General features: G+C 70.1%; 101 protein-coding genes, 2 tRNA genes and 1 pseudogene (1 of these 104 only partly in view). 66 read left to right on the forward strand and 38 right to left on the reverse strand.

What is annotated here, in order from left to right:
* From QE388_RS08485 to QE388_RS08500, 4 genes are all read left to right on the forward strand, one after another.
* Nucleotides 1-1,000: the 3' portion of a biotin/lipoate A/B protein ligase family protein gene (locus QE388_RS08485; RefSeq protein ID WP_307384752.1), read on the forward strand. 50 nt of this gene lie to the left of the window's left edge; only the last 1,000 of its 1,050 coding nucleotides appear in the window; the start codon falls outside the window, past its left edge; its stop codon occupies nt 998-1,000.
* Nucleotides 997-1,959 carry a site-specific DNA-methyltransferase gene (locus QE388_RS08490; protein ID WP_307384754.1) on the forward strand — a complete coding sequence of 321 codons (963 nt, stop codon included), beginning with the start codon at nt 997-999 and terminating at the stop codon, nt 1,957-1,959. Before QE388_RS08485 ends, QE388_RS08490 begins: the two co-directional genes overlap by 4 nt.
* Before the next feature lie 272 nt (nt 1,960-2,231).
* Nucleotides 2,232-2,540, forward strand: coding sequence for a DUF2470 domain-containing protein (locus QE388_RS08495; RefSeq protein WP_307384757.1), 309 nt, complete (start codon nt 2,232-2,234; stop codon nt 2,538-2,540).
* 44 nt (nt 2,541-2,584) lie between these two features.
* Nucleotides 2,585-3,238 (forward strand): heme oxygenase (biliverdin-producing), encoded by a 654-nt coding sequence (locus tag QE388_RS08500; protein ID WP_307384758.1) that lies wholly within the window; start codon nt 2,585-2,587, stop codon nt 3,236-3,238.
* Between the two features lie 111 nt (nt 3,239-3,349).
* Here QE388_RS08500 and QE388_RS08505 read toward each other — a convergent pair whose 3' ends face one another.
* Nucleotides 3,350-4,363, reverse strand: a complete 1,014-nt coding sequence (locus QE388_RS08505; protein ID WP_307384760.1) for a WxL protein peptidoglycan domain-containing protein — start codon at nt 4,361-4,363, stop codon at nt 3,350-3,352.
* A 65-nt stretch (nt 4,364-4,428) separates the two neighbouring features.
* Complete coding sequence (locus QE388_RS08510) at nt 4,429-6,246, reverse strand: hypothetical protein (protein ID WP_307384762.1); 1,818 nt, start codon at nt 6,244-6,246, stop codon at nt 4,429-4,431.
* A gap of 150 nt (nt 6,247-6,396) precedes the next feature.
* Between QE388_RS08510 and QE388_RS08515 the strand changes: the two genes are divergently transcribed.
* From QE388_RS08515 to QE388_RS08535, 5 genes are read left to right on the forward strand one after another with little or no spacing between them, the layout of a single operon-like run.
* The gene (locus QE388_RS08515; protein WP_275800020.1) at nt 6,397-7,494 is read left to right on the forward strand and encodes a hemin ABC transporter substrate-binding protein; all 1,098 of its coding nucleotides are present in this window, start codon (nt 6,397-6,399) and stop codon (nt 7,492-7,494) included.
* A complete protein-coding gene (locus QE388_RS08520; RefSeq protein WP_307384764.1) occupies nt 7,491-8,606 on the forward strand; it encodes an iron ABC transporter permease in 1,116 nt (371 codons plus the stop codon). The genes QE388_RS08515 and QE388_RS08520 overlap by 4 nt, the downstream gene beginning before the upstream one ends.
* A complete protein-coding gene (locus tag QE388_RS08525) occupies nt 8,603-9,406 on the forward strand; it encodes a heme ABC transporter ATP-binding protein (protein ID WP_307384765.1) in 804 nt (267 codons plus the stop codon). Before QE388_RS08520 ends, QE388_RS08525 begins: the two co-directional genes overlap by 4 nt.
* Nucleotides 9,403-10,701: a hypothetical protein gene (locus QE388_RS08530; protein WP_307384767.1), complete on the forward strand. Its 1,299-nt coding sequence runs from the start codon at nt 9,403-9,405 to the stop codon at nt 10,699-10,701. Before QE388_RS08525 ends, QE388_RS08530 begins: the two co-directional genes overlap by 4 nt.
* Complete coding sequence (locus QE388_RS08535; RefSeq protein WP_307384769.1) at nt 10,698-11,915, forward strand: hypothetical protein; 1,218 nt, start codon at nt 10,698-10,700, stop codon at nt 11,913-11,915. The genes QE388_RS08530 and QE388_RS08535 overlap by 4 nt, the downstream gene beginning before the upstream one ends.
* A gap of 367 nt (nt 11,916-12,282) precedes the next feature.
* On the opposite strand, the gene QE388_RS08540 is transcribed toward QE388_RS08535, so the two are convergent.
* Nucleotides 12,283-13,215, reverse strand: coding sequence for a helix-turn-helix transcriptional regulator (locus tag QE388_RS08540; RefSeq protein ID WP_307384770.1), 933 nt, complete (start codon nt 13,213-13,215; stop codon nt 12,283-12,285).
* Between the two features lie 99 nt (nt 13,216-13,314).
* Here QE388_RS08540 and hxlB point away from each other — a divergent pair, with 99 nt between their 5' ends.
* Complete coding sequence (gene hxlB / locus QE388_RS08545; RefSeq protein ID WP_307384771.1) at nt 13,315-13,905, forward strand: 6-phospho-3-hexuloisomerase; 591 nt, start codon at nt 13,315-13,317, stop codon at nt 13,903-13,905.
* Between the two features lie 69 nt (nt 13,906-13,974).
* Nucleotides 13,975-14,598, forward strand: a complete 624-nt coding sequence (gene hxlA, locus QE388_RS08550; protein WP_275800031.1) for a 3-hexulose-6-phosphate synthase — start codon at nt 13,975-13,977, stop codon at nt 14,596-14,598.
* Between the two features lie 69 nt (nt 14,599-14,667).
* Here the strand turns inward: hxlA and QE388_RS08555 are convergent, their stop codons facing one another.
* On the reverse strand, nt 14,668-15,189 hold the full coding sequence (locus tag QE388_RS08555) for a MarR family winged helix-turn-helix transcriptional regulator (RefSeq protein ID WP_275801739.1): 522 nt from the start codon (nt 15,187-15,189) through the stop codon (nt 14,668-14,670).
* A gap of 225 nt (nt 15,190-15,414) precedes the next feature.
* Here QE388_RS08555 and QE388_RS08560 point away from each other — a divergent pair, with 225 nt between their 5' ends.
* From QE388_RS08560 to QE388_RS08605, 10 genes are all read left to right on the forward strand, one after another.
* On the forward strand, nt 15,415-16,302 hold the full coding sequence (locus QE388_RS08560; protein WP_275801738.1) for a transketolase: 888 nt from the start codon (nt 15,415-15,417) through the stop codon (nt 16,300-16,302).
* Complete coding sequence (locus QE388_RS08565; RefSeq protein ID WP_275801737.1) at nt 16,302-17,261, forward strand: transketolase family protein; 960 nt, start codon at nt 16,302-16,304, stop codon at nt 17,259-17,261. Before QE388_RS08560 ends, QE388_RS08565 begins: the two co-directional genes overlap by 1 nt.
* Nucleotides 17,262-17,285: 24 nt before the next feature.
* Nucleotides 17,286-18,353: a zinc-binding dehydrogenase gene (locus QE388_RS08570; protein ID WP_275801736.1), complete on the forward strand. Its 1,068-nt coding sequence runs from the start codon at nt 17,286-17,288 to the stop codon at nt 18,351-18,353.
* The gene (locus QE388_RS08575) at nt 18,350-19,861 is read left to right on the forward strand and encodes a sugar ABC transporter ATP-binding protein (RefSeq protein ID WP_275801734.1); all 1,512 of its coding nucleotides are present in this window, start codon (nt 18,350-18,352) and stop codon (nt 19,859-19,861) included. Before QE388_RS08570 ends, QE388_RS08575 begins: the two co-directional genes overlap by 4 nt.
* Before the next feature lies 1 nt (nt 19,862).
* A complete protein-coding gene (locus tag QE388_RS08580) occupies nt 19,863-20,846 on the forward strand; it encodes an ABC transporter permease (RefSeq protein ID WP_275801733.1) in 984 nt (327 codons plus the stop codon).
* Between the two features lie 104 nt (nt 20,847-20,950).
* Nucleotides 20,951-21,928 (forward strand): sugar ABC transporter substrate-binding protein, encoded by a 978-nt coding sequence (locus tag QE388_RS08585; protein WP_275801732.1) that lies wholly within the window; start codon nt 20,951-20,953, stop codon nt 21,926-21,928.
* 69 nt (nt 21,929-21,997) lie between these two features.
* Entirely contained in the window at nt 21,998-22,783 is a 786-nt protein-coding gene (locus tag QE388_RS08590) for an SDR family NAD(P)-dependent oxidoreductase (RefSeq protein WP_275801731.1), read from the forward strand.
* 1 nt (nt 22,784) lies between these two features.
* A complete protein-coding gene (locus QE388_RS08595; RefSeq protein WP_275801730.1) occupies nt 22,785-23,714 on the forward strand; it encodes a sugar phosphate isomerase/epimerase in 930 nt (309 codons plus the stop codon).
* Nucleotides 23,715-23,757: 43 nt separating this feature from the next.
* Nucleotides 23,758-25,245 (forward strand): aldehyde dehydrogenase family protein, encoded by a 1,488-nt coding sequence (locus tag QE388_RS08600; protein ID WP_275801729.1) that lies wholly within the window; start codon nt 23,758-23,760, stop codon nt 25,243-25,245.
* Between the two features lie 103 nt (nt 25,246-25,348).
* Nucleotides 25,349-26,332, forward strand: coding sequence for an LLM class F420-dependent oxidoreductase (locus QE388_RS08605; protein ID WP_307384775.1), 984 nt, complete (start codon nt 25,349-25,351; stop codon nt 26,330-26,332).
* Between the two features lie 251 nt (nt 26,333-26,583).
* Here the strand turns inward: QE388_RS08605 and QE388_RS08610 are convergent, their stop codons facing one another.
* The 4 genes from QE388_RS08610 to galT form a co-directional block, all read right to left on the reverse strand.
* Nucleotides 26,584-28,035 carry a carboxylesterase/lipase family protein gene (locus tag QE388_RS08610; RefSeq protein WP_307384777.1) on the reverse strand — a complete coding sequence of 484 codons (1,452 nt, stop codon included), beginning with the start codon at nt 28,033-28,035 and terminating at the stop codon, nt 26,584-26,586.
* Nucleotides 28,036-28,058: 23 nt separating this feature from the next.
* A complete protein-coding gene (locus tag QE388_RS08615; RefSeq protein WP_307384779.1) occupies nt 28,059-29,012 on the reverse strand; it encodes a squalene cyclase in 954 nt (317 codons plus the stop codon).
* Between the two features lie 442 nt (nt 29,013-29,454).
* Nucleotides 29,455-30,606 carry a galactokinase gene (galK, locus tag QE388_RS08620; protein WP_307384781.1) on the reverse strand — a complete coding sequence of 384 codons (1,152 nt, stop codon included), beginning with the start codon at nt 30,604-30,606 and terminating at the stop codon, nt 29,455-29,457.
* Nucleotides 30,603-31,778 (reverse strand): galactose-1-phosphate uridylyltransferase, encoded by a 1,176-nt coding sequence (gene galT / locus QE388_RS08625; protein WP_373426606.1) that lies wholly within the window; start codon nt 31,776-31,778, stop codon nt 30,603-30,605. The genes galK and galT overlap by 4 nt, the downstream gene beginning before the upstream one ends.
* A 50-nt stretch (nt 31,779-31,828) precedes the next feature.
* Between galT and QE388_RS08630 the strand changes: the two genes are divergently transcribed.
* The 3 genes from QE388_RS08630 (at nt 31,829) to QE388_RS08640 (ending at nt 33,504) form a co-directional block, all read left to right on the forward strand.
* The gene (locus QE388_RS08630) at nt 31,829-32,794 is read left to right on the forward strand and encodes a LacI family DNA-binding transcriptional regulator (protein ID WP_307387095.1); all 966 of its coding nucleotides are present in this window, start codon (nt 31,829-31,831) and stop codon (nt 32,792-32,794) included.
* Nucleotides 32,795-32,863: 69 nt separating this feature from the next.
* Complete coding sequence (locus QE388_RS08635; protein ID WP_307384783.1) at nt 32,864-33,127, forward strand: hypothetical protein; 264 nt, start codon at nt 32,864-32,866, stop codon at nt 33,125-33,127.
* Nucleotides 33,124-33,504: a PIN domain-containing protein gene (locus QE388_RS08640; protein WP_307384784.1), complete on the forward strand. Its 381-nt coding sequence runs from the start codon at nt 33,124-33,126 to the stop codon at nt 33,502-33,504. The genes QE388_RS08635 and QE388_RS08640 overlap by 4 nt, the downstream gene beginning before the upstream one ends.
* Nucleotides 33,505-33,640: 136 nt before the next feature.
* On the opposite strand, the gene QE388_RS08645 is transcribed toward QE388_RS08640, so the two are convergent.
* The 6 genes from QE388_RS08645 to QE388_RS08670 form a co-directional block, all read right to left on the reverse strand.
* Entirely contained in the window at nt 33,641-35,269 is a 1,629-nt protein-coding gene (locus QE388_RS08645; RefSeq protein WP_307384785.1) for a cell wall metabolism sensor histidine kinase WalK, read from the reverse strand.
* A gap of 219 nt (nt 35,270-35,488) precedes the next feature.
* Nucleotides 35,489-37,207 carry a beta-galactosidase gene (locus QE388_RS08650; RefSeq protein ID WP_307384786.1) on the reverse strand — a complete coding sequence of 573 codons (1,719 nt, stop codon included), beginning with the start codon at nt 37,205-37,207 and terminating at the stop codon, nt 35,489-35,491.
* Nucleotides 37,208-37,221: 14 nt separating this feature from the next.
* On the reverse strand, nt 37,222-38,739 hold the full coding sequence (locus QE388_RS08655) for an alpha-N-arabinofuranosidase (protein WP_307384788.1): 1,518 nt from the start codon (nt 38,737-38,739) through the stop codon (nt 37,222-37,224).
* Nucleotides 38,740-38,811: 72 nt separating this feature from the next.
* Nucleotides 38,812-40,164 carry a sugar ABC transporter substrate-binding protein gene (locus tag QE388_RS08660; protein WP_307384789.1) on the reverse strand — a complete coding sequence of 451 codons (1,353 nt, stop codon included), beginning with the start codon at nt 40,162-40,164 and terminating at the stop codon, nt 38,812-38,814.
* Between the two features lie 82 nt (nt 40,165-40,246).
* Nucleotides 40,247-41,173: a carbohydrate ABC transporter permease gene (locus tag QE388_RS08665; protein ID WP_373426607.1), complete on the reverse strand. Its 927-nt coding sequence runs from the start codon at nt 41,171-41,173 to the stop codon at nt 40,247-40,249.
* Entirely contained in the window at nt 41,170-42,093 is a 924-nt protein-coding gene (locus tag QE388_RS08670) for a carbohydrate ABC transporter permease (protein WP_058595362.1), read from the reverse strand. Before QE388_RS08670 ends, QE388_RS08665 begins: the two co-directional genes overlap by 4 nt.
* A gap of 172 nt (nt 42,094-42,265) precedes the next feature.
* On the opposite strand from QE388_RS08670, the gene QE388_RS08675 reads away from it, so the two are divergent.
* Nucleotides 42,266-43,249: a LacI family DNA-binding transcriptional regulator gene (locus QE388_RS08675; RefSeq protein WP_307387096.1), complete on the forward strand. Its 984-nt coding sequence runs from the start codon at nt 42,266-42,268 to the stop codon at nt 43,247-43,249.
* A 423-nt stretch (nt 43,250-43,672) separates the two neighbouring features.
* Here QE388_RS08675 and QE388_RS08680 read toward each other — a convergent pair whose 3' ends face one another.
* Nucleotides 43,673-44,254: a hypothetical protein gene (locus QE388_RS08680; RefSeq protein ID WP_307384790.1), complete on the reverse strand. Its 582-nt coding sequence runs from the start codon at nt 44,252-44,254 to the stop codon at nt 43,673-43,675.
* A gap of 279 nt (nt 44,255-44,533) precedes the next feature.
* On the opposite strand from QE388_RS08680, the gene QE388_RS08685 reads away from it, so the two are divergent.
* Entirely contained in the window at nt 44,534-45,616 is a 1,083-nt protein-coding gene (locus tag QE388_RS08685) for an NAD(P)-dependent alcohol dehydrogenase (protein WP_373426608.1), read from the forward strand.
* A gap of 515 nt (nt 45,617-46,131) precedes the next feature.
* On the opposite strand, the gene pgm is transcribed toward QE388_RS08685, so the two are convergent.
* The gene (gene pgm, locus QE388_RS08690) at nt 46,132-47,778 is read right to left on the reverse strand and encodes a phosphoglucomutase (alpha-D-glucose-1,6-bisphosphate-dependent) (protein WP_307384792.1); all 1,647 of its coding nucleotides are present in this window, start codon (nt 47,776-47,778) and stop codon (nt 46,132-46,134) included.
* 172 nt (nt 47,779-47,950) lie between these two features.
* On the opposite strand from pgm, the gene QE388_RS08695 reads away from it, so the two are divergent.
* The 5 genes from QE388_RS08695 to pheA all read left to right on the forward strand — a co-directional run bounded on the left by QE388_RS08695 (nt 47,951) and on the right by pheA (nt 53,118).
* Nucleotides 47,951-48,604, forward strand: a complete 654-nt coding sequence (locus QE388_RS08695; protein WP_307384793.1) for a response regulator transcription factor — start codon at nt 47,951-47,953, stop codon at nt 48,602-48,604.
* Entirely contained in the window at nt 48,597-50,807 is a 2,211-nt protein-coding gene (locus QE388_RS08700; protein ID WP_307384795.1) for a sensor histidine kinase, read from the forward strand. The genes QE388_RS08695 and QE388_RS08700 overlap by 8 nt, the downstream gene beginning before the upstream one ends.
* Nucleotides 50,808-50,833: 26 nt before the next feature.
* Nucleotides 50,834-51,397, forward strand: a complete 564-nt coding sequence (locus QE388_RS08705) for an alternate-type signal peptide domain-containing protein (protein ID WP_307384797.1) — start codon at nt 50,834-50,836, stop codon at nt 51,395-51,397.
* An 85-nt stretch (nt 51,398-51,482) separates the two neighbouring features.
* On the forward strand, nt 51,483-52,151 hold the full coding sequence (locus tag QE388_RS08710; RefSeq protein WP_307384799.1) for a signal peptidase I: 669 nt from the start codon (nt 51,483-51,485) through the stop codon (nt 52,149-52,151).
* A 4-nt stretch (nt 52,152-52,155) separates the two neighbouring features.
* Nucleotides 52,156-53,118 (forward strand): prephenate dehydratase, encoded by a 963-nt coding sequence (pheA, locus tag QE388_RS08715; RefSeq protein ID WP_307384801.1) that lies wholly within the window; start codon nt 52,156-52,158, stop codon nt 53,116-53,118.
* Nucleotides 53,119-53,677: 559 nt separating this feature from the next.
* Here pheA and QE388_RS08720 read toward each other — a convergent pair.
* The gene (locus QE388_RS08720) at nt 53,678-54,715 is read right to left on the reverse strand and encodes an LLM class flavin-dependent oxidoreductase (protein ID WP_307384803.1); all 1,038 of its coding nucleotides are present in this window, start codon (nt 54,713-54,715) and stop codon (nt 53,678-53,680) included.
* A 99-nt stretch (nt 54,716-54,814) separates the two neighbouring features.
* Here QE388_RS08720 and QE388_RS08725 point away from each other — a divergent pair, with 99 nt between their 5' ends.
* Complete coding sequence (locus QE388_RS08725) at nt 54,815-55,120, forward strand: hypothetical protein (protein ID WP_307384805.1); 306 nt, start codon at nt 54,815-54,817, stop codon at nt 55,118-55,120.
* Between the two features lie 121 nt (nt 55,121-55,241).
* Nucleotides 55,242-55,664: an Asp23/Gls24 family envelope stress response protein gene (locus tag QE388_RS08730; protein ID WP_307384806.1), complete on the forward strand. Its 423-nt coding sequence runs from the start codon at nt 55,242-55,244 to the stop codon at nt 55,662-55,664.
* A gap of 98 nt (nt 55,665-55,762) precedes the next feature.
* On the opposite strand, the gene QE388_RS08735 is transcribed toward QE388_RS08730, so the two are convergent.
* Together QE388_RS08735 and QE388_RS08740 are read right to left on the reverse strand one after the other, a co-directional pair.
* Complete coding sequence (locus QE388_RS08735) at nt 55,763-57,133, reverse strand: deoxyribodipyrimidine photo-lyase (RefSeq protein ID WP_307384807.1); 1,371 nt, start codon at nt 57,131-57,133, stop codon at nt 55,763-55,765.
* Between the two features lie 75 nt (nt 57,134-57,208).
* The gene (locus QE388_RS08740; protein WP_307384808.1) at nt 57,209-58,498 is read right to left on the reverse strand and encodes a diacylglycerol kinase family protein; all 1,290 of its coding nucleotides are present in this window, start codon (nt 58,496-58,498) and stop codon (nt 57,209-57,211) included.
* Between the two features lie 165 nt (nt 58,499-58,663).
* Here QE388_RS08740 and serS point away from each other — a divergent pair, with 165 nt between their 5' ends.
* Nucleotides 58,664-59,932 carry a serine--tRNA ligase gene (gene serS / locus QE388_RS08745; RefSeq protein ID WP_307384809.1) on the forward strand — a complete coding sequence of 423 codons (1,269 nt, stop codon included), beginning with the start codon at nt 58,664-58,666 and terminating at the stop codon, nt 59,930-59,932.
* Complete coding sequence (locus QE388_RS08750) at nt 59,929-60,825, forward strand: HAD family hydrolase (RefSeq protein ID WP_307384811.1); 897 nt, start codon at nt 59,929-59,931, stop codon at nt 60,823-60,825. The genes serS and QE388_RS08750 overlap by 4 nt, the downstream gene beginning before the upstream one ends.
* Nucleotides 60,826-60,829: 4 nt before the next feature.
* Here the strand turns inward: QE388_RS08750 and QE388_RS08755 are convergent, their stop codons facing one another.
* Both QE388_RS08755 and QE388_RS08760 read right to left on the reverse strand, forming a co-directional pair.
* Nucleotides 60,830-61,024 (reverse strand): PLDc N-terminal domain-containing protein, encoded by a 195-nt coding sequence (locus QE388_RS08755; protein WP_275795979.1) that lies wholly within the window; start codon nt 61,022-61,024, stop codon nt 60,830-60,832.
* A 137-nt stretch (nt 61,025-61,161) separates the two neighbouring features.
* Nucleotides 61,162-62,427, reverse strand: a complete 1,266-nt coding sequence (locus QE388_RS08760; protein ID WP_307384813.1) for a DUF2254 domain-containing protein — start codon at nt 62,425-62,427, stop codon at nt 61,162-61,164.
* Nucleotides 62,428-62,511: 84 nt separating this feature from the next.
* Here QE388_RS08760 and QE388_RS08765 point away from each other — a divergent pair.
* The 8 genes from QE388_RS08765 (at nt 62,512) to QE388_RS08800 (ending at nt 71,008) form a co-directional block, all read left to right on the forward strand.
* Nucleotides 62,512-62,596: transfer RNA gene (locus QE388_RS08765), tRNA-Ser, on the forward strand.
* A 379-nt stretch (nt 62,597-62,975) separates the two neighbouring features.
* Nucleotides 62,976-65,459 carry an OpgC family protein gene (locus tag QE388_RS08770; RefSeq protein ID WP_307384815.1) on the forward strand — a complete coding sequence of 828 codons (2,484 nt, stop codon included), beginning with the start codon at nt 62,976-62,978 and terminating at the stop codon, nt 65,457-65,459.
* Nucleotides 65,460-65,482: 23 nt separating this feature from the next.
* Complete coding sequence (locus QE388_RS08775) at nt 65,483-67,507, forward strand: glycosyltransferase (protein ID WP_307384817.1); 2,025 nt, start codon at nt 65,483-65,485, stop codon at nt 67,505-67,507.
* Nucleotides 67,504-68,694, forward strand: coding sequence for a PP2C family protein-serine/threonine phosphatase (locus tag QE388_RS08780; protein WP_307384818.1), 1,191 nt, complete (start codon nt 67,504-67,506; stop codon nt 68,692-68,694). Before QE388_RS08775 ends, QE388_RS08780 begins: the two co-directional genes overlap by 4 nt.
* A complete protein-coding gene (locus tag QE388_RS08785; RefSeq protein WP_275796913.1) occupies nt 68,691-69,023 on the forward strand; it encodes an STAS domain-containing protein in 333 nt (110 codons plus the stop codon). Before QE388_RS08780 ends, QE388_RS08785 begins: the two co-directional genes overlap by 4 nt.
* Nucleotides 69,016-69,432, forward strand: a complete 417-nt coding sequence (locus QE388_RS08790; RefSeq protein ID WP_307384820.1) for an ATP-binding protein — start codon at nt 69,016-69,018, stop codon at nt 69,430-69,432. The genes QE388_RS08785 and QE388_RS08790 overlap by 8 nt, the downstream gene beginning before the upstream one ends.
* A 120-nt stretch (nt 69,433-69,552) precedes the next feature.
* On the forward strand, nt 69,553-70,821 hold the full coding sequence (locus QE388_RS08795; protein ID WP_058613774.1) for an LCP family protein: 1,269 nt from the start codon (nt 69,553-69,555) through the stop codon (nt 70,819-70,821).
* A 98-nt stretch (nt 70,822-70,919) separates the two neighbouring features.
* Nucleotides 70,920-71,008 (forward strand) — tRNA-Ser (locus tag QE388_RS08800).
* A gap of 48 nt (nt 71,009-71,056) precedes the next feature.
* Here the strand turns inward: QE388_RS08800 and QE388_RS08805 are convergent.
* Nucleotides 71,057-71,995, reverse strand: coding sequence for a MauE/DoxX family redox-associated membrane protein (locus QE388_RS08805; protein WP_307384822.1), 939 nt, complete (start codon nt 71,993-71,995; stop codon nt 71,057-71,059).
* A 261-nt stretch (nt 71,996-72,256) separates the two neighbouring features.
* Between QE388_RS08805 and QE388_RS08810 the strand changes: the two genes are divergently transcribed.
* Together QE388_RS08810 and QE388_RS08815 are read left to right on the forward strand one after the other, a co-directional pair.
* The gene (locus tag QE388_RS08810; protein ID WP_275796907.1) at nt 72,257-73,078 is read left to right on the forward strand and encodes a PrsW family intramembrane metalloprotease; all 822 of its coding nucleotides are present in this window, start codon (nt 72,257-72,259) and stop codon (nt 73,076-73,078) included.
* A 117-nt stretch (nt 73,079-73,195) separates the two neighbouring features.
* Nucleotides 73,196-74,119: a DUF808 domain-containing protein gene (locus tag QE388_RS08815; protein WP_275796905.1), complete on the forward strand. Its 924-nt coding sequence runs from the start codon at nt 73,196-73,198 to the stop codon at nt 74,117-74,119.
* A gap of 105 nt (nt 74,120-74,224) precedes the next feature.
* On the opposite strand, the gene QE388_RS08820 is transcribed toward QE388_RS08815, so the two are convergent.
* The 3 genes from QE388_RS08820 to QE388_RS08830 form a co-directional block, all read right to left on the reverse strand.
* Nucleotides 74,225-75,640, reverse strand: a complete 1,416-nt coding sequence (locus QE388_RS08820; protein WP_373426609.1) for an aldehyde dehydrogenase family protein — start codon at nt 75,638-75,640, stop codon at nt 74,225-74,227.
* Nucleotides 75,624-76,670 (reverse strand): homoserine dehydrogenase, encoded by a 1,047-nt coding sequence (locus tag QE388_RS08825; RefSeq protein WP_275796901.1) that lies wholly within the window; start codon nt 76,668-76,670, stop codon nt 75,624-75,626. The genes QE388_RS08820 and QE388_RS08825 overlap by 17 nt, the downstream gene beginning before the upstream one ends.
* A 162-nt stretch (nt 76,671-76,832) precedes the next feature.
* Nucleotides 76,833-77,771, reverse strand: a complete 939-nt coding sequence (locus QE388_RS08830; protein ID WP_307384824.1) for a LysR family transcriptional regulator — start codon at nt 77,769-77,771, stop codon at nt 76,833-76,835.
* Between the two features lie 129 nt (nt 77,772-77,900).
* Between QE388_RS08830 and solA the strand changes: the two genes are divergently transcribed.
* The 6 genes from solA (at nt 77,901) to QE388_RS08860 (ending at nt 82,603) form a co-directional block, all read left to right on the forward strand.
* Nucleotides 77,901-79,127, forward strand: coding sequence for an N-methyl-L-tryptophan oxidase (gene solA, locus QE388_RS08835; RefSeq protein ID WP_275796897.1), 1,227 nt, complete (start codon nt 77,901-77,903; stop codon nt 79,125-79,127).
* 2 nt (nt 79,128-79,129) lie between these two features.
* On the forward strand, nt 79,130-79,948 hold the full coding sequence (locus tag QE388_RS08840) for an ABC transporter substrate-binding protein (protein WP_307384826.1): 819 nt from the start codon (nt 79,130-79,132) through the stop codon (nt 79,946-79,948).
* 3 nt (nt 79,949-79,951) lie between these two features.
* The gene (locus QE388_RS08845) at nt 79,952-80,776 is read left to right on the forward strand and encodes an amino acid ABC transporter permease (protein ID WP_275796893.1); all 825 of its coding nucleotides are present in this window, start codon (nt 79,952-79,954) and stop codon (nt 80,774-80,776) included.
* A complete protein-coding gene (locus tag QE388_RS08850) occupies nt 80,773-81,540 on the forward strand; it encodes an amino acid ABC transporter ATP-binding protein (protein WP_307384828.1) in 768 nt (255 codons plus the stop codon). Before QE388_RS08845 ends, QE388_RS08850 begins: the two co-directional genes overlap by 4 nt.
* Before the next feature lie 24 nt (nt 81,541-81,564).
* Nucleotides 81,565-81,903, forward strand: a complete 339-nt coding sequence (locus tag QE388_RS08855) for a cupin domain-containing protein (protein WP_275796889.1) — start codon at nt 81,565-81,567, stop codon at nt 81,901-81,903.
* A gap of 247 nt (nt 81,904-82,150) precedes the next feature.
* Complete coding sequence (locus tag QE388_RS08860; RefSeq protein ID WP_275796887.1) at nt 82,151-82,603, forward strand: Lrp/AsnC family transcriptional regulator; 453 nt, start codon at nt 82,151-82,153, stop codon at nt 82,601-82,603.
* A gap of 7 nt (nt 82,604-82,610) precedes the next feature.
* Here the strand turns inward: QE388_RS08860 and QE388_RS08865 are convergent, their stop codons facing one another.
* The 4 genes from QE388_RS08865 to QE388_RS08880 all read right to left on the reverse strand — a co-directional run bounded on the left by QE388_RS08865 (nt 82,611) and on the right by QE388_RS08880 (nt 86,507).
* Nucleotides 82,611-84,149: a long-chain fatty acid--CoA ligase gene (locus QE388_RS08865; RefSeq protein WP_275796885.1), complete on the reverse strand. Its 1,539-nt coding sequence runs from the start codon at nt 84,147-84,149 to the stop codon at nt 82,611-82,613.
* A 71-nt stretch (nt 84,150-84,220) separates the two neighbouring features.
* On the reverse strand, nt 84,221-84,673 hold the full coding sequence (locus QE388_RS08870) for a MaoC family dehydratase (RefSeq protein ID WP_275796883.1): 453 nt from the start codon (nt 84,671-84,673) through the stop codon (nt 84,221-84,223).
* On the reverse strand, nt 84,673-85,572 hold the full coding sequence (locus QE388_RS08875) for an amidohydrolase family protein (protein ID WP_275796881.1): 900 nt from the start codon (nt 85,570-85,572) through the stop codon (nt 84,673-84,675). Before QE388_RS08875 ends, QE388_RS08870 begins: the two co-directional genes overlap by 1 nt.
* A gap of 5 nt (nt 85,573-85,577) precedes the next feature.
* Nucleotides 85,578-86,507: an SDR family NAD(P)-dependent oxidoreductase gene (locus QE388_RS08880; protein ID WP_275796880.1), complete on the reverse strand. Its 930-nt coding sequence runs from the start codon at nt 86,505-86,507 to the stop codon at nt 85,578-85,580.
* 80 nt (nt 86,508-86,587) lie between these two features.
* Here QE388_RS08880 and QE388_RS08885 point away from each other — a divergent pair, with 80 nt between their 5' ends.
* Nucleotides 86,588-87,061, forward strand: a complete 474-nt coding sequence (locus QE388_RS08885; RefSeq protein WP_307384831.1) for a MarR family winged helix-turn-helix transcriptional regulator — start codon at nt 86,588-86,590, stop codon at nt 87,059-87,061.
* 83 nt (nt 87,062-87,144) lie between these two features.
* On the opposite strand, the gene QE388_RS08890 is transcribed toward QE388_RS08885, so the two are convergent.
* On the reverse strand, nt 87,145-87,732 hold the full coding sequence (locus QE388_RS08890; protein WP_307384833.1) for a PadR family transcriptional regulator: 588 nt from the start codon (nt 87,730-87,732) through the stop codon (nt 87,145-87,147).
* 92 nt (nt 87,733-87,824) lie between these two features.
* Between QE388_RS08890 and QE388_RS08895 the strand changes: the two genes are divergently transcribed.
* Both QE388_RS08895 and QE388_RS08900 read left to right on the forward strand, forming a co-directional pair.
* Nucleotides 87,825-88,934 (forward strand): aromatic ring-hydroxylating dioxygenase subunit alpha, encoded by a 1,110-nt coding sequence (locus tag QE388_RS08895; protein ID WP_307384835.1) that lies wholly within the window; start codon nt 87,825-87,827, stop codon nt 88,932-88,934.
* Between the two features lies 1 nt (nt 88,935).
* On the forward strand, nt 88,936-89,919 hold the full coding sequence (locus tag QE388_RS08900) for a 2Fe-2S iron-sulfur cluster-binding protein (RefSeq protein ID WP_373426610.1): 984 nt from the start codon (nt 88,936-88,938) through the stop codon (nt 89,917-89,919).
* 139 nt (nt 89,920-90,058) lie between these two features.
* On the opposite strand, the gene QE388_RS08905 is transcribed toward QE388_RS08900, so the two are convergent.
* Complete coding sequence (locus tag QE388_RS08905) at nt 90,059-90,619, reverse strand: flavin reductase family protein (protein WP_307384838.1); 561 nt, start codon at nt 90,617-90,619, stop codon at nt 90,059-90,061.
* A 251-nt stretch (nt 90,620-90,870) separates the two neighbouring features.
* On the opposite strand from QE388_RS08905, the gene QE388_RS08910 reads away from it, so the two are divergent.
* From QE388_RS08910 to QE388_RS08935, 6 genes are all read left to right on the forward strand, one after another.
* Complete coding sequence (locus QE388_RS08910; RefSeq protein WP_275796870.1) at nt 90,871-91,854, forward strand: ABC transporter substrate-binding protein; 984 nt, start codon at nt 90,871-90,873, stop codon at nt 91,852-91,854.
* A 74-nt stretch (nt 91,855-91,928) separates the two neighbouring features.
* Entirely contained in the window at nt 91,929-93,530 is a 1,602-nt protein-coding gene (locus QE388_RS08915) for a sugar ABC transporter ATP-binding protein (RefSeq protein WP_307384840.1), read from the forward strand.
* Nucleotides 93,527-94,570 carry an ABC transporter permease gene (locus QE388_RS08920; protein ID WP_058595352.1) on the forward strand — a complete coding sequence of 348 codons (1,044 nt, stop codon included), beginning with the start codon at nt 93,527-93,529 and terminating at the stop codon, nt 94,568-94,570. The genes QE388_RS08915 and QE388_RS08920 overlap by 4 nt, the downstream gene beginning before the upstream one ends.
* Nucleotides 94,570-95,589, forward strand: a complete 1,020-nt coding sequence (locus QE388_RS08925; RefSeq protein WP_307384845.1) for a sugar ABC transporter permease YjfF — start codon at nt 94,570-94,572, stop codon at nt 95,587-95,589. The genes QE388_RS08920 and QE388_RS08925 overlap by 1 nt, the downstream gene beginning before the upstream one ends.
* Before the next feature lie 52 nt (nt 95,590-95,641).
* Entirely contained in the window at nt 95,642-97,174 is a 1,533-nt protein-coding gene (locus tag QE388_RS08930; RefSeq protein ID WP_307384846.1) for a sugar ABC transporter ATP-binding protein, read from the forward strand.
* Complete coding sequence (locus QE388_RS08935) at nt 97,167-98,180, forward strand: LacI family DNA-binding transcriptional regulator (RefSeq protein WP_307384848.1); 1,014 nt, start codon at nt 97,167-97,169, stop codon at nt 98,178-98,180. The genes QE388_RS08930 and QE388_RS08935 overlap by 8 nt, the downstream gene beginning before the upstream one ends.
* A 296-nt stretch (nt 98,181-98,476) precedes the next feature.
* Here the strand turns inward: QE388_RS08935 and QE388_RS08940 are convergent, their stop codons facing one another.
* On the reverse strand, nt 98,477-100,003 hold the full coding sequence (locus QE388_RS08940) for a CitMHS family transporter (RefSeq protein WP_307384850.1): 1,527 nt from the start codon (nt 100,001-100,003) through the stop codon (nt 98,477-98,479).
* A 187-nt stretch (nt 100,004-100,190) separates the two neighbouring features.
* On the opposite strand from QE388_RS08940, the gene QE388_RS08945 reads away from it, so the two are divergent.
* Both QE388_RS08945 and QE388_RS08950 read left to right on the forward strand, forming a co-directional pair.
* Entirely contained in the window at nt 100,191-101,804 is a 1,614-nt protein-coding gene (locus QE388_RS08945; protein ID WP_307384852.1) for a sensor histidine kinase, read from the forward strand.
* Complete coding sequence (locus QE388_RS08950) at nt 101,801-102,451, forward strand: response regulator (protein WP_307384853.1); 651 nt, start codon at nt 101,801-101,803, stop codon at nt 102,449-102,451. Before QE388_RS08945 ends, QE388_RS08950 begins: the two co-directional genes overlap by 4 nt.
* Before the next feature lie 201 nt (nt 102,452-102,652).
* Here the strand turns inward: QE388_RS08950 and QE388_RS08955 are convergent, their stop codons facing one another.
* Both QE388_RS08955 and QE388_RS08960 read right to left on the reverse strand, forming a co-directional pair.
* Nucleotides 102,653-103,936: an alpha-amylase family glycosyl hydrolase gene (locus QE388_RS08955; RefSeq protein ID WP_307384855.1), complete on the reverse strand. Its 1,284-nt coding sequence runs from the start codon at nt 103,934-103,936 to the stop codon at nt 102,653-102,655.
* 75 nt (nt 103,937-104,011) lie between these two features.
* Nucleotides 104,012-105,238: an ROK family protein gene (locus QE388_RS08960; protein WP_307384857.1), complete on the reverse strand. Its 1,227-nt coding sequence runs from the start codon at nt 105,236-105,238 to the stop codon at nt 104,012-104,014.
* 111 nt (nt 105,239-105,349) lie between these two features.
* Here QE388_RS08960 and QE388_RS08965 point away from each other — a divergent pair, with 111 nt between their 5' ends.
* From QE388_RS08965 to QE388_RS08980, 4 genes are read left to right on the forward strand one after another with little or no spacing between them, the layout of a single operon-like run.
* On the forward strand, nt 105,350-106,666 hold the full coding sequence (locus QE388_RS08965; protein WP_373426640.1) for an ABC transporter substrate-binding protein: 1,317 nt from the start codon (nt 105,350-105,352) through the stop codon (nt 106,664-106,666).
* On the forward strand, nt 106,663-107,577 hold the full coding sequence (locus tag QE388_RS08970) for a carbohydrate ABC transporter permease (protein ID WP_058627907.1): 915 nt from the start codon (nt 106,663-106,665) through the stop codon (nt 107,575-107,577). Before QE388_RS08965 ends, QE388_RS08970 begins: the two co-directional genes overlap by 4 nt.
* Nucleotides 107,574-108,491: a carbohydrate ABC transporter permease gene (locus QE388_RS08975; RefSeq protein WP_275799695.1), complete on the forward strand. Its 918-nt coding sequence runs from the start codon at nt 107,574-107,576 to the stop codon at nt 108,489-108,491. The genes QE388_RS08970 and QE388_RS08975 overlap by 4 nt, the downstream gene beginning before the upstream one ends.
* A gap of 31 nt (nt 108,492-108,522) precedes the next feature.
* Nucleotides 108,523-110,205 carry a glycoside hydrolase family 13 protein gene (locus tag QE388_RS08980; RefSeq protein ID WP_307384860.1) on the forward strand — a complete coding sequence of 561 codons (1,683 nt, stop codon included), beginning with the start codon at nt 108,523-108,525 and terminating at the stop codon, nt 110,203-110,205.
* A 386-nt stretch (nt 110,206-110,591) separates the two neighbouring features.
* Here the strand turns inward: QE388_RS08980 and QE388_RS08985 are convergent.
* The 4 genes and pseudogenes from QE388_RS08985 to QE388_RS09000 all read right to left on the reverse strand — a co-directional run.
* Nucleotides 110,592-111,146, reverse strand: a pseudogene (locus tag QE388_RS08985) (glycosyltransferase family 2 protein); the annotation flags it as partial.
* Nucleotides 111,143-112,147 (reverse strand): glycosyltransferase, encoded by a 1,005-nt coding sequence (locus QE388_RS08990; protein ID WP_307384861.1) that lies wholly within the window; start codon nt 112,145-112,147, stop codon nt 111,143-111,145. The pseudogene QE388_RS08985 and the gene QE388_RS08990, both read right to left, overlap by 4 nt.
* Entirely contained in the window at nt 112,144-113,280 is a 1,137-nt protein-coding gene (locus QE388_RS08995) for a glycosyltransferase (RefSeq protein ID WP_307384863.1), read from the reverse strand. The genes QE388_RS08990 and QE388_RS08995 overlap by 4 nt, the downstream gene beginning before the upstream one ends.
* On the reverse strand, nt 113,277-114,308 hold the full coding sequence (locus QE388_RS09000; protein ID WP_307384865.1) for a glycosyltransferase: 1,032 nt from the start codon (nt 114,306-114,308) through the stop codon (nt 113,277-113,279). Before QE388_RS09000 ends, QE388_RS08995 begins: the two co-directional genes overlap by 4 nt.
* Nucleotides 114,309-114,430 lie beyond the last annotated feature (122 nt).

Genomic DNA, 114,430 nt, shown 5'->3' on the forward strand with positions numbered 1-114,430 from the left:
CGAGGAGCGCGAGGGGCGGATCCACGGCTTCCACCTCGCGGGTGACTTCTTCCTCGAACCCGACGACGCCCTCGACGACATCGACGCCGCCGTCAACGGTCTGCCGATCGAGTCCGACGTCCCCACGATCGCCGCGGCGATCCGCGCGGCGCTCCCCGAGGGCGCGCAGCTGCTCGGCTTCACGCCCGAGTCGGTCGCGACCGCGATCCGCCGCGCGCTGGTGACCGCCCCCGGTTGGGCCGATTTCGAGTGGGAGGTCGTGCACGACGGCCCCGTCTCCTCGCGCATGAACCTCGCCCTCGACGAGGTGCTCACCACCCGGGTCGGCGCGGGGCTGCGCAAGCCCACGCTGCGCCTGTGGGAGTGGAACGAGAACGCCGTCGTCATCGGCTCCTTCCAGTCGCTGCGCAACGAGGTCGATCCCGAGGGCGCCGAGAAGCACGGCTTCGACGTGGTGCGCCGCATCTCGGGCGGTGGGGCGATGCTCATGGCCGCGAACTCGATCGTGACGTACTCGCTGTACGTCCCGGCATCCCTCGTCGCCGGCATGACCTTCGCCGACTCGTACGCCTTCCTCGACGACTGGGTGCTCCAGGCGTTGCGCTCTCTCGGCATCGATGCGGTGTACCAGCCGCTCAACGACATCGCCGGGCCCCACGGCAAGATCGGCGGCGCCGCGCAGAAGCGCCTCGCCAACGGCGGGGTGCTGCACCACGCGACCCTCAGCTACGACATGGACGGTCAGGTGCTCACCGAGGTCCTCCGCATCGGCCGCGAGAAGCTCAGCGACAAGGGCACCGTCTCGGCCGCCAAGCGCGTCGACCCGCTGCGCAGCCAGACCGGCCTCCCGCGCGACCAGGTCATCGACCGCTTCATTCAGACGTTCACGACCCTGTACGGCGCGACCGAGGGGCACATCACCGACGAGGAGTACGCCGAGGCCGAGGCCCTGGTCGAGACGAAGTTCGCCACCGACGCGTGGCTGCAGCGCGTCCCGTGAGTACCGAGGTCCTGCCCGACGCCCCCGAACCCGGCCGCGTCGAGATCCATCACGCCGACAACCTCACCGTCACCCCGGCCTACGCCGACGGTTCGTTCGCGCTCGTCTACCTCGATCCGCCGTTCAACACGGGGCGGACCCGCTCGAAGGCGGTCGAGTCGGCGACGTGGACGCCCGCTGCTGATGAGGCGGAGGGCGCCTCGACCCCGGATGCCGAGGAGCCCGAGGCCGTGGCATCCGATCCCAACATGCTCGACTTTCCCGAGGAGGAGCCGTCTCCCGCCCCCGTCGTGCAGCGCGGCTTCCACGGCCGCGAGTACGCGCGCCTGCGCGGTGACCTGCGCACCTACGACGACCGCTTCGACGACTACTGGGGCTTCCTCGAGCCGCGGCTCATCGAGGCGTGGCGCCTGCTCGCCGACGACGGAACTCTCTACCTGCACCTCGATTACCGCGAGGTGCACTACGCCAAGGTCATGTGCGACGCGCTGTTCGGGCGCGACCACTTCATCAACGAGCTGATCTGGGCCTACGACTACGGCGCGAAGACCAAGCGCCGCTGGCCCACGAAGCACGAGACGATCCTCGTGTACGTGAAGGATCCGGCGAAGTACTTCTTCGATTCGGATGCCGTGGACCGAGAGCCGTACATGGCCCCGGGCCTCGTGACGGCCGAGAAGGCCGCGCGCGGCAAGATGCCCACCGACGTGTGGTGGCACACGATCGTCCCGACCACGGGACGCGAGAAGACCGGCTACCCGACCCAGAAGCCCGAGGGCGTGCTGCGCCGCATGGTGCAGGCTTCGAGCCGCCCCGGCGACCGCGTGCTCGACATGTTCGCCGGCAGCGGCACGCTGGGCGCCGTCGCCGCGCCGCTCGGCCGGCACTCCGTGCTGATCGATGACAACGCCGACGCCGTGGCCGTGATGCACAAGCGTCTGGAGCCGTTCGCGGACTGAGCGGACGGGCCGGTACTGCTCGCCCGGGGGTGTGCCGTCGGGCGGAGTCGGGGGTCAACACGCCGTGGGCGGTGCCGCTGAGGCGGCGTGTCGCCCGACAACTCCGCGTGACGGTTCGGTGGTCGTGCGGCTCCGGGTCGTACCGTCGTGCGGAGTCCGGGGTCGACACGCCGTTGATGGTGCCGCGGTGGCGGCGTGTCGCCCACGAACTCCGCGCGAGGGCACCGCGGGCGGATGTCGGATGGGCGGCCCGGCGAAGTTAGGCTTACCTAATGACGTACGTGTTCGATCCCGAGATCCAGCGAGCCGTGCTCGCCCATATGAACGACGACCACCGAGACGACAACGTGCTCATCGCCCGGGCGTTCGGTTCGGTGGCGACCGTCAGTTCGGCGCGGATGACCGGGTTTGACGGTGACGGCGGCGAGTGGGTCGTCACCGATGAGGGTGGCGCCGTGACCGAGGTGCGCGTGCCGTGGCCGGGCGGGTCGATCGCCGAGCGGCGCGAGGTGCGCCGCGAGATCGTCGCGCTGTACGACGAGGCCTGCCGCCGGCTCGGAATCGAACCGCGACCCCACTGAAGACAAAGGTTAGGCTCGCCTAACCTTCTCGGTATGATGGCGCCATGAGTGCTGTCATCCCGTTCTCCGTCGCCCTGCGCGAGCGCTCGCGCACCGCCCACTCCTCGAGCGAGGGCGCCGACTTCATGACGAACCTCATGAAGGGGTCGGGCACGCGCGACGACTATGTCGCGCTCGTCGCGCAGCACTGGTTCATCTACGAGGCGCTCGAAGAGGCCACCGAGCGCATGCGCATCGACCCCGTGGCATCCGTGTTCCTCAGCGACAAGCTCACGCGCCTTCCCGCGCTCGAGGCCGACCTGGAGTTCCTCATCGGCGCCGACTGGCGAGAGCGCATCACCCCGCTGCCGACGACGCAGGCCTATGTCTCGCGGATCCGGCGCGTCGCGGCGACCTGGCCGGGTGGCTTCGTCGCTCACCACTACACGCGTTACCTCGGCGACCTCTCGGGCGGGCAGTTCATCGGCCGGCTCATGCAGCGGCATTTCGGCTTCGACACGAACGGCATCGGGTTCTACCTGTTCGGCGACATCGCCGACCCCGACGCGTTCAAGAACGTGTACCGCGAGCAGTTGGATGCCGCTCCCTGGGACGACGACGAGAAGGAGCGCGTCATCGAGGAGGTGCTCGTGGCCTACCGGTTCAACACCGAGCTGTTCGTCGACCTCGCGCGCGCGAAGGCGGCTCAGTCGGCCTGAGTCTTCGACGCTCTCATGGGCGCCCCGCGGCGGGCCCCATCGGCTGGAGCCGCCGCTGCCGCCGCGACCGTCGCCCACGCAGCGACCGGATGCCGCGGGCTCAGTCGCGGCCTACGACGCCGCCACCGCGTCACCCGCCGCCGCCGCGCCGCCCGCCGTCGCTGCGGCATCCGCAGCACCCGCGCGCAGCCGACGCCGCACGAGCAGCACCGCGACGAGCACCACGGCAAGGATCACCGCCAGGAGCGCATACAGACTCCACGGCACCGCCGCGACCGAGAACTCGGCCGTCACCGGCGCGAGCGGCGCGGCACCCAGGCCGACCGCCTCGGGCGTGAGCTCGATCGAGCCGGCGACCCACCCGAGCGAGAACGTCGGCACCTCGCGCGCGACCTCGACGGTCGACCCCGGAAGCACCTCGGTCAGCTGCACCGGCGGGGTGCGGGTGCCGAAGAGGCCCGCGGTGGCGACCGTCTCAGCGCCCGTCAGCCGCGTGTTACCGGTGTTCGCGAGCGCGTACTCCACGACGAGACGGCCCGAGTCGAACGGGTTCCAGGATGCCTCGTACCGGGCGGACACGCCCGACACGGCCACGGCCGGCGTCAGCTCGCCCGCGACCCGGAGGTTGATGCGCGTGCCCAGGCGCCGGTCGACGGACAGTGTCGATGACGAGTCGGTGCTCGTGAGAGAGGTCACGATGCCCGCGGCATGGTCGCCGGGGCGGGCGTCGGAGGGGACCGTGACGGTGAAGGGCACCTCGGCGGACTCGCCCGGCGCCAGCGAGAGCGATGTCGTGGCGACCGACACCCACGTCCCGGCACCCTGCGACGGCTGCCCGTCGACGAGGACGTCGATCTCGCCCGTGGATGCCGTGAAGGCGTCGGCGGCGTAGACGGCGAGGGGGAGGGGCTCGGTGCCGGTGTTGACCACGGTCATGGCGTCGGAGATCACGGTCCCGGGTTCGACCACGTCGTACGTGAAGTTCGCGCGTCCCGTGCCCTGCGCATTGTCGGCCGTCTGCACGGTCCAGGCGACACCGCCGTCGGCGGCCGTCGCGGGTGCGGGAGCGACGATCGCGAGGAGAAGGGAGCCGATGAGGGCGAAGGGGAGAGGGCGTCGGAACACGGGCGGGCTTTCTGCGGGACGGGCGACGGGGACCCCGACGCGCGTCGGAGTCCCCGTCGGGTGGATTACTGCAGGGCGGTGATGGTGAGCTTCGCGGTGTAGTCGCCGGCCGGGGTCGTGCCGGGGATCACGAGCGACAGGTCGGCTCCGACGGTGGCGTTCGCGGCCGCGGTCGACGACGCGAGCACGCGCGACGCTCCGAGCCCCGTGCCGCCGAGGCGGGTCGACGCGACCTCGGTGCCGGCGGTGACGGTCTGCCCGGCCGTGACGAGCTTGGGCTTCCAACCGAGCAGGTCGCTCGAGAACGACCCGCCCGTGCTCGACGCGAAGTTTCCGACCTGGCCCGAGATGCTCCACGTGTACGGCGTGGTGCCCCCGGCGCGCGTGTCGGTCACGACGATGTTCGTCAGCGTCCCGGATGCCGTGAAGTTCGCGCCGTTCTGCACGGCGGTGCCGAGGCTCGCGGGCGAGGTGCCCTCGAACGCCCACCCGAACGAGCCGGTGGGGTTGTCGACCCACGCCGGGACCTCGACGATCACGTCGGTCGACGACGCGAAGGCGATCGGGGTGAACGTTTCGAAGGGGGCGTACACGGTGCCGCTGCCGGCGTAGGTGTAAATGCCGAAGTTCCCTGCGGCGAGGTTCTGCGCCTCGGTGGTGCTCAGGGCGAGATCGACCGAGAACGTGCCGTCTTCCTTCAGCTCGATTGCGCCGCTGTTCGCGCCGCCGATGGTCGCCATGCTGGTGGCCGGGACCGCCCACTTCTGCGCGATCACCGAACGTGCGGAGGAGGCGGCGCCAGCCGAGGGCTTCCAGACGTCGGCGAACTTGCCGAACACGACGTACGTTCCGCTGAAGGTCCCGGCGAGGGGCGGTCGCGTGCCGTTGGTGGCGGTGCCCGACGGCAGGAAGCCGCTGCCCGTGACGGTGACCGTCTCACCCTGGGCGAGACCGCTGGTCTTCGAGACGGTGACGGTCGGAGCGGATGCCACGGGCGCGGCCGTGTAGGCGACCGAGAGCGCGCTCGCGGGCTTGCGCGCGTCGGCCGAACCGCCCGAGGAGTACCAGTACGAGCCCTGGCCGGTCTTCACCTGGAAGTCGACGAACGACTGCGGGAAGGCTCCGGCGTTCGCGCCGGTGGTGACCTGGGCGACCGAGCCCTCGGGGACGGTGATCGTGCGACCGAGGTAGTCGGGGGTCACGGTGAATCCGGTGGGGGTCACGTCGACGCCGGTGAGGGTCGCGATGACCACGTTCGGCTCAGGGGTAAGGGTCTCGAACTTGTCGGGGTCGTCCATCGAGGTGCCGTAGCCGCCGAGGGTCGCGGTGACCGTTCCGGTGCCATCGGGAGCGACGGTGAGCTTCGGGTCGGTGATCCACGAGCGGGTCATGCCCGAGTAGTACGCCGAAGTGAACGACCCGGTCCACTGGATCGTCGCGGTGTTGGCATCCACATCGACCGTGCCGGAGCCGCCGGTGATCTCGGCGATGTGTCCCGAGTTCAGGCCGTTGCCCGAAGTGATGGTGGTGCCGTTGGCATCCGTCCGCAGGCCCGCGAAGGTCGCCGTGGCGTAGCCGCCGTCGGCCTGCTTCTTCAGGATTCGCGTGTTGCCGTCGCTCTGCTTCCAGTTCGACGCGGTGACGCGGTCGGCCGACGAGGTCGCCGTGACGATCCCCGCCGACAGCAGGTTGACCGTGCCGGGGGCGAAGGCGGCCGCGTTCGATTCGGCGTTGATGCCCCAGCGGAAGACGGCGCCGTCGACGGTGGTCTCGGCGGCGTGCGCGGGGGCGGCGACGAGAGCCCCGCCGAGGGCGATCGCCGCGGCGGCGAGACTCGCGGTGGTCACGCGGACGAACCGGCGTCTGTGCGTGGAGGAATCCACGTTCGTTCCCTTCTCCGCCCCCCGACGGGTCCCGACGGCAGGCCGCGGGTGCACCCGGTGGGTGCTGGAGGGCAGGTTAGGCTTACCTAAGCATGAAGTCGGCATCCAGGCAATGTTAAGGGTAGGCTCACCTTACTTGGAGGTACGTTCATGATCCGTCGAACGACTCGGGGCGTCGCCGCGCTCGCGCTCTTCGTGGCCGTCGCCGCAGGGCTCACCGCGTGCGACGCCGCCGGAACAGCTCACGGTGGTGGCCCGGCGGCCACGCCGCCGCTGGCCGAGGTCACGCCGCTCGCCGATCCCCTGTCGTGGGAGGGGCCGTCGACCGCTGTCGCGGCCGCCGCGCCGATCGTGCCGGTCACCGACGGTGCGCAGGTGCTGCCCGCGACGGTCACCGACTCGCAGGGCACGACCGTCACGGTGACCGACACCTCCCGCATCCTGACGCTCGACATCTACGGCTCGCTCTCGCGGATCGTCTTCGAGCTGGGGCTCGGCGACCAGGTGGTCGCGCGCGACATCTCGACGGGTTTCCCCGAGGCGGCGCACCTTCCGGTCGTCACCGAGAACGGCCATGACCTCAACGCCGAGGCGATCCTCGACGCGGCCCCCACGGTGATCCTGACCGACACGAGCCTCGGCCCGTGGGACACCATCCTGCAGATGCGGGATGCCGGCATCCCGGTCGTCGTGGTCGACTCGCACCGGTCGCTCGAGTCGGTCGGGTCGCTCATCGAGCAGGTCGGAGCGGCTCTGGGCGTACCCGAGCGGGCGGCGGCGCTCGCCGCGCGCAGCACCGCCGCAGTGGACGCCAAGATCGCGCAGATCGCCGCCGTCGCGCCGAGCGACCCCGCGCAGAAGCTCCGGATGATGTTCCTCTACGTCCGGGGACAGTCGGGCGTCTACTACCTGTTCGGCGAGGAGTCCGGGGCGGACAGTCTGATCGAGGCCCTCGGGGGCGTCGACGTCGCCGGTGAGATCGGCTGGAAAGGGATGCGCCCGATCACCGACGAGGCCCTCGTCGACGCGAACCCCGACCTGCTCATCATGATGACGAAGGGCCTCGAGTCGGTCGGCGGCGTGGACGGGCTCACCGAGCACCTGCCCGCGGTCGCCCAGACGGATGCCGGTCGCCACCGGCGCATCGTCGACATGTCCGACACGACGGTGCTGAGCTTCGGGCCCGCCGCCGCCGACGTGCTCGACGCGCTCGCCGTCGCCGTCTATGCGCCCGAGGCGGCGGGATGACGGCGGTCGCGGTCGCTCCCGTCGCCGCACCGAGACCCCGGGTCGGTGTGCGTGTCCCGGCGGTCTTCGGCTCGCTGTCCGTCGCCCTCGTGGTGCTCGTCGTCGTGTCGGCCGGGAGCGGGCAGCTCTCGATCCCACCCGATCAGGTCGTCGGCGCCTTCGCGCGCGCCTGGAACGAGGCGGTGCGCGGGATCGGTCTCGGCGTGCTGTCGGTCGCGCCGGGCGCGGCCATGGAGCACGTCAACGGCGAGGCCACCCTGTGGCTGATCCGGATGCCACGACTGCTCATGGCCGTGCTGGTGGGGGCGACGCTCGCCACGGCCGGGGTCGTCATGCAGGGCGTGTTCCGAAACCCGCTGGCCGAGCCCGGGGTCATCGGCATCTCGTCGGGAGCGGCGGTGGGGGCCTCGGCATCCATCGTCTTCGGGCTCACGTTCCTCGGCCCGCTCACCCTGCCGGCCCTCGCGTTCGCCGGCGGGCTGGCTGCGACCGTGATCGTCTACGCCTCGGCGCGTGCCGACGGACGCACCGAGGTCGTCACCCTCGTGCTCACCGGGATCGCGGTCAACGCGATCGGCGGGGCCGCGATCGCGCTGTTCACCTACCTCGGCTCGACGCAGCAGCGCGAGCAGATCGTGTTCTGGCAGCTCGGCTCGCTCAACGGCACGCGCTGGGACGACCTCGCCGTCGTCGCGCCACTCGCCGTCGTCGGCATCGTCGCGTGCCTGTTCTTCGCGGGAAGCCTCGATCTCCTCGCGCTCGGCGAGCGGCAGGCCGAGCACCTCGGCGTGCGCGTGGAGCGGCTGCGCGTGATCGCGATCGTCGTGATCGCCCTGCTCACGTGCGCCGCGGTCGCCTTCTGCGGAATCATCGGCTTCGTGGGGCTCGTCGTGCCCCACCTCATGCGCATGGTGCTCGGGCCCGGTCATCGTCTGCTCCTGCCCGCGAGTGCCCTCGGCGGCGCCGTGCTGCTGCTGGCCGCCGACCTCGTCGCGCGCACCGCCATACCCGGGTCGGAGCTGCCGATCGGCATGCTCACCGCCCTGATCGGCGGGCCGTTCTTCTTCTGGCTCCTGCGCCGCACGCGCCGCCGGTCGGGGGGATGGGGATGACGCCGGTGCTGCGTGCGCGCGGGATCTCGGCCGAGGTCGGCGGCAGGCGTGTGCTCGACGACGTCGACCTCGACCTCGCCGCCGGAGAGATGGTCGTGCTCGTCGGTCCGAACGGCGCGGGCAAGTCGACGCTGCTGTCGGTGCTCGCGGGAGACCGCACCCCCGCGGCGGGATCCGTCGAGCTCGACGGGGCGGTGCTGGACTCGTGGCCCGTCGCCGAGCGGGCGCGCCGACGGTCGGTGCTGACCCAGAGCAACGAGGTGTCGTTCCCGTTCGTCGTGCGCGACGTCGTGCGCATGGGGCGGGCGCCCTGGCGCCGGCATCCCGCCGCCGCGCGCGACGACGACGCGGTGGCCGAGGCGCTGGTCGCCGGTGAGGTGGAGGCCTTCGCCGACCGACCCGTCACCGGGCTCTCCGGCGGGGAACGCGCCCGCGCGGCGTTCGCGCGCTCGTACGCGCAGGAGTGCGCGATCGCGCTGCTCGACGAACCCACCGCGAGCCTCGACATCCGCCACCAGCACCGCGTGCTCGCCCGCACGCGCGAACGCGTGAACGCCGGGGGCGCCGCCATCGTCGTGCTGCACGATCTGGGGCTCGCCGCCGCCTACGCCGATCGCATCGCCCTGCTCGAGAACGGGCGGGTGGTCGCGGTCGGGCCGCCGCGCGACGTGCTCGATCCCGAGCTGCTCACGCGGGTGTATCGGCATCCGATCGACGTCGTCGACGGGCCCCGCGGAACCCTGCTCGTCGTCGCCGACGCCTCGCCCCTGGCATCCCCCCTCCCCGGAGAACTCGTATGAACCGTCTGACTCGTCGTCTCGCTGCTCTCGCGACCGCGCTGACCCTGACCGTCGCGGGCGTCGTCGTCGCCGGAGCCCCCGCGTGGGCCGCCGGGACCGTGACGGTCACGGGGCCCGAGGGCACGGCATCCGCGAGTCCCGATTACGCCACCGACGTGACCGTGTCGGGCTCGGGCTTCCAGTCGATCCCGAACGGTTTCGGCGGCATCTACGTGCTCTTCGGGTGGGTCGACGACGCGAGCGGCGGGTCGTGGCGCCCGAGCGCCGGGGGAGTGGTCGGGGCGGACTACCGGTACGTGCCCGACGCGGAATCGGCCGACAACAACGGGTACCAGCGCTTCCTGGCGTTCCCGGGCAGCCAGACCGAGAGCTCCGCGAACGGCACGTTGGGCGCCGACGGATCGTGGTCGGTGTCGATGGTGATTCCCGGGGCGGTCTTCGAGAGCCAGGACCGCGAGGGCAACATCACCGAGGTCGATTGCCGACGCGTCACCTGCGGCATCATCACCATCGGCGCGCACGGGGTGAAGAACGCCAACAACGAGACGTTCACGCCGGTCTCGTTCGCGGCGGCTTCCGCGGCCGAGGCCCCCGCCGCCGCGAGCGCACCGGCCGCCGCGGGCTCCGTGCGCGTCGGCGTCGAGTCGGCGTCGGTCGCGGCGGGCACCTCGGTCGTCTTCACCGGTCAGGGCTTCACCCCCGGCGAGCAGGTCGTGGCCTCGCTCGACGGCGGTCTCACGGCCGTGGGCCCGCTCACCGCCGGGGCGCAGGGCGAGGTCGCCGCGGCGCTGCCCGTGCCGCGCGAGATCCGCGACGGAACGCACCTCATCACCCTGCGCGGGGCAGGATCGGGCGCGGTGGCCGAGACCGAGGTCGCCGTCAGCGGCGGGACCGCGGTGGCATCCGTCTCCGACGCGCCGACCGCTCCGACGTGGGTGCTCGTGCTGCTGCTGGCGTGCATCGCGCTGGCCGTGGCCTTGATCATCACGAGCATCGTGACCGCGATCGTGCGCGCTCGCGCGCGGCGTCGCGCGAAGCGGGAGCGCGCGGCTGCCGCGACGGGACGGACGGATGCCGTGCCGGCGGGCACCCTCGCCACGCCCGGCACCGCGTCTTCCGGTGTCGCACCGCCTTCCGCCGCGCCGGCCTCGGCCATTGCTGCACCTCCCGCAGCCGCGGCTGCCGCTGCCGCTCCGGTGTCGCCCGTCGTCGTGAACGATGCGAGGTCGGCGGGCGGAAGGGTCGCCTCTCCCGACGCGCCGACCGACCTCCTGCCGACGGGGACGCCGCGATGAGGGCGCGCACCGTGCTGCGGGCCGCTCTCGCGGCCGCCCTGCTGCTGGGGTTCGGTGCGGCTCCCGCCGCGGCGGCCGGTCCGGACGATGTCATCGTCACGGTGCCCGGGCCCGGCGGCGACCCCGGGGGCGGAGACGGCACCATCGTCGATGCGCAACTGCGGTGGGGGGTGAACGCCGAGTCCGGCGGCGGAGCCTTCGCCGGGGGCTGCAACTTCCTCAGCGCCGGTGTCGCCGGCGACGCGGGAGGCGCCCGGGTCTGGGGCGAGAGCGATGGCCTCTACCGTGCCGAGGATGGTCGGGTGCGCATCGAGAAGCCGACGGCGGGAGGCCAGTGGACGACCGCCTCGTGGGCCACCAAGTGCCAGGATCCGACGGGCGCGCCGGTGTCGGTCGCCTCGACCGCGAGCACCACCGGAAACCAGGTCGTCATCGACGGTGGCACGGGCACGCGCCGCGACGGAGCGCTCGACATCCGGTGGTCGGGCTCGTTCACCGTCGTGTTCTACGGGGGCATGACCTACTGGAGCGTGACGGACCCGCAGCTCACCCTCGACGCGGCGGGCAACGGTCAGCTCACGGCGAGCGCGAGCGGCTACGGCACCTCGATGGACGACATGACGAAGTGGAGCCCGATCGCTGCGCAGACCATCGTGCTGGCCGACATCCGCGCAGCCGACCTCTCCGGCACCGGCGGCTTCACCGTCACGCCGCAGTACCTCGGTGTCTTGAGCGTTGGCGCGGGGCAGGTCGCACGCTCAGGGACGAACGAGGCGTACTGGGGATCGTTCCCGCAGTCCTTCGTCGACTTCCACCGCGTGACGGGGCAACAGGGGTATTGGCTCACGACGGGCGGAGTCCGGGATGCCGCGAAGCCGGCGTCGCCGCTCACGGTCAGCTACTCGTCGGCAGCGCCGGTCGCCGTGCCGCCCTCGGCCGGCACGGGAGCCGCTCCCGCGGGCGCACCGAGCAACCCGCTGCGGCGCGCGCCGGGGGCGATCGCCGCCGCCGCACCGCTGCAGCAGTTCCTGCCGGTCGCGGCACCGCTGACGACGCAGCCGCAGGCGGCGGGGCTGGTCCCCGAGTCGCGGCGGAGCCTCTCGCCGCTCGTGGTGCCCCTGCTCGGCTCCGCCGCCGCGCTCGGGCTGGCGATCATCGCGGTGCTGAGCATGATGCGGGCGTTCCCGTGGCAGCGCCCGGCGCGCGTCGCCTGAGGTTTCGCGGCGGTAGGTCGGGGGGTTGGTGTGCACAACTCCTGAGACGCGCACCGGCGAACCCGTCACCGCTGCATGATTCCGCGAACAGGCCCAGCCGCCACTGCCATTTCACCGGAGTTTCGCACCACCTATCGGCGCGACCTCTCCGTCTTCCCGCGTCGGGCGTGCCGACGCGGGAGGCTGGGGCCCCGCGCCGCCGGGTGTCGCGAGGCCGGCGCGACGCCGGAGGCTCGGGTTTGACGCCCCGCGCCACCCGGCGTGCACAACGCAGGACATCCGCGGCACCGCGGCCGGCCCACCGCGGGATCACGTCGATCGGGCGTGCCGCGGCACCGGGCTTCCTGCGTCGTGTACCTTGCCACCGCTAGGGGGAGGCGAGCGCGGCGAGCTCGGAGCGGGAGACGGCCCCGGCCTTGCGCAGCAGATTCGACACGTGGAACTTCACGGTGTTCTCCGTGATGCCGAGCCGCTCGGCGATCGCGCGGTTGCGGGCCCCCGAGGCGACGAGGCGCAGGACATCGCGCTCGCGTGGGCTCAGGGGCACGCGATCGTCGAGGAGCTCCGGTGCGGCCGGGGGATCCAGGGGGAGACGCACCGAGAGATCGGAGCCCCACCCCGCCGTCGACGACACGGCGAACGATCCGCCGAGAGCCGCCACGCGCTCGACGATCGGGCGCAGCGAGTCGTCGTGCGCGGTCAGTTCGCCGCGCCCGTCATCGCGGATGCCGATCAGTAGGTTCAGGCCGTCGCAGTCCCACTGGATGCGCACGCGCGAGGTCTCTCCCTGGTCGACGAACGCGAGCACCGCACTGCGCACGATGGCCCTCGCCGTGTGGGCGACCTCGCCCGGAAGCGCTCTCCCTGACGCCGGCGGCTCGACGAACTGCAGGTCGAGGTCGCCGTGGCGCACCAGGGGGCGCAGATCGCTCCGCAAGCGCGCGAAGGCACCCGTCACCGGCTCGATCATGCTGTCGCGCCGTTCGTCCGTTGAGGTGCGGAGGCCGACGAGCGCTCCCGCCGCCACGTCGGTCGCGAGCGCACGGGCAGCGCGGTCGTCGAGTTTGCGCGAGCGAAGGATCGCGAGGATCGACTCGAGCGTGACCGCGTGACGGTCCGCTTGTCCCGCCACGGTGCGTGCGTGGTCCAGGATCAGCTGCCGGGTGGCAGGGGAGGGGAGGGCGGCGGTCGGTTGAGCCGCGTCCTCGTCGCCCCCGCGGCTTCCGGGTTCGGTTTCGGATGCCGCGAGATCGGGCGCGCGGTCGAGGAGCGCGTCGTCGTGAGTGGGCGTTCTCGACACGAACGGAACTATACGCGTCCCGCAGACCTCCCCTTTCGGGTAGGTGGGCTGTGCGACCGGGGAGCGGCACGGTCGCGACGGTCAGGCGAGCATGGTCGAATGACCACCCCCGATGTCGACGCTCCCACAGCCCTCGCCCTCATCGCGAGCGAGATCGCCACCGGGGTGGACCGTCTGATCGGCGACGCCTCTGCGGCGGATGCCGCTTCCCTCGACGATCTGGCGGATCTCGTGGCGGGGGCCGAACGTGTCTTCGTGATGGGTGCGGGCCGCTCCGGGCTCGCGCTGCGCATGACGGCGATGAGGCTCATGCACCTCGGACTCCCCGTGTTCGTGGTGGGCGAGGTCACCACTCCGGCGATCGGCGAGGGCGATCTGCTCCTGGTCGCGAGCGGATCCGGTACCACCAGCGGCATCGTGCGCGCAGCCGAGATCGCTGTCGCGGCCGGCGCGCGCGTGGCCGTCATCACCACGGCATCCGAATCTCCTCTTTCGGCTCTGTCCACGGTGGCCGTGGTGATCCCCGCCGCGGCGAAGCGAGACCGCTCCGAGAGCGCGAGCGCGCAGTATGCCGGCAGCCTCTTCGAGCAGATCGTCGTGCTGGTCGGCGATGCCCTCTTCCACACGCTGTGGAAGCGCTCGGGCGCGAGCGCCGACGACCTCTGGCCGCGCCACGCCAACCTCGAATGACCTCGCTCCCTTCGAGCTCTCGACTCAGCGGCGGCACCCGGCCGCCCTGCTCACCCCGATAAGGACACGATGAAACTGCAGTTCGCCATGGACACGCTCACCACCGAGGCCGCCCTCGAGCTCGCCGCCGCCGCGGCGCCGCACGTCGACATCCTCGAGCTCGGCACGCCGCTCATCAAGAGCGCCGGACTGTCGGCGATCACCGCCGTGAAGCAGGCCCACCCCGACAAGATCGTCTTCGCCGATCTGAAGACGATGGATGCCGGAGAGCTCGAGGCGGACATCGCCTTCACCGCCGGTGCCGACCTGATCACGGTGCTCGGCTCGGCGGGTGACAGCACCATCGCCGGTGCCGTCAAGGCGGCCAAGGCGCACGGCAAGGGAGTGGTCGTCGACCTGATCGGCGTCGCCGACAAGCCGCAGCGGGCGCGCGAGGTCGTCGCCCTCGGTGCCGAGTTCGTCGAGATGCACGCCGGGCTCGACGAGCAGGCCGAGGAGGGCTTCACCTTCTCGACCCTCCTCGACGACGGCAAGGCCTCGGGCGTGCCCTTCTCGGTCGCCGGCGGCATCAACGCCGACACGATCCCGTCGGTGCGTGACTCGGGTGCCGTGGTCGCCGTGGCCGGCGGCGCGATCTACGGCGCGCCCGACGTGGGCGCTGCGGCTGCCGCTCTGCGCGCCGCGATCGCCTGATCGACCGCCAACAGCTGAGCGCCCCTCCTTTCGAGGAGGGGCGCTTTGTGTTTTGAGGAGCGAAACCCCTCAGGTGCCGGCTTCGACATGCCGGTCGACCGACTGCAGCGCCGGTGCCTGGCGGAGCATCCGGCGCAGCAGAGAGTTCAGCAGCTCGACCTCGTCGGGTCGGAACTCTGCCAGCACGATCTCCTGTCCCCGCAGGGAGACCGGCAGCATCTCGTCGTGCAGCGCGGCTCCGGCGGCCGTGAGGTACATCGGACGTGAGCCGCGCGGGCCGTCACTCAGCACGATCAGGCTGCGGGCGACGAGCGTGCTGACACTGCGAGATATCAGGGCGGGATTGAGCACGAGGAACTCGGACACGTCTTTGGCGGTCGCGCCCGGCTTTGTCGCCAGGGCCGACAGTACGCGCCACTCGTTGGTGCCGAGCGAAAAGCGGCTGCGCAGCTCGGCCGACTCCCGGCTCACGAGCGCGTTGGACAGGATCGACACGAGTCGAGGCGTGAAGTTCTCGGGGTCGACGATGCGATCGAGCGGTGCCGTCACGACGTCGAGGGTGTCGAACTGCGGGGGTACGGGCTTCGTCATTGAGCGGTCACCCTCCTTCCATTGTCGGTAGGGCCGGGGTATCGAAAGACCCTACGCCCCCCTCTCAGCACGTTACCAAGGTTTTATATCTCTAGTGCTTTACATGTAAACGAGATTGTGGTTCTCTAATGCCGCGGATGAGCAGAGCAGCTCGATCCCGACCCGAAGAACACGCGCCGCTCAGGAAGAGCGCCGTAAGCCATGCGATCAATGAGGAGGCAGGCGATGACAGTCGACGAACGCCGAGACACCCGACGCCCGAGTGTCAGCGAACTGGAAGACACCGCTTTCGAGCTGCGGACCAAGCTCCTGCAGCTGTGCGGAACGTACGAGGGTGCCGTGCACATCGGAGGCGATCTCTCCGCCGCCGACATCTTCACCGCCCTCTTCAGCTACGGCCTGGACGTCGACCCGTCCGACATCTCGAGCCCGACCCGAGACCGATTCGTGCTGAGCAAGGGGCACGCGGCGGTCTGCATGTACATCGCGATGGCGATCCGCGGGTTCTTCGACTACGACGACATCGTCCGCACCTACGGTCAGCTCGACAGCGCGTTCGGCATGCACCCCTGCAAGGTGCAGCTGCCCGGGGTGGAGTGCTCGACGGGGTCGCTCGGGCACGGACTGCCCATCGCGGTCGGCATGGCGCTGAGCGCGCGCGGTCGCGGCGAGGCCCACCGCGTCTTCTGCCTGCTCGGTGACGGAGAGACTGGCGAAGGGTCGGTCTGGGAGGCCGTCATGTCGGGGCGCAGCCAGAAGCTCGGCAACCTCGTCGCCCTCGTCGACCGCAACCGGCAGCTCATGACGAGCTTCGCCGAGGAGCGCGTGCTCTTCGAGCCCTACCCCGACAAATGGCGCGCGTTCGGGTGGAACGTCGTCGAGATCGACGGGCACGACATGAGCGAGCTCGTCGCCGCCATCGACGCGCTCCCGGATGCCGACAGCGAGGTGCCCACGGTCATCATCTGCGAGACCGTCAAGGGCAAGGGCGTCGACTTCATGGAGCGCAACCTCGCCTGGCACGCCGGCTCCCTCGGCGCGGCCGACCTGGAGCGGGCCCTCGCCTCCCTCGCCGCCAACCGTTCGTCCTCCAACGGATCGGAGCTCAACTGATGCCTGTCACCTTCACCTTCGGCGAGATGTTCTCGGCCCGCTCGGTCATCGGCACGACCCTGGCCGAGCTCGGCGACGACCACCCGAACCTCTGGGTGCTCACCCCCGACATCGGTGCCACCCTCCTGGAGTTCCGCGAGAAGTTCCCCAACCGCTTCATCGACGTGGGGCTCGCCGAGCAGGCGTGCGTCGGAATCGCTGCCGGACTCGCGTACGACGGCAACATCCCCGTCGTCTCGGGCATGCTCCCCTTCCTCAGCATGCGCGCGCTCGAACAGGTGCGCAGCGACATCTGCTACCCCAACCTGCCGGTGAAGATCATCGGCACGCACGGCGGTCTCGTCGGCAACGGCGGCTCGACCCACTACGCGGTCGAAGACCTGGCGCTGATGTGCGCGCTGACGAACATGACCGTCACTTCCGTCGGCGACCCGCTCATGGTGGGCGAGATCCTGCGCCAGTCGATGTCGATGCCGGGGCCACTGTACGTCCGTCTCGCGGTCGGCAAGAAGGACCGAGTGCTCTACGCCGAGGGCGAGCACGACATCCGCATCGGCAAAGGCATCGTCGCCCGCGACGGGAGCGACGTCACCGTCTTCACCCACGGCACGACGGTTGCTCAGGCGCTGGATGCCGCCGAGCAGCTCGCCGACGAGGGCATCTCGGTTCGTGTCGTCGACATGTTCACCCTCAAGCCGCTCGACGACGCGCTCGTGCTGCGCTGCGCCGACGAGACGGGTGGTCGATTCGTCGTGTTGGAGGACCACCTGGCCTACGGCGGACTGGCTTCGCGGATCTCTGACGTCATCGCGGATCGCGGTGTGCACCTGCGCTCCTTCGAGCGTCTCGGCATCCCCCAGGTCTACGCCGGCTTCGGCGACGACGAGGAGCTCCGCGACAAGCACGGCTACGGACTCGTCCACACCGTCGACGCCCTCCGCCGCGCGGCTCGCGCCTGACCCGCTGCTCATGGGAGACGAGAGATGAAGACCATAGCCGTCACGAAGGTCGGGCATCTTCAAGATGCCGATCTCGATGCTCGCGGTCGGATCGAGGTCGTGGACTTCCCCGAACCCGAACTCGGCCCGGAAGACGTGCGCGTGCGCGTCGCCTACTCCGCGATCTGCGGATCCGACCCGCACATCGCCGCGGGATTCTTCGGCGACGACGTGCCCATCGGACTCGGACACGAGCTGTCGGGCGTCGTCGAGGCCCTCGGCGAACGGGCGCACCGCAACGGGCTCGCCATCGGAGATCGTGTCGCCGGCAACTTCCTGCGGTTCTGCGGGACCTGCCCCCCGTGCAGGGAAGGGCGGCAGCAGTTCTGCCGGTTCATCCAGGAGTACAACCGTCCCGGCATGGCCGAGACCGTGACCTGGCACGAGTCGCAGGTCTACAAACTGCCCGACAGCGTCTCCTTGCTCGAGGGCTGCCTGCTCGAACCCACCTCCGTGGCGGTGCGCATCGCCGACAAGACCAACATGCGCGTCGGCGACCGCGTCGTCGTCTGCGGCGGCGGACCCATCGGCCAGCTGTGCCTGCAGGTGATGAAGCGCTTCGGTGCCACCTCCCTCACCATGATCGAGCCGCTCGCCGATCGCCGCACCATGGCGCGGCGATCAGGTGCCGACTACGTGATCGACCCGATTCACGAGAACCAGCACGCGGTGGCGATGGATCTCACCGAGGAGCGTGGCTACGACGTGGTCATCGACGCATCCGGTTCCACCCGTGCCACGCAAAGCCTGCTCGACCTCGCCGCGCAGGGCGGCACGGTGATCTACGGGGCGCAGTACCCCCACGACTACGACATGCCGCTGAACCTCACGCGATACCTCTACCTGCGCGAGCTCACGCTGACCGGTCTCTTCGTCTCGCCCTACGCCTTTCCGCGGGCGTTGCAGGTGCTGCCCTCCCTCGATCTGGGCGAGCTCACGCGTGCCGTGTTCGACATCGACGATGCCGCGCGCGCGTTCGACGAGCACCTGAGCGGACGTCACCCGAAGGTCGTCATCCGCTGCAACCCCGACCTGGAAGGACAGCTGTCATGACCGGTGTCGCCCAGACGGCGACGGCATACGCTCTCGAGGGCGTCGACGTCGTGAAGTCGTTCGACGGCGTGCACGCGTTGCAAAGGGTGAACCTTCAGGTGCGCGCGGGAGAGATCCACGCGCTGCTCGGCGAAAACGGAGCAGGAAAGTCCACACTCATCAAGGTGCTCACGGGGCTGTACACCGCGGACGGCGGCCGGATCGAGCGGGGCGGACAGCCCGTGGAGTTCGCGGGAGTGCGGGCCGCCCACCGGGCCGGGATCGTCGCTCTCTACCAGGAGCTGTCGATCATCCCCACGATCAGCGTCGCCGAGAACATCCTCCTGGGCGACGAGACGCCGCGCAGGGGCCTGTTCGTCGACCGCCGTGCGCTGCTGCGCCGCGCGGGCGAGCAGCTCGCCCGTCTCAACCAGCGCATCCCGCTCGGGAAGCTCGCCGGGCACCTCTCGCCCGTGCAACAGACGATGGTCGCGGTCGCGCGAGCCCTGGCCACCGACGCGCGGGTGCTCATCCTCGACGAGCCCACGGCATCCCTCACCGACATCGAGATCCGCGACCTGTTCACGGTGCTCCGGGCGCTGCGCGAAGACGGCGTCGCGATCGTCTACGTGTCGCACCGGCTCGAGGAGGTCTTCGAGCTCTGCGACCGGCTGACCATCATGCGCAACGGCCGCACGATCACCACGCGCGATGTCGCCGACATCACCGTCGACGAGGTCATCTCGACCATGGTGGGGCGCAAGGCGGATGAGCTGTTCCCCGACCGGGGCACCGCCACCTCCACCGTGACCCTCGCGGTCTCGGGCCTGACCGGCCGACGGGTGTCCGACATCAGCTTCGAGGCCCACGCGGGGGAGGTGCTCGGCATCGGCGGGCTGGCCGGTGCGGGGCGGAGCGAGGTGATGCGCATCCTCTCCGGTGCGCAGAAGCGCGCCGCCGGCGAGATCCGTCTCGACGGGGTCGAGCTCACACGGCCGGGGGTGGGTCCGGCGCTCGCAGCCGGCATCGCCCTCGTGCCCGAGGAACGCCGCACACAGGGCGTCATGGTGGGAGCTCCCATCCAAGACAACATCGCCCTGGCCAACCTCGGGACCGTCTCGAAGGCCGGATGGGTCTCACGCGCCCAGATCACCGAGCTCGCGCAGCGTTCGCTCCGCGACCTGCAGATCAAAGCGCGCGGGCCCCGACAGCCCGTCGGCCAGCTCTCGGGGGGAAACCAGCAGAAGGTCGTGCTGGCCAAGATGCTGGCGCGCGCTCCCCGCGTCCTGTTGATGGACGAGCCCACCCGTGGCATCGACGTCGGTACCAAAGCGGAGATCTACCGCCTGATCCGCCAGCTCGCTTCGACCGGAACGACCGTCATCTTGGTCTCCTCCGAACTGCCCGAACTGATCGGCGTCAGCGATCGCATCCTCATCATGCACGAGGGACGACTGACCGCCGACGTCCCGGCCGCCACGGCCGACGACGAATCCCTCTTGTCCTACTGCTACGGAAGGGTGGCATGACATGCCCGAAACCCAGACGCTGTCCACGGCGATGACGCCGCAGGAGCGCACCCCGATCGCCCAGCTCCTCTGGCAGGGCGGCACCGTGCTGGCCCTGATCGTGCTCATCGTGTTCTTCACGATCGTGCGCCCCGACGTGTTCCCCAGCTTCACGAACGTGCGCAACATCTTCGAGCAGGTCGCGATCCTCACCATCATCGCCGCGGCTCAGACGCTCGTGATGGTCGTGGGCGACTTCGACCTGTCGGTCGGCACCAACGCCACGCTGTCGGGCGCGATCGCCACGGCTCTGATGATCGGAGGGACGCCGGTTCCCCTCGCCATCCTCGTGGCGCTCGCCGCGGGTGCCCTGGTCGGTGCTGTCAACGGCGTGCTCGTCGCGTACGTGAAGCTGTCGGCCTTCGTCGCGACGCTGGCGACCATGACCACCGTGGGAGGCCTGGCGTACATCGTCACCAACGGCACGACCCTTTACGGCATGCCCGAGGAGTTCTTCTGGATCGGGCAGGGACGAGTGCTCGGGATGCCGATGCCGGTGGTGTTCGCGCTGCTGATCGCGGCGCTGGTGTGGGTGGTGCTGCGCTTCACGACCTTCGGGCGTCGGCTCTACGCGGTCGGCGGCAACGCCGAGGTGGCGCGACTGTCGGGTGTCAACGTGCGTCGCGCCCGCCTGCTCGCTTTCACCTTCGCGGGGCTGGGCTCCGCGGTCGGCGGAATCGTGCTGGTCAGCCGCCTCGGAAGTGCGAGCTCCGCCAGCGCGAACAACTACATGCTGCTGGCCATCGCCGCCGTGTTCCTCGGCATGACGATCCTGAAGTCCGGCCAGGCGAACCTCGGCGGGACCCTCGTGGGCGTCGGCATCATCGGCGTGCTGAGCAACGGCCTGAACATCCTCGGCGTCAACACCTACGTGCAGCAGGTGCTGACCGGCCTCATCATCATCGCCGCCGTCACCCTGTCGGCGCTCAAAGCCCGCGACGCGTAGACGTCGCGAAGAGTGACGGACGCCTGGTCCGTCGCTCAGAAGAAAGACGAACACCCCGATCACCACACGCGTGATCACGAACACCAATGAATGGGAGCACCGAGATGTTCAAGAAGATTCTCGCCTTCGGCGCCATTGTCGTCGCCGCCGGCGTGAGTATCGTCGGCTGCGCGGGCGGTGCCGCCTCCGCAGGCGGAGGCGACACCTTCAAGGTCATCGCCTTCACACAGGGCTACGGCACGCCCGTGGGCAAATCGACCACCGACGCCTTCGTCGAGCAGGCCAAGGGCCTCGGCTGGGACGTCACCCTGTACACGAATGAGTCGTACGACCAGCTCAACAACGACGTGGCGGCGGCGATCAGCCAGGGAGCGGATGCCGTGTTCGCCGGATTCCCCGACCCTCGCCAGATCAGCCCGATCGTGCGGGCGGCGAAGGATGCGGACATCCCGATCTTCTCCGTCGACGGCGGTGTGGAGCCCAACGCCGACTTCGCGATCGATGTGACGACCAACCAGCAGCAGATCGCCGACGACACCGTGGGTGCGCTCGACGAGGCCATGGGCGGTCTCAAGGGCAAGAACGTCATGATCATCGGGCACGACCCGCACATCGGCATCATGACGCGCAGTCACATGGCGGAGGACCTGCTCAAGGCTGCGGGCGCAAACATCGCCGGCGGCGAGATCAAGCAGATCCTGCAGCCCGGTTCGTCGCAAGAGGAGTCGCTGAAGTTCGTGGCCGACTACCTGCAGGCCAACCCCAACGGCCTCGACGGCGTGTGGGTCGGGTTCGACCACGCCGCGCTGGGCGCTGTGCAGGCGATCAACGAGGCCGGCCGCGACGACATCTACGTCACCGGCGTCGACGCGATCGGTGCGGCCGTCGAGCAGATCGAGAAGGGCGGGCCGTTCTACGCGACGGTCGTACAGCCTTTCGACGAGGTTCTCGGCGACGTGGTCGCCGCGATGCAGGCGTACGCGAAGGACGGAACCCGCCCGTCCGAGAACTTCGTCGAGGTCGACGTGACACTGGTGGATCGCGCCAACGCCGCGACCATCACCCCGACCGACGCCAAGTGACCACGAGGACGGGCGGGTGCGCCCGCCCGTCCTCGCCCCTTCATGCACTCTGCTGAGAAAGGCGCAACGATGCGACTGAAAGACAAGACCGCCCTCATCACGGGCGGCGCGAGCGGGATCGGCCGCGCGACCGTGGAGAAGTTCGTCCGCGAGGGCGCTCGCGTGATGATCGTCGACCGCGACCTCGAACGGGCGCAGGCGACGGCGAACGAGATCGCCGGTGCTGACGCCGGTTCCGAGACCGTGGCCGCCTTCGGTGCCGACGTGTCGGTCCTCGCCGAGGTGGAAGCCGCCGTGCAGGCCACGGTCGAGACGTTCGGACGCCTCGACATCATCTTCAACAACGCCGGCATTGCCGGAGGACGCCGGCTGCTCGAGCACGACCCCGCGGTGGACTACGACCCGATCGTGCGCATCGACCAGGACGGCGTCTACCACGGCATCCTCGCGGCCGGGCGTCAGTTCCGCGCACAGGGAACCGGCGGCGTGATCATCAGCACGTCGTCCATCTACGGCGAGCAGGCTGCCGAGGTCGCCTTCGCCTACAGCGCGGCCAAGGCCGCGGTCATCTCCTTCACCCGGTCCGCGGCCTACGAGCTCGCCGAGTACGGCGTGCGCGCGGTCGCGATCACCCCGGGGCGGGTGCGCACACCGATCATCAACCAGTTCAGCGACGAGCTGCGTGACACCTTCGCCGCTGAGCAGCTGCGCGGTGTGCTCACCGAGCCCGAGGAGATCGCGAACGTGGTCGCGTTCTTGGCATCCGACGAGGCCAACGTCATCAACGGCACCGTGGTGCACGTCGATGACGGGTACTCCGTCTTCAAGCAGCGGCTGGACCTGCCGGATTTCTGACATGAATCAGGTTCTGCCTCTCGAGCTCGACGCTGCGTGCCACCTGAACGTCTTCGTCGCGACCATGGACGACGACGGGGTCGAGGCGGCGCTGGACACCATCGCCGAGGCCGGCTTCCGACGCGTGGTGCTTCCTCCCCTGGATCCGGATGCCACTGATCTCGACCGCGTCCGGCGGCTGCTGCAGGGCGCGCACCTCGCCCCGATCACGATCGCCGGTCAAGACCCCTCCGCCGACGTCAGCTCCGACGACGAGGACGTGCGGGCTCGCGGCATCCAGGTGCTTCACGCGGCGCTCGACCTCACCGTCGCGCTCGGCGGGGATCAGATGAACGGCGTGCCCTACGGGTTGCTCGGACACGCGCGTGCCCTCCCCGACCCGGGACGCGTGGAGCGGATCGCGCGAGACATCGGCATCGTGGCGGACCGCGCCGCCGCGGAGGGGGTCACCATGACCCTCGAGGTGCTGAACCGGTACGAGACCAACGTCGTCAACACCGCGGCGGATGCCATGGACTTCGTCGCGCGCAGCGGGAGCGAGAATCTGTTCCTTCATCTCGACACCTTCCACATGGCGATCGAGGAAGAGAGCATGCGCGGCGCGATCCGCACCGCGTTGCCCAGACTCCGCTACCTCGAACTCGGCCAATCGGGTCGCGGCGTCTTCGGAGACGGTGCGGTCGACATCGAGGGCGTCGTGAGGGACGCTCTCGACGAGGGCTACGAGGGGCGTTGGGGTGTCGAGTCGTTCTCGCGTCCCGGCATCCCCGAGGCGGTCGCCGACATGCTCGCCGTGTGGCGGCGCACCTTCGATCGCGGTGCCGACGTGGTCGAAGGTGTCGTGCCCCGCATCCGCCGCGGGTGGGCGGCGAGCGTCGTCGGGCGCCGTGTCCGCCGACTGGAACGCATCGAACCGGCCGCCGCGCGGTGAGCGACGGCCGGGAACACTCACGAACAGGAACAAGGAGAACACCATGTCAACGATGACCGTGACCACCGAGACGCTGATCGACCCCGCCGTCTTCGAGGAGAGGATCTTCCTCGACGGACAGTGGGTTCCCGGGGGTGGAGGGTCGATCCCCTCGATCGAGCCCGCGACCGGAGAGACTCTCGCGCAGGTCGGCATGGGTGATGCCGCCGATGTCGCCCGGGCCGCCGAGGGCGCGCAGCGCGCGCAGAAGGAGTGGGCCGCCCTGCCGCACCCGGCGCGGGCCCAGGTCTTGCGTCGCGCGGGAGAACTGTGGGAGCAGTACGCCGACGAGATCGGCGGGTGGAACGTGCGCGAGGTCGGCGCGATCCCGCCCCTGGCCGGCTTCGCGCTGCACGTCACCGCTGCCGAGTGCTACGAAGCGGCGTCCCTGCCGTCGGCACCGCTCGGCCAGGTGCTCTCGAGCGAGCAGCCGCGTCTCTCGCTCGCCGAGCAGGTGCCGGTGGGCGTGGTGGGCGTGATCTCGCCGTTCAACGTGCCGCTGATCCTCGGCATCCGTGCCGTGGCACCCGCCCTGGCTCTCGGCAACGCCGTCATCCTCAAGCCCGACCCGCGCACCGTCATCACCGGCGGTGTGGCGATGGTGCGCATCTTCGAAGAGGCCGGGCTGCCGGCGGGCGTCCTACAGCTGGTCCCGGGTGGTGCCGAGGTGGGCGAGGCTCTCGTCAGCGACCCCCGGGTGCGGGTCATCGCGTTCACCGGGTCGACCCGCGCGGGGCGCGCGGTCGGCGAGCTGGCCGGTCGCCACCTCACGCGCGCGCACCTCGAGCTCGGGGGGAACTCGGCGTTCATTGTGCGCGCCGACGCCGATGTCGACAAGGCGGTGAACCTCGCGACGTGGGGCTCGTTCCTGCACCAGGGTCAGATTTGCATGACCGTCGGCCGTCACATCGTGCACGAGTCGCTGTTCGACGAGTACGTCGACAAGCTTGCGGCCAAGGCCGAGTCGATGCACGTCGGCGATCCCGCCGCCGGTCCCGCGCACCTGGGCCCGCTGATCGACGAGGTGCAGCGTGATCGCGTGCACTCCCTCGTTCAGGATGCCGTGGCACAGGGGGCCGAACTGCGCGCGGGCGGCACCTACGACCGGCTCTTCTACCGGCCGACGGTGCTGGCGAACACACCCCGCACAGCGTCTGCCTACTGCGACGAGGTCTTCGGCCCCGTCGCCTCGGTCGTCTCGTACGCGACCGACGACGAGGCTGTCGCCCTGGCCTCGGACACCGAGTACGGGCTCTCGCTCGGCATCGTCACGGCCGACGCCTTCGCGGGCCTCGAACTCGCGCGCCGCATTCCCACGGGGATCGTCCACGTCAACGACCAGACGGTCAACGACGAGGCCAACGCGCCGTTCGGCGGCGTCGGAAGCTCGGGCACGGGTTCTCGCCACGGCGGGGCGAGCGCCAACATCGAGGCGTTCACCGAGACGCGGTGGATCACCGTCCGGCGCGAGCCGGGTCAGTACCCCCTCTGAGGGCGGAGGGGGCCGGTGTGGGGCCGGCCCCCTTTTTCGTCTCTTTGCGGCGGATTCGCGCCGACCCGCCCGAGATGTCGGTGGCCACGCCTAGGGTGAGGCCATGGAATTCGGCATCTTCGTCCCCCAGGGATGGCGCTTCGACCTCGTCGGCATCGATCCGAGTGAGCACTGGCGCGTCATGAACGCGCTCGCGCAGAGCGCGGACGACGGCCCCTGGACCTCTCTGTGGGTCTACGACCACTTCCACACCACGCCCGTGCCCAGCGCCGAGGCGACGCACGAGGCCTGGACGCTCATGGCGGCCTTCGCCGCCGCGACCGATCGCGTGCGCCTGGGCCAGATGTGCACGTGCATGGGCTACCGCAACCCGGCCTACCTCGCCAAGGTCGCGGCGACGGTCGACGCGATCTCGGGCGGGCGTGCCGAGATGGGCATCGGCGGCGGCTGGTACGAGCATGAGTGGAAGGCCTACGGCTACGGCTTCCCGCCCATCGGCGAGCGCCTCGGGCGCCTTCGCGAGGGTGTCGAGATCATGCACCAGGCCTGGACCACGGGCGAGGCGACCCTGGCGGGGAAGTACTACGAGGTCGACGGCGCCATCGTGCAGCCGAAGCCGCTCCAGGAGGGCGGCATCCCGCTGTGGATCGCGGGCGGCGGCGAGAAGGTGACCCTGAAGATCGCGGCGAAGTACGCGTCGTACACGAACTTCGGCGGCTCGATCGAGGAGTTCGAGCACAAGACCGCGGTGCTGCGCGGTCACTGCGAAGCGCTCGGTCGCGACGTGAGCGAGATCACGCAGTCCACCAACTTCAACACGATCGTGGCCGAGACCGAGTCCGAGGCGGAGGAGCGTCTCGCCGCGGTCATGGCCCGTCTCCGCCCCCACGTCGGTGACGAGCGAGCGGATGCCATCGAGGCCGACTACCGCGCCTCCGACGGCTTCGGCACGCCCGAGCGAATCGTCGAGCGCTTGCGCGAACGTGCCGCACACGGCCTCGGCTACGCGATCCATTACTTCCCCGAGGCGGCCTACGACACCTCCGGCATCTCGCTGTTCGAACGCGAGGTGATTCCGGCGCTCTGATCCTTCCTCTCCGCCGGGCGCGGGGCGCGGGGCTCGCGCGAGCACCGTCGCGCGGCGCCGCGGAATCGGATCAGCGCATCGGAATCGGAACGCCGCGACTGTGGCGTCCGATTCCGATGCGTGTGTCCGATCTCGGTGCGCTTCCCGCTCCGGGATGCGCGTGTCCGCGTCGCGCGGCCTCGTCCGCGATGCGCGCGCTCACGCTGCGCGACCTCCCGCCCGATGCGTGCAGACCGTGCCGCGCGCCGACGTCACACCAGCGGGGCCACGTCAGCGTACGCGTCAGTCTCGACGGGAGGGGCGGATGCCGCGACGTCGAACACCCGCGCACGCCGGGCCGCGGCATCCCACGCGGGCCAGCCAGGATCGCCGTCGCGCGCGAATGCAACGGCCGCCCCGTGCAGCTGCGCGGCGAGGCTTCGCGGAGGCGCATCCCCGGCGATCGCGGTGACCCCCTCCGCATCGAGGTGGTCGAACCAGAACGGCACGTCGAGGCAGTGGCACGCGGTGCCGAACACGGGCGACGGCCACGCGAAGCGGTAGACCCAGGTGGGCGCGACACCCCGCGCCCGCGCGACCCGCAACACGGTCGCACGGATCACCCGGTCCGTCGCGTATCCGCCGAGAACCGCCGCGGCGCCCCGTCGCCGCGTGCGCGCGAGGTACGCACGGCGACGCGAACGCCCGAGACCCAGCACGGCCAACGCGAGCGACACCGGCACGAACCGCAGCAGGCCGCGGTAGCGAGCGGTGAGCATCGTGAACTCGTCGTCGGTCGAGCCGATCACGAGCGGCACGCCCGTCTCCTCGGCGAGCACGTCGAGCGGATGCCGCGGCAACCCGTCCCCGTCGATCACCGGCCCGAGCGGCAACCCGTCGTCGAGGAGTGCCGTCAGAGAGGCGATCGCGCGTCCGCGCGGGGGCTTCCCCGCGACCTCCTGCAGCTCGACCAGTCGCTCCTCCGACACGCCGGCGAATCCGTCACGATCGGCCGACACCCCCGCGAGCTCCGCCACACGCGCGGCGAAGCGCCGAGCGGCGTCGGCGGGCACCGCCCCGATCGCCGGTGAGATCGCCATCGCCCCGTGGAAGAGCCCGGATGCCGCGGGGCTCGCCATCAGCGCGAGCACCGACCCGCCGCCCGCCGACTGCCCCGCGACGGTGACGCGCGCCGGGTCGCCGCCGAACGCGCCGATCTCGTCCTGCACCCACCGGAGGGCGGCGATCTGATCCCTCAGCCCGCGGTTCGAGGGCGCGCCGTCGATGAGCCCGAACCCGTCGAAGCCGATCCGGTACGAGATCACGACCGTGACGACTCCGTCGCGCGCGAACGCGTCACCGTCGTACCACCGGCTCGCGGGCGACCCCGAGGTGTAGCCGCCGCCGTGTATCCACACGAGCACGGGGAGGGTGGCATCTGGATCCCGATCCGCGGGGGTGAAGACGTTGACGTTCAGCGTGGCATCGCCGGGCACACTCGGCTCGGGGATGAGGGTGATGCCCGCGTCGCCCCGCTGGGCGGTCGGCCCGTAGGCGGTCGCGTCGCGCTCGCCGTCCCAGGGGACGACGGGCGCCGGGGCGCCGAAGCGAAGGGGCCCCACGGGCGCCTGGGCGAACGGGATGCCGAGGAACACCGCCGTGCTGCCGCGCCGGAACCCGCGCACGGTTCCCTTCGAGGTGACGGCGAGCACGGTGGCATCCATTCCCCCATCCTGCCCGGTCGGGCTCACGCGCGAGCGGTGTGCCACCAGCGCAGGACGCGCAGCGCGAAGAACGTCAGCCAGCGCGACGGTTCTCCGGCCGGGACGTCGACGGCGAACCATTCCGCCCCCTCGAGCGGGGAGGCCTGATGCCACGTGCCGTCGGTGTCGCGCGAGGCGCGCACCCGGTCGATCGCTTCGGCCAAGCGCGGGTCGGGCTCGGTGCCGTCGCGTTCGGACGCGGCGCGGAAGTGGTCGAGGGCGCGGAGCGCGCTGTAGCGAAAACGGAACGGATAGCCCAGGTGATGCGCCCACGCGTGCCGCTCTCCGGTCGACAGCCGGTACAGCAGCCTCCGCTCGAGCAGGTACTCCTCCCCGCCTTTCCGGGCCGCGTGCAGCTCGGGGGTGCCGCCGGTGCGCCACTCGTCGTCGAGGATCGCGATCACGGAGTTCAGCGTGGAGTGGAACGACGACTTCGTCGCCCCGTCCACCCACTCGCAGTTCCAGCCGCCGTCACCGAGCTGATGCTCGACGAACCAGTTCCGGATGCCACTGACATCCGCCCCCAACCACGCTCCGCTCGCGAGGGTGAAGGCGTTGATGCACGCGTCGACCTCTCCGCCCCAGAAGGGCAGGTCGTCGTACTCCCAGCGGACGTTGCGGTCGATGAGCCCGACGGTGTCGGGGCGGAGGGCCTCGGCATCCACTCCCCATTCGCGGAGGCTCATCAGCGACCACGACGTCGCGGTCCACGGCTGGGGATCACCCCACTGGAAGCCGGCCGGGAAGTGCGCGCCGCCGGCCCAGAGCCCGTCCTCGCCCTGCGCGGCGAGGAGCTGCGCCCCGAACCCCTCGTGCGCCACCCGGGCGCGCGTCGCTCGCCACTGCTCCTCGGGCGCGTCGAGCAGGTCGCGCTCGACCTTCCATCGCAAAGCCGGGTCGCTGTCGGCCAGCCAGGCGAGGACGTCGTCGTCGGTCATCCGGGCAGGCTACGCCCGTAGCCGCGGTGCGTACAGGTCCCGCGTGGGATGCGTGCCCCGGGGTCGGGCGAGGTGCGGAGCCGGGATCGGGCGAGGTGCGGGGCAGGGATCGGGCGAGGTGGGGCGCTGGGACCGGGCGAGGTGCGTGCCCCCGGGCGTCCGGCTCCGGGTGCGCGCGGCCGCGATGCGCGCCCGACGGCGCTGTCTGGGAGTGCAGCGTCCGGCGCGTCTGTCGGGGTGGGCATAAACGCGATTCGCGCACGGAAACACGTGGAGAGCGCGTTTATGCGAGTGGATCGCGTTTATGCGCCCCGCCCCCGCCCCGCGCCACGCCGCGGCGCTCACCGCCGCGGCGCTCACCGCCGCGCCGACCCGGCTAGGCGGAGCGAAGCGACGGCGCCGCCGCCGACGGGGGAGCCGGCGCGGGCCGCGCCCCGGCGCGTCACGCGTCGCGGCGCGCGCCCTCGGACGGCGTCACGGTGAACACGTTCGGGGCGCGGAACCCGGATGCCGCGAACGCGGCGAGAACCTCCTCGGTCGCCGCCGCGATGAGCCCGGTGGGGATCAGCGCGATCGCCGCGCCGCCGAAGCCGCCGCCGGTCATGCGGGCACCGAGGGCGCCCGCGGCCAGCGTGGTCTCGACGGCGAGGTCGAGCTCGGGCACCGAGATCTCGAAGTCGTCGCGCATCGACGCGTGAGAGGCGGTGAGCAGTTCGCCGATCGCCGTCGGACCCTCGGCGTCGAGGGCGGCCACGGTGTCGAGCACGCGCTGGTTCTCGGTGACGATGTGGCGCACGCGGCGGAAGGTCACATCGTCGAGGATCTCTTCGGCGCGCGCGAGGTCGTCGACCGTGACGTCGCGGAGGGCGGCGACACCGAAGGCCTCGGCGCCCTTCTCGCACGAAGCGCGGCGCTCGCGGTATCCGCCCGAGGAGTGCGCGTGCTCGACGAGCGTGTCGGTGACGAGGATCGACAGCCCGGCGTCGGCGAACCCGAGGGGCACCGCGCGGGTCTCGAGCGTGCGGCAGTCGAGGAACGTCGCCGCGTCGGTGACGCCGAGCATCGACGCCATCTGGTCCATGATCCCGGTCGGCGCGCCGACCGCGTCGTTCTCGGCGATGCGCCCCACGCGGGCGAGGGCGACCTTGTCGAGACCGGCGTTCCACACATCGTTGAGGGCGGATGCCACGGCCCCCTCGATCGCGGCGGACGACGACAGGCCCGCCCCCACCGGCACCTCCGACGCCAGGGCGATGTCGACGCCGCGAGGTTCGGCATCCGGGGCCTCCCGCAGCAACGCCCACGCCACGCCCAGCGGGTACCCCGCCCAGTCGAGGCCGCCGGCGGCGATGCGGGCGTCGAGCTCGGCGAGCGGGACCTCGACCGCGTCGTCGGCGAACGTCGACCGAACGCGGATCACATCGTCGTCGCGCAGCGCGACCGCGGCGGCCGTGCGCTGGGCGATCGCGAAGGGGAAGACGAAACCTTCGTTGTAGTCGGTGTGCTCGCCGATGAGGTTGGCGCGGCCGGGGGCCGACCAGACGCCCACGGCGGGAGCGGCGAGCAGGGCGAGGGCGTCGTCGACGGCGCTCATGCCGTCACCTCCGGAACGGTGTCGAGGGCGGCGCGCAGGCGTTCGGCCTGCGACTCGGGGGTCACATCGCCGATCCAGGCGCCCATGGCGGCCTCGGATCCGGCGAGGTACTTCAGCTTGTCGGCCGCGCGGCGCGGCGAGGTGATCTGCAGGTTGAGGCGCACGGCATCCCTCGCCCGTCCGACCGGCGCCTGGTGCCAGGCGGCGATGTAGGGGGTGGGGGTGTCGTACAGGGCGTCGATGCCGCGCAGCAGCCGCAGGTAGAAGGGTGCCAGCTCGTCGCGCTCGGCGTCGGTCGTCTCGGCGAGATCGGCGACGTGACGGTGCGGAAGCACGTGCACCTCGATGGGCCAGCGGGCCGCGAACGGCACGAAGGCGGTCCAGTGCTCGCCACGCAGCACGACGCGCTCGCCGCCCTGCTCGAAGTCGAGGATGCGCGCGAACAGGTCGTCCGAGGTGCGCGAGATCGTGTCGAGCAAGCGGTGCGTGCGCGGGGTCACGTAGGGGTAGGCGTAGATCTGCCCGTGCGGGTGGGGGAGGGTGACCCCGATCTGCTCGCCGCGGTTCTCGAACGGGAAGACCTGACGGATGCCGGGCAGAGCCGAGAGCGCCGCGGTCCGGTCGGCCCACGCCTCGATGACGGTGCGGGCGCGGGTGCGCGAGAGCGAGCCGAACGACCCCTCGTGTGCGGGGCTGAAGCAGACGACCTCGCAGCGTCCAACCGAGGTGCGCGTGCGGCCGAGGCCGAGGTGCTCGAGGTCGTCGTCACCCCGGGGCGGGTCGACGGCCGCGGGGGCGTCGCCGATCGCGGTGTCGAGGGCGGGGCCGAACGACGGCGACTTGTTCTCGAAGACCGCCACGTCGTACAGCGAGGGGATCTCAGACGGGTTGGTCGGCGTCTGCGGTGACAGCGGGTCGAGGTGCGCGGGGGGAAGGAACGCGCGGTTCTGGCGATTGGATGCCACGGTGATCCAGTCGCCGGTGAGCACGTCCTGGCGCATGGTCGCCGTGGTCGGCCGCGGGTCGAGGGTGCGGGCGTCGACCGCGCGCTCGGCGCCGAGCGTCGTGTCGGGGTCGTCGAAGTAGATGAGCTCGCGTCCGTCGGCCAGGTGGGTGGGTCGCTTGACGACGCCGGCGCCCAGGGGCTCCGCGCTGAGGCTTTCCGTGTTCACGATAACACGCTACATCTGGGGCGTGATATCGTCAACACGGAGGGGGCGTGATGCGCGTATCCATGGCCGACGTGGCCGAGCGGGCCGGAGTCTCGGCGCAGACCGTGTCGCGCGTGGCCAACGGCAGCCCCCGTGTCGACCCCGCCACCCGGGTCCGCGTCGAGAAGGCCATGGCCGACCTCGGCTATCGCATGCACCGCGCGGCGCGGGCGCTGCGTACCGGGCAGACCTCCACGATCGGACTGGTCGTGTCGACCCTGGCCTCCGTCGGTAACTCGCGCATGCTGCAGGCGATCTCCGAGGCCGCCGCCGAGCGCGACTACGCCCTGGCCGTGGTGACGGTCGGGGAGCGCGGCATCCGCGAGGCGTTCGCCCGCTTGCGCTCGCAGGGCGTCGACGGCGCCGTCGTGCTGAACGAGGCGACCGAGCTCGCCCGCGACGCCGAGCCTCCCGCCGACCTGCACCTCGTGGTCGTCGATTCCCCGGCCGACGCGCGCTTCTCGATCGTGCAGACCGACCACGCCGCCGGCGCGCGGGCTGCGACCGCGCACCTGTTGGCCCTCGGCCATGACGCGGTGCACCACCTCGGTGGGCCGCGCGGCTCGTTCGCCGCGGCTGAGCGCGAGCGGGGATGGCGCGAGGCTCTCGCTGACGCCGGAATCAAGGCGCCCGAGCCGGTCCGCGGCGATTGGACCTCGGCATCCGGGTACGCCGCCGTCGCGGGTCTTACCGGTGCCACGGCGATCTTCGTCGCCAACGACCAGATGGCCCTCGGTGCTCTGCGCGCTCTCGCCGACGAGGGCCGCCGTGTTCCCGAGGATGTCTCGGTGGTGGGTTTCGACGACATCGCGGATGCCGCGGAGTTCCGCCCGCCGCTGACCACCGTCCGCCAGGACTTCGACGCGCTGGGCCGCCGCGCCGTCGCCGCCCTGGTCGCGGCGATCGAGGGCGGCGATCCGGTCGCGGAGACGGTGCCGGCGTCACTGATGGTGCGCCAGAGTACCGCTGCGCGTTGAGGTGTCGCTCTTCGTGTGACCCTCAGCTGAGCGGTGGTGCACCGAATGTACAGGTGGTACACTCGGGCCATGCCGACCACCCGTCCCCGCACCCAGGTGACGCACACCGTCGAGATCGAAGAGGCGCTGCAGATCGCGCGCTCCCGCTGGCCCGATGAGTCGCCGAGCGCGCTGATCACGCATCTCGTGGTCGCGGGTGGGCACGCCCTCCGCGGCGAGGAGTCCCGACGATCCGCAGCGCAACGTCGCCGCATCGACCTCGTCGTCGACCAGTTCGCGGGTGTCTTCCCCGAGGGCTACCTCCGGGAACTCCGCGAGGACTGGCCCGAGTGATTGTTCTCGACGCCGGCGTCATCATCGCTCTGTTCACGCCCGGCGACGCCCATCACGAGCGCGCGAAGAAGCTGCTGGCCGACGACCCGGGTCCGTTCCTGATGCACCCGCTCACCGTTGCCGAGACGCTGGTCGGAGCGGCGCGCGTCGGCCGAGAGGCCGAGATGTGGCGAGCCCTGCGCGCTCTGGGCGTCGAGGCCCTCGCCATGGGCCCCGACGAGCCGGTGCTGGTGGCAGCTTTGCGCGCCCGCCACGCGCTGAAGATGCCCGACACCTGCGTTCTTGCCGCAGCCACGCACCTCGACGCTCCGCTTGCGACGTTCGACGAGCGGCTCGGCGCGGTTGCCGCGCAGTTGTCTCTTCGCCATCCCGCGTGAACGGCATCCACGCGCAGAAACACGATCCCCTCGCGTTTCTGCGCGTCGATCGCGTTCATACACGGGTCAGAGCCGCGGCGTCGATCGCCCGCAACGTCGGCTGGGAGATCCGTGTCCGTGAGGCCGTGCGCCCGCCCTACCCGGCGGGCAGGTCCAACGTCACCGTCGTGCGTCCGCCGGGGACGCTGTCGAGGCCCACGGTGCCTCCGTGCGCGACGGCGATCGCGCGGACCGTCGTGAGCCCGAGTCCGAAGCCCTGGATCTCGCTCGACTGCGCGAGCGCCCCGCGGTAGAAGCGGTCGAAGGCTCGCCGCTGCTCGGTCCGCCCGAGCCCCGGCCCGTCGTTGGTCACCGTCAGCAGCGCGCGGCCGTCGCGAACGCCGTACGAGACGGTGATCGCGGCGGACGGGATGCCGAACTTCACGGCGTTCGTGAGCAGCTCGACGATCGCGACGATGACCTGTCCGGGGTCGACGCGAGCGGACGTCGGCCCGGTGGCGGCCCTCTCGATGACGAATGCGCGGGCCTCGGCGAACGCGTCGACCTCCGCGACCGCCGTGGCGACGATCTCGCCGAGGTCGGCGCGCTCGATTCGCAAGGTCTTCTCGCTCTCGCTCGCGGCGAGGAGATCGCGCACCCGGTGTGAAAGATCCGCGGTGCGGCGGGTGACCACCTCGACGTAGCGCCGCAGGCGGGTGTTCTCCTGGTCGACCTCGTCGTCGATGAGGTCGAGGAACCCGGTGATGCTCGTCAGCGGGGTACGCAGCTCGTGCGACACGGTCCGCAGGAACTGCTCGCGCACCTCGATCGCCTCGGCGAGCGCAGTCACGTCGTAGATCACGACGACGGTCCCCAACACGTGGCCGTCGGCGCGACGGACGCGGCTCGAGGACGCGAGCACGGCGACCGGGGCGTCCGCCGGTCCCCACCACTCGAACTCGTCGTTGACCGCCTCGCCGGCGAATGCTCGGGGGATGACCTGTTCGCCGAGAGGGATGGGGGTCGTCCGGTCGGCGTCGAAGACAGCGTCTCCGGCCATCGGCGGCTCATCGAGTCGGAACCCGCCGAGCTCGGCGAAGCGGTGCGCCTGGGCGTTGGCGACATCCAGTCGCCCGTCGGCGTCGTAGAACACCACTCCTGCCGTCACGGTGTCGACGATCCCGAGCGCGACGGCTTCGGCATCCCGGGCTTCGCGCAGAGCCTCGGCCTGAGCACGAGAGGCCTGCGCCAATTGCCGGGTTCGTCGCCGCAGGTGACGCGCGGCGACGAACACGATGACCGCGACGCCCACGACGAGTGTCGGCATGATCACGACGTTCGCCCACTCGACGGGAGACGCGGGCCAGGCTCCGACGTAGATGAAGCGAAAGGAGGTGATGAATCCCGTCCCGAACACCCCGGCGAGGATGCCGTACCAGGGGAAGCCATAGGCGAGCCACAGCACGGGAAAGATCGCGAGCACGGAAACGGAGGGGAACGTGGGGAGCAGTTCGGCGCGCACCAGGGCGACGGCGAGCAGGTCGAGCGCGGCGATCAGCATCATCCAGGCTCGGGGGAGGCGCTCCCACGGCACGGCGAGCGACAGGACGGTTGCGAGGACGCTGAGGGTGAACCCGAGGATGACGACGCCCACGGTGAGGGTCGAGGGCTGGGCGAGACCGGCGATGCCGACGAGGAAGACCATCGCGAGCATGAACGGGAGTTGCGCCCGGGCGAAGACGCTCACGCGACCGCGGGGGTTGGCTTCCATCTCGAACAACGGCATCGTCGCTGTCCTCCTCCCCTCACTCGCGCCTTTCGACCGTACTTCACCCTTGCGTTCGGCGGACGGGTTTGCGCTGTTCGAACAGGGGGTGCCGCGAGCGCCGGGGATCCCCGAGAGCCCCGCCCAGGGCATCCTCGCCCCGCCCGCGCGTGAGTTGCCGCGAAGTGTCGCCGGGGCGGGCGTCGAAGCGACAGATTCGGGCAACTCACGCCAGAGGGCTCACTCCTCGAGCTGACCCAGCGACGGCGCCGCGATGAAGCGGGCGACCGGCTCGACCGCGTGTTCGAGCTCGAGCACCACGATCTCGTTCGCGCCGGCGCGGGTGGCGGGGCCGGGGACGTACAGGGTGCTCTGCGGCACGTTGTTCCAGTACCGGCCCAGGAAGAAGCCGTTCACGAACGCGAAGCCCTTGCCCCAGCCGGTGGTGTCGAGGAACAGGTCGGCGGGCGCATTCAGGTCGAACGCGCCGCGCAGCAGTGCTCGACCGACGGTGCCCTCGCCGGTGCCGACGGCGGATGCCACATCGATCGGCGTCGCGGTCCAGCCGGTCAGCGGCGAACCGTTCAGGGTCACCCCGCCGATGAGCCCCTTGGCCTCGCCCAGTCGGTCGGCGTAGTTGACGCGGCCCTGGTCCTCGACGAGGACCGTGAGCCGCGCGCCGGCGGGGAGGGCGAGAGCCCGCTCGTGCAGCGTCCGCGACAGGCGTCCGACGAACACCCCGTCCACATGCACCCACGCGAGGTCGCGCACCTCGCCGAACACGAGGGCGGCAGCACCCGAGAACGACGGCAGGTCGACGTCGTACCGCACCAGCGGGCCGAGGTGCCCGAGGGCCTCGAACGTCGCGGGGTCGTCCGAGACGGAACCCGTGGATGCCGGCATCCAGTCGCCCTCGCCCGACAGTGCGACCTCGAAGACCGGCGCCTGTGGACGCGCGGGCGGCACGTCCGAGGGCACCGGCGCGTACTTCGCGATGACCTCGCGGAACGCGTGGAACTTCGCCGTCGGGTGGCCCGACTCGTCGATCGGGGCGTCGTAGTCGTACGAGGTGACGATCGGGTCGAAGCGGCCCTTGTCGTTCGCGCCGTTGGTCGTGCCGAAGTTCGTGCCGCCGTGCACCATGTAGATGTTCACCGAGGCGCCGGCCGCGAGCAGCACGTCCAGATCGTGGGCGGATGCCGCGGGGTCGGTGGTGTGGTGGATGCTGCCCCACCAGTCGAACCACCCGTCCCAGAACTCGCTGCACATCAGCGGCCCGGTGGGCTGGTGCTCGCGGAGGGTCGCGAGGCGCTCCTCCGACCGCGAGCCGAACGAGCCCGTGAGATGCAGCTCGGGGAGGCTGCCGTTCTCGAGCATCCACGGCATCGGCTGATCGACGGTGGTCAGCGGCACGGTGATCCCGGCGTCGCGGGTGACCCGGACGAGCTCGCGGAGGTAGTCCTTGTCGGAGCCGTACGCGCCGTACTCGTTCTCGATCTGCACGAGCACGACGTTGCCGCCGCGATCGATCTGCCGCGGCGCGACGATCTCGTACACGCGCTCGAGGTATTCCGTGACGGCGGCGAGGTACTGCGGCTCCGAGCGGCGCAGCCCGATCCCCGGCGTCGAGGTCAGCCACACCGGGAGGCCGCCGTTGTGCCACTCGGCGCAGATGTACGGCCCGGGCCGGACGATCGCGTGCAGTCCCTCAGCGGCGATCAGGTCGAGGAAGCGTCCGAGGTCGTTCCACCCGGTGGCATCCCATTCGCCCTTCACCGGCTCGTGGACGTTCCACGCGACGTAGGTCTCGATGGTGTTGAGTCCCATGGCCTTGGCCGTACGGATGCGGTCGGCCCAGTGCTCGGGGTGGATGCGGAAGTAGTGCAGCGTGCCCGAGATGACCTGGTGCGGTCGCCCGTCGAGCAGGAAGTCGGTTTCGCCGATGGTGAAGGTGGTCACGATGTCTTTCGGTATCAGAGGGCCAGCCGCACGCGGATGCGCGCCCAGGCGAGCGGGGGCAGGGTGAAGCGCAGGATGCGGTCGACCACCTCGACCGCGAGGGCTGTGGGGGCCACGGGCTCGGCGTCGGCGGAGTTGGTCGTGTTCCGGTCGCCGCCTTCGGGGACGGTGATCACGACAGCGTCGGCGGACGCCACGGCACCGAGATCCAGCTCCACCTCGGTCGCCGCGTCGAGCGAACGGTGGGCGAGGAAGACGTGGGCGACGTCCCCGTCGACGGTGGCGATCGCGTCGACCGCCTCGACCTCGCCGTGGCGGGCCGTGACGATCCGGGCACCGTCGACCGAGACGGGCGCGACCCGGCCGGTCGCAGCCTCGGCCGTGAGGCGGAAGGGGTGGAACGTCGTCTGGCGCCAGGCCGCTCCGCCGCCGGGCTCGGTGCGGATCGGGGCGATCACGTTGACGAGCTGCGCGAGGTTCGCCATCGACACGCGGTCGGAGCGGCGCAGGAGCGTGATGAGCAGGGAGCCGACGACGACGGCGTCAGTGACGGTGTAGTCGTCCTCGATGAGCCGCGGGGCGATTGGCCAGTCGCCCGTGAAGACGCGGGGCTTGTCGACCTCGTTCCACCGGGTCTGGTTCCAGACGTTCCACTCGTCGACGCTGATGCCGATCGGGTGCCCGTCGGGGGTCGTGGCGCCGACCTCGTCGATGATGTCGGCGACCTCGACGATGTACCGGTCGAGGGCGGCGCCGCTGGCGAGGAAGCTCGCAGGGTCGTCGGGGTCTTCCTCGTAGTAGGCGTGGACCGAGATGTGGTCGACGAGACCCGCGGTGTGGCGCAGCACCGTGCGCTCCCACTCGCCGAACGTCGGCATCTCGTGGTTCGAGCTGCCCGCGGCGACGAGCTCGACGGTCGGGTCGATGAAGCGCATCATGCGCGCGGTCTCGGCGGCGAGCCGCCCGTACTCATCGGCGGTCTTGTGGCCGATCTGCCAGGGACCGTCCATCTCGTTGCCCAGGCACCAGAGACGGATGCCGAACGGCTCGTCGCGGCCGTTCGCGCGCCGGCGCTCGCTCAGCGCCGTGCCCGAAGGATGGTTCGTGTATTCGAGGAGGTCGGCCGCCTCGGCGACCCCGCGCGTGCCCAGGTTCACCGCCTCCATGACCTCGAGGCCGGCGGCATCCGCCCATTCGGCGAACTCGTGCAGACCCACCTGGTTGGTCTCGGTGCTGTGCCATGCGGCATCCAGGCGCACCGGACGCTCGTCGCGCGGACCGACCCCGTCCTCCCAGCGGTACCCCGAGACGAAGTTGCCGCCGGGGTAGCGCACGACGGTGGCACCGAGCTCGCGCACCAGCTCGAGAACGTCGGTGCGGAAGCCCGCGACATTCGCCGTCTCGTGACCGGGCGAATGGATGCCGTCGTACACGCAGCGGCCCATGTGCTCGACGAACGTGCCGAACAGGCGGCGGGGGACCTCGGCTCCGACCGCGGTGCGGTCGACGACGATGCGGGTGGGGGAGGTCATTCGGGTTTCTCCTGGTGGGAAGAGGCAGGGGCGGGCCGCATACGACAGATGCGACCCGCCCCCGCGAAGGTGTTACTTGTTGACCGAGAAGCCCTGCTCGTTGCCGTACTGCACGAGCTGGTCCTGCCAGGCGCTGAGGCCCTTGTTCAGGTCGCCCTTGGTGGAGTAGGCCTGGCCGACGGTGTCGTTGAAGATGCTGTTCGCGTACACCTGGAAGGGCAGGTAGCTCCAGCCCTCGCGCACCTCGCTCGAGGCCTGCGTGAGCACCTCGTTGATCTTCTGGCCACCGAAGTAGTCCGACGCCTTGTCGACGAAGGAGGGATCGCTCAGCTGGGCGGTCGTGGAGGGGAAGCCGCCGGACTCGGCGAAGATCTTCAGGCTCTCGTCGTCGTTGTTGAGCCACTTGAGGAAGCCCGCGGCCAGGGCCGGGTTCTTGCTCTGCTTCGTGACCGCCTGGCCACCGCCGCCGTTCTCGGCCGTGACGGCCTTGCCGTCGTAGGTCGGGATGGGCGCGACGGCCCACTTGCCGGCACCGTCGGGAACCGACGACTCCAGCACGCCCGGCATCCACGCGCCGATCACGAGCGAGGCGATCGAGCCGTCACCGAGGCCCTTGAACCACTCGTCGCTCCAGCTCGGGGTGTCCGAGATCAGGCCGCCCTCGATGAGGCGGTTCCAGTTGTCGGCGAACTTCTTCGAGCCCTCGTCCTGCAGGTCGACGGTCACGTCGGTGCCGGAGGTCGTGAAGGGCGTGCCGCCGGCCTGCCAGATCATGCTGGTGGTGAAGCCCGCGTCGCCGGTGTCGGCGGTGATGTACTTCGTCGGGTCGGCCGCGTGCAGCTTCTGCGCTGCCGCGAGGTACTCGTCCCACGTGGTCGGCACCGAGATGCCGTACTGGTCGAACACCGACTTGTTGTAGAAGAGGGCCATGGGGCCCGAGTCCTGCGGGAGGCCGTAGATCTTTCCGTCGAAGTCGACCGAGCCCCAGGTGCCGGGGCTGTAGTCGCCCTTGAGGTCGCCGAAGCCGTACGACGACAGGTCGACGAGCGAGTCCGACAGGGCGAACTGCGGGAAGGCGTAGTACTCGATCTGCACGACGTCGGGAGCGCCCGAGCCGGCCTTGATCGCGTTCTGGAGCTTCGCGTACTCGTCCTTGTTGGTGCCGGCGTTGACGTAGTTGACCTTGACGTTCGGGTACTTCGCCTCGAACGCCTTGACCTGCGCCTCGGCCGAGGGCGTCCACGACCAGTACGTGATCTCGCCACCGGCCTCGAGGGCCTTCTCGATGTCGTCGGCGCTTCCGCCGTTGCTTCCGCCGCCCGTGCTGCCGCCGGAGCAGGCAGTCAGCGCGCCCACCGTCAGCGCGGTCGTTGCGACGGCGAACACGGCCCGCCGCACGGCGGTGCCCTTGCCCATGAATGTCATCGGGATTCCTTCACTTCGTTGTTGTGGATGGTGTTGCGTGTTTCCGGGGCAGGACGCTCCGGGTTCGGGAGGAGATCGAGGGTCACTGCTTGACGCTGCCGGCGCTCAGACCGGACTGCCAGAAGCGCTGCAGCACGAGGAAGGCGGCGACGATCGGGATGATCGAGAGCACCGAGCCCGTGATGACGAGGTTGTAGATGGGCTGCGCCGCAACACCGGTGGCCTGGGCGTTCCACTGGTTGAGGCCGACGGTCAGCGGGTACCACTGCGGGTCGCTCAGCATGATCAACGGCAGGAAGTAGTTGTTCCACGTCGCGACGACGGCGAACAGCAGCACCGTGACGATGCCGGGGGTCAGCAGCCGGATCGAGATGGTGAAGAAGGTGCGGAACTCGCCGGCGCCGTCCATGCGGGCGGCCTCGAGGAGTTCGGTGGGAATGGCATCCGTCGCGTACACCCAGATGAGGTACAGGCCGAAGGGGCTGATGAGCGAGGGGATGATGATCGCCCACGGGGTGTTCGTGAGCCCGAGCTGGCTGAACAGCAGGAACGTCGGCACCGCGAGAGCCGTGCCCGGCACCGCGATCGCGCCGAGGACGACCGCGAACACGGCCTTACGTCCGCGGAAGTTGTACTTCGCCAGCCCGTAGCCCGCGAGGGTCGCGAGCAGCGTCGCCCCTCCCGCGCCGACGACGACGTAGAGCAGCGTGTTGCCGAGCCACCGGACGAAGATGCCGTCGCGGTAGGTCAGCGTCTCGACGATGTTGTCGAACAGGGCGAAGCTGTTGCCGGGGCCGAGGCCGAACGTCGTGAACAGATCGGCCTGGGTCTTGGTCGCGTTGATGAGCAACCAGAACAGCGGCACGAGTGTGTACAGCAGGTACAGGCCCATGACGATGCTCAGCACGAGCGACTTCTTGCTGCTCGTGGGGGAGCGGCGGGCGAGACGCGGACCGCGCGAGGTGGTCACGGCGACGGTGTCGGTACGGGGTGCGGTCGCGGTGGTCATCGCGCCTCCTGACGGGAGCCGCGCAGCTGCACGACGTAAGCGATGACGGCGGTGATGACGCCCATGATGATCGCGATCGTGGCCGCGTAGTTGTACTGCTGACCGGCGAACGAGAGGTTGTAGGCGTACATGTTCGGCGTGAAGAACGTCGAGATCACGTTCGGGGCCAGCGGCTTGAGGATGTTCGGCTCGTTGAAGAGCTGGAAGCTGCCGATGATCGAGAAGATCGTCGCGATCACGACGGCTCCTCGGACGGCGGGGATCTTGATCGAGAAGATCGTGCGCCACGCGCCGGCCCCGTCGATGGATGCCGCTTCGTACAGCTCGGTCGGGATCGTCTTCAGCGACGAGTAGAAGATGAGCATGTTGTAGCCGACGAACTGCCAGGTGACGATGTTGCCGATCGACAGCAGCATCCATTCGGGGAGGAAGGGCTGCACGAACTGCCCGCCGAGCAGGTCGTTGAGGTTGCGGGTCAGACCAAACTGGTCGCCATAGATGTAGCCCCACATGAGCACCGCCACGACCGCGGGCACCGCGTAGGGGAGGAAGATCACGATCCGGTAGAAACCGGCGGCGTGCAGGCGAGCGCTGTCGATCGCGAGGGCTGCCGCGAGCGCGAGGATCAGCATGATCGGCACCTGCACGACGAGGAAGATGCCGACGCGCCCGAAGCCGTCCCAGAACTTCTCGTCGCCGAACGCGGTGATGTAGTTGGCGAAGCCGACGAACGCGTTGCCGCCGATCAGCTGGTCGCGGAAGAGGCTGAGGTACACCGAGTACGCCAGCGGCGCGAGGAAGACCAGCGCGAAGACGAGCGCGAACGGAGCGACGAAGAGCCAGCCGCGATCGTCGATACGTGCACGGCGTTTGCGACGCGGGGGGCGCAGAGCAGGCGGGGGTGCCGCGGTGGTCGTCATCGTCCAGAGCCTCTTCGTTGGTGCGCATCCCGGCCGGGTCGTCGAGATGTTGACGTAAACATAACTCCGCCGCGCTAGTGTGTCAACGTCAACATCCCAGGAGGTCACCGTGACCGAGACGACGACGACGTCGAGCGTGGTTGCGCCGCGCGCACGACGGCGCGAGGTGTCGATGGCCGACGTCGCGGCGGCGGCCGGCGTGTCGGGACAGACCGTCTCGCGCGTCGCGAACGGCCGCACCAACGTCGACCCCGAGACCCGTCAACGGGTCCTGGATGCGATGACCTCGCTCGGATACCGCCCGAACAGCGCCGCGCGCGCCCTGCGCTCGGGACGCTTCCGCAGCATCGGCGTGATCATGTTCTCGCTGAGCTCGTACGGCAACACGCGCACACTCGATGCCCTGGCGTCGATGGCAGCGGCATCCGGATACTCCATCACCCTCATCACGGTGCAGTCCGCGTCGCAGTCTGACGTCTCCGGGGCGTTCCTGCGGCTACGCGAACACGCCGTCGACGGGATCGTTATCCTGATCGAGACCCACCGCCTCGGCGAGACCGAGCTCTCGATCCCCTCGGGGCTGCCGGTCGTGGTCGTCGACTCGAGCGCCGACTACCCCTACGCCGTCGTCGACAACGACCAGGCCCAGGGTGCGCGCCTGGCCACCGAGCACCTGCTCGACCTCGGCCATGAGACGGTGTGGCACGTGTCGGGCCCGCCCGAGTCGTTCGCCGCCGAGCGCCGCCGCGCGGCGTGGCGGACCGCCCTGGAAGACCGCGGATGCCGCGTGCCCCCGGTGCAGATCGGCGACTGGACGGCCGAGTCGGGACACGCGATCGGCGAGACGCTCGCGCAGGATCCGGCGGTCACGGCGGTGTTCGCGGCGAACGACCAGATGGCTCTCGGGGTGATCCGTGCGCTGCATGAGGCCGGGCGCGCGGTGCCGGGTGACGTCAGCGTCGTCGGCTTCGACGACATGCCGGAGTCGGCGAACTTCTGGCCCCCGCTCACGACGGTGCGTCAACGCTTCGAGCGCGTCGGCGAAGAGGCGATGAGCGCCCTGATCGCCGACATCGAGGGCACCGGCGGCGAGCACGCCCGCACCCTCGTGCCGACCTCGCTCGTGGTGCGGGAGAGCTCGGGCCCGCGGCGCTGAGGTGCGCCGGTCCGCGCGCCGGCGTCGCGTGGCGATGGGAGGAGATCTGGCGACGGGAGGACGGATGCCGCGGCGCGTGTCCTCCCGTCCCGGAGTCTCCTCCGCTCGCTGGGAGCTGGGCGCGGGCGTGTGACGGGCGGAGCGCCAGGGGCGGGCGGAGGACCTGTGGGCCGGATTCGTCCTCCCTCTGTCCCTGACCCTCCGCCCATCACGCGGCGCGGCGCCGGCGCGGTGGTGGGGTGCTCGGCCCGAGCATCGCATAGTGGCTCGTGGCGAGCGGAGGAGTTCTGGCGACGGGAGGACGGATGCCGCGGCGCGTGTCCTCCCGTCCCGGGATCTCCGCCATTCGCCGGCGCGCGCGAGGAGCTCGACCGCCGCTTCGCCCCGGCGCCAGAGCCGCGTGGTCCGCGAGACGGCGTCGCGTCAGGCGAGCGGCGGGCCGATGACGAAGTCGGTCGCGGCTTTCCACGGGGCGAGGATGACGGCGTCGCCCGTGAAGAGGAACGTCTGGTTGTAACGGCCGTCGATCTTGTACGTCAGGTAGGTGCCGCGCGGGCCTTCCTCGGTGAACCAGGCGCTGTCGGTGGTGAGCTCAGCGACGAGAGCGTCCCAGTCCGTCCGCGACGCCGGCGACCACGTGTAGTAGTCGCCGGCGGGTGACCCATCGGTGGAGCATCTGGGACCCTGTGCGACCGCGGGGTAGTCCGGGAGTGTGACGGCCCCCTCGGGGAGAACGACGTCGCGCACTGTCTTCCCGGATGCCGGATCCATGATGTTGTCGCACGTCGGGGCCACGCGCGCGGAGGCCGGAGCCGTGAGACGCGCATCGGCGGTCGCGCTGACGCTCGGGGTGGGGGTGGCGGACGCCACGGTCGGCGGGGTGGTCCGAGCCGCATCGCCCGAGGGCGTGGCATCCGGAACGCACGCCGTGAGAATCGACAACGTCACCCCGGCGAGCGCGAGGATCACGGGTGCTCGACGGGCACGCGGCGAGAGGGAGGGCACGGGTTCACCGTAGCGCGCCGTGTGACGGGAGCGGCGTCGACCGTATCCCTGCCCCGCTCGCGAGGTCCCTGAGCTCGTCGAAGGGGCCGGGACGCGTCGCGAGGCCCCGGGCCGTCCCGCGGACTCCGTCCCCGACACGCCGCCCAGGCCCCGACCCCGCCCGCGCGCCGCCCACCGACTCCGCCTGACGGCACACTGCGCGAGCGCGCCGCTGCCATGCGCGTGACAGTTCGCGCACATCCGTGCAAGCCCGCGCCGGCAATCGCGGTGAGGAGGAGGATGGATGCATCCGCATCGACCCTCCTGAGGAGACCCATGCACGTCAACGCCTACGCGGCGTCGTCCGCGACCTCGCCCCTCGAGCCCACGACCATCGAGCGTCGTGACGTCGGCCCGAAGGACGTCCTCATTGACATCGCCTACGCCGGCATCTGCCACTCCGACATCCACACCATCCGCGGCGAGTGGGGCGACGTCCCCTACCCGCTGACCGTCGGCCACGAGATCGTCGGCACGGTCGCCGAGGTCGGCTCCGAGGTGACCTCGCACAAGGTCGGCGACCGCGTCGGCGTCGGCTGCATGGTCAACTCGTGCCGCGAGTGCGACAACTGTCTCGCGGGCGAAGAGCAATACTGCGAGAAGGGCAACATCGGCACCTACGCCGCCAAGGACGTCGACGGCACGATCACGCAGGGCGGTTACAGCGAGAAGATCGTGGTCGACGAGCACTTCGTGCTGCGTGTGCCCGAGTCGATCCCCTACGAGAAGGCCGCTCCGCTGCTCTGCGCCGGAATCACGACGTACTCGCCGCTGAACCACTGGAACGCCGGCCCCGGTAAGAAGGTCGCGGTCGTCGGCCTCGGCGGACTCGGCCACATGGCCGTCAAGATCGCCCACGCCATGGGCGCCGAGGTCACCGTGCTGTCGCAGACGCTCAGCAAGAAGGACGACGGCCTCAAGATGGGCGCCGACCACTACTACGCGACGAAGGACGACGACACGTTCGAGAAGCTCAAGAAGAGCTTCGACCTCATCATCAACACCGTCAGCGCCCCGCTCGAGCTCAAGCAGTACCTGGGTCTGCTCGCGCTCAACGGAACGATGGTGAACGTCGGCGCCCCGCCCGAGCCCCTGCCCATCCAGGTCTTCACGCTGTTCACCAACCGCCGTTCGTTCGCCGGTTCGTCGATCGGCGGCATCCGCGAGACCCAGGAGATGCTCAACTTCTGCGCCGAGCACGGCATCGCGCCCGAGACCGAGCTCATCTCGGCCGACCAGATCAACGAGGCCTACGAGCGCGTGCTGAAGAGCGACGTGCGCTTCCGCTTCGTCATCGACGCGAAGACCTTCGCCCCCGCCTGACCCGGCTCCGGATGCCACGGCCCCGACGTTCTCCCGAGCGCCGGGGCCGCGGCATCCCTGGCCCCGTGCCGTCGTGCGGAGTTCGTGCCCGCCACGCCGCGAGCGGGGCCGTGGTGTCGGCGTGTCATCGACGGATTCCGCCTGACGGCCCGCAGCCCCGGATGCCGTGGCCCGATGTTCTCCCGAGCGCCCGGGGCTGTGGCACAACCGTGCCGTCGTGCGGAGTTCGTGCCCGCCACGCCGTGGGGCGGGCCGCGGCCCCGGCGTGGCGCCCACGGATTCCGCCTGACGGCCCGCAGCCCCGGATGCCGTGGCCCGATGTTCTTCGGACTGCCCGGGGCTGTGGCATCCCCCGTTCCCGTGCCGTCGCGCGGAGTTCGTGCCTGACACGCCGCGAGCGGGGCCGTGGTGCCGGCGTGTCTCTCACGGACTCCGCCTGACGGCCCGCGCATGCACGGGCCCCGCACGCGAAAGCGGCGCCGCCCCGCAGGACGACGCCGCTTTCGACGAGGGGGTTACGCCTGGCCGAGCGCGGCCGACACGACCGCGCGGGCCTCTTCCTGCACCTCGCGCAGGTGCTCCTCGCCGCGAAGCGACTCGGCGTACAGCTTGTAGACGTCTTCGGTGCCGGAGGGGCGGGCGGCGAACCACGCGGACTCGGTCTGCACCTTCAGGCCGCCGATCGCGGCGCCGTTGCCGGGCGCGTGCGAGAGCTTCGCGATGATCGGCTCACCCGCGAGTTCGGTGGCGGTCACGGCATCCGGCGACAGCTTCGACAGGGCCGACTTCTGCGCGGGCGACGCGGGGGCGTCGACGCGCTGGTAGGCCGAGGCACCGAACTCGGCCTCGAGCTCGGCGTACCGCTGCGACGGCGTCTTGCCGGTGACCGCGAGGATCTCGGCGGCGAGCAGGCAGAGCAGGATGCCGTCCTTGTCGGTGGTCCACACCGTGCCGTCCTTGCGGAGGAACGACGCACCGGCCGACTCCTCGCCGCCGAAGGCGACGGAGCCGTCGAGCAGCCCGGGGACGAACCACTTGAAGCCGACCGGAACCTCGAGCAGCTGCCGCCCGAGCGAGGCCGCGACGCGGTCGATGATCATCGACGACACGAGGGTCTTGCCCACGGCGGCGTCGGCGGGCCAGTTCGGCCGGTGCGAGAACAGGTAGTCGATCGCGACCGCGAGGTAGTGGTTGGGGTTCATCAGCCCCGCGTCGGGCGTGACGATGCCGTGACGGTCGGCGTCGGCGTCGTTGCCGGTGAGGATGTCGTACTCGTCACGCGCGGCGACGAGTGACGCCATGGCCGACGGCGACGAGGGATCCATGCGGATCTTCTCGTCCCAGTCCAACGTCATGAACTTCCATGTCGGGTCGACCTCGGGGTTCACGACGGTGAGGTCGAGGCCGTACACCTCGGCGATGAGCGCCCAGTACTCGACCGACGCTCCGCCGAGCGGGTCGGCGCCGATGCGGACTCCGGCGCTCTTGATCGCGTCGACGTCGATGATGGATGCCAGATCCCGCACGTACGCGTCACGGAAGTCGTACTGGCCCAGGCCGTCGAGGTCGATGTCGGCGTGACGGGTGCGCTTCACGCCCTCGAGACCCGCGGCGATGAGCTCGTTCGCGCGGTCGGCGATCCAGCCGGTCGCATCGGTGTCGGCGGGACCGCCGTGCGGGGGGTTGTACTTGAAGCCGCCGTCGCGGGGCGGGTTGTGCGACGGGGTGACGACGATGCCGTCGGCGCGGCCCGCGTCGTCGAGAGCGCGACCGCGGTTGTAGGTGAGGATCGCGTGGCTGAGCGCGGGGGTGGGCACCCACGAGTCGCGGGAGTCGACGCGCACGTCGACGCCGTTCGCGACGAGCACCTCGATCGCGCTGCGCTCGGCGGGCAGCGACAGGCCGTGCGTGTCACGACCGAGGAACAGCGGTCCGGTGATGCCCTGCGCGGCGCGGTAGTCGACGATCGCCTGGGTCGTGGCGAGGATGTGGTCCTCGTTGAAGCTCGTGCTCAGCGACGATCCGCGGTGACCACTGGTGCCGAACGCGACGCGTTGCTCCGGGACCGCGGCATCCGGTCTGCGGTCGTAGTACGCCGCGATCAGTTCGTCGATGTCGATGAGATCGGATGCCTCTGCGGGCTGCCCTGCGCGACTGCTCATGTGCCCAGTCTGCCCGGTGCATCCGACATGCGCACACGCGACGACACATTCCAAGGGAATCCGTTGTCGTCGCGGGCCCGTCGGCGGGGTCTCACCCGGTTCATCGTCCGAGAGGGCGCGCTCGGACATGCATCACTCACCCCATCCACGCGAATACGTCATACTCATCGCCATGGGTGCCGGGGATCATGTGCGGGTGGCGATCGTCGATGATCACGAGTTGGTCGCTCTCGCGGTGGAGAACCTCCTTTCGGATGCCGTGGGCCTGACGTTCGCCCGCCACACCGACACCGCGGGAGCAATGGTGTCGAGAGCGCGGGACGCGGATCTCGTCCTCCTCGACCTGAGCCTGCGCGACGGCTCGACGCCGCGCGACAACGCGGCTGCCCTGCAGAAGTGGGGCGCGCACGTGCTCGTCCTCACGTCCGGCGAGAATCCCTTTCTGATCCGCGAGGCGTCGCGCACCCCGGCGCTCGGCGTCGTCCGGAAGTCGGCACCCATGCGCGACCTGATCGCCGCGATCACGGCAGCCGCCGCCGGAGAACACGTTCCGAGTCTGGAATGGGCGTCTGCCCTGGATTCCGATCCGCTGATGCGGTCGGCGCCCCTGACCTCGCGGGAGCGCGAGGTCTTGTCGCTGTACGCGACGGGAATGGGTGCGCGCGAGGTCGGTGCGGCCCTGTTCGTCAGCGAGAACACCGTCAACGACCACCTTCGCCGCATTCGTTCGATCTACGCGCAGCTCGGTCGTCCGGCGACGACCAAGGTCGACCTCTACCGGCGCGGTATCGAGGACGGCTACGTTCCCCTGCCCCACCGTGGCTGAGCCGCGCCGGGGCGCCGTCCAGGGGCCGGCCGAGGCCCGCACCGTGCGGACCCTGCTCACGGCGGTGGCCATCGCGATCGCCACCGCGACGGGCGTCGTCATCGTCCTCCTCTTCGTCGGGGCACACGGTGCGGACCGTCTGCCCCCGTGGAACCGCGCGCTGACGACGACCGCCTTCGGGGTGCTGCTGGTCGTCGGAGCGGCGGCGCCCGTGCTCGGCATCCGAGTCCTGCGCGCAGGTGCTCGCCTGGGGGTGGGGATCTATCTCGTCGCTCTCGTGGCGCTCGTGCCCCTCGCCGGACCGTGGTCGAGCGACCCGGCGATCCAGACGCTCCCCTGGGGGCTGACATCGGTGGGCGGCATCGTGCTCGCCGCGCTCGTCGCCGGTGGCGAGAGGCTCGGGTGGGCACTGCTGGTTCTCTGGATCGCCGTGATCACGGTCTGTCGATTCGGGATCGGGTCGTACACGCTCTCCCATCTCGCCAACGATTCGCAGGCCGTGCTGACGGGCGCGACCGTGTGTCTCATCGGGGCAGGTGCCCTTCGCGCGAGCCGCGCCGTCGACCGGGCGACGGCCTCGGCGGAGTCGGCCGTCGTCGTCGAGGCCGACGAGCGTGCGCGTCTGGCTGCCCGCGCGCGTGCCGCGGCGTTCGTGCACGACGAGGTTCTCGCGGCGCTGCGGGGCATCGTCGATCAGGTGCCCGGTGCGGGCGATGCGCTGCGCCGTCAGGCCCGACGGGCCCTCCGCACGGTGGACGACGGCGTCGGACACGGCGACGCGATCGCCCGGCTGGCGGATCTCGCGGCCGGAACCGGGTTCGTCGTCGAGATGGAGCGACACCCGGATGCCGTTCTCCCCCCGGAACCGGTCCTCGCGGCGGTTCGCACGGCCACGGCGCAAGCGATCCAGAACAGCGTGCGGCACGCCGGCGACGGCGTCCCTCGTCGCCTGCGTATCACCGCGCTGCCCGACGCCCTCCGCGTCGACGTCTCCGACGAAGGGCAGGGCTTCGACCCTGCCCGGGTGCGCTCCGATCGGCTCGGTCTGCGCGGCAGCATCCTCCGGGTGATGCGGGCTGTCGACGGGGGAGACGCGCGGGTGCACAGCGACCCCGGAAAGGGGACGCGTGTCGAGATCGAATGGCGGGCGTCCGAGACCTCTGGACGCGGACCGGATGCCACCGACGAGCGACGACGGCTTCGTGTCGGTCTGGGCTCGGTCACCGCCGTGTTCGTCGTCACTCAGGGTGCGGTCGCGATCGCGGCCGCCTTCACGACCGGCGACGGGACTGCCCTCCTCACGCTGTTCGGCATCCTCGCGGTCGCCGAGATCCTGCGTCGGGCACGCGGATCGGAGCTGTCTCTCCGCCGAGCGTGCGTGGCATCCGCTCTTCTTCTGACCGTCGTTGCGGTGGCGCTCGTCACGACCCCTGCGCCCCTCACCTACGGAACCGGATGGTTCGCCCCTGCGGCGGGGTTCGTTCTCGTCGCGATCGCCCTCCAGGGCCGAACGGGGGTCGCCAGTGGCGCGGGCGTCGCGCTGTTGCTGCTCGTCGTCGCTGAGGGAGTGCGATCCGGGGCCGAGGTCCTGCAGGTGTCGATCATCGTGGGCCGCGCGGCGTTGATCGTGGGCCTCGGACTGCTTCTGGTCGTGCTGCTTATGCGCTTGCAGCGCCGGATCGCCGAGCAGTCGGCGAGGGCGATCGACGCCGCGCGCCGCTCAGCGTGGGATGCCGCGACACGCGAGGAGCTCGAGGAGCATCTCGCCGACGGCGACCGGCTGGCTCGGCCGCTGCTCGAGCGGGCGGCTCGCGGCGCGGGGGAGGATGCCGCCGGTCGCGCTCGCGCGCGAGCGATCGAGGGACATCTGCGTGACCGTTATCGCGCGGGGCGCCTGCTGCACGGCGACGTCGCCGACAGGGCCGCGGCGGCGCGCGAACGCGGTGTCGACGTCGTCCTGCTCGATGACGGGGGCCCGCATGTCGACGCCGCCGCTCTCGCCGCCCTGGCGCCCTGGCTCTCCGCTCTCATCGCCGCCGCCCGAGAACGCGTCGTCGGCCGTCTTCTCCCGGACGGCTCATCCGTGCTCGCGCGCACGGTCGTCGATGGCTCGATCCACGAGTTCCCGCGGAAACCACCGGAATCGGTGGCTGAAACGCCGAGGGGAGAAGCGGACGTTTCCGTAGCGTCACCCCTGTCGTGATTTCCGATGCTGGGGAGGCAATCGTCATGAACAAGCTTGCAAAAGGCTCGATTGCGGCGGCGGCGGCCGTCGTTCTGCTCGGCGGCGGGATGGGCTCGATGGCGTACTGGAACGCGAGCGTCTGGCTTCCGGGGGCGAACTTCAGTACGGGGGAAGTGTCGATGTCGGCGGCCCCTAATGACTACACGTACTACGTCAACGGCGACCGGGTGACCTCGGAAGAGCTGGCGGCCACCGCCCTGGTGCCGGGGGATGTCGTGGACCTCGATGTGGAGGTCACCGTTCGCGCGATCGGCGCCCCCGCGGTCTTGACGCTGCCGACGCCGGAGTTCTCGGGGAACGCAGGGCTCGCGAGCACATTCGACTACACCCCGCAGATCCGCAATGACGAACCCGACCTGGAGATCCGTAACACGGTGGTCGGCAACAAGTTCAACGTGTCCGGCGAGGGGCAGTTCATCTTCCGTCGGACTTTCACGTGGGCGAGTTGGAAGGATACTCAGATGCTCGCGAACGTCCAGTCGGAGCTCCTCATGAGCAACCTCGTGCTCGACCAGGTGACCGAGCCGCTCGAAGAAGACAACTCTTGAGGCGGAGGGGCGTGGACGGCGTCCACGCCCCTGCCGTTCCCCTGCCCCGCCGCAGAGACTCCCGCGGGCGTGAAGAGGTGCCGACATGACCGACATCCGTGATCCGGATGCTGCTCCAGAGGTCGCGGAGTCGGCGGGAGGACCCCGACGATCCTCCTCGGCCCGCGCGGTGTGGCGGGCAGTGTTTCGGGGGGCGGGGTGGGGGTGCTCTGCGCTCGTCGCGCTGACCGTCCTGGTCATCTTCGTCGTTCCCGGCGTGACGGGCGCACAGCGCTACTCCATCGTGGGGTCGTCGATGGAGCCGACCCTGCCGCTCGGTGCACTCGTCGTGGTGCGGCCGACCGACGCGGTCGACATCGAGGTCGGCGAGATCATCACCTTCCAGCTCCGCTCCGGCGAGCCGACGGTCGCGACGCACCGCGTGGTGGGGGTGGCGCTCGGTGGCGATGGAGCCCGCATGCTGCGGACCAAGGGCGACAACAACGACGCCGCCGACGCCGACCCGGTCCGGCCCGAACAGGTGCGCGGAGTCGTGATGTACTCGCTCCCCCTGCTCGGATACATCAACGCGGTCATCACCCCGCAGATGCAGGCGTGGATGCTCCCCATCGTCGTGATCGGCCTCTTCTGCTACGCCGGCTGGATGTTCATCGGGGCGTGGCGCGATCGCCGCAAACGGGGCGGCTCGATGTCGGACGACTCCCGGCGCTCGGCCCCGGGGCCGCGGCATCCGGACCCCGGCGCACTAGGCTGAGTCGGTGCTGCCCGACACAGATCACACCCCCGCCCGCCGTACCTACAGCTACCTCGGCCCCGCCGGTACCTTCACCGAGGCCGCGCTCGCTCAGGTGCCCGAGGCGCGCGACCAGATCTGGCGGCCCGTCCGCAACGTCGGTGAGGCGCTCGCGGATGTCGTCGAGGGGCGATCGGATGCCGCGATGATCGCGATCGAGAACTCGGTCGACGGCGGCGTCTCCACCGCGCAGGACGCGCTGGCCACGGTGCCGGGCCTGCGCATCGTCGGCGAGTACCTCGTGCCGGTGAATTTCGTGCTGGTGGCGCGCCCCGGCGCGACCCTGTCCGACGTCTCGCTGGTGGCCGCGCACCCCGTCGCGTACGGCCAGTGCCTCAAATGGCTGAGCGAGCATGTGCCCGCCCACGCGCACCTGCCCGCCGAGAGCAACGTCGCGAGCGCCCTCGGTGTTCTCGACGGCACGAGCGCCGCGGATGCCGCGATCGCCGCGCCCGGCATCGTCGCCCACCACGATCTCACCGTGCTGGCCGAGAACATCGGCGACAACCCCAACGCGGTCACGCGCTTCGTGCTCGTCAGCCGCACGGTGGCTCCGGCCCCGCCGACGGGCGCCGACAAGACCTCGCTCATCGTCGAGCTGCCCGAAGATCACCCGGGTGCCCTGCTCGAACTGCTCGAGCAGTTCGCCACCCGGGGCATCAACCTGAGCCTTCTGGCATCCCGCCCCATCGGCGACGCCCTCGGTCGTTACCGCTTCGTCATCGACGCCGACGGGCACGTGCAGGACGAGCGCATGGCCGATGCCCTGCTGGGCCTTCGCCGTTTCAGCCCGAAGGTGATCTTCCTCGGGTCGTACGCGCGCGCCGACCGCGCGATCGTCCGCTACCCGCAGCGGTACAGCGACGACGTCTTCGTCGAGGCCCGCGACTGGCTGCGTGGCCTTCTGAGCGGCGAGCCCGAGGCCTGACGACCCTCCCGAGCCCCGCCCCGCCGTGCCGTCCGGCGGAGTCCCTGTCGGACGCGCCGGTTCGGGATGCCGTGGCCTCGGCGTGTCGAAGGCGATCTCCGCCTGGCGGTACAGGCCGCAGGCCATCGCCCGCCGGCGGCCGTCTCCACGCCCGGCCGTGCGCGTGACGGTTCGGCGGGCCCCCTCGAGCCCGGCCGTGCCGTCCGGCGGAGTTCGTGCCGGACGCGCCGGTTCGGCGGGCCCCCTCGAGCCCGGCCGTGCCGTCCGGCGGAGTTCGTGCCGGACGCGCCGGTTCGGGATGCCGTGGCCCCGGCGTGTCGGAGACGAACTCCGCCTGGCGGTACAGGCCGCAGGCCATCGCCCGCCGGCGGCCGTCTCCACGCCCGGCCGTGCGCGTGACGGTTCGGCGGGCCCCCTCGAGCCCGGCCGTGCCATCCGGCGGAGTTCGTGCCGGACGCGCCGGTTCGGGATGCCGTGCCTCGGCGTGTCGGCGGCGATCTCCGCGCGACGGCACAGCCCACAGCCCGCCGACCCGGCCCCGGCGCCCAGCCGCGAGCCGTCAGGCCGCGACGGCCGCCGGCGCCGCGATGAGCTCGAGCGTCTGTGCTCGCCCCTCGGACCCTTCGCCCTCGTACGCGCCCGCGACAGGCGACACCATGATCTCGTCGACCCCGTGCTGCGCGGCGAACGCGGCCAGCTGCCCCTGCACGTCGGATCCCGTTCCCACGAACCACTTCTGCCGCGTCGAGGCCATGAGCGACTGAGCCATCGCGTCGAACGGATCGGCCTTCGCCTGCTCGACCGTCTCGAGGGGCGTGAGCGGACGGTTCGTGCGCAGACGCGCCATCATCCGCAGCTGCGGCAGGGCACGCTCCTCGGCCTCCTCCGCGGTGGGGGCGGCGACGACATTGGCGGTGACGAACGTGCGCGGGCCCTCGCCCGATTCGTTCGGGACGAACTGGTCCCGGTACAGCCGGAGCGCGTGCTCCAGCCCTTCGCCGGCGAAGTGGTTCGCGAACACGTACGGCAGACCGAACGAAGCCGCGAGCTGCGCGGAGTAGTCGCTCGAGCCGAGGAGCCAGACCTGCGGCACCCCGGATGCCGAGGGCGTGGCCTTGACCTGATACTCGGTGCCCGAGGTGAACCGGACCGTGGCACCCTCGGGGGAGGTGAGCGCCATGATGTCGGTCACGTGGTCGGGGAAGCGCGAGACGTCGCTCGTGGTGCCGGAGCGATTCAGCAGCTGCGTGATGACCGGGTCACTGCCGGGCGCGCGGCCGATACCGAGGTCGATGCGGCCGGGGGCGATCGCCTCGAGTGCGGCGAACTGCTCGGCCACGATGAGCGGCGAGTGGTTCGGCAGCATCACACCGCCCGACCCCACGCGGATGCGCGAGGTGCGAGCGGCGGCGGCGGCGATCAGGACGGGGGGAGTCGTCGACGCGACAGCGGGCATGTTGTGATGCTCGGCGAACCAGTACCGGCGATACCCGAGGCGGTCCGCGCGCTCCACCAGGTCGAGGGCCGCGGCCACGGCTTGAGCGCTGGTCTGTCCCGTACGAACCGGGACGAGGTCGAGAACAGAGAGGGAGGGCATCACCCCGGTGTCAACCTCGCGGCCACGTCGTGTATTCCGTCAGAGCGGTCACGGCAACCCCCCTCGCGGCTTCGGGTCGAGCCCCCTAGCCTCCCGGGCATGAACGACGACCAGGCCGGTGACATGCAGCCCGACGCGCAGACGATGGTGCGGACGCAGATCGCTATCGACGAGGCATCCTTCTTCCTCGCGCAGGGGCAGGACCCCGTCGCACTGGGGGCGCGGATCGAGGATGCCGTCCACGCGGGCGGCGGTTTCGTGTCGTTCGTCGTCGTCGGCAATCGCGAGGTGAGCGCCCTCTTCACCCCGCACTCGCGAGCGATCCTCTCGGTCGAGACCGTGCCGTACGACGCGCGCGACACGGGGGACTCCGACGTCCCGTACGGCGGGTTCTTCGACGACTGAGCCGGCGGCACCCATCCTCAGCTTTCTCTCAGAAAATCGCCGTGACGAATCCGCTTCCCGCCCCGTCTTACCTATGACATCGCGGGACACACGGTCCCGGAGACGACGGAAGGAAAGTGACATGGCCACCCCCACGAACACCACCCCCACCACCGCCACGAAGGACGGCGGCTCGACCGTCATCGTCGACGCCGTCGTCGCCAAGGTCGCCGGCATCGCCGCAGCCGAGGTCCCCGGGGTCCACGCCCTCGGCGGGGGAGCTGCGCGCGTGATCGGCAACATCCGCCAGGCCGTCGGTGCGAAGGACTACGCGCAGGGCGTGAGCGTCGAGGTGGGCGAGACCGAGGTCGCCGCCGACATCGCGATCCAGGTCGACTACCCCGAGCAGCTGCAGCGCGTGGCCTCGAACGTCCGCGCGGCCGTGCACCAGGCCATCACCGAGCTCGTCGGCATGAAGGTCGCCGAGATCAACGTGACCGTGGTCGACGTCTACATCCCGGGCGAAGACGACGAGGACGACGCCGAAGAGGCCCGCGTCAACTGACATCCATCGTGAGAAGGGGCGTCACCGAGAGGTGGCGCCCCTTTCGCGTGCCCGGATGCCGGGAGGTCGGCGCAGCGACACGGCGACGAAGGTCGGGCTCAGCCCCCGTGCCGCACCTCGGCGTACGCGTCGAGCGCGCGCCGACGCGTCTCGCCGAGGTCGACCATCGGCTCCGGCGGGTTCTCGCCGAGGTACTCCGGTGCCCACTCCCGCACGTACTCGTCGTGCGGGTCGAACTTCTTGCGCTGCGTGTCCGGGTTGAAGACGCGGAAGTAGGGGGCGGCATCCGCGCCAGATCCCGCGACCCACTGCCAGTTGAAGGGATTGCTCGCGGCATCCGCATCGACGAGGCAATCCCAGAACCACTGCTCCCCGTGCCGCCAGTCGATCAGCAGGTTCTTGATGAGGAAGGATGCCGTCACCATGCGCACGCGGTTGTGCATGACGCCGGTCTTCCACAGCTGACGCATCCCCGCGTCGACGACCGCGACGCCCGTTCTGCCCTGCTGCCAGGTCTCGAGGTGCGCGCGGTTCAGGCGCGGCCAGGGGAACGCGTCGAAGTTGCGGCGCCAGTTCACGGTCGCGATGTCGGGGGAGTGGTACGTCACGTGCCACGCGAACTCGCGCCACACGAGCTCCGACAGGAACCCGCTCGCGCTCTTGGCGTGCTCTCCCGAGCCGCGGTGCTCGATCGTGTCGTGCCACACCTGGTACGGGCTCAGCTCTCCCCAGCGCAGGCGCGGGGAGAGGTTCGAGGTGGCGCCACCCGCGAACTCGTCGCGGTACTTCGCGTAGTCACCGAGGTCGTCGTCGAGGAACTCCCGCAGCCGTGTCTTCGCGGCGGGCTCGCCCGGCTCCCACGTCTCGCGCAGGCCGCCGGCCCAGTCGGGCTTCGTGGGAAGCAGGTCCCATGCGCCGAGGTCGTCGCCGTCGACGTGCCCGTCGAACCCCGGGACTTTGCGCGCCTCCGGCATCGGCGGTCGCGGCGCGGGAAGCTTCTGCACCGCACGCGCGAACGGGCTGTAGACCCCGTAGGGCTTGTCGGCCTGCGTGCGGACCGTCCACGGTTCGTAGAGCAGGTTCGCCGCGAATGATGCGACGGTCACCCCGTCGCCGCGCAGCTTCTCTTTGAGTCCGGCGTCGATCTCGCGCTCGACCCCGCCGTAGCGTCGGTTCCAGAACACCGCCCCCGCGCCGATCTCATCGACCACGGCCGGGACGACCTCGGCCGCGCGCCCGCGACGCAGCAGCAGCCGTCCACCTCGCTCCTCGAGGCGTTCGCCGAGGGATGCCAGAGACCCGTGCAACCACCAGCGCGCCGCTCCGCCGATCCGGCGCACGCCGTCCGACTCCTCGTCCAGGACGTAGAGCGCCAGGATCGGCTCCTCGCGGTCGAGGGCCGCGCGCAGCGCGGGGTTGTCGGTCAGTCGGAGGTCGTCGCGGAACCACACGATCGAGGGCGAAGCCATCCCCCGACGCTATCCACCGCGGCATCCGTCGATCCGGGCTTGACACCCGCCCGCGCGATCGGCCCGCCGGCCCCGTCAGAGCGTCGAGACGTCGTGCCCCTTCGGCAGTGCCACGACGAGACCGTCCGCCACGATGCGCGTGTAGATGCGCGTCGCCTCGCCGAACTCGTCGCCGTCGAGCTCGATCGGCTGTGCCGGGGCCGTCGCGAGCTCGATGCCCGTGCCGCGGAGGTACCGCACCGACGTGTCCTTTCGGCGTTCGAGCACACGGCGACCGGCGCGGAAGCGGCGCAGAACGGAGTTGTCCCACACGATGCTTCTCCACACGCCCAGCCAGCCCAGCACTCCGGTCGGCTGGAGCACGGCTACGTCGAGGCGACCGTCGGCGATGGAGGCGTCGGGGATCAAGGCCACGCCCCCTTGCAGGGCGCCGCAGTTCGCGAAGAGCACGCTGTGCACCTTCGCCGAGTGCAGGCGGTGTTCGTCCAACTGGTACATCACGCGGAACGGCTTCGCGTTCACGAGGGAGCGGGCAGCGCCGTCGACGTACGCGACCCAGCCGACCTGCTTCTTCAGGTCGTCGCGGGTGTTCTGGATCATCGCGGCGTCCAGGCCCATGCCGGCCATGACCGAGAACCCGTGTTCCTCGACCTCGCCGTCGGCGCGGCGGATGCGAGCCAGCCCGGTGTCGATGGAATGGATGTCGCCCTCGAAGGTGGCGCGGATCATCGCGTCGGTGTCGGTCAGCGGGAGGTTCAGGTTGCGCGCGAGGAGGTTCCCCGTGCCGCTGGGCACGATCGTGAGCGGGACGCCGGTGGAGGTGAGAGCCTCGGCGACCGCGCGCACGGTACCGTCACCGCCCGCCACGAGCACGGCATCCACCTTCTCGTCGAGAGCGGCGCGGGTCGCGTCATCGCCGAGGTCGTCGACGGTCGTCTCGTAGAACAGCGGCTCTGCCCACCCGGCGTCGGCGGCGAGCTCGGCCACCCGGGCGCGCAGCACCTCGGGCTCGACCTTCGTGGGGTTGTAGACGAGAGCGGCGCGCTTCTTCCGCGTGGGCTCGGCGTCCATCGGAGCCTCTTCGCCCTCGGCGTCGACGCGCTGCGTCTTGCCCGGGATCTCCGCCGACGAGTCGGGCGCGACGTCCTCCGGCTGATGGATGGTGTCGTCCGGCTCCGCGGCGTCCTTCGGATGCGGGACGTCCTTGCGCGGATGATCGGCCACGTCATCGCCCAACCGAGCGGCGTCGAAGTGCTCGTGGGAGCCATCGGCCGCGGCCGCGTCGGCTTTCACCTCGTCGGGCGCGTCGAAGGGGACGTTCTCGGGGGACTCCGCGTCGTCACGCGGCTCGTCAGGGGCGGCCATGCGTCAACCATAGGACCGCGATCCACTGCGGAACGGGCGAATCGTCCGGGCTTGACGACCGGATGCCGTTGGCCCATAGCCGTCGCGACGCGCCCGGGGTCCCCGAGCTCGGTGCGTGCCGTCCGGGCGCGGATTCGCAGTCGGCGCCGACCGTAGGATGGACGCGTGATCGACCTGACTCTGCTGCGTGAAGATCCCGAGCTCGTGAAGCGCTCCCAGATCGCCCGCGGGGAGTCGCCGGATTCGGTGGACGAGGCCCTCGCCGCCGACCGCGACCGCCGCGCCGCCATCACCGACTTCGAAGAGCTGCGCGCCGCGCAGAACGCGCACGGCAAGAAGGTGGCGCAGGCGCCGAAGGACGAGAAGGCCGCGCTCGTGGCCGAGGCCAAGCAGCTCAGCGAGCAGGTCAAGGCCGCACAGCACGCGGTCAGCGAGGCCGAGGCCGCCGCCGACGAAGCACTGGCGAAGATCGAGAACATCGTGCTCGAGGGAGTCCCCGCCGGCGGCGAGGAAGACTTCGTCACCCTCCGCACGCACGGCGAGATCCCGACCTACGACTTCGAGCCGCGCGACCACCTCGAGCTCGGCGAGAAGCTCGGCGCCATCGACATGGAACGCGGCACGAAGGTCTCGGGCAGCCGCTTCTACTTCCTCACCGGCATCGGTGCCCGTCTCGAGCTCGCGCTCATGACCCTCGCGCTCGACCGCGCGCTGCAGGCCGATTTCACGCCGATGATCCCGCCGACGCTCGTGCGCCCCGAGGTGATGCGCGGCACGGGCTTCCTCGGCCAGCACGCCGATGAGGTCTACCACCTCGACAAGGAAGACCTCTACCTCGTCGGCACGAGCGAGGTCCCGCTCGCCGGCTACCACATGGACGAGATCCTCGACCTCGAGCGCGGCGCGAAGCGCTACGCCGGGTGGTCCACGTGCTACCGCAGCGAGGCCGGTTCTTACGGCAAGGACACCCGGGGCATCATCCGCGTGCACCAGTTCAACAAGCTCGAGATGTTCGTCTACACCGACCCGGCAGATGCCGAGGCCGAGCACGACCGTCTCGTCGCGATGCAGGAGGGCATGCTGCAAGACCTCGGGCTGGCGTACCGCGTGATCGACGTCGCCGCGGGCGATCTCGGTTCCAGCGCCGCGCGCAAGTTCGACATCGAGGCCTGGGTCCCGACGCAGGACGCCTACCGCGAGCTGACCAGCACCTCGAACTGCACGACCTACCAGGCGCGCCGGCTTGAGACGCGTTTCCGCCCCGAGGGGGGCGGCAAGACCCAGCCCGTCGCCACTCTGAACGGCACGCTCGCGACCACGCGCTGGATCGTCGCCCTGCTCGAGACGCACCAGCGCGAAGACGGGTCGGTGACGGTCCCCGAGGTCCTGCGCCCGTACCTCGGCGGCCTCGAGGTCATGGAGCCGATCGCGTGACCGACGAGGCCGCTCTCCCCGACACCGGCGCCGTCGAGAGCGCGCCCAAGCAGGAGGCGGCTGACGTCGTCGCCGACCTCGCCGACGCTCCCGTCGCGCGGATGCTGATCGCGCTCGACGTTGACGGCACCGTGCTCCTCGAAGACGACACGCTCAGCCCCGGCGTCGTCGAGGCCGTCGCCGATGCTCAGGCGGCGGGCCACGAGGTGATGCTCGCCACCGGTCGGAGCTGGGACAGCACCCACACGATCATGGACCGCCTCGGCATCCGTCCCGAATACGCGGTGTGCTCGAACGGTGCGATCGTGATGCGTCGGATCGGAGAAGGGGATGCCGCGCCCTACGAGCGCGCGCACATCGAGACGTTCGATCCGACCGAGGTGCTCACCCTGCTCGGAGAGCACCTCGCGGGGGCGCACTTCCTCGTCGAGCTTTCCGACGGCTCGCGCCTGTTCACCGACTACCTCGACGACTGGAACCTCGAGGGCGCTAACCGCGTGACCTTCGATCAGCTGTCCGAACGGCCGGTCTGCCGCGTCGTCGTCGTCGCTCCCGAGAAGACCGACAAGGACTTCCTCCAGCTCGTCGAGCGCATCGGCCTCAGCCAGGTCTCGTACGCGATCGGCTGGACGGCGTGGCTCGACATCGCCCCGCAGGGCGTCGACAAATCCACCGCGCTCGAACTCGTGCGCGGGTGGCTGGGCATCCCGGCGGAGCGCGTGCTCGTCATGGGCGACGGCCGGAACGACATCGAGATGATGCAGTGGGCCGTCCGCAACGGCGGCCGCGCGATCGCGATGCACCAGGGACCCCCCGAGGTGCACGCTGCCGCCGGCGAGGTCGGCCTCTCGGTGACCGAGGGTGGCGTCGCCGCGGTATTGCGCGCGCTGTAGCCCCCTAGATGTGCGCGGCGTGCCCCGGGCGGTGGCTCGCGACGCTCGCGACCAGCCACGCCAGCAGCCCGAACGGCGGCAGAAGCAGCAGCGCTGTCGCCCACGTGGCCTTGAGACCGACGGAGACGTGCGCGTCACGGACGGTGACGACGGTGGCCCAGATGGATGCCGCATAGATGAGCGCGAAGACGATGAGCATGGGGTTCCCCTCCTTGTCGAACAGGGCCCGCTGCGGAGGGCTGTGGGCTGTTTTCCCCGGTTTACGCCTGCTCGCGGGCGGATTCAAGCGGCGATGGTGTGCGCTGGGAGAACCGATACCCGCGGCTTAGCGTTCGTTCAGGAACGGATGCCGGACCCCGCCCAGGCCTCCTGCATCGCCGTCCGCAGGACCCGCGTATCGCCCCGATCGAGCGCGCGTCGACTGCGGTCGAACGCCGCGCGCGCGGCATCCCGAAACATGCCCGCGCGGTTAGGTGCGGTCGCGGCGAGTGAGGCGAGGCATTTCTGGAGGCGCACCTGGACCTCGATGTCGGCCGCTCCGTCGCGCGCGAGTGGGCGGAAGGCGTCGTGAACGAGGTCTCCCCACGTCGGCGGGGTCACGGAGACGCGCTCATGCTCGACATCGCGCGTCGGCTCGGTGAGAAGGGCCCGGGTGAAGACGCGCTGCAGGGCCGCGATCACCTCGATCGCCGTTCCCGGGTCGTTCGTTGCGGCCGAGAGCGCGCGGCTGCCGATCTCGGTGAGGGCGATCACCCCGAACCGGGGATCCTGTTCATAGGTGCGGTGGTGCTCGATCCGGAAGCAGCGACGGATGCCGGATCTCAGGCTGTCGTCGCTCGTCCCGCGCACGAACACGAGGGGCACTCGTGCATCGGTGATGCGCCCCGGTGCGGCGTGCACGTGGAGGTCGACGTCGTGGGAGCGCGCAAGTCGATCGAGGCCGGCGATGTCGACGTGCGTGACGTAGCCCACCTCGTCCGCGACGACGGCTTCGGCATCGGCGGGGATGCCAGTGCTTCGACGTGCACCGAGCGCGGGGGAGGCGGCGAACACCTCGAGCGAGGTGGTCGCCGCCTTTTCGACGCGGTCGATGACGTCTGCCATGCGCCCGAAGGTGGCGAGGTGCGAGATCCACCGCAGGAGCGTCATGACGACGATTGCGATGATGACGATCGTGCCGACGAAGAGGATCGTCCGGCCCTGGTCGGTGTAGTACCCGGTGGAGAGCGCGACGATTCCGACGAGAGAGAACGCGAAGGCTCCGACGAACGTCGACACGGCGTTCTGCGAGGTCGGGTCGGCGATGAGAAGCGAGGTCGAACGCGGGGTCGCCGTCGTCGTGGCGGATGAGAAGGCGGTGACCATCGCCGTCACCGAGAAGGTGCTCACGGTCAGCATCGCCGTGGCGATGATCTGCAGGAGCGATCCGACCGCGTTCTGCCCGAGGTCGATCGAGAGCGAGAACGGCAGCAGCGGCCCGAGGAACCGCGCGGCCAGCGCGACGAGCACCGCGATCACCGTGAAGATCGCCGCGCGCACCCACACCTGGCGCCCGAGACGAAGGAAGAAGGATGCCACCGACCCGCGCGCTGCTCTCGCCATGCGCTCGACGCTAGCCGGGCCTCCGCGTGGGGAGCGGGGGCTGGACGCGCGCTCCGCCGCACCCTCGGTAGACTCGGACGACCGGGAGGGTTGTCCGAGCGGCCGATGGACCTGGTCTTGAAAACCAGTGGGCAGCAATGTCCCGTGGGTTCGAATCCCACACCCTCCGCAACGAGAGAACGCGGGCCCCGCAGGGGTCCGCGTTCTCTCGTTATGACCGGCTGAGCGGGATCCGAACGGAGTTGGGCCCACGCCGCCGGAGGCTCCGCCGAGTGCGAAGCGGTCGGTGGAGGGGCGGTGGGGAGAATCCCACACCCTCCGCAACGAGAGAACGCGGGCCCCGCAGGGGTCCGCGTTCTCTCGTTATGACCGGCTGAGCGGGATCCGAACGGAGTTGGGCCCACGCCGGCGCGCGGCCAGGAAAGCCGCGAACCTTCCGTCGCTTGCGGCTCCGGACGCCTGTATTGCGTTCTCCGTACCACCCGCCCTCACCCTCACAGCATTTCGATAGGGTCCAGTCAGTCGACGGAATCGGGGGCTGGCTCCACGTGCAGAACCGGGAATTCGAGGAGTACACCACTCCACGGAACCGCCCTTGCCTGGCTGGTGTCCGCCGATCGGTGATCGCCCTCCTCGCCGCCCTTCTCGTCGTTCTCCTCGGCGCGATGCCGGCCGTGGCATCCGAGCGAGGCGAGCCCGCCGACCTCGTCCCGCGAAACGGTGCGTATTTCGGGTCGATCCTCGACTGGAGCAGCGACAGCGTCGTCGACCAGGCCGAACGACTCGGTGCACCCAGCGCGATCTATCAGCGCGATGTCTCTTATCCCCTCACGGATACGGACAAGGGATATCTGTCGGGCTTCTTCGACCAGACCGCAGCGGTCGGGGCGATCGTGGTGGTCGCTGTGACCCCCACGGTGCCGCTCGCCGAGCTCGATCGCGGGGACGCGGAGGCCTTCGTCGACGCGCTCGACCAGATCGCTCAGCCCCCGGGCGCACCCCTGTACCTCAGCTTCGCACCCGACATGAACACCACGTGGGTGGGGTGGGGCCAGCGCCCCGACGAGTATCGCCCGGCGTTCGCGCTCTTCGCCGACGTGGTGCACGAGCGGCTCCCCGGTGCCGCGGTCGTCTGGTCGCCGTTCTGGGGCGGGGACTACCCCTTCGCGGCGACGTCCACCCCCGCGCCCGCGGGGACCGACACCGACGGCGACGGCGCTCTCACGTTCGCCGACGATCCCTACGCGCCCTATTACCCGGGCGACTCCGCGGTCGACGCGGTGGGTCTGTCGCTGTACTTCGACGAGACGGGCGGGGTGGAGGCCCGCAACGTCGTGCCGTCACCGGATGCGTTCGTCGCGCGCCTGACCGGCACCGACGGGTCCGGCGCCCCCGACTTCGCGGGCACGTACTCGTCGCCTGACCGGCCCCTGCTCATCGAGACGGCGGCCTTCTATAGTGCGAGCGTCGGCGGCTCGTCCGAGCTCGAGGTCAAGTCGGCCTGGTGGCGGCAGATCGAGGGGGCCGTGGCATCCGGTCGGCTTCCCTCGCTCGCGGCGGTCATCTGGGAAGACACGACCACCAGACGGGGTGCCGTGGGCGAGACCGTCATCGACTGGTCTGTGACCCTGTCGTCGGATGCCGTGCGCTCGGCTTTCGTCAGTGACCTGCGCTCATCCGACCTGGTGCTCGGCCCGGTGCGCGAACCGTCGGGCGAGTCAGCCGCGTCGATGCCGGTGCAGGGGTGGTTGGGCTGGATCCTCGTCGCCGTGGTCGTCGCCCTGATCGCCGGCCTCGTGATCTTCGCGGCACGCGGCTCGGCCCGGGCGCGGCGATTGCGGTACGTCGGATCGCCCGCGAGAGACGCCCGCATCGACCTCTTGCGCGGTCTCGCGATCGTCTTCGTCGTCGTGAATCACCTCGGTCTCGCGAGCTATCTCCAGATCGGGACGCAGGAGTTCCTGGGGGTTGTCTCGGGCGCGGAGCTGTTCGTCCTGCTCTCGGGCGCCGTGCTCGGTCTCGTCTATCGACCGAAACTCGTGTCGGGCGGCATCGGGGAGGTCGTGATCCGCACCGCCGGGCGCTCGTGGAAGCTCTACCGCACCGCGCTGGTCGTCGTGGTGCTGATCTTCTTCCTGTCGCTCCTTCCCTTCCTCAACGGTCGGGCGGTCACCACCTTCACCGATCAGGGCACGGGGGCCGCCGGTACCGGTGCGACGGGGCGGGTGTACGACCTCTACGCGGGAGCCGACCGCCTGCTGCAGTACCCCGTCGATCCGCAGGTCGTGATCGACTTCCTGCTCCTGCGGATGGGGCCCTGGCAGTTCAACGTCATGGGGCTGTACGTCGTCCTGCTGCTGATCTCTCCGCTCGTGCTGTGGGCGCTCGGGCGGCGGTGGTGGCCGTGGGTGCTGGGCGCGAGTCTCGCGCTCTACGTGGTGGGCCACGTCACGCGGTTCCGGTTAATCCCCGCCCAGTTCGAGGATTCCTTTCCGCTCCTGGTGTGGCAGCTGCTCTTCGTCGTCGGGATGGTCGCCGGGTTCCATCGCCGAGAGATCATCGCCTGGTTCGCCACGCGGGCGGGCCGGGTCGCGTTGATCGCGATCGTGGCGGTCGCCGTCGCGCTGATGCTGTTCTCCTGGAACAACCCGTATGCGCCGGCCCCGGGCGACCCGCGCCTCGCCCTGGTCTCCGACAACGCCTTCCGCGGCGTCTACGGGGCGCTGTTCGAACGCACCTATCTCGCCCCGGGTCGGCTGCTGAACGTCCTCGTGCTCGTGGTGACTCTCTACGCGCTGCTCACGGCCTTCTGGAAGCCGATCGCCGCTGTTGCCGGCGGCTTCCTCATCCCGCTCGGCCAGTCCACGTTGTACGTGTTCGTCATGCACGTGTTCTTCGCCCTCGCGGTCGCCAGCATTCCGTTCCTCACCCGTGGCGACCTCCTGCTCGACACCCTCGCCAACGTCGTGGTCCTGGCCCTGTTGTGGCTCATGGTGCGCACGCGATTCCTCTTCGCGGTGGTGCCGCGATGAACGGGCCGGAAAGGACGGATGCCGTGACCGACGACACGCGTATCAGCGAAGGGCGACTGCTCGTCCTACGGATCGTCGTCGTGCTCACGGTCCTCCTCGGGGTCAATTACGTCTCGTGGCGGTGGTTCTTCTCGCTGAACTGGGACGCGTGGTGGATCGCCGTCCCGCTCATCGCCGCCGAGACCTACAGCCTGATCGACGTGTGCCTGTTCGGGATGATGATGTGGAAGGCCCGCGGCCGACCGGCGCCGCCCCCGCCGGCCGAGGGTCTCGCCGTCGACGTCTTCATCGCGACGTACAACGAACCGATCGACCTCGTGATGACCACGGCTCTCGCCGCGCAGCGCATCCGCTACCCGCACCACACGTGGATCCTCGACGACGGCGGCCGCGCCGAGATGCGCGAGCGCGCCGAGGCCGCCGGTATCGGGTACATCTCGCGCGGGGCCGAGTGGGACGATCGTCCCCGGCACGCGAAGGCCGGCAACATCAACAACGCCCTACAGGCCACCGACGGCGAGTTCATCCTCATCCTCGACGCGGACATGATCCCCCGACCCGAGATCCTTGACCGCACGCTCGGCTACTTCACCGACCCGCTGGTGGCGCTCGTCCAGACGCCTCAGGTCTTCAGCAACGTCGCCACGGGCGATCCCCTCGGCAGCCAGGCTCCGCTGTTCTACGGTCCGATCCAGCAGGGCAAGGACGGGTGGAACGCCGCCTTCTTCTGCGGCTCGAACGCCATCCTGCGACGCGAAGCCCTCATGCAGCTCGGCATCGTCGGGTACGTCCGCGAACTCGATCAGTCGGTCGCCCGCGCGTTGCGCAGCGCGACGCGCGTGATCGAGAAGGCGCGCACCTCACCCGCGGCATCCGACCCCGCGGTCTCGGCGGCTCTCGACGAGGTGTCGGCAGGGGTCGCCGAAGCCCGGTCGCGCCTGCGGGCGCGTGAGCCGCTGGGCGAGGTCACGTATCGCCTGCACCGCCGAGTGGATGCCGCCACCCAGTCGATCGTGGCGTCCGACGTCGCGGGGATCGACGACGACCTCCGCGAGCTGGCCGCCTTGGCCGGCCCCGCGGGCGCGGGATCGAGCCCCGAGGAGCAGGCGTTCGACGTGGAGCAGGCGGTCGCGGCGCTCGCCACGCGCGAACTGTCTCCGCTGAACGCGCTCGAGGCCGTGCAGGCGGTGCTGCGCACCATCGGCGTGGACCGCGCGGGTGAGGCGCAGCCGGTCATGCCGCTCGCGACCATCTCGGTGACCGAGGACATGGCGACGTCGATGCGCATGCACGGCATGGGCTGGAAGAGCGTTTACCACCACGAGCTGCTCGCCGACGGCCTCGCCCCCGAGGACCTCGGCACGATGCTCACCCAGCGGCTGCGCTGGGCGCAGGGCACGATGCAGGTTCTCCTGCGCGAGAACCCGCTCGTGCAGTGGGGCATGTCGCTGCCCCAGCGACTGATGTACTTCGCCACGATGTGGAGCTACCTGTCGGGGTACGCCGCCGTGGTCTACTTCGCCGCCCCCATCATCTTCCTGGTGCTCGGCATCCTTCCCGTCCACGCGTACGCGGGGGATTTCTTTGCGCGCTTCATCCCGTTCATGCTCGTCAATCAGCTGCTGTTCTTCGTCGCGGCGAAGGGGGCGCCCACGTGGCGCGGGCAGCAGTACAGCCTCGCGTTGTTCCCGGTGTGGTTGAAAGCGTGCTCGACGGCGTTCACGAACGTCGTCCTGCGGATTCCGCTCGGTTTCGCCGTGACCCCGAAGACGCGTCCGAGCACGAACGGGCCGCAGTGGCACCTCATCAAGACCCAGCTGGTCGTCATGGCGATGCTCGTTGTGGCGATCATCGTCGGCGCCATCCGCCTGTTCGTCAACGGTGCCGAGCCGATCGGTACCGCCGTCAACATCGCGTGGGCGATCTACGATCTTGTGGTGCTCAGCGTGCTCTTCCAGGCGGCGACCTTCACCGGGTACGACCCCGTCGCCGAGGCTGAGCGGCTCGCCGAGCACGGGCGACGGTCGTCGCGAAAGGAGCGCCGATGAGTGTGACCATTCCGCAGTTCGACGATGCGGCTCGGCAGCGGGCGATCGAGGAGCTCGGCATCCTCGACACCCCGCGCGACGAGCGCATCGACCGCGTCACGCGCCTCGCCCAGGAGGTGTTCGGCGTGCCCATGGTGAGCGTGACGCTCCTCGACCGCGACCGGCAATGGCGCAAGTCCGAGATCGGTCTCGGCGGGCGCGAGGCGCCGCGCGAAGATGCGTTCTGCGACTTCACCGTGCGAGAGGGGCGCACCGTCGTCATCCCCGATGCGAGCGCCGACGAGCTCTGGGCCGCGAACCCCTTCGTCGAGGGAGACCCGCACCTGCGCTTCTACGCCGGTCATCCCCTGCAAGCGGCCGGGGGCGAACGCATCGGGACCCTCTGCCTGCTCGATACGAAACCCCGCTCGCTCGACGAGCGCGAGGAAGACCTGCTCCGCGACCTGGCCGCGTGGGTCCAGTCCGAGATCCTCCGGCAGAACGAGCTCGATGACGCCGTGGCGGTGCAGGGCACCCTGCGCCCCCGCACGGCGCCGGAACTCCACGGATACGAGATCGCGGCCGTCACCGTCGCCGCGGGCCAGATGTCGGGCGACCTCTACGACTGGTACCCGGTCGGGGACGGGGTTCGCTTCACGCTGGCCGACGTCATGGGCAAGGGCCTCGGCGCGGCCCTCCTGGCGGCCGGTCTGCGTGCCTCGCTGCGCACGCTCCCCGATCGGGGACTCCTGGATGCCATCCGCGAGGCGGACCGCCTGCTCGAGGCCGACGTCGCCGACCTCGGCACCTTCGCCACCGCGTTCCACGCGCAGCTGGAGGCGCCGACGGGCGTCCTGCGTTTCGTCGACGCCGGGCACAGTCTCGGCTACATCCTGCGCGCGGACGACACATGGGAGCACCTCTTCTCCACCGGGATGCCGCTGGGGATGGGACTGGCGGACGCCCGCGCCGAAGCCGAGACGAGGCTCGCTCCGGGCGACATCTTCATGGTGTGCAGCGACGGCCTGCTGGATGTGCTGGATCCGTCCGATCCCCTCGGGCACGTACGGCGTGTTCTTCGCGAGCGCGGCATCGCCGGGGCGCTGGATGAGGCCGCGCGTCTCGCGCGCGGCGCGGCGGCGACGGACGACGTGACGGTCATGGTGGTGGCGCGCGAGAGCGACGTCGCCCGGGAAGGAGCACGATGAACATCGAACGACGCGAGTCTGCGGAAGCGGTCGTCCTGGAGGTCGAGGGAAGGCTCACGGCCGCGGTCGCCCCGCAGCTCCGAGCGGAGGTCTCGGATCTCGTCGCGGCGGGTCGGACCCGGCTCGTCGTCGACCTCGAGAAAGTCGACTTCATCGACTCCTCGGGTCTCGGGGCACTCATCGGCGCGTTGAAGGCGACACGCGTCGCCGGGGGAGACCTGAGGATCGCCGCCGCAGGGGAACAGGTGCGACAGGTGTTGCGCCTGACCAACCTCGATCGGGTCCTCCACGTGTACCCCGACGCCGACGGTGCGTTCGACGGTGTCTGAGATCACCGTCACCCGGGAGGGGGCCGCGACGCTCGAGTTCGTCGAGGGGCTGCACGCCGCGCTCGAAGAGCTTGCCGGGAGCGCCCCGCACATCACCGAGGACGATCTCTCACTCTTCTCTCTCGCGGTGATCGAGATCGCCACGAACATCGCGGTGCACGCACCGCAGGGCGGTGACGTGGTGTCGTTGTCGGTGGAGCTGTCGGCCGGCGACGAACTGCGCGCGGTCCTGCGCGACTCCGCGCCGCCGGTGCACCTCGACCTCACCGCCGCCACGATGGCCGACGCGCTCGCCGAATCGGGCCGCGGTCTTGCGATCGCGGCGGCGGTCTGCGACGAGCTCTCGGTCGAGCGCCGCCGAGGGAATCTCTGGCGCCTCGTCCGCCGTGTCGGTCCGCGCTCCATGTGAGATTCCCCTGACCCTCACACGATTCTCAGCCGTGCGTCCCTAAGATGGCTCCGACCTGTGGCCGCGGCCCAGGTGTGATGCGATGCCCGGCCGATGGCATCCGTCCCCGAAAGGACCCGAGTGAGCAAGAGCACGACCCCGCGCGGGCAGAGAACCGTCGCGCGTCACGGACGTCTGCGGACGCTCAGCCCCGCCGGCCAGATCCTCCGCGGCGTCGCCGTGGGCCTGGCCGTTCTTCTCGTCGCCGGCTTCGGCGTCGGTGCGTACGCGATCTACGACCTGTCGTCGAGCTTCACCGCCGACGCGGTCGAGCTGAAGGGCCAGCCCGCCGTTCCGCCCGACATCGGCGAGCTCAAGGGCGGCGTCAACATGCTGCTCGTCGGCACCGACGAGTGCGAGCCCGCCTTCGCCTCGCTGTTCGGCGACCGCTGCTCGGGCGATGACTCCGAGGGCAGCCTCAACGACGTCAACATGCTCGTGCACATCTCCGACGAGCCGCGGCGCGTGACCGTCATCTCGTTCCCGCGCGACCTCATGGTGCCGATCCCCTCCTGCACGGACGCCAACGGCAACGAGACCTCCGCGATGAGCAAGCAGCAGATCAACAGCGCTTTCTCGTACGGCGGACTGTCGTGCGTCGTGCAGACCATCTCGAAGCTCAGCGGACTCGAGATCCCGTTCGCGGCGAAGGTCAGCTTCGGCGGCGTCATCAACATCACCGACGCGATCGGTGGCGTCGACGTGTGTATCGCGAACGGCATCAAGGACCCGTACACGGGCATCGACTGGCCCGCCGGAATGCGCACGGTGCAGGGCCTCGACGCGCTCCAGTTCCTGCGCACCCGCCACGGCGTCGGTGACGGCGGCGACCTCGGCCGCATCTCGAACCAGCAGCAGTACATGTCGCGCCTGGCCAACAAGCTGAAGAGCCAGGAGGTGCTGTCGAACCCGGCGACCCTCTACAAGCTCGCCTCGACCGCGCTTCGCAACGTCGACCCGTCGACGTCGCTGACCAACCCGCTGACGCTCGTCCAGATCGCGTCCGCCGTGAAGGACGTCCCGTTCAGCGAGATCGTCTTCATCCAGTACCCGACGTTCACCGACTCGGCCGACCCGAACCGTGTCGTGCCCGACTACGACGCGGCCGACACGCTCTGGGCCGCGCTCGCGGCGAACCAGCCGCTGCAGCTCTCGGGCAACCTGAGCGACGGAGACGGCGTGGTCGTCGACGAGAACGCCCAGCCCACGCCGACCGACACGGCCACCCCGGCGCCGACCGACAGCGCCGCGCCCACCCCCGACCCCTCCTCGTCGGCGATCACGCTGCCGTCGGAGATCGCGGGCCAGACGGCGGCGCAGGCGACCTGCTCGAACGGCAACGTTCGCTGACGCTCTCGCCCTGGCATCCCGGCCGGTTCGGATTCGGATGCCAGGGCGCGAGCGGGTAGTATGAACCGGTGTGCTCGCGCCTTCGGCGCTGATCACCTGGAGACGTCGCATAGTCAGGCCTAGTGCACCACCCTGCTAAGGTGGAGTCCCCGTAAGGGGACCGAGGGTTCAAATCCCTCCGTCTCCGCACAACGAGAAAAGCCCCGGTTCGCCGGGGCTTTTCTCGTTGAATGCGTCAGTCGAGCTTCTGCTCGGCGAGGGCGGCGACGACGGTGTCGATGAGCAGATTCGTCTCGTCGGCACCCACGGCGAAAGGGAGGAGCCGGTCGCCGCTGGTGGTCAGGAGGATCCCCGCGGGCCGCTCCGGAGGAACGCCGAGGGACTCGGCGAACGTCCCCGACAGATCGGTGTGGATGGGTTCGTCCGTCGCGGGCCGATGATCATCTCCCACGGCGCCGATGAGGCGGACGTCGATGGTATCCAGTTCGGCCAGGTCGGTCGTCGCGCGCTCGATCAGCGCCTCGCACGGCGCGCAGCCGCGCCGCACGAACAGCAGCAGCTGCGCGCGACCGCGCAGGGCGCGCTGCCGCGGAACCACCACCGTTCCGTCGGGGGTGAGCAGGGGCAACTCCGCCGCCGAGGTCGCCGTCGCCGAATCGGGCCGGAAGGACGCTCCGATCACGGCGATCGCCGCAACGACGATGACGAGCGACACGGCGGTCAAGGGGTCGCTGAGCGTGCGCGTGAGGAGAGCGTTGGACGGCGGGTCGATGATCGCGCCCGCCAAGGTCGCCGACGCCAGGACTGCGAGGGCGACGTTGCGCGCCGTCATCCACGGGCCGACCCGGGTGGATGCCACCCGCCCGAAGCATCCGCATTCGTCGGTGGAGTGCTGCTGCTGTGCGCGGACGGCCACGGCGAGGAAGGCCAGCGTCACGACGAGGGAGGCGACGGCCGCCCCGGAGAAGAGCTCGCGCGTGCCGAAAGCGAGCCCCAAGGCGACGGCGAGTTCCACCGAGGCCACCGCCGCGACGGTCGGTGGGGCGGGAAGCGCCCCGAGGCGGAGGGCCCGCATCGTCGTCGCCGCGGAGTCGAGATCGAGGAGCTTGCTCACCCCGCTGACGCCGAGGACGACGAGGAGCAGCAACGGAGGGAGCGTGGTGAGGACGGGCATCCTTTCAGCATCGCGCCGCCCGGCAGTGGACGAGGCAGCGTGTCGGGTGAAATTCGGCCACGACGGGGTGATGTGCTCTGCCACACTCTGACTCAGGGCGCGCTGGGCGTTCCGGACAGGGGGAGAGCCGTGACCACGGCAGAGAAGCACACCACTCGCACACATAAACACGCGCCGCACAAACACGCGCCACACCGACGGGAGCACCGAAGGACCCACACCGTTTGGTTCTTCGTGGGCGGGCTACTCATCTGGCTTTACATGGGCATCGTTCTTCTGCACCTGTTGCGAAACGTGCTCGTTCTGCCGGCGTGGGTCTTCATAAGCGCAGCACTCGTGCCCGCGACGGTCTTTTGGATCATGCTGCACCGTCTCCGGACGACCGACACAGTCACCGCGATCAACCTCGTTGTGGCGGCGGTCATCGGTGGGACTCTCGCCGTCACACTCGGCGCGACGCTGGATCAGCTCGTGGAGCAGCTTCCGCAGCCTCATTTCGGGAACCAGGGGGTGATCGCCTTGCTGTCGGCCGGCTTCGTCGAGGAGTTCGCCAAGGGGGTGCTCATCGTGGCCGTGGGGTGGAAGATCGCCAAGAGCGCTCGCAACGGTCTGTTCATCGGCGGGTCGGTCGGTCTCGGCTTCGCGGTGCTGGAGTCCATGGGCTACATCAACATGTCGGCGACAGGTGCCGACCCCATCATCTCGGCGGTGTTCCAGGCGTACGACCGCGGCCTTTACGCCCCGTTCATGCACGTTCTCTGGAGTTCCCTGCTGGGTGCCGCCCTTTTCGCGGCCGCCGCGAAGAAGGGGCGCTTCCGCTTGTCGTGGCTTGTGCTCGGCACGTACGTCGGCGTCGCCGTTCTGCACGGGACCTGGGACGGTGTGGCTCCATTGGTCCTCGGTCTCACCAACAACGATCTGCTTTTCGCGGTGACGCACTGGAGTTGCGTCGTTGTCGTGATTTTCGGCGGGGGATTCATCTGGCGACACGTCGCGCGGAAGGCGCCTGCGCCGCCGGTCCAAGACGCTGCGCCCGTGGAGGATTCCGCGAAGGCTGTCCCTGACAGCCCGGTCTCGGTCTGATCCCCGTCGCGTCTCAGTGCTGGGGGGTGCGTTGTCCGCAGCGCGCCCCTCAGGGTCGCCGACGCCGATATCCTCGCTGGAGGCCTCTCGCCGCATCCCCTCGACCCCGGAGAACCTATGTCTGTCGGTCTGCTCGCCGTTGTCGATGACATCCTCAGCGCCGCCATGAAGGCGAGCGCGAAGACCGCGGGCGTCGTCATCGACGATGCCGCCGTGACTCCGCAGTACGTGCAGGGGCTGACACCCGCGCGCGAGCTCCCGGTGGTGTGGAAGATCGCGCTCGGCAGCATCATCAACAAGTACGTCATCATCATCCCGATCGCGCTGCTGCTGGAGGCGTTCGCGCCGATGGTGCTTCCATACCTCCTCATCGTCGGTGGCGCCTTCCTCTGTTTCGAAGGCGCCGAGAAGGTGCTCGAGTGGTTCGGCGTCAGCCACGGAGAGCACGACGACGACGGCCCGCGCGATGAGAAGAAGCTCGTGCTCGGTGCCGTGCGCACCGACCTCATCCTCAGCACCGAGATCATGCTGATCGCGCTGTCGAGTCTCGACCCCGACTTCGGCATCTGGATGACGCTGGGCGCCCTCCTGATCATCGGTCTCGCCATGACGGTCGTGGTCTACGGTGCCGTCGCGCTGCTCGTGAAGATCGACGACATCGGCCTGCGGTTCATGAAGAGCCCCTCGCGCGGTGTCCGCCGCTTCGGCGTGCGGATCGTGGCATCCATGCCGGCGGTGTTCCGGGTCATCAGCATCGTCGGCACCGTCGCGATGCTGTGGGTCGGTGGACACCTCCTGCTGCAGAATCTCGCCGAGACGCTGTGGGCAGGACCGTACGACGTCGTGCACGTCGTGACCCACGCGATCGAGGCCGCCGGAGCGGTCGTCGTGTGGATCGTGGAGACGACGATGTCGGCGGTGTTTGGCCTGGCGATCGGGCTCGTGATCGTCGCCGTGATCACCGGGATCACGCGCCTGACGAAGCGCGGCGGGCCCTCCGGCGGGCACCGCACAGCAACGGCCGCCCACGTCGACGGCTGACCCCGCCTGACCTCTACGGCGGTGCCTTTCCGGCAGGGGCGGGGCTGCGAGAGAATTCGGAGTTCTCTCTTTTCCCTGATCAGCGGGTCCCCGCCCGTCCGCCCGTCAGGTCAGGATCGAGATGACCTTCGGCTGAGTCATCTCCTCGTAGGCGAAGCGCACGCCCTCGCGACCCATCGAGCCGTACTTCGCTCCGCCGAACGGCATCGCGTCGAGGCGATAGTCCGAGGAATCGTTGACCATCACGCCACCGGCCTCGATGGCGTCGGCGACGCGGAGCGCGCGCGAGAGATTCTGCGTGAAGACCCCGGCCTGCAGTGCGTACTCGCTGTCGTTGGCGGCCTCGATCGCGGCCTCTTCGGAGTCGAAAGGCTCGATGACGACCACCGGCGCGAAGACCTCCTCGGTCCACACCGTGCACGTGCGCGGCACATCGGTCAGCACCGTCGGCGCCATGACGGAGCCCTCCACGGTGCCGCCGATCCGCAGGTGCGCTCCGGCAGCGACGGCGTCGAGCACCGTCTGACGCGCCGCGTGCGCCGCACTCGCGCTGATCATCGGACCGATATCGGTCGTCTCCTCACGCGGGTCGCCGTGGACGAGCCGCCCGGTCGCCTCGACGAACGCGGCGACGAACCGCTCGTACATCTCTCGCTGCACGAGGAGACGCTGAGCACCGATGCAATTCTGCCCCGCGGCCCAGAACGCCCCCGAGACGCACGCCGACACCGCGCTGTCGAGGTCGGCGTCGGCGAAGACGATAACGGGTGCGTTTCCCCCGAGCTCCATCGCGAGCCTCTTGATGCCGGCGGCCGCGGCGATCGCGCGCCCCGTTGCGAACCCGCCGGTGAACGAGACCAGACGCACCTCGCGTGCGGAGACGAGCGCCTGAGCGACCGACCTGTCACCGCGCACGACGGTGATGACGTCGTCGGGCAGGCCCGCCTCGACGAGCACGTCCACCATCAGCTGCGCCGTGAGCGGGGTGTGCGGGGAAGGTTTGAGCACGACGGTGTTGCCGCCCGCGATCGCCGGGCCGATCTTGTGGGCGACGAGGTTCAGGGCGTCGTTGTAGGGCGTGATCGCGACGATCACCCCTAGGGGTTCGCGGCTGAACCAGCCGCGCCGACCCTCACCGCCGGGGAAGGACTCGAACGGGATGACCTCGCCGGCGTTGGCTGTCGCCTCGTGCGCCGAGAGTTTCAGGGTGTTGATCGCTCGTGAGACCTCCTTGCGCGCCTGGCGGATCGTCTTGCCGGCCTCGGTGACGATGAGATGCGCGACGTTCTCGGAGCGCTCGTCCAAGATGCGGGCGGCGCGTTCGAGCACCGCGGCCCGTTCGTGCCTGGCCGTCTTCGCCGCCGCGGGCGCCGCCGCGACGGCGCGTGCGAGGGCGTCACGGGCTCCGTCGACGTCGTTCTGGGGCAGAGCGGCGACGACGTCGCCCGAGAACTTGTCGTAGACGAGCAGATCGTCGACGGTGAGGACGTGGAGTGTGTGCGTGTCAGACACGAGCGGCATCCTTCTCGAAGGCGTCGATGCTGATCAGGTCGGCGATCAGCGCGTAGGCGGTCTCGATGCGGCCGGCACCCGGTCCGGTGACCGTGACCGTGCCAAGCAGATCGGTGTCGAACGAGACGGCATTGGTCGCGCCGGGAACATTCGCCAGCGGGTGATCGGCGGTGACGGCCTCCGCGGCGACGCGGGCCGTGACGGCGCCGTCCTGGTCGCGTTCCGCCGAACCGATGAGCTTCCAGCGTCGACCCTCGCGGGCCGCCGCGGCGACGTCGTCCGCGGTGATGTCCTGGATGCCGAAGGTCTCGACGTCGGCGGGCGAGATGTCGGCGCCGAGCAGTTCGTTCGCGAGGATGGTGACCTTGAGCTGAACGTCCGACCCCCCGATGTCGGCGGTGGGGTCGGCCTCGGCGTAACCGTGGGCCTGGGCCTCGGCGACGGCGGCGTCGAGGCTCAGCCCCGCCTCCATACGGCTGAGGACGTAGTTGCTGGTGCCGTTGAGAACGCCCTGCACGCGCGAGAAGCCCAGCCCGGCGAGCTGCCGGTGGGCGAGCCCGAGCACCGGCGTGCCGCTCATGACGCTGCCCTCGTACGCGAAGCGCACGCCGTTCGCGGCGGCGATGGCGTTCAGGGCGGCGCCGTGGAGGGCGACCGGGCCCTTGTTCGTGGTGGTCACGTGCTTGCCGCTCTCGAGCGCCCAGCGCACGTGCGAGGCCGCGGGTTCTCCGGTCTGCGGGTTCGTGAACGTCGCCTCGACCACGACGTCGGCCGGGCTCTCGCGGATCACGCGTTCGTTGTCCGCTTCGGCGGAACCGCCGTCGTGGCCCGCAAAGGTCGTGCCGCGGGGCAGGGCGAGGATCTCGCCGAGATCGACGCCGTCGGCCTGGATGAGAGAACCCATCGCGAGGTCGGTGATGGCGACCACCTTCAGCTCGAAGCCGAGCTCGCGGAAACGGGGTTGGTCCTCGTCGATGAGCTGTGCGAGGGCACGGTTCACTCCACCGAAACCGATCAGGGCCAGATTGTACGAACGCATCGAAACTCCTTAGACGGGTCTTTCCTCCAGGTTCGAGGCGAAGGTGCACCGCGCACCAGCGACGATCCGCTCCCCGCACCGAGCGGATCGCTCGTCGTCGAGGTGCGGTGCGAGCCGTTGTCCTGTGGTGCGGAGGGCCGAGGGTGCCGCGTGCGGTGGGGCTCAGGGGGCGAGCAGATCGAAGGTGATGCGACCGGCTCGTCGATCCGCGTCGCGCCGGGCGGTGAGCTCGGCGCGCACGTACGACACGAACAGCGCCGTAAGGGGGTTGGGCTGACCCGACAACCACACGATCGTCAGCGGCGTGCGCGCCCATTCCTCCGAGATGGTGGCGAAGTGCACGCCGGGGATCGGAACGAAAGACGAGATGTACGGCATGAGCGACACGCCCAGGCCGCAGGACACCGTGCTGAGAATCGACAGGTCGTTCGTCGCGTGCAGGATGATGCGGGGGTTGAAGCCCGCTCGCACGCAGGAGAGGACGAGACGGTCGTACGCCTGGGGGGAGTCCTCGCGGTTGAACATGATGAAGTCCTCGTCCGAGAGCTCGGCGAGCGAGATCTCGCCGCGTCCGGCGAGCCGGTGAGTCGCGGGAAGGGCGGCCACCAGCGGCTCCATCGCGACACGGTCGAACTCGAAGCGATCGTCGACGGTTCGGACTCGGGTGAATCCCAGATCCGCCGTCACCCGGGCCAGATCGAACAGGATCGGACGCTCCTCCGCTTCCTCGATGAGCACGCGCGCTTCGCGGTGCGACCCCGTGAAGGCCCGCACGACAGGGGGCAGCAGTCCGGCGAGGACCGAGCTGACACTGACGATGCGCAGGGGATGCAGTTCGGCAACGGCGGAGTCGAGGAGCGACTCGGTCTGCTCGACCTGCTGCAGGATGCGGCGTCCTTCGCGGACGAGGAGGTGCCCCGCCGGGGTGAGGCGCGGCGCGGCTCGAGAGCGCCTGTCGAACAACCGCACCCCGAGTTTCTTCTCCAGCTGACTGATGGCACGGCTGAGGGGCGGCTGGCTCATCTGGAGACGGGCGGCGGCCCGCGTGAACGACAGGTCTTCGGCGACGGCCATGAAGTAGGTCAGTTCGCGGATTTCCATGGGGCCTCCTCGGCGGCATTCATACCTGCTGGGTATCACAACCATCGAAAATTGTATTTGGCGAAGCCAGCGTGCGCTTGAGCAGACTGATGCGCACCCCGGCACACCGGGAGGGAAAGGCAGCATGTCATGTCAGACAACTTTTTGGATGCCGACGTCATCGTCGTCGGACTCGGCGCGTGGGGATCTCAGGCCCTCTGGCGTCTCGCCGAGCGCGGCGTCCGCGTCATCGGGGTCGAACGGTACGGGATCGGTCACCACCTGGGCTCGACGCATGGCACCACGCGCGTCTTCCGTGTCGCCTGCCACGAGCACCCCGGTCTCGCACCGATCGCGACACGAGCTCGCGACCTCTGGTACGACCTCGGCGAGCGCACCGGCCAGACGCTGCTGCGGCAGACCGGCGGTCTCATGGTGGGCCCGCCCGACGGTCACGTGGTCGAGGGGACGCTGCGCGCCGCCACCGATGCGGGCCTCAAGGTCGAGGTCATCGAGCACGACGAACTCGGCGAGCGCTTCCCGCAGTATCGAGGCTTCGGTCCCGACGACATCGGCGTGTGGGATCCTGCCGCCGGCGTCTGCTACCCCGAGCTCGGCGTCAGAGCAGCCGTAGAGGTGGCCGTCTCGCTGGGCGCGACGGTGTTGACCGACACGCGGGTCACCGACGTCCGTCTCATCGACGACGGCGTCGAGGTCGAGGCGGGAGGGCGGACTCTGCGCGCCCGTCGTGCGGTGATGACCGCCGGCGCGTGGACCTCGAAGTTCCTCGACCTGCCCCTGTCGCCCCGGCGCATGCCCATGTTCTGGTTCGAGAGCTCGGACCCCTCTGACATCGAGCCCGACGGGCAGTTCGACCTCTCGGCCTTCCCCGTCTTCATCCGTCAGCTTCCCAGCGGTCTGGCGCTCTGGGGCCACGGCGCGGATGCGACGGACGGCGAGGGCTACGCGGTCAAGATCGGCCTGCAGGACATCGGTGGTGTGTTCACCGACACCGATGCGGACACCGTCGACCGCTACATCCGCCCCGCCAGCGACTATGCGACCCTGTCCAAGGCTGTCGACGGGGCGTTCCGCGATCTCGAGCCGACGCCCGCGAAGGCGATCCCCTGCATGGTGACGAACACCCCCGACAAGCAGTTCCTCCTGGGCCGTGTCGCCGGAGACCCCCGGCTCGTCCTCGCCGGCGGCGACAGCGGTCACGGCTTCAAGCACGCGCCCGCCATCGGAGAACTCCTGGCGGAGCTCGCCCTCGACGAGGAACCGTTCACCGACATCCAGTTCATGAGCCCCGACCGTGAGTACGACGGCACGTCCTGGGCCGACGACCCCCACCACCCGACCAAGAAAGCAGCCTGACCATGAAGCGCTCCAAAATCCTTTTGGCCGCCACCGCGGCCGTCGCCCTCGGCCTGAGCCTCTCGGCCTGCGCCGGGCCGAGCGCCGGCGGCTCCGACGACGGCTTGAACACGATCTCGAGCGGCACGCTCCGTATCGGCACCACGGGCGACACCAAGCCCTACGCCTACACCGACAACGGCGAGCTCCAGGGCTTCGACGTCGAGATCGCACGCGAAGTGGCCAAGCGTCTCGACCTGCAGACCGAGTTCGTCACGCAGGAGTTCTCCGCTCTCCTGCCGGCGGTCGCGAACGGTCAGCTCGACCTCGCCGCCGCCTCCATCAGCGACACCGAGAAGCGTCGCGAGACGGTCGACTTCAGCGACCACTACTTCATCGCCTACATCTCCGTGCTCGCCTCCCCGGCATCCGGGATCACCGACGACGAGGCGACCCTGAGCGGCAAGCGTCTGGGCGTCGTGCAGGGCACGATCCAGGACAGCTACGCCCAGGACAACTTCCCCGGCGTCGAGATCGTGCGCTTCCCCGACAACAACAGCGCGATCGCGGGTCTCACGGCGGGCACGATCGACGCGCACTTCCTCGACTTCCCCGTGGCGGAGGACTACGCGGCTCAGTCCGGCGGACGCCAGGAGATCGCGATCAACATCCCCGTCCCCGACTACCCCGTGGGCATGGCCGTGTCGAAGCAGAACACGGCGCTGAAGGATGCCGTCAACGGGGCCCTGGCCGACATGATCGCCGATGGGACCTGGCTGAGCATCGACATGAAGTTCTTCCCCGACCAGCCGGTTCCCGACCAGTTCCAGCCGACGAAGTGACCCATGGACCTCGCTGACACCCTGGGCAACATCGCGCGCAGCTTCTTCGACGTCACGTCGATGCTGCGAGCGCTGCCCGACATGCTCGCCTACGGCATCTGGAACACCCTCCTGCTGTCGCTCGCGGCCACCGTCATCGGCATCGTGCTCGGACTCGGCCTGGCCGTCATGGGCACGAGCCGGTCACGTCTGCTGCGCACCCTCAGTCGGATCTACACCGACATCTTCCGAGGGCTCCCGGCGATCCTGACGATCCTTCTGATCGGAACGGGGCTCGCCCCGCTGTTCAACGGCATCACCCGCGGAAACCCCTACCCTCTCGGCATCCTGGCGCTGAGCCTCATCGCCAGCGCCTACCTCGGAGAGATCTTCCGCGCGGGAATCCTCGCGGTCGACAAGGGCCAGCTCGAGGCCGCTCGCGCGCTGGGCATGACGCACCGCGACGCGATGCGACTCATCGTGATCCCGCAGGCGGTGCGTCAGGTGCTGCCGTCGCTGGTGAACCAGTTCATCGCCATCGTGAAGGACTCGTCGCTGGTGTACTTCCTCGGCCTGATCACGTCGCAGCGCGAGTTGTTCCGCATCGGGCAGGACGCCGCCATCACCAACGGCAACCTCTCGCCGCTGGTGCTCGCCGGCATCTTTTACCTCATCATCACGGTGCCCCTCACTCACTTGGTCAACGTGATCGACCGTCGCCTCCGTGACGGGCGTCCGCTGGGCCGTCGTCGTCGCCCGGCGAACGACGCTCCGGCTGAGACGGTGCTTCCCGACCCCATCCTGTCGGCAGGTCCGACCACCGCGCCGCAGAACGGAGCACAACGATGAGCGACATCCTCACCGCCCCCACGGGTGCTTTCACACCGGCGGCGGGCTCGCTCTCCGTGCGGGGGCTGACGAAGGACTTCGGACCGGTTCGCGTGCTACACGGCGTCGACATCGAGGTTCCCGCCGGGAAGACCACCTGCATCATCGGTCCGTCGGGATCGGGCAAATCGACCGTGCTGCGCTGCATCAACCGTTTGGAAGAGGCGTCGGGCGGAGCCGTCCTGCTCGACGGGGTCGACGTCCTCACGGGGTCGGACGACGCATTGCGCCGCCGGATCGGCATGGTGTTCCAGCACTTCAACCTGTTCCCGCACCGGACCGTGCTCGACAACATCGTGCTCCCCCTCCGGCGGGTGCGCGGCGTGAGCGCGGCCGCGGCGCGGGAGGTCGCGCACAAGCGCCTCGCGGAGGTGGGGCTCGCCGAGAAGGCCGACATGCGCCCGGCATCGCTCTCGGGCGGTCAGAAGCAGCGCGTGGCGATCGCCCGTGCTCTCGCCATGGAGCCGGAGGTCATGCTCTTCGACGAGGCGACGTCGGCCCTGGACCCCGAGCTGGTGAAGGGCGTCCTGGCGTTGATGCGTCGGCTCGCCCGCGCCGGCATGACCATGGTCGTCGTGACGCATGAGATGGGCTTCGCCCGCGAGGTCGCCGATCAGGTGGTCTTCATGGACCGCGGCGTGGTCGTCGAGGTGGGTCCTCCTGCATCCCTTTTCGACAATCCCCAGACGGAGCGCCTGAAAGCCTTCCTCGACCAGGTCCTGTGACCTGTCCTCACCACCAGGAGAATCATGATCATCGATGCCCTTCCCTCCGATCTCGCTCTGACCTCGAAGGGTCTGGTCCCGGATGCCACCTCCGGCGACCCCGAGCAGTTCACCGCCCCGATCGCGAGCGGTGGCGGCCTGCGCGTGGGCACGTGGATGTGCGAGCCCGGTGAATTCCCGTGGTCGTGGACGCACGCGGAGATGTTCCACATCATCGAGGGCGAGGGGACGCTGACCGACGCCGATGGCTGCGTGCATGTCATCGCTCCCGGCCGCGTGTTCTTCATGGAGGCCGGCGACACGGGCACCTGGGTCGTGACCAAGACCATCCGCAAGAGCTGGGTCGTCCCCGAGCAGGTCTGACGGCCGCAGCCGCAGACCCGAGAACGAGAACGAGAACGGACGACGATGAACGGCTCCCCTTCCCCCCACGGGCGACGGAGGGGCGCCGCTCATCGCCCCGCCGGGACTTCGGCGGCCCCACCCTGCCGCGGGGTCGGGATTCGATCGCATCCACGATGCGGGGCATCCCCCGACCCTCGAACGAACACGAGGCGGTGGCCGTTCGCGGGGTGGCGGCCACGGTCCCCTGTCGAAGGCAAGGCTTCCCATGCGCCGACTCGATGACATCGATGAGCAACTCCTGCGAGAGCTCCGGCGCAACGCCCGCGCGAGCCACGCGATGCTGGGAAGCGTCGTCCGACTTTCGCGCAACGCCGTTCGTCAGCGCGTCGAGAGACTCGAACGCGACGGGCACATCGAGGGCTACACGATCCGCGAGGCGATCACGGTCGGCCCCGGTGCCGACGCGGCCGTGGCGACCTTGCTCGTCCAGCGTCATGACCGGATGCGAGGCGACGACGTCGTGGCATCCCTGGAGGCGATTCCGGAGGTACGCCGGTGCGACGTGGTCGCCGGCGAACTCGACCTCGTCGTGCACGTGGAGGCTGCGAACACGACCCGCGTGAGCGAGATCTGGCGCCTCGTCGCGGGCCACCCGGGTGTCAAGGACATCACCACGGCGGTGACGCTGAGCGTCGTCATCGACAGGTCCCGGGCATGAGGAGGCTTCAGAGTGAGGTGCCGCCGAAGCGCTCGCGCAGCTCGGCTTTGATGACCTTTCCGGATGCCGTGCGGGGCAACGCCTCGATCACGACCACCTCTTTGGGGAGCTTGTAGCGCGCCACCTGCCCGTCGAGGTGCGCGCGCACGGCGGTGGTGTCGACCATCGTCCCCTCGCTCACGGTCAGCACGGCCAGCGGGACTTCGCCCCAGCGATTGTCCGGGATGCCGATGACGGCGACGCCCGTGACTCCCGGTATGTCGGCGATCAGGGCTTCGACCTCGGCCGGGTAGATGTTCTCGCCGCCGGAGATGATCATGTCTTTCGATCGTCCGCAGATGTAAAGGTAGCCGTCGGCGTCGAGGTAACCGAGGTCGCCGGAGCGGAACCACCCGTCGTCGGTCTTCGCCGCGCGCGTCGCTTCGTCGAGACCGAGATAGCCGGCGAAGACGTTCGGTCCCGTGACGTGGATCTCTCCCACGGTGCCGGCCGGGACCGGGCGCCCCTCATCGTCGACGACGCGTACCTCGGTGAAGAAGTGCGGGAGACCGACACTGCCCTGCTTCGCCCGCGTCATGTGCGGAGCGAGCGAGGTCGCCCCGGGCGAGGTCTCGGTCATGCCGTACCCCTGCGAGAACGACAGTCCGCGCTCTTCCCACGCCCGCAGGATGCGGTCCGGGACGGCGGATCCGCCGCAGGTGAGGGTGTGCAGGCTCGAGATGTCGGTGCTCGCCCAGGAAGGATGGTCGGCCATGAGCTGGAAGGTCGTGGGCACGCCGGAGATCATCGTCACGCGGTGCTGCTCGACGAGGTCGAGCGCGCGGCCGGCCTCGAACCCCTTCTCGAGGACGAGGGTCCCGCCCTTGAGGACGACGGGGAGGGCGCCCATGCCGAGCGAGGCGACATGGAAGAGCGGCGAGATCATGAGCGCCACATCGTCCGAGACGACGTCGTAGTCGATGATCGTGTTCACGGCCACGGCTGTCAGGTTCTCGTGCGTGAGTACGGCGCCCTTGGGGCGACCCGTCGTGCCCGAGGTGTAGACGACGGCGGCGGGGGCGCCCGGTTCGGCGATCACGAGAGCGGGGGCGGGGCCGGCGGCATCCATTCTCCGATCGAAGCCCGGTTCGCCGTTGCGTCCGGACGCTCCCGTGCGGATGCGTCGTGGCGGGCTCGCGAGACCGGCCTCGATCGCGTCGAGCCGGTCGTCGAACACAGCGTCGTGGACGAGCACGCGGGCGCGGCTGTCGGTGAGGACGTGGGCGATCTCGGGCCCCGCGAGCCGGGTGTTGACCGGGACGAAGACGGCGCCCATGCGCACCGCGCCGAACAGCGTGACGAGGAAATCGGGACTGTTCTCGCCGAGGTAGGCGACGGTGTCACCGGCGCCGACGCCCTCCTCGACCAGGACGGCGGACACCGCCTCGGCGCGGTCCGCGAGCTGTCGGTAGGTCAGTCGCTGGTTCTCACCGAACACCACGGCGGTCTTCTCGGGCGATCGCAGCCTGCGGCGGGGGAGCCAGGCTCCGAGTCCTTGGGTTCTCATGCGCGGTCTCTTCTTCGAGTGCGGATTTCGCGAAGGGGTTCGGGGCCCGCGCGTGGCGGGCCCCGGGCGGCTCACGCGTAGAAGCGGTAGAGGCCGCGTGCGACGACGGCGGGCTTGCTGCCGCCCTCGATCTCGATCGTCTGGTCGACGGCGAGCTGGTAGCCGCCGGCGATCTCGGTGATCTCGGCGACGACGGCGTTCATGCGCACGCGGGCGCCGACCTTCACGGGCGAGATGAAGCGGACCTTGTCGAGGCCGTAGTTCACCTTGGTGGTCACGCCCGTGACGTCCAGCAGCTCTGTCCAGAACTTCACGGCGAGCGACAGGCTGAGGAACCCGTGGGCGATCGCGCCGCCGAAAGGGCCGCCCTTCGCGCGCTCGGGATCGGTGTGGATCCACTGGTGGTCGTCGGTCGCGTCGGCGAAGAGGTCGACGCGGTCCTGCGTGATCTCGAGCCAGTCCGACCAGCCGAGGTCGGTGCCGGCGAGGCCCGCGATGTCGTCGTAGGCGATGGTGGTGGTCATCAGTTCTCCTTGGAGGGGGTCGAGAGGCCGAGGAGGCGCGCGGCGTTGTCCTTGACAATCCCCGGCATCACCTCGGTCTTCAGGGCGGTCTGCTCGACGTCGCGCATCCAGCGGTCGGGGGTGAGCAGGGGAAAATCCGAGCCGAACAGGATGCGGCTCTTCAGGAAGGAGTTGGCGGCTCGCACGAGCTGCTCGGGGAAGTACTTCGGGCTCCATCCCGACAGGTCGATCCACGTGTTGTGCTTGTGCGTGGCCACCGAGATCGCCTCGTCCTGCCACGGCACCGAGGGGTGGGCCATGATGATCTGCAGGTCGCCGAAGTCGGCCGCGACCGCGTCGAGCAGCATCGGGTTCGACAGGCCGAGGCGCAGGCCCCGCCCGCCCTTCATCCCCGCCCCGATCCCGGTCTGGCCCGTGTGGAAGAGCGCGACCACGCCCGCTGCCTGCAAGGCGTCGTAGAGCGGGTAGTGGCGCTCGTCGCTGGGGTCGAAGTTCTGCACCGTGGGGTGGAACTTGAACCCGCGGACTCCGGAATCCTCGATGAGCCGACGCGCTCGATCGACGGCGTCGACGCGGTTCGGGTCGACCGAGCCGAAGGGGATCAGGACGTCGTTGTGGCGCGCGGCCCCCGCGGCGATGTCCGCGCTGGAGAGAGGAGGGTGATCGAGGTGGCTCTCGGCATCCACCGTGAACACGACCGCGGCCATCGACCGTTCGCGGTAGTACTCCGCGATGCTGTCGAGGTCGGGGCGAGCGGCATCGACGGCGAAGTAGCGACTCGCGGCTGCCGCCAGGTCGTCAGGCAGCGACGCGTGGCCGTGCCCGTCGACCTCGATGTGCACGTGGACGTCGATGGCCTTCAGCGCCTCGACATCGATGGCGGACTCATAGCGGACCATGGTCGTCAGGCGGTCGGAGTGGGGCGCTGCAGCTCGGTGGGCAGGGCGGGGAACCGCTCGCCGACGCTCTGGAGTTCTCCGACCGCCTCGGCGAATCCGTCGTTCAGGGCCTCGAACGTCCAGCCGCCCTCGCGATACGCCGTCGCGACGGGCTCGGGGTGCGACCACAGCTGCAGGCGGTCGCCGCCGATGCCGATCGCCTGACCCGTCACGCCGGCGGCGGCGTCCGAGGCGAGGTAGGCGACGAGACCGGCGACGTCGTCGGAGGTGCCGAAGCCGAGGTCGTGTCGGAAGAACGCGGGCATGGGCTCCCCCGCAGCATCGGCCTCGACGGCGGCGGCGAAGTAGGGGACCGTCGCGGTCATCGCGGTGGCGGCGACGGGGATCACGGCGTTCGCGGTGATGCCGGCCTTCTTGAGCTCGAGCGCCCAGGTGCGCACCATGCCGACGATGCCCGCCTTGGCGGCCGCGTAGTTGGTCTGGCCGAAGTTGCCGCGCTGGCCCGTGGGCGAGCCGATGCAGATGATCCGCCCGGGGATCTCGTTCTGGCGCATGTACGTCGCGGCGGCCCGGACGGTGGTGAAGGTGCCGCGAAGGTGCACGCCGATGACGGTGTCGAAGTCGTCGTCGCTCATCTTCCAGAGGACCGTGTCGCGCAGGACCCCGGCGTTGGTCACGAGGATGTCGAGGCGTCCGAAGTTGTCCACCGCGGCCGCGACGAGTGCATCGGCGGTCTCGGTCGGGCCGACCGGGGCGGCGACGGCTACCGCGCGTCCGCCCGCGTCGACGATGGTCTTCACCGCGGCGTCGGCGGTGGCGGCATCCACGTCGTTGATGACGACCGCTGCCCCCTGCCGGGCGAGCTCCTGGGCGTAGGCGAGGCCGAGGCCGCGCCCCGAACCCGTGACGATGGCGACTTTGCCGGTGAGCGACATGGTGAACTCCTTCGTGTCGCCGCCATCGTGCCATCCATTCGTTGAAAATGTCAATGATTGAGTTTCGCTACACTGTCCTCATGACTCCCGCGGCCGACGACGACGCCGGCGAGGCGTCGCGGCTGGAGCACGCTCCCCTCGCCGACGACCTCGGCTTCCTGCTCGCGCGCGCGGCGGCGGTGTCGCAGGCGACGGGCAATGAGGCGCTCGCGGCGCACGGGCTGAAGGTGCGTTCGTACTCGGTCCTCGCCCTCGCCGTCACCGGCGGGCGGCCCTCGCAGCGGGAGCTCGCGGCCTTCTTGCGGCTCGACCCGAGCCAGGTGGTTGCCCTGATCGACGACCTCGAGCGGCGCGGGCTCGTCACGCGAGAGCCCGACCCGCGCGATCGCCGCGCGAACGTCGTGGCCGCGACCCTCGAGGGGCGGGCGCTCTACCGTCGTGCTCTCGTCGACGTCGAGGCGGGGGAGCGGCGCGCGCACGCGGCGCTCTCGCGCGCCGATCGGGCGGAATTGGCGCGGCTGCTGCGAGCGGCGGCGTTTCCGGCCGAGGGCTGAGGGGCGCCCGCCCCGGGCATTAGCCCCCGGTTTCCCGCCCGCGGCTCAGGCCCCGGATCCGCGCCCCGGGTTCGCGCCTCGGCTCACGCCCCCGGGTTTAGCCGGTCCAGCAGATCCAGCCCGTGCCGCGCCCAGGCGATCTCGCCCTCCGCGCGGTCGAGGAAGCCCTCGTACGTGAACACCTTGAAGGCCACGATCGCGTCGTGATCGTGCTCGGTGTCGCTCGCGAGGCGACGCTCCACGATCGGGTGCGTGCGTCGGCGGATGGCATCCAGCTGCGCCTGCCACTGGGCGCGGCGCAGCTCGTACTGCGCGATGTGCTCCTGCAGGTGGCGTCGCGCGACCTCGGGCTCGGTCCACTCGAAGTAGGCCGCGCGCAGGTGCGCCGGATCGCGTTCGTTCGGGTAGTCGATCGGCTCGCGCATCCAGGCGCGGAACGCGGCGACGCCCTCGTCGGTGACGGAGTACTGCGTCTTCGTCGACTTCTCGCCCCACGGCACCGACTCGTCGACCAGCAAGCCGTCGCGGACCATGCGCTTGAGCTCGGGGTAGATCTGCGAGTCGGGGGCGTGCCACACGTGCCCGACCGACACGTGGAAGGCCTTCGCGAGGTCGTATCCGGTCATGGGCTGGGCGGTCAGCAGGGCCAGGAGGGCGTAGCGCAGGCTCACCGGCCGCCTCCTTCGTGCTTGCGGATGCCGAGCTTCCACCGTATCTTCTCCGCTATAACTATCGCGATAGTGAGTGGACAAGGGAGTGCACCATGCAGGAGACAGTGACCGCGAAGCTACTCGACCACCCGCGGAACGCGTGGTACGTCGCCGCGTGGGACCACGAGGTCGGGCGCAAGAAGATCCTCTCTCGGACCGTCGCGGGTCGTCCTCTCGCTCTCTACCGGACCGAGGACGGTCGCGCGGTCGCGCTCGCCGACGCCTGCTGGCACCGTCTCGCGCCGCTGTCGCAGGGCGCGCTGGTCGGCCCGGAAGACATTCGCTGTCCCTACCACGGCATCACCTACGACGCTCGCGGGCGCTGCACGAGCATGCCGGCGCAAGAGACGATCAACCCCAGCGCCCTCGTCCCCTCGTTCCCCGTCGTCGACCGGTACCGCTACGTGTGGGTGTGGGTGGGTGATCCCGCTCTCGCCGACCCCGCGCTCATCCCCGACATGCACCAGATGACGGATGCCGCCTGGACCGGCGACGGCCTCACGATCCACGCTCCGTGCAACTACCAGCTCATCCTCGACAACCTGATGGACCTCACGCACGAGGAGTTCGTGCACTCCAGCAGCATCGGCCAGAAGGAGCTCAGCGAGAGCGAGTTCGTCACGAGCCACACCGACACCACCGTCACCGTCGAGCGGTGGATGCACGACATCGAGGCGCCGCCGTTCTGGCTGAAGAACATGCGCGACAAGTTCCCGGGCTTCTCGGGCCGCGTCGACCGCTGGCAGATCATCCACTTCGAAGCGCCGTCGACGATCTGCATCGACGTCGGTGTCGCCAAGGCCGGCACCGGGGCGCCCGAGGGCGACCGCTCGCAGGGTGTCAATGGCTACGTGATGAACACCATCACCCCCGAGACCGCGCGCTCGAGCCACTACTTCTGGTCTTTCCAGCGCAACTACCGCCTCGACAGCCAGCTCATCACCACGCAGCTGCGCGACGGCGTGCACGGAGTCTTCGGTGAGGACGAGGCGATGCTCGCCGCTCAGCAGGCGGCGATCGACGCCAACCCCGACTACGAGTTCTACAGCTTGAACATCGACGCCGGCGGCATGTGGGTGCGCCGGATCCTCGAGCGGATGCTGCTCGCCGAGGGGCGCGACCACGCGCCCGCTCCGCGCCGCGGCGCCCAGTTGGTGCGCTGACGTGGCGGTCTCACGGACCGAAGCCTGGCAGGGTGGCACGGTCGTGGCATCCCGCCCCCTCACCCCCGAGATCCGCCGCATCGAGATCGAGGTCGACGACCCGGCACCGGTCGCGCCGGGAGCTCACGTCGACGTGCGTCTGACGATCGCGGGCGAGCGGGACCGGCGGTCGTACTCGATCGTGGATGCCACTGACGACGGCCGCCGCATCGCGCTCAGCGTCTACGCCTCACCGGTGAGCCGCGGGGGCGCGGCCGTCATGAACGCCCTCGCGCCCGGTGACCGATTGGAGCTCACGCAGCCGCTGAACGACTTCCCGCTGAGGCCCGGGGCTGAGCGTTACGTGCTCATCGCGGGAGGCGTCGGCATCACCGCGATGATCGGAATGGCGGCGAGTCTCCGCTCCCGCGGAGCCGACTACCGCTTGCTCTACGCCGGTCGCAGCCGCGCGCTCATGGCGTACGTCGACGACCTGCGCGACACACACCGAGACCGTCTGAGCCTGCACGTGCGGGACGAAGGGACCTCGCTGTCGATCCCCGATCTCGTCTCCGGCATCGACTCCGGCGCCGAGGTCTACGTCTGCGGGCCGATCCGACTGATGGATGCCATCCGCCGGGAGTGGATGAAACAGAACCGCCCGATCGCGGACCTCCGCATGGAGACGTTCGGCAACAGCGGATGGTTCGACGCGCAGGAGTTCACCGTGCGCATCCCGGCGACCGGGATCGAGGCGCGCGTGCGTCCGAACCAGTCGATGCTCGAGGCTCTCGAGGCGGCCGGCGCCGACATGATGTGGGACTGCCGCAAGGGCGAGTGCGGTCTGTGCGAGGTACGGGTGCTGGGCCTCGAGGGCGACATCGACCACCGCGATGTGTTCTACAGCGAGCGCCAGAAGGACGCCCGCTCGAAGATGTGCTGCTGCGTCTCGCGCGTGGTGGCTCCCGCAGACGGCGCCGCCGTGGTCGAGATCGTCACGAGCTGACGGGGTCGCTCTCCCGCGATGCAGGGGTGAGACTGCACGCTGCTGACATCTCCATTGCAGCGTGCAGTGGAGATGTCAGCTGTATGCAGTCTCGCGGCCGCGGCCGCGGCGGGGCGCCCGGCGGAGCGCGGAGCCGGGGTCAGTCGAGCCGCGAGTGCTCGCCGAGGCGGTGCCAGGTGCGGTTGTGGTAGACCAGCGCGGCGCCCGGCTCGCCGGGCTCGAGGTCGCGCTCGACGTCGACCTGCAGGGCCTGTGCGGCGATCACGGTCGAGCCACCGGCATCCATTCGACTGACGATCTTGCATCGCAGCCAGGCGCGTACGCCGTGGTAGACGGGCTCGCCGGTGGGAAGGCGCGACCACGTCGACGTGTCGGCGAAGCGATCGAGCCCGCTGGTCGAGGCGGTGCGCGCGAGACCGATGTCTTCGGCGTCGAGCAGGTGCACGACGATCGTGTCGGCCGCGACGATCGTCGGGGTCGCCGATGACAGCGCCGACACCGAGAAGATCAGCAGCGGCGGGTCGGCGCTCACCGACGACACCGACGATGCGGTCAGCGCGACGGGCCCGTTCTCGCCGTAGGCGGTGATCACGGCGATGCCGCCCGGGTGTCCGCGGAAGGCGCGCTTGAAGTCGTCCGCCGAGACCGAGGTGCCGATGGCCGGGGTGCTCTCGGGAGCTTCGTGCGGAAGGGAAGTCATACCTCAAACGGTAGGCGCTTCCGCGTGCCTCGGCGTCGCCGCGTGCAACACGGCGACACGCTTCGCGCGGTCGACCGCGGTCCTGAGTCACAGAGTGTGAAGCTTCACATTTATCTATTCGTGATGATGTGGCTGCGAATATCTCTTGACACAGCTGAATGTGTGAGCGCTAACATTCACGAGTCAGCCCACCCGAGGGGGCTGCATCACATGAACCGGCAGCGGTGCCGGCGAAACGAGGAGGTTTCAACATGAAGGCGAAGAAGATTCTTGCCGGGTTCGCTCTGGTGGGCGCGATCGCTCTGACCACGGCCGGCTGTGCCGGTGGGGGCAACACCGCCGGCGGCGGGGGCGGCGACGACAAGGTCATCACCGTCGGCTTCGCGCAGACCGGCTCCGAGAGCGGGTGGCGCAGCGCCAACACCGAGTCGATGAAGGAGGCGTTCTCCGAGGCGAACGGCTTCAACCTCATCTTCAACGCGGCCGACAACAAGCCCGAGGCGCAGATCGCCGCGGTCCGCAGCTTCATCAACCAGGGCGTCGACGCGATCGTGCTCGCGCCGATCGTCACCGACGGCTGGGACGACGTGCTGAAGGAGGCGAAGGATGCCAACATCCCCGTCATCCTCGAAGACCGCACGGTCTCCGCTCCCGAAGACCTGTACGCGAGCTGGGTCGGCCTCGACTTCAAGAAGGAAGGCGAGACCGCGGGCACCTGGGTCGCCGACAACTTCGGCAAGACGCCCACCAACCTGGTCGTGCTCGAGGGCACCACGGGCTCGTCGGCAGCGACCGACCGTGCCGCCGGGTTCGACGAGGCCATCAAGGGCACCGACATCAAGGTCCTCGACTCGCAGACGGGCAACTTCACCCGCGCCGAGGGCAAGACGGTGATGGAGGGCTTCCTGCAGAAGTACGGCTCCACGATCAACGTGCTGTTCGCGCACAACGACGACATGGGCCTCGGCGCCCTCGACGCGATCAAGGCCGCCGGCCTCAAGCCCGGTACCGACATCAAGATCGTGACGATCGACGCCGTCAAGGACGGCATGACCGCCCTGGCCGACGGCGAGTTCAACTACATCGTCGAGTGCAACCCGCTGCTCGGTGACAAGGTCGCCGAGGTCGTCAAGAAGGTCGTGGCCGGCGAGTCCGTCGACAAGAGCTACATCGTCGAGGACCAGGCGTTCGACCAGGAGCAGGCCAAGGCCGCTCTGCCCGACCGCAAGTACTGATCCCTCCCTCCCGGGGTGTGCGGGGCCGTAACCGGCCCCGCACACCCTCCCGGTACCCCAGAAAGCGATCGAGCATGACATCCGAACGTGCTGCTGCGGCCCTCGGCCCGCGGGCCACCGTGGTCGAGATGCGAGGAATCAGCATCTCCTTCCCCGGAGTGAAGGCCCTCGACGGGGTCGACTTCACCCTCTACCCCGGCGAAGTCCACTCCCTCATGGGCGAGAACGGCGCCGGCAAGTCCACGCTCATCAAAGCCCTCACCGGTGTCTACGGCATCAACGCCGGCACCATTCGCGTCGATGGCGAGCAGCGGCTCTTCCGCGCCACCGCCGACGCACAGGCGGCGGGCATCGCCACCGTCTATCAAGAGGTCAACCTCTGCCAGAACCTCACCGTCGGCGAGAACGTCATGCTCGGTCAGGAGGTCCGCCGCGCGGGGATGATCGATTGGAAGGCGACCCACGCGGCCGCCGAACGTCATCTCTCCGAGCTCGGCGTGCGCATCGACACCCGTTCGATCCTCGCCAGCCACTCGATCGCGATCCAGCAGCTCGTGGCGATCAGCCGCGCGATGGTCGTTGACACCAAGGTGCTCGTCCTCGACGAGCCCACGTCCAGCCTCGACCGCGGCGAGGTCGAGCAGCTCTTCGGCGTCGTGCGCGATCTCCGCGATCGCGGCGTCGCGATCCTGTTCGTCTCGCACTTCCTCGACCAGATCTACGAGATATCCGACCGCCTGACCGTGCTCCGCAACGGCACGCTCGTGGGGGAGTACCCCGTCGAAGAACTCGGCCGCGAGCAACTCGTCGCCAAGATGATCGGCCGCGAGCTCGGCGAACTGGATGCCATCTCTGCCAGCGCCGAGCGCCCCATCGACCGCTCCGGCACCCCCGTGCTGCGCGCCGTCGGCCTCGGCCGCAAGAACGCCCTCGAGCCCGTCGACCTCGAAGTCTTTGGGGGCGAGGTCGTCGGGCTCGCGGGACTCCTCGGCTCCGGCCGTACCGAGCTCGCGCGACTCATCGCCGGGGCCGACCGCACCGACGGCGGGTCGATCGAGGTGGCGGGCACATCGGCGCGCACCGGATCGCCCCGCCACGCGCTCGACCGCGGCATCGCCTTCTCGTCGGAGGACCGTCGCGCCGAGGGCATCGTCGGCGACCTCACGGTGGCCGAGAACATCATCCTCGGTGTGCAGGCCCGCCGCGGCGCACTCCGTCGTGTCGGCGCCGCCGAGAAACAGGCGATCGTCGACGAGTACATCACCGCTCTCGGCGTTCGCCCGGCCAACCCGAACGCCCTCATCCGCAACCTCTCCGGTGGCAACCAGCAGAAGGTGCTGCTCGCCCGCTGGCTCGCCACCGCACCGGAGCTGCTCATCCTCGACGAGCCCACGCGCGGCATCGACGTCGGCGCCAAGGCCGACATCCAGCGCAAGGTCGCCGAGCTCGCCGAGAAGGGCCTGTCGGTCATCTTCATCTCGTCGGAGCTCGAAGAGGTCCTGCGCCTCGCCCAGCGCGTGGCCGTGCTCCGCGACCGTCGTAAAATCGGCGAACTGGCCACCAAGGACGTCGATCTCGACGGCCTCGTGGCGTACATCGCCGAAGGTCAGGCCGAGACGACCACGCCCGCAACCGCCCCCGAGACATCGCCGTCCGATCGGGAGAAGATCGCATGAAGAAGTTCCTCACGCACCGCCTGGTCTGGCCGATCGCGGCGCTCATCGCGCTGATCGCCGTCAACACCATCTCGCGGCCCTCGTTCCTCAGCATCACGGTGCAGAACGGCCAGTTGTACGGGTCGTTGATCGACATCCTGCGCAACAGCGCACCGCTCATGCTCGTCGCGCTCGGCATGACGCTGGTCATCGCCACGCGCGGCATCGACCTCTCGGTCGGTGCGATCATGGCGGTCTCCGGTGCCGTCGCGCTCACGATCATCGAAGCGTCCCCCGAACCGGGGAACCTCGGCGTCGTGATGATCGCGATCGTCGCCGCGGTCGGCACGGCCCTGCTGCTCGGGGTCTGGAACGGCTTCCTGGTCTCGGTGCTCGGCATCCAACCGATCATCGCCACGCTCGTGCTCATGCTCGCCGGCCGCGGGGTCGCCCTGCTCATCACCAAGGGCTTCATCACCACGATCAACAGCGATCCGTACCAGTTCATGGCGCAGGGATACGTGCTGGGCCTGCCCTTCGCCTTCTACGTCTCGATCGTCGCCGTGATCGTGGTCGGGGTCCTCGAGCGTCGTACTGCTCTCGGCATGCTCACCGAAGCGGTCGGTATCAACCCCGAGGCGAGCCGTCTCGCTGGCGTCCGCTCGCGCGGCATCATCTGGGGTGCCTACATCGCCAGCGGCACTCTCGCGGGTATCGCCGGCATCCTCTACAGCTCGAACATCATGGCGGCCGACGCGAACGCCGCGGGGCTCTATATCGAACTGGATGCCATCCTCGCGGTGGTCCTCGGCGGCACCTCGCTCGCGGGCGGAAAGTTCAGCATCGCCGGCACCGTCGTCGGCGTGTTCACGATCCAGACGCTCAAGAGCACCATCACCTTCCTGGGCGTCCCGCCCGCGGTCAGCCCCGTGTTCATGGCCGCGGCCGTGCTCGTCGTGGTGCTGCTGCAGTCGCCGCGGTTCCGCTCGTTCTTCCACGCGGCCGGTCGTTCCGCCGCCCGCCCGCTCACCCGCCGTCCTGACGCAAAGGTGCTGTCCTGATGACCACTCTCACCGCCCCGGAGCGCGGCGCCGCGTCGTCGACGAGCGCGTACCGGCGCTTCCTCAGCCGTCACATCTCGTGGGTCCCGGTGTTCGCCGCCGTGGCCATCCTGATCATCATGATCGCGGGCTCGATGGCCTACTTCCCGAACTTCCAGCTGCCGCGCATCATGTCGTCGATCCTGCTCGACAACGCGTACCTCCTCGTTCTGGCCGTGGGTATGACCTTCGTCATCCTCACCGGGGGGATCGACCTGTCGGTCGGCGCGGTCATGGCGTTCACCGGCATCCTGTGCGCCAAGCTGCTCGGTGACGGGGTCCCCGTGGCCGTGGCCGTCCCCGCGATGGTGCTCATCGGTGCCGCGATCGGGCTGCTGATCGGTGTGCTCGTGCAGTTCTTCGACGTGCAACCGTTCATCGCCTCGTTGATCGGCATGTTCCTCGCCCGCGGCCTCGCGTTCGTGGTGAGCCTGGAGTCGATCAAGGTCGAGAACGACGGCATCCTGTGGCTGCAGTCCACGCGATTCTCGTTCGCGGGCTGGTACATCACCCCCACGGGCATCATCGCCCTCCTGACCGTCGCGATCGCGGCCTTCGTGCTCCGGTACACGCGCTTCGGCCGCACGGTGTACGCGGTCGGCGGCAACGAGCAGTCGGCACGACTCATGGGTCTCCCGGTCGTCCGGACGAAGCTGTCGGTCTACGTCATCAGCGGCGTGTGCGCGGGCCTCGCGGGCATCGTCCTGACGGCGTACTCCGGTGCCGGATACCCCCTCAACGGCGTGGGGACCGAGCTCGACACGATCGCCGCGGTCGTCATCGGGGGGACGCTCCTCACCGGCGGCAGCGGGTTCGTGATCGGCTCGATGATCGGCGTGTTCGTCTACGGCCTCATCCGCACGATCATCTCGTTCTCGGGCGCCGAGCAGTCCTGGACGCGCATCACCGTCGGTGCGCTCCTGCTGCTGTTCGTGGTGGTGCAGCGCATCATCGTGTCGCGCTCCGCGCTCAGCCGGTGATGCTCCCGTGCCGTGTTAGCGATCACCGCTTCACGCGGGCATGATTGACCCCATGTCCACCGTCGCTCCGCCCCTCCTCGAGGTGCGCGGAGCGACGGTGCGTTTCGGTGTCGAATCGGCGCTGTCCGACGTGGACTTCCGCCTCCTCCCTGGCGAGGTGCACTCGCTCATGGGCGAGAACGGCGCCGGCAAGTCCACGCTGATCAAGGCGATCACCGGTGCCCTCCGTCTCGACTCCGGGCGGATCGAGCTCGACGGCCGTGACGTGCGGTTCTCCTCTCCGGCCGACGCGCAGGCGGTCGGAATCTCCACCGTCTACCAAGAGATCGATCTGCTGCCGAACCTCACGGTGGCCGAGAACATCTCGCTCGGCCGTGAGCCCCGACGATGGGGCGTCATCGACCACCGTGCGATGCGCGAGCGGGCGGTCGAAGCGCTGACCTCGCTCGGCGTCGACGTCGATCCGGCCTCCGTCCTGTCGTCGCACCCCCTGGCGGTACAGCAGCTCGTGGCGATCGCCCGCGCGGTCTCGACCGAGGTCAAGGTGCTCGTGCTCGACGAGCCGACGTCGAGCCTGGATGCCGACGAGGTCGCCGAACTGTTCCGCGTCATCCGCGACCTCAAGGCGCAGGGCATCGCGATCGTCTTCGTCTCGCACTTCCTCGATCAGGTGTACGAGATCTGCGACCGCGTCACCGTCCTTCGCGGAGGACGCCTGGTCGGCGAGTACGGGACCCGCGAGCTGCTGCGCATCGATCTCGTCGAGAAGATGCTCGGCGCGACCGCCGACGTCCTCGCGCCGCTCGGCCAGCGCGAGGTCGAGACCACCGAGGGGCCCTCGGTGCTGAGCGCCCGGGGGCTGGCATCCGGGGTCCGTCTTCGTGAAGCCGACGTCGACATCGCCGAGGGAGAGGTGATCGGGGTCGCGGGTCTTCTCGGATCCGGCCGGAGCGAGCTCGCGCGCTCCCTCACCGGAGTCGACCGCCCCGACGGCGGGGAGCTGCTCATCGACGGTGAGCCCGTCCGCCTGTCTTCCCCGCGCGAGGCGATTCGCCGTCGCGTGGCCTACTCCTCCGAGAACCGTCGCACCGAGGGGGTCATCGGCGATCTCAGCGTCCTCGACAACATCACGTTGGCGCTGCAGGCGCAGCGCGGGATCTTCCATCGGCTGAGCACCGCACGGCGTCGCGAGCTGGCGATGAGCTGGGTCGAGGCGCTCCACATCCGACCCGCCGACATCGACCGACCGGTTCGAACGCTGTCGGGCGGCAACCAGCAGAAGGTGCTCCTCGCGCGGCTGCTCGCGCTGTCGCCACGGCTCATCGTGCTCGACGAACCCACGCGCGGCATCGACGTGGGGGCCAAGGCGGAGATCCAGCGGCTCGTCGGCGAGCTGAGCGACAACGGCCTGTCGATCGTCTACATCTCGGCCGAGCTCGACGAGGTGCTGCGCGTCGCGCATCTGGTCGCGGTGATGCGCGACGGCGTGCTCGCGCAGATCGTGCCCGCCGCCGACCTCACCTCCGACGCGCTGCTCGCGCTCGTGGCCGGCCACACGAGCGGAGACGAGGGCAGCGGTGCCTGACGACAAATCCTCACGGACCGCCAACATCTTCGATGTCGCGCGTCTCGCCGGTGTGTCGCATCAGACGGTCTCGCGCGTGCTCAACAACATGCCGAACGTGCGGCCGGCCACCCGAGCGCGCGTCGAACAGGCGATCGCCCAGCTGCGCTACAGCCCCTCGCCCGCCGCTCGCGCCCTGGTCACCCGCCGCACCCGCACGATCGGCCTCGTCACCCCGGGCACGGTCGACTACGGTCCCACGTCGATCGCGACGAACTTCAACTTCGCCGCGCGAGCGGCGCGCTACAACGTCGACGCGATCAGCTCCCCGCAGAGCGACGTGGCCCCCGTCCGCGCGGCCATCGACGGTCTGCTGAAGCAGCGGGTGGATGCCATCGTCCTCGTCGTGGTCGACACCGAAGTGCTTGCGGCGGTCCAGGCGCTCGACATCGACGTCCCGATCGTCGCGGCGGCGGCCAGCGCTCGTCCCCACCCGCGGCTCGTGGCGATCGATCAGTACCGCGGGGCGCGCAGCGCCGTCCGGCACCTGCTCGAGGCGGGGTACGACACCGTCCGCCACATCGCCGGTCCCGCCCGCAACCCCGACGCCGTCGAGCGCATCCGCGGGTGGCGCGAAGAGATCGCGGCCGCTCGCGCCCAGTCGACCCCGGCCGTGCACGGCGACTGGTCGGCGGCGAGCGGCTACCGCATCGCATCCGAGGCCGATCTGTCGCCGGGCGAGGGCATCTTCGTCGCCAACGACCACATGGCCATCGGCGTGCTCTCGGCGCTGCGCGAGCGCGGGCTGCGTGTGCCCGAGGACATCGGGGTGGTGGGCTTCGACGACGTTCCCGAGGCCGCGTACGTCTACCCGTCGCTCACCACCGTGCGCCAGGACTTCGCCGCTCTCGGCGAGATCCTCATGCAGAAGGTGCTGCTGCTCGTCGAAGAACCCGACACGGTGACCGAGAGCACGCCGCTGCCGACGCGCCTCGTCGTGCGGTCGTCGGCGCCGCTGGCGCGCTGAGGTGCGCCGTTCGCTCGCGTGCTTGTTCGCGGGCGTCGAGCGTGTGCCGACCGCCCTTAGCGTCCCCGTCCCCGCCCCCGCCGCCGCCCCCGCGCCCCTCCCCGGTGCCGCCGCCCGCGCGGCGCATAAACGCGATCCACTCGCATAAACGCGGTGTGCACGTGTTTCTGTGCGCGAATAGCGTTTATGCGTCCACCCGACGGCGCCAGCGACGCGGTCCCGGCCCGCCCCTCGCCCCGCCCGACACAGAAGGGCCGCGGATGCCGTGGCATCCAGGGCCCTCCCGAGCGAAACGTTCAGCCCAACAGCGGCACCGCGCCCACCAGCACGCCGACGGCGAGCATCACGAGCGACACGATCGTCGCGCGCCACAGCACCTTCTTGTGGTGGTCGCCGAGGTTGACGCCCGCGAGCGAGACGAGCAGCAGGATCGCGGGGACCAGCGGGCTCTGCAGGTGCACGGGCTGGCCCGTGATGGACGCGCGGGCCATCTCGACCGGCGCGATCCCGTAGTTGGCGGCGCTCTCGGCGAGCACGGGCAGGATGCCGAAGTAGAACGCGTCGTTCGACATGAAGAACGTGAACGGGATCGACAGGACGCCGGTGATGACCGCGAGGAAGGGTCCCATCGACGACGGGATCACCTCGGTGATCCACGAAGCCATCGCCGTCACCATGCCGGTGCCGTTCAGCACGCCCACGAGGACACCGGCGGCGAGCACCATCGACACGACCCCGACGATGCTGGGCGCGTGGGCGACGATCTCGTCGGCCTGGCCGCGCAGCTTCGGGAAGTTCACGATGAGGGCGAGCGCCGCGCCGACCATGAACACGAACGCGAGCGGGAAGATGTCCATCACCAGAAGCACCATCACCGCGACAGTCAGCGCGAGGTTGAACCAGATGAGCTTCGGGCGGAGGGTGGCGCGGTGCGGGTCGAGCATCGTGTCGGCCATCGCGGTGTCGGCGGTGTCGACCAGCTGGGTCGCGGCGACGGCGTCGCGGCCCCCGCGGACGGTGACGATGTTGCCGGTGCGCAGCGACGCGACGGCGCCGGGCTTGGGCTCCGCTCCGCGGAACAGCTTCGGGGCGCCGAGACGACCGAAGACCCCGGGGGTGTCGAGCTTCGAGGTGTCGACGACGCCCGCGAGGCGCTTGCGCTCGGCGAGGCCCAAGAACCAGGCGAACGTGAGCGAGACGACCAGGCCCGCGAGCAGCGACGGGATCATCGGCACGAAGACGTCGGTCGGCTGGAGGCCCAGTGCGGTCGCCGCGCGGACGGTCGGACCGCCCCACGGGACGATGTTCATCGTGCCGTTCATCAGGCCCGCGACACAGGTGAGCACGACGGGGCTCATCCCCAGGCGCAGGTAGAGCGGCAGCATCGCCGAGGTCGTGATGATGAAGGTGGTCGAGCCGTCGCCGTCGAGCGAGACGGCGCCGGCGAGGATCGCCGTGCCGAGCACGATCTTGGCCGGGTCGTCGCCCAGCACGCGCGTGATCACGCGGATCAGCGGGTCGAACAGGCCGACATCGATCATGATGCCGAAGTACATGATCGCGAACATCAGCAGGGCCGCCGTGGGCGCCATCTTGCTGATCGCGTCGATCACCATGTCGCCGAGTCCGAGGCCGGCCCCCGCGATCAGGCCGAAGATCGTGGGCACCACGATGAGGGCGACCATGGGGGTCAGGCGCCGCGTCATGATCAGCGCCATGAACGACAGGACCATGAGGAAGCCGAGGGCGACGAGCACGCCGTCGGCGGGCGTGTAGGCCACCGCGTACTCTTCGGCTTCGGCCGCAAGGATCAGGGGGGTCATCGCGACTCCTTCGTCGGGACGGGCGCGTCTCTCGCGCTCTCGATGCGGCGACCCTACGGATGCCGAGACCTCGACCGCGCGCTTGCTCGCATTGCGCGGGGTTATGCGCGTACCGTGTGTTCTGCGCATTTCGCGCACGCCGTCGCGGTCACCGCCGCGCGCGACGACGCCGAACCCGGAGGTCCCCATGCGGTTCGCCACCCGGATGCTCGTCGTGCAGATCGCGACCCAGATCGCCGTCGTCGCGGTGTGCACCGCGGTGTTCGCCTGGCTCGGCGTGCAACAGCTCAAGGCCGAGGCCGACTCGTCGGCGCTCAACATCGCCCGCGCGGTCGCCGAGGCCCCCGAGGTACGTGACCTCGTCGCCCGGTACTCCGCCGACCCGGGGACTCCGGATGCCGCCTCCCTCCGCGACGGCACGCTCCAGCACTACGCCGCCGACGTCACCCAGCGCACGCGCGGCCTGTTCGTCGTGATCACCGACGACCACGGCATCCGTCTGGCCCATCCCGATCCGGACCGCCTCGGACAGGTCGTCAGCACGAGCTTCGCCGATGCCCTCGCCGGGCGCGAGGTCGTGACGTGGGAGACCGGCACGCTCGGGGAGTCCGCGCGGGCGAAGGTGCCCGTGTACGCGCCCGACGGGGGCCCGCCGGTCGGTGAGGTGAGCGTCGGCTTCGAACGCGCGAGCGTCTTCGACGATCTGCCCGCGCTCGTCGGCGGGATCGCCGTGGCCGTGGCGCTCGCCGTCGCGATCGGGGCGCTCGTCGCGCTGCTCATGCGCCGCCGACTCGAGCGCCTCACCCTCGGCGTCCAGCCCGAGGAGCTCGTCGCCCTCGTGCAGACCCAGACCGCCGTTCTCGAGGGAGCCGACGAGGGCGTCCTCGCGATCGACGAGACGGGGGTCGTGCGGGTGTGCACCCTCACCGCCGAGCGCCTTCTCGGGATCACGGATGCCGTCGGCCGCCCCCTCTCCGACCTCGATCTCGCCCCGGCCGTCGCCGCGGCCCTGGCCGGTGACGGTGCGAGCACGGGGCTGCCGGTCGCAGGGCGGGTGGTGTTCATCGACGTACGCCCGGTGCGCCGCGGCGCTCGCGCGCTCGGCCGGGTCGCGGTGTTGCGCGACCGCACCGACGTGGCCGCGCTGTCGGGGAGGCTCGACAGCGTCCGCGCGATGGGAGACGCCCTGCGTGTGCAGCGGCACGAGAACGCCAACCGCCTGCACGCGGCGGTGGGCTTGCTCGACGCCGGCCGCGCCGACGAGGCTCGCGCGTTCCTCGCCGACCTCGTCGACCGCGGCTCGGTGGACTGGGCCGTCCCGGGGATCGACCTCGTCGGCGACGCGATGCTCCAATCGTTCCTCGGCGCGAAAGCGCTCGCCGCGCGCGAACGGGGAGTGGTTCTGCGCGTCTCCGACGACACCTACCTCCGCGGCACCGTCGACGACGTGGAAGACGTCGTGGCCGTGCTGGGAAACCTCGTCGACAACGCCGTGACCGCCACGGCATCCGGCCCCGAACCTCGAGAGGTCGAGGTCGCCGTGCTCGGCGACGGTGACGCGATCGTGCTCACGGTGACCGACACCGGGGGCGGGATCGCCGACGTCGACGCCGCCTTCGCCCCGCGCGAGCGCGACGACGACCCCTCGGCTGTCCACGGCCTCGGTATCGGTCTGCCGCTCTCGCGCGAGTTCGCGCGACGCCGGGGCGGCGACGTGTGGGTCGTCGATCCCGGTGGCGACGGTCACGGCGCCGTCGTGGCAGCCCGTCTGCCCGGAGTCCTTCGAGGAGAGAACGAATGACCGGTATCCGTGTCCTCGTCGTCGACGACGACTTCCGCGTCGCGGGACTGCACCGTGACGCGGTCGCCGCGCGCCCCGGCTTCGTCGCGCTCGAGCCCGCGCGCACGGTCGGCGAGGCCCGAGCCGCCCTCGCCGCGCACCGCCCCGATCTGCTGGTCGCCGACGTGTACCTGCCCGATGGTGACGGCGTGGAGCTCGTCCGCTCGGCCGGGATCGACGCGTTCGTCCTCTCCGCGGCGACGGATGCCGAGACCGTCCGGCGTGCTTTCACCGCCGGGGCGCTCGCTTACCTCGTGAAGCCCTTCGACACGCGCGTGCTCGCGGAGCGGCTCGACCGTTACGCGCGATACCGCAACCTGCTGACCAGCTCGCGGCCCCTGTCGCAGGACGACATCGACCGCGCGGCATCCGTGATGCGCGGGGAGCGCGAGGGGCCGTCGCTCGCGCGCTCGGCCACCGAGCAGACGGTGCTCGCCGCTCTCGGCGCGGACGAGGCCTCGGCGACCGAGGTGGCCGAGCGCATCGGCGTCTCGCGCGCGACCGCGCAACGCCACCTGACCGCTCTCGCCGAGCGGGGTCTCGTGCAGGTGAGTCTGCGCTACGGCTCGACGGGTCGCCCCGAGCACCGGTTCCGCGTCGGCGCCTGACCCGCGGAGCGAGGACGGTCACGGGTCGCGGTAGGCGGTGGCAGGGCTCGTCAAAGCCGCCTCCGGCAGGGGTGGCGTGAGGTGACTGAGCTTGTCGAAGCCACCGGGGTGCGACGGCCCCGGTCCCTTCGACAGGCTCAGGGACCTGCCTTCGACATGCTCAGGGACCTGCCTTCGACATGCTCAGGGACCCCGAGGGGGTCACGCTTCCAGGACGACCCACCCGCGCGACGCGAGCTCGACGCGCCCGTCCATCGGCCACCCCTCGCCGGCCACGGGGGTCAGCCCGTCCGCGACCGGCAGCGACACCGGCTCGTCGCCGACGTTCAGCGCGACGACGACCGCGTCATCGCCGACCGCCGTCCGCAGGGCGAGAGCGGTATTGGCGACCTCGATCACGTCGGTATGCGCCCGCCACAGCCACGGCTTCCGGCGGCGCAGCGCGATGAGCGCGCGGTGGGCCTGCAGAATGCGCTCGTCGCCCTGCGCTTCCCCGGGGGTCGAGGGGAACGCGGGTCGCACCGCGTCGTCGCCCCCGACGCGTTCCTCTTTCACTCCCGTCCACCCGAACTCGTCGCCCGCGTACACCGACGGCGTCCCGGCGACCGTGAAGAGCACCGCGAGGGCATGCGGCACGAGGTCGCGACCCACGGCCGAGGCGATCCGCGTGACGTCGTGGTTCCCGACGAACGTCTGCGGCACGAAGGTCCGCAGCATCTCGTCGTGGCGCTCGATGGCGTGCCGCAGCTCGAAGAGGTTGCGGTCGGCGATGCCGTGCCAGATCCCCTGCCACAGCTCGTACTGCGTGAGCGAGTCCATCGTCGACTCCCGCACGATCGCCGGAGCGTCGCCGTGGATCACCTCGCCCAGGAACCACCCTTCCGGGAAGCGCTCCCGCACGCGGGGGAGCACCTCGGCCCAGAACGACGACGGCACCGCGTACGCGGCATCCAATCTCCAGCCGTCGATGCCCCGCTCGAGCCAGTGGCACATGACGTCGGCGACGAGGTCGACCACGGCGGGGGAGGAGTGATCCAGCGCGACGAGCGCGTCATGCCCCTCGAACACGTCGGCCTCGAACCGTCCGTCGATCCAACGCCCGCGGAACAGGCCCGGCCCGTTCTCGGTCAGGTCCCGGAAAGCCGCGTGACCGCGCCCCACATGGTTGAACACGCCGTCGAGCAGGATCCGGATGCCACGCTCCCGAGCCGCCGCGACGAGTCGGTCGAAGTCCCGGTCATCGCCCAGTCGCGGGTCGATGCGGAAGTGGTCGACCGTGTCGTAGCCGTGCGTCTCGGAGGCGAACACCGGTCCCAGCAACAGGCCGTTCAGCCCCAGCTCGATGACGTGGTCGAGCCACGGCTCGAGGCGGTCGAGGCGGTGCACCGGCGCGGCATCCGGACCCTCGTTCTCGCGGATCGGGGCGTCGACGAAGCCCAGCGGATAGACGTGCCACCAGATCACGTGTTCGGGCCACGAGGGCATCCGGTCTCCTCTCGATCGGGGTCGAGGTTCTCGACGCTATCCGGGGGGTCCGACACGGCGAGGGGGGCTTGCCCCTCACGCCCGCGCCCGGTCCTCGGGCAGGGCGAACGCCTCGAGATCGAGCGCGCGAGCGCGCGCCGACTCGACGGCGGCGGAGACGGCCCCGATCGACACGATGTCGGCCCCGAGCGTCGAGGCCACGATCCGCGGCGCCGGAAGGTGCAGCGAATCGGGGATCGCCTCGATCGCCGCGGCGATGATCGGTCCCGCACCGGCAGCGATCGCTCCGGACACCACCACGCGTTCCACGTCGAAGAGGCTGCCGAAGATCGCCGCCACTCCGGCGAGCGCCGGGCCGACCGCGCGTGCCGCGGCGAGGGCTCCGATATCGCCCGCGGCGGCGAGGTCGAGCACGGTCTTGGCATCGAGGCGCTCGGGATCGATCCCACGTAGCGCGCTGTCGACCGGAAGGGTTCCGGATGCCAGAGCCGCCCGCGCCGCATCCACGCACCGCGGTGCGAGGCCCCACGCGCTGCCGACGCCCTCGACCTGATCGAAGGCGACGGTCTCGCCCGCCCCTCCGTGCGCGCCGCGGAGCAGATGACCGTCGACGCTGATCCCCGCGCCGAACCGCTCGCCGGCGAGCAGCGCGACGAAGTCGTCGCAGCCCACCGCCGCGCCGTGCGTCCCTTCAGCCACCGCGGCGAGGGTGGCGTCGTTCTCGACGCGTACGACGGGCGCCCACGCCGCGAAGGTGTCGACGAAGTCGGGGTTCATGCGCGCCCAGAAGCCGTCGTGGTGGACGGGGGACCGCCCCGCCCGGTCGACCGGCGCGGGCACGCCGACACACAGCGCGACGAGGTCGTCGCGCGAGCGCCGCGCGCGCGTGAGGGCCGCGTCGACCGTCGCCTCGGCGGCGCGGCGGCGTCGCTCGGGCGAATCGAGTTCGGGGTCGACGGTGAGCCGCGAGGTCGCGAGGGTCGTGCCGCGGAGGTCGGCGACGGTCGCGGTGAGGTGACCGCGTCCCGCGTCGACCCCGACCACGAGCCCTGCGCCGGGTTGGAAGGCGAAGCGGCGCGCGGGGCGCCCCTTCGAGTACTCGCCGACCGCGCGGGCGTTGGGCATCTCCGCGAGGAGCCCGCGTGCGGTCAATTCATCGAGCACGTCGATGGCCGTCGAGCGGGTCAGCCCGACCGCGGCGATCACGTCACTGGCGGTGAAGGCGTCCTCGTCCCAGACGCGGGTCAGCACCGCGTCGAGGTTGTGGCGGCGCAGCGACGGCGTCGTCGTCATGGCATCCATCGGCTCTCTTGACCCCCCTGAGTTCTCCTGCAATACTGCCTGCACGACATTGATTTGGCGAGTAGATTTACTCACCGACACAACATATTCGCAGTGCAGCGGAGGAGGCAGCTGGTGTCGACGAAGACGAGGGCCGGGCGACGATGGGTCGCCGCGACCGCGGTGGGGGTGCTCGGGGCGGCGATGCTCGCGGGCTGCTCCGCCGACGGTCGCGAGACGATCCGCTTCACCTTCAGCAAGCGCGAGGCGCTGTCGTTCATGAACGACGTCGTTGCCGAGTACAACGCCTCGCAAGACCGGGTGCGCGTCGAGATGGACAGCTCCGGCGTCGACGTCGTGTCGGCCAGCTTCGTCCGCGGCAACCCGCCCGACATCATGCTCGCGAACTACAACTACGAGACCGCCCGCTTCGTCCAGCGGTGCGCGCTGAGCGACCTCTCGGGCACGACGGCCGCGAGCACGGTGCGCGACGACCTGCAGCCCCTCATGGACCAGTACGGCTCGTGCGAAGGGCGCACCAGCGCGCTGCCCTACTCGGTCATGGCGGCCTCGGTCATCTACAACAAGCAGATCTTCGACCAGTACGGACTCGAGGTTCCGACCACGTGGGACGAGCTGCTCCAGGTCTCCGAGACGCTGAAGGCCAATGGCGTGACGCCCTTCTACGGCACCTTCAAAGACGACTGGACCGTCGGACAGGGCTGGTACGACTACTCCGTCGGCGGATCGCTCGACGTCATCGACTTCTTCGACGCGCTCGCCGCCGAGGGCGACGAGGTCGGGCCGCAGTCGGCGGTGTCGTTCGCGAAGGACTTCAGCGAGCCGATGGACCGCATGCTCGAGCTCGCCCGGAATTACACGAACCCGGATGCCGAGAGTCGGGCCTACGGCGACGGCAACCTCGCGTTCGCCCAGGGGCAGGCGGCCATGTACCTGCAGGGCCCGTGGGCGCTCGGTGAGATCGCCAAGACCTCGCCCGACCTGCCCGTCGGCACCTTCCCGCTGCCCATGACCGATGACCCGGCAGACCTGAAGGTCCGCGTCAACATGGACCTCGCGGCCATCATCCCCGAAGCGTCCCGGCACAAGGATGCCGCGCGCGACTTCCTCGAGTACCTGTACCAGCCCGGGGTGATCGAGACGTACAACGAGTCGCAGCTCGGGTTCGCGCCGACGAAGGACGCCCCCTCGCCGAGCGACCCCCGGGTCGCGGGAATGGTTCCGTACTACGACGAGGGCCGCATCTACCAGGGCGCCTCGGTGCTCGTGCCCAAGACCATTCCGGTCTTCAACTACGCGCAGGCGATGCTGTTCGGTGCCTCCCCGCAGGCCACCCTGAACACCCTCGACCAGGACTGGTCGCGGCTCGCGTTCCGCCAGCCGCCGGCTTCGACGAACGACGCATCCGGCGAGGAGGCCGCGCGATGAGCACCACCACCACGATCGTGACCGGCGGGAAGGCGACCGCGCGTCGCAGCACCCGCCGGGTCGAGCCGATCTACTACTTCTTCCTGTTGCCGACGCTCGTGCTGTTCACGCTGGCGATCACGGTGCCCGGGATCATCGGCATCTTCTTCAGCTTCACCGACTCAATCGGTCTGGGGGAGTGGAACTTCACCGGCCTGACGAACTACATCGCCATCTTCAGCGACCCGGCGATCCTGCAGAGCTACCTCTTCACCTTCGGGTTCTCGGTCGCCACGGTCATCGTCGTCAACGTCGCGGCGTTCCTTCTCGCGGTGGGCCTCACCGCGCAGATCCGCTTCAAGAAGGCGCTGCGCACGGTCTTCGTCATCCCGATGGTGATCTCGGGCATCATCATCGCCTACGTCTTCAACTTCCTCTTCAGCAACTCCGTCCCGCAGGCCGGAGCCTCGCTCGGCATCCCGTGGCTCGAGACGAGCCTGCTCGCCAACCCCGATCTGGCGTGGGTCGCGATCGTCATCGTCACCGCGTGGCAGGCGATCCCCGGCACGCTGCTGATCTACATCGCGGGGCTGCTGTCGGTGCCCGGCGACGTCTACGAGGCCGCCGGCCTCGACGGGGCGAGCAAGACCCAGCAGCTCCTTCGCATCACGCTGCCGCTCGTGGCCGGATACGTCGTCATCAACGTCATCCTGGGCTTCAAAGGCTTCCTCAATGCCTACGACATCATCGTCGGTCTCACCGGCGGAGGCCCGGGTACCGCGACGCGCAGTGTCGCGATGTCGATCATCCTCGGCTTCAACGGAGGCGATTACGCCTACCAGATGGCCAACGCGGCGCTCTTCTTCGTCGTGGCCGTCGTCATCTCGCTCCTCCAGCTCTCCCTGACCCGGGGAAGGAACACCCTGTCATGACCGCTCTCAACCAGCCCGCGCTCGCGTTCGAGCAGGCCGAGATCACCGTCCCCGCGAAGCAGCGGTCCCGTCCCCGCATCCGCCGTGTCGGCGCCGAGCGCATCAACTGGTCGGCGACGACCATCCTCGTGCTCTGCTCGCTGACCGTGCTGCTGCCGCTGTACGTGACCATCTCGATGGCGCTGAAGAGCGGGACGCAGGTCGTCGACGGAAACGCCTTCTCGTTCCCCTCGCCGATCAGCTTCGACGGCTTCGTACAGGCGTGGACACTGACGAAGTTCCCCGTCGGTCTCGCCGTTTCCCTCCTGGTCACCGCCGGCACGGTCGCGGCGACGATCATCCTCGCGGCCTTCGCCTCGTACGCGATCGCCCGCAACTGGGATCGCAAGCTCTTCCGGTACTCGTTCTTCTACCTGCTCGCGGCGATGTTCATCCCGTTCCCGGTCGTCGCGCTCCCGCAGATCCAGCTCACCGGCCGGGTCGGTCTCGACAACCCGGTCGGCGTGATCATCCTCGCCACGATGTTCCAGCTGAGCTTCAGCGTGCTGCTGTTCACGGCGTTCCTGCGCTCGATCCCGCTGGAGCTCGAGGAGAGCGCGCGCATCGACGGCGCGACGACGTGGCAGACGTTCTGGCGGCTGATCTTCCCGCTGCTCGCCCCGATGAGCGCCACCGTCGGCATCTTCGCGTTCCTGTACGCGTGGAACGACTTCATGATGCCCTCGCTCATCATCAGCGATCCGGCCTTGCAGACGCTGCCCGTGCGCCAGAACCTGTTCCAGACGCAGTTCAGCAACAACTACAACGTCGCCTTCGCCTCCTACCTCATGGCCATGGCCCCCGCGATCGTCGCCTATCTCTTCACCCAGCGATGGGTGATGGCCGGCGTCACGCAGGGCGCCGTCAAGGGCTGATCGTCCCTCCACCCCGAAAGGAACCCCGCACGTGACTACCACCGCCCCCTCGGTGCAGACCCGCGACCTCTCCGACGCCCCCGACTGGTGGCGCCAGGCCGTGGTGTACCAGGTGTACCCGCGCAGCTTCGCCGACACCGACGGCGACGGCCTCGGCGACATCAAGGGCATCACCTCGCGCGTCCCGTACCTCGCGGAACTGGGGGTGGATGCCGTCTGGCTGAGCCCCTTCTACCCCTCGGCGCTCGCCGACGGAGGGTACGACGTCGCCGACTACCGCGACGTCGACCCGAAGCTCGGCACCCTGGCCGACATGGACGAGCTCATCGAGCGGCTCCACGCCCATGGCATCCGTGTCGTCGTCGACATCGTGCCGAACCACACCTCGAACGACCACGCCTGGTTCCAGGAGGCGCTGGCCGCAGGCCGCGGGTCGGCCGCGCGCGAGCGGTACATCTTCCGCGAGGGCACCGGGATCGACGGCTCCGAGCCGCCCACCGACTGGCTCTCGGTGTTCGGCGGTTCGGCGTGGGAGCGCGTCGAAGACGGCCAGTGGTACTTCCACAACTTCGACGTGTCGCAGCCCGACCTGAACTGGTCCAACCCCGAAGTGCGCGCCGACTTCGTGAAGACCCTGCGCTTCTGGAGCGACCGCGGCGTCGACGGCTTCCGCATCGACGTCGCGCACATGCTGACGAAGGACCTCAGCGAGCCGCTGCCCTCGCGGGCCGAGCTCGAGGCGCTGCCCTTCGACGGCAAGCACCCCCTGATCGACCGTGACGACGTGCACGAGGTCTACGCCGAGTGGCGTGCGGTGTTCAACGAGTACGACCCGCCGCGCACCGCCGTCGCCGAGGCGTGGGTCCACCCCTCCCGCGTGCCGCTGTACGCGAGCATCGAGAGCTTGGGTCAGGCTTTCAACTTCGATCTGCTCGAGGCCGATTTCGATGCGGGGCAGTTCCGCCGCATCGTCGCCGACAACCTCGCGCTCGCCGCGCAGTCGGGTTCGTCGACGACGTGGGTGTTGTCTAACCACGACGTCGTCCGTCACGCCACCCGGTACGGGCTCCCGGATGCCGAGCGCGGAGCCGACGGTCGCCCCACGCTCAAGCACGGCAACGAATGGCTGCTCTCGGGCGGCCAGTCGCCCGCCCTCGACGCCGCGCGCGGCGAGCGCCGGGCCCGCGCCGCCGCGACGTTCGTGCTGGGCCTCCCGGGATCCGCGTACCTGTACCAGGGCGAGGAACTGGGGCTGCACGAGGTGGCCGACATCCCCGACGCCGACCGGCAGGATCCGACGTTCTTCCGCAGCCCAGGGATCGACCAGGGTCGGGACGGATGCCGCGTGCCCCTGCCGTGGACCGCGGACGGCCCCGCGTTCGGCTTCGGCTCGACCGGTGCGCACCTCCCGCAGCCGGAGTGGTTCGGTACCTACGCGGTCGATCTGCAGGATGGCGACCCCGCCTCGACGCTGTCGCTCTACCGCCGCGCGCTCGACCTGCGCCACGAGCTGCAGACCGACGAGCAGTTGGAGTGGATCGACACGGGCCGCGATGACGTGGTGGCCTTCGAGCGTCCGAACGGCTGGACCGTCGTGACGAACTTCGGCACCGAGCCGGCCGCGCTCCCCGCGGGCGAGGTGCTTCTGTCGAGCACCGCGCTCGAGGGCGACACGCTCCCCGCCGAGACGACGGTCTGGCTCCGCCGCGCCTGACCCACCGCCCGCGGGAGCCCCGCACCCCTTTCCGGGCGCGGGGCTCTCTCGCGCGCCACTCTCGTCGACTGTCCAAGACACGCCGTAACTCCCCGCGCGGTTACGGCGTTTCTCGGACACTCAACCGCGATCCGTGCGCACCCACGCCTCACCCCGGCGCTCGATCGCGCCGGCCGCGGCAAACGCGTCGAGCCACCCGCCCATCGGCCACTCGCCCCACCGCTCATGGAACCTTGCGCGCCGTTGCGCAGGATGTCGTCGAGGTGCTGCCACGGGGGAGAGGACACCGGATGCCACTGGTGGAACGCATCCGCCCCACCGATCCAGCGCATCTCGACGCCTCGCTCGCGCGCCGTCCACGCGAGGTCGGTGTCCTCGGCGCCGTACCCCTCGTAGCCGGGGTGGAACCCGCCGATCCGCCGCCAGGTCGCGGGCGTCACCGCGAACGACAGTGACCAGAACAGGTCGTACTCGGCGGCGGTCGCGGTGCGCGCCTGACCGAGAGGAAGCGCCGGTCGCGCGCGGTGCGGGCGCCGGAGAAACGGCAGGTCGGAGGCGCTTCCCGGGCGCTGGACGCTCGCGAGATAGGTCACCGGGCCCGCCAGGAGAGCGGCTGGATCCGTCCGCGCCGCCGCCCGGTACGCGGGCAGCAGCTCCGGACCCGGCAGGCAGTCCACGTCGAGGAAGACGAGCAGCTCGGCCCCTGCGTCGCTCGCCCGCTCGGCGGCACGATTCCGCCCCTCGCCGACCCTGATTCCCCGGGGTCCGGGCGGCACGTGCAGCGTGTGGGTCCCGACATCCCGGATGCCATCCGGCAACGTCTCGTCGAGCCAGGCCTCCACCCGCACGATGTCGTTCGACACCTCGGCGAGCACTCGCCGTTGACGCTCGAGATGCTCGCGCCTGGCTGCGGAGGCGACCGTGATCACGGCGGTCCTCACGGCAGCATCCCCTCGATCGCCGCAGCCATCCGCGTCGCGGCCCCCGAGACCTGCCAGCGCGTCCAATCGGGGTCGTCGTCTCCGGCTCGCTCGATGACCGAGGCCAGTTCAGCGGCCGAAGCGGCGGAGTCCGCCGTTCGCGCGAGTCCCGACCTCTCGAGAGCGTCCGCGGTGGCCCGCTGTTCGTCGAAAGGTCGGTCCTGGGCGATCACCACGGCTCGAGCCCCGGATGCCGCGAGGTCCGCGACACTGTTCTGCCCGGCCGCGCTCACGACCACCGTGCTCCGACAGAGCAGCGGCCACGGATCGTCGACACGGGCGTGGTCGTCGTGTCCTATGGAGCGGACATCCCATCCGCCGGCCGAGAGTCGGGTGGTGAGCTCGGTGTGGACGGCGGGGTCGAGGATGTGTCCGAGCAGAAGAACCGCCCGTGGCTCGCGGGCGTTCTCGCGTGTGCGTGCGTCGAACCGCGAGATCCCCCCGGTCCAGACGACGCGATCGGCATGCGCCGTGAGGCCGGGGGTCGACACCGCGCCGTGCGGCCACGGCGCCACGATGCGATCCGCCAGTCGGTAGGCGAGGGCATGCGGAGCGTCGGTCCGCGCGCCCGGCTGGGTCACCGCGACGGTGCGCAGGCCCAGGAGGCGAGCGAGAGCGACGACCTCGGCACTCACGTCGACGACGAAGGCCCCGAGGTGTCGCTCGGCGGCGACGCGGGCGATCGTCGCAAGTCGGGCGCGATGTCCGGGATGATCGTGCGGGGCCCAGTGCAGCGCCCCTCGTGCCGTCGGATCCGCGCTGCGCGGGTCGAGGACGGTACCGTCCGCGGTCTCGACGGCATCGGCATCCGGGGGTAACTCCACCCATTCGACCGCGGGGTCGAGTCCGGCGGGCCGCGTCGACGACGAGAACGCCACGACGGGAACCCGCAGGTGGGGCTGTACGGCGAGGAATCGAGCGATGTGCCCGAAGCCGTGGTGGTGGACGTACCAGCCGATCACCACGACACCGCCGGCGCGCGTCGCGCGGCGACGGGCTGAGCGGTGTGCGACAGCACGCGCTCCACTTCCCGGTAGCGCTGCGCGAGAGAGTGCTGCCGCACCGCGGCCCGCCGCGTCCACACCCGGGTCAGGGGCTCGCGCGCGCCCCGGGCGGCGAGCTCGGCCGCGGCCTTCCCGAGCGCGACGACGTCGCCGGGTGTGACGGTCGCCGATCCCGGCATCCCCGCGAGCACCTCCGACACCCCGCCGATGTCGAACGCGGCGACGGGGGTGCCGGTGGCCAGCGCTTCGGCGATCACCAACCCGAACGGCTCTTCCCACATCGGCGTCACGAGGGCGACCGCCGACGACCCGACCAGGCGGCACAGATCGGGCTGGCGCAGCGGCCCGACGTAGCGCGCGTGCGGTCCGAGCCGGGGCACGACCTCCTGCTCGAAATAGTCGACGTCGCCGATCCGCCCGGCCAGCACGAGGTGCGCCCCGACGGCGCGCGCCGCTTCGATCGCCAGGTGAGGAGCCTTTTCCGGCACCACGCGACCCGACCACACCCACGAGGGTCCACCGTCTCCGCGCGTCCACTGTTCGGTGTCGATGCCGTTCGGGAAGACGAACGCGTCGACCCCCTCCACCGACCACGCGCGTGCGGTCGCCTGGCTGACGGCGACGAAGCGGTGAGCGCTGTCACGCACCTGCCCGGCCGCTTCGAGCAGCGGTTCGAGGGGAGGGGTGTGCAGGGTCGTGACGACCGGGATCTCGGCCTCTCGGCTCCACCGGATCGGCGCCGGATGAAGGCTGTGGTTGTCGACGACGTCGTAGAGGTGGCGGTCGGCGATCAGTCGATCGCGCGCGGCCTCGAAGGCTGCGTCGACGGCCCCGGCGTATCCCAGGGGATAGTCCGTGTCCGACGACTCCTCGGGGCGCGTCCACGCGGGCGTCGGCAAACGGAACTCGGGCACGTCGCCGAGGTAGTCCGATCCGTCCGCCGCGCACAGCGTGACGTCGTGGCCGCGCGCTTGCAACCACCGCACCCGGTCCCAGACGCACGCCTCCAGCCCTCCTGCGTGGGGCTGGCGCAGCGGATAGCGCGACGGCGCGACGACGAGGACGCGCAGCGGACGCGACGCGCGGCTCATGCGGCGTCCGTCGTCTGGAGAGCCCGGCGGTAGATCTCGAGGTGTGCGGCGCGTATCCGGTCACGCTCGGCGGATCGCTCGCGACGTCGCCGAGCGACCTCCTCGGCGCGCCGCTGCGATCCGGATGTCGACCACGCCGGTGCCGTGGCATCCGTGATCGCCCGCGCGAGCGAGACCGGTTCCCCCACGGTGAACGCGTGGAAGTCGTCCGGGTGTTGCGCCGAGATGTGACCGACGCGCGTGCCGATCACCGGTACCGCGAGGTCGAAGCACAGCTCCGCCCACCCCGATTGCGTGCCGTGCCGGTACGGCAGCAGACATGCGTCGAGGTCGGCGAGCCAGCTCGCCAGCGCGTCGTCGTCGAGACGGTCGCCGCGTTCCCACACCACGCCGTCGGCTTCCGAGGCGAGTCGATCGATGGATGCCGCCGCCTCCGCGTCGCGGACGCGCTCGTTCATCCGCACGACTGCCTCGACGCGCGCGCCCTCGGCGCGGAGGTCGGCGATCGCGCGCACCAGAGTCGCCACGGTGCCCACCCCGTCGATGTTCGGTCGCAGGTCGCGCAGGTGCACGCCCACCCGGGTCGTCGCGTGTGGCGTACCGATGGGCGGGTCGTCCGTGCCGAGGAGCGTCGGGTGCGGGACGACGGTCGTCGACCGGCCGTACACGCGGCGCACCTCGGCGTCGGCGGATTCGGTCAAGGTGATCAGCTGGTCCGCCGCGGCCGTCAGGACGGCGAGCGACGCGCGATGGGCGTCCTGCGATGCGAGCTGAGGGTTCTCCAGGTCGTGGACGGTGTACACGAGCGGACGCCGGACCCACCGCAGCGCGGCTACGGTCTCTGCGAGGTCGTCCGGGCTGTACGACTCGATCCCGAAGTGCAGGTGCACGAGGTCGAACTCCGCCGCGTGTGCTTCCAGCCAGGCCGGGAGCAGGACCTGCGGCGGCCACCACTGGCCCTCGGGCGAACCGGGGACCGCGGGGTCGCTGAGCAGGGTCACCGCGTGGCGGTCCGTGACGGCGTCCACGTACGGATGCGACGACGGCACGGCGGCCACCCGGATCGGGGGGATGGTGGGGGCGTCGATTCTTTTTCCTCCTCGTGCAGCGGCTTCGTCGGTGCGCGTACCGCATCGACGGAGACATCGCA

It is taken from the genome of Microbacterium sp. SORGH_AS_0969 (genome assembly GCF_030818255.1).
Classification (GTDB): domain Bacteria; phylum Actinomycetota; class Actinomycetes; order Actinomycetales; family Microbacteriaceae; genus Microbacterium.

What these genes read in the sequence shown, in the direction of transcription:
- QE388_RS08495 (WP_307384757.1), top strand. Translation starts at nt 2,232, where the DNA reads ATGACGTACGTGTTCGATCCCGAGATCCAGCGAGCCGTGCTCGCCCAT.
- QE388_RS08500 (WP_307384758.1), top strand. Translation starts at nt 2,585, where the DNA reads ATGAGTGCTGTCATCCCGTTCTCCGTCGCCCTGCGCGAGCGCTCGCGC.
- QE388_RS08515 (WP_275800020.1), top strand. Translation starts at nt 6,397, where the DNA reads ATGATCCGTCGAACGACTCGGGGCGTCGCCGCGCTCGCGCTCTTCGTG.
- QE388_RS08520 (WP_307384764.1), top strand. Translation starts at nt 7,491, where the DNA reads ATGACGGCGGTCGCGGTCGCTCCCGTCGCCGCACCGAGACCCCGGGTC.
- QE388_RS08525 (WP_307384765.1), top strand. Translation starts at nt 8,603, where the DNA reads ATGACGCCGGTGCTGCGTGCGCGCGGGATCTCGGCCGAGGTCGGCGGC.
- QE388_RS08530 (WP_307384767.1), top strand. Translation starts at nt 9,403, where the DNA reads ATGAACCGTCTGACTCGTCGTCTCGCTGCTCTCGCGACCGCGCTGACC.
- QE388_RS08535 (WP_307384769.1), top strand. Translation starts at nt 10,698, where the DNA reads ATGAGGGCGCGCACCGTGCTGCGGGCCGCTCTCGCGGCCGCCCTGCTG.
- hxlB (WP_307384771.1), top strand. Translation starts at nt 13,315, where the DNA reads ATGACCACCCCCGATGTCGACGCTCCCACAGCCCTCGCCCTCATCGCG.
- hxlA (WP_275800031.1), top strand. Translation starts at nt 13,975, where the DNA reads ATGAAACTGCAGTTCGCCATGGACACGCTCACCACCGAGGCCGCCCTC.
- QE388_RS08555 (WP_275801739.1), bottom strand. Translation starts at nt 15,189, where the DNA reads ATGACGAAGCCCGTACCCCCGCAGTTCGACACCCTCGACGTCGTGACG.
- QE388_RS08560 (WP_275801738.1), top strand. Translation starts at nt 15,415, where the DNA reads ATGACAGTCGACGAACGCCGAGACACCCGACGCCCGAGTGTCAGCGAA.
- QE388_RS08565 (WP_275801737.1), top strand. Translation starts at nt 16,302, where the DNA reads ATGCCTGTCACCTTCACCTTCGGCGAGATGTTCTCGGCCCGCTCGGTC.
- QE388_RS08570 (WP_275801736.1), top strand. Translation starts at nt 17,286, where the DNA reads ATGAAGACCATAGCCGTCACGAAGGTCGGGCATCTTCAAGATGCCGAT.
- QE388_RS08575 (WP_275801734.1), top strand. Translation starts at nt 18,350, where the DNA reads ATGACCGGTGTCGCCCAGACGGCGACGGCATACGCTCTCGAGGGCGTC.
- QE388_RS08580 (WP_275801733.1), top strand. Translation starts at nt 19,863, where the DNA reads ATGCCCGAAACCCAGACGCTGTCCACGGCGATGACGCCGCAGGAGCGC.
- QE388_RS08585 (WP_275801732.1), top strand. Translation starts at nt 20,951, where the DNA reads ATGTTCAAGAAGATTCTCGCCTTCGGCGCCATTGTCGTCGCCGCCGGC.
- QE388_RS08590 (WP_275801731.1), top strand. Translation starts at nt 21,998, where the DNA reads ATGCGACTGAAAGACAAGACCGCCCTCATCACGGGCGGCGCGAGCGGG.
- QE388_RS08595 (WP_275801730.1), top strand. Translation starts at nt 22,785, where the DNA reads ATGAATCAGGTTCTGCCTCTCGAGCTCGACGCTGCGTGCCACCTGAAC.
- QE388_RS08600 (WP_275801729.1), top strand. Translation starts at nt 23,758, where the DNA reads ATGTCAACGATGACCGTGACCACCGAGACGCTGATCGACCCCGCCGTC.
- QE388_RS08605 (WP_307384775.1), top strand. Translation starts at nt 25,349, where the DNA reads ATGGAATTCGGCATCTTCGTCCCCCAGGGATGGCGCTTCGACCTCGTC.
- QE388_RS08610 (WP_307384777.1), bottom strand. Translation starts at nt 28,035, where the DNA reads ATGGATGCCACCGTGCTCGCCGTCACCTCGAAGGGAACCGTGCGCGGG.
- QE388_RS08615 (WP_307384779.1), bottom strand. Translation starts at nt 29,012, where the DNA reads ATGACCGACGACGACGTCCTCGCCTGGCTGGCCGACAGCGACCCGGCT.
- galK (WP_307384781.1), bottom strand. Translation starts at nt 30,606, where the DNA reads ATGAGCGCCGTCGACGACGCCCTCGCCCTGCTCGCCGCTCCCGCCGTG.
- QE388_RS08630 (WP_307387095.1), top strand. Translation starts at nt 31,829, where the DNA reads ATGCGCGTATCCATGGCCGACGTGGCCGAGCGGGCCGGAGTCTCGGCG.
- QE388_RS08635 (WP_307384783.1), top strand. Translation starts at nt 32,864, where the DNA reads ATGCCGACCACCCGTCCCCGCACCCAGGTGACGCACACCGTCGAGATC.
- QE388_RS08645 (WP_307384785.1), bottom strand. Translation starts at nt 35,269, where the DNA reads ATGCCGTTGTTCGAGATGGAAGCCAACCCCCGCGGTCGCGTGAGCGTC.
- QE388_RS08655 (WP_307384788.1), bottom strand. Translation starts at nt 38,739, where the DNA reads ATGACCTCCCCCACCCGCATCGTCGTCGACCGCACCGCGGTCGGAGCC.
- QE388_RS08660 (WP_307384789.1), bottom strand. Translation starts at nt 40,164, where the DNA reads ATGACATTCATGGGCAAGGGCACCGCCGTGCGGCGGGCCGTGTTCGCC.
- QE388_RS08665 (WP_373426607.1), bottom strand. Translation starts at nt 41,173, where the DNA reads ATGACCACCGCGACCGCACCCCGTACCGACACCGTCGCCGTGACCACC.
- QE388_RS08670 (WP_058595362.1), bottom strand. Translation starts at nt 42,093, where the DNA reads ATGACGACCACCGCGGCACCCCCGCCTGCTCTGCGCCCCCCGCGTCGC.
- QE388_RS08675 (WP_307387096.1), top strand. Translation starts at nt 42,266, where the DNA reads ATGGCCGACGTCGCGGCGGCGGCCGGCGTGTCGGGACAGACCGTCTCG.
- QE388_RS08685 (WP_373426608.1), top strand. Translation starts at nt 44,534, where the DNA reads ATGGATGCATCCGCATCGACCCTCCTGAGGAGACCCATGCACGTCAAC.
- pgm (WP_307384792.1), bottom strand. Translation starts at nt 47,778, where the DNA reads ATGAGCAGTCGCGCAGGGCAGCCCGCAGAGGCATCCGATCTCATCGAC.
- QE388_RS08695 (WP_307384793.1), top strand. Translation starts at nt 47,951, where the DNA reads ATGGGTGCCGGGGATCATGTGCGGGTGGCGATCGTCGATGATCACGAG.
- QE388_RS08705 (WP_307384797.1), top strand. Translation starts at nt 50,834, where the DNA reads ATGAACAAGCTTGCAAAAGGCTCGATTGCGGCGGCGGCGGCCGTCGTT.
- QE388_RS08710 (WP_307384799.1), top strand. Translation starts at nt 51,483, where the DNA reads ATGACCGACATCCGTGATCCGGATGCTGCTCCAGAGGTCGCGGAGTCG.
- QE388_RS08720 (WP_307384803.1), bottom strand. Translation starts at nt 54,715, where the DNA reads ATGCCCTCCCTCTCTGTTCTCGACCTCGTCCCGGTTCGTACGGGACAG.
- QE388_RS08725 (WP_307384805.1), top strand. Translation starts at nt 54,815, where the DNA reads ATGAACGACGACCAGGCCGGTGACATGCAGCCCGACGCGCAGACGATG.
- QE388_RS08730 (WP_307384806.1), top strand. Translation starts at nt 55,242, where the DNA reads ATGGCCACCCCCACGAACACCACCCCCACCACCGCCACGAAGGACGGC.
- QE388_RS08735 (WP_307384807.1), bottom strand. Translation starts at nt 57,133, where the DNA reads ATGGCTTCGCCCTCGATCGTGTGGTTCCGCGACGACCTCCGACTGACC.
- QE388_RS08740 (WP_307384808.1), bottom strand. Translation starts at nt 58,498, where the DNA reads ATGGCCGCCCCTGACGAGCCGCGTGACGACGCGGAGTCCCCCGAGAAC.
- QE388_RS08755 (WP_275795979.1), bottom strand. Translation starts at nt 61,024, where the DNA reads ATGCTCATCGTCTTCGCGCTCATCTATGCGGCATCCATCTGGGCCACC.
- QE388_RS08760 (WP_307384813.1), bottom strand. Translation starts at nt 62,427, where the DNA reads ATGGCGAGAGCAGCGCGCGGGTCGGTGGCATCCTTCTTCCTTCGTCTC.
- QE388_RS08780 (WP_307384818.1), top strand. Translation starts at nt 67,504, where the DNA reads ATGAGTGTGACCATTCCGCAGTTCGACGATGCGGCTCGGCAGCGGGCG.
- QE388_RS08785 (WP_275796913.1), top strand. Translation starts at nt 68,691, where the DNA reads ATGAACATCGAACGACGCGAGTCTGCGGAAGCGGTCGTCCTGGAGGTC.
- QE388_RS08805 (WP_307384822.1), bottom strand. Translation starts at nt 71,995, where the DNA reads ATGCCCGTCCTCACCACGCTCCCTCCGTTGCTGCTCCTCGTCGTCCTC.
- QE388_RS08810 (WP_275796907.1), top strand. Translation starts at nt 72,257, where the DNA reads ATGGGCATCGTTCTTCTGCACCTGTTGCGAAACGTGCTCGTTCTGCCG.
- QE388_RS08815 (WP_275796905.1), top strand. Translation starts at nt 73,196, where the DNA reads ATGTCTGTCGGTCTGCTCGCCGTTGTCGATGACATCCTCAGCGCCGCC.
- QE388_RS08820 (WP_373426609.1), bottom strand. Translation starts at nt 75,640, where the DNA reads ATGCCGCTCGTGTCTGACACGCACACACTCCACGTCCTCACCGTCGAC.
- QE388_RS08825 (WP_275796901.1), bottom strand. Translation starts at nt 76,670, where the DNA reads ATGCGTTCGTACAATCTGGCCCTGATCGGTTTCGGTGGAGTGAACCGT.
- QE388_RS08830 (WP_307384824.1), bottom strand. Translation starts at nt 77,771, where the DNA reads ATGGAAATCCGCGAACTGACCTACTTCATGGCCGTCGCCGAAGACCTG.
- solA (WP_275796897.1), top strand. Translation starts at nt 77,901, where the DNA reads ATGTCAGACAACTTTTTGGATGCCGACGTCATCGTCGTCGGACTCGGC.
- QE388_RS08840 (WP_307384826.1), top strand. Translation starts at nt 79,130, where the DNA reads ATGAAGCGCTCCAAAATCCTTTTGGCCGCCACCGCGGCCGTCGCCCTC.
- QE388_RS08845 (WP_275796893.1), top strand. Translation starts at nt 79,952, where the DNA reads ATGGACCTCGCTGACACCCTGGGCAACATCGCGCGCAGCTTCTTCGAC.
- QE388_RS08850 (WP_307384828.1), top strand. Translation starts at nt 80,773, where the DNA reads ATGAGCGACATCCTCACCGCCCCCACGGGTGCTTTCACACCGGCGGCG.
- QE388_RS08855 (WP_275796889.1), top strand. Translation starts at nt 81,565, where the DNA reads ATGATCATCGATGCCCTTCCCTCCGATCTCGCTCTGACCTCGAAGGGT.
- QE388_RS08860 (WP_275796887.1), top strand. Translation starts at nt 82,151, where the DNA reads ATGCGCCGACTCGATGACATCGATGAGCAACTCCTGCGAGAGCTCCGG.
- QE388_RS08865 (WP_275796885.1), bottom strand. Translation starts at nt 84,149, where the DNA reads ATGAGAACCCAAGGACTCGGAGCCTGGCTCCCCCGCCGCAGGCTGCGA.
- QE388_RS08870 (WP_275796883.1), bottom strand. Translation starts at nt 84,673, where the DNA reads ATGACCACCACCATCGCCTACGACGACATCGCGGGCCTCGCCGGCACC.
- QE388_RS08875 (WP_275796881.1), bottom strand. Translation starts at nt 85,572, where the DNA reads ATGGTCCGCTATGAGTCCGCCATCGATGTCGAGGCGCTGAAGGCCATC.
- QE388_RS08880 (WP_275796880.1), bottom strand. Translation starts at nt 86,507, where the DNA reads ATGTCGCTCACCGGCAAAGTCGCCATCGTCACGGGTTCGGGGCGCGGC.
- QE388_RS08885 (WP_307384831.1), top strand. Translation starts at nt 86,588, where the DNA reads ATGACTCCCGCGGCCGACGACGACGCCGGCGAGGCGTCGCGGCTGGAG.
- QE388_RS08895 (WP_307384835.1), top strand. Translation starts at nt 87,825, where the DNA reads ATGCAGGAGACAGTGACCGCGAAGCTACTCGACCACCCGCGGAACGCG.
- QE388_RS08905 (WP_307384838.1), bottom strand. Translation starts at nt 90,619, where the DNA reads ATGACTTCCCTTCCGCACGAAGCTCCCGAGAGCACCCCGGCCATCGGC.
- QE388_RS08910 (WP_275796870.1), top strand. Translation starts at nt 90,871, where the DNA reads ATGAAGGCGAAGAAGATTCTTGCCGGGTTCGCTCTGGTGGGCGCGATC.
- QE388_RS08915 (WP_307384840.1), top strand. Translation starts at nt 91,929, where the DNA reads ATGACATCCGAACGTGCTGCTGCGGCCCTCGGCCCGCGGGCCACCGTG.
- QE388_RS08920 (WP_058595352.1), top strand. Translation starts at nt 93,527, where the DNA reads ATGAAGAAGTTCCTCACGCACCGCCTGGTCTGGCCGATCGCGGCGCTC.
- QE388_RS08925 (WP_307384845.1), top strand. Translation starts at nt 94,570, where the DNA reads ATGACCACTCTCACCGCCCCGGAGCGCGGCGCCGCGTCGTCGACGAGC.
- QE388_RS08930 (WP_307384846.1), top strand. Translation starts at nt 95,642, where the DNA reads ATGTCCACCGTCGCTCCGCCCCTCCTCGAGGTGCGCGGAGCGACGGTG.
- QE388_RS08940 (WP_307384850.1), bottom strand. Translation starts at nt 100,003, where the DNA reads ATGACCCCCCTGATCCTTGCGGCCGAAGCCGAAGAGTACGCGGTGGCC.
- QE388_RS08945 (WP_307384852.1), top strand. Translation starts at nt 100,191, where the DNA reads ATGCGGTTCGCCACCCGGATGCTCGTCGTGCAGATCGCGACCCAGATC.
- QE388_RS08950 (WP_307384853.1), top strand. Translation starts at nt 101,801, where the DNA reads ATGACCGGTATCCGTGTCCTCGTCGTCGACGACGACTTCCGCGTCGCG.
- QE388_RS08955 (WP_307384855.1), bottom strand. Translation starts at nt 103,936, where the DNA reads ATGCCCTCGTGGCCCGAACACGTGATCTGGTGGCACGTCTATCCGCTG.
- QE388_RS08960 (WP_307384857.1), bottom strand. Translation starts at nt 105,238, where the DNA reads ATGGATGCCATGACGACGACGCCGTCGCTGCGCCGCCACAACCTCGAC.
- QE388_RS08970 (WP_058627907.1), top strand. Translation starts at nt 106,663, where the DNA reads ATGAGCACCACCACCACGATCGTGACCGGCGGGAAGGCGACCGCGCGT.
- QE388_RS08975 (WP_275799695.1), top strand. Translation starts at nt 107,574, where the DNA reads ATGACCGCTCTCAACCAGCCCGCGCTCGCGTTCGAGCAGGCCGAGATC.
- QE388_RS08995 (WP_307384863.1), bottom strand. Translation starts at nt 113,280, where the DNA reads ATGAGCCGCGCGTCGCGTCCGCTGCGCGTCCTCGTCGTCGCGCCGTCG.